The sequence below is a fragment of the Micromonospora taraxaci genome, from assembly GCF_007830095.1.
Lineage (GTDB): Bacteria > Actinomycetota > Actinomycetes > Mycobacteriales > Micromonosporaceae > Micromonospora > Micromonospora taraxaci.
Genome location: NZ_VIWZ01000001.1, coordinates 6,277,297 through 6,390,846, shown reverse-complemented (window position 1 = coordinate 6,390,846; position 113,550 = coordinate 6,277,297). Strand labels below are relative to the sequence as shown.

Here is a 113,550-nt window from a genome sequence, read left to right as displayed (position 1 = left end):
GGACGAGCTGACCGAGCAGCTCGTTCTCGATGTGCTCGGTCCGGCGGGTGGAGCCGACGAAATCCTGACCGACCAACCGATGAACAGTTACCTGACGGGAGTGCTGTTTCCACAGCGCGAGTCCGAGGACGCCGCCGAGGACGCCGCCGAGTCCGACATCGATCTCGTAAGTGCCCGGCTGGACAAGGACGAGCAGCCCGATATCGGGGTGTCGCTGGCCAACGTCCAGAGGCCGTCCACGATGGGGCTGACATTCGCCGTCGACTCGCGCTGCGGCAGCCTCACGATCTGGGTGCAAGCCGCGGTCTACGAACCGATCGACGCGGCAGGCAACAAGGTGGAAGCCGAGGTGGAGTCCGCGCGCTCCACCGACGAGTCATCCATTAGGTGGCGACGCCGCGCGATCAATGCCGCGCCGGTCACGATCGACATCACCCGTCCCGACCGGCCGACACAACCCCTCGTCCCCGGCTTGGAGATCCGTGCGCTGGTCCGAGAGATGGACCGGAGACGCGGGACCATCACGGTCACCGTGACGCTGGTCAACGTGCACACTGTGCAGGGGGCGCTCCTGCGGGACGCCTGGTGCTTCTTCCAGTGCGGCTTCAGGGTCACCTCCGACACCCATAGGGCGGCGATCGTCGAACAGCTCGCCCCGTCCGTCGGGGATGACGATGAGACGTTGCTCTCGGCGATGCTTTATCGCCACGCACCGACGTTCGCCACCGGTCACGGCTGTGCCGCCCAATGGAGCGAACCCACGACCGAAGGAGTGTCCGACGCTCGGCGAGCCGTTGCAGCGGTCTGCTCCTCGTTCGCGCCGAGCTTTGACGTGCGACTCTCGGAGTCCAACACCGAGATCGACGTCGCCGGTCTAAGGATGATCGATCTCGCTGAGGGCGAACCCGACCAGGTGGTGCAGACGCTCCACAGGCTTGTCGACGGCTATCGCAGGTGGGTGAACGACCGCGAGGCGGAGGCCGCGAGCATGTCGGCGTCGCCATACGCGAAGGCGGCCATGGATCAGGTACGCGAGTGCACCACCGCCTGCGATCGGATGACTGCCGGCATTGACCTGCTGGCCCGCGATCGTGACGTCATGCGCGCGTTCAAGCTGGCCAACAGGGCGATGGCGACCCAACGAGCCCGCACCGTCATGATGCGCGACAAGACGTCCGCCGACCTGAAGATCGGCCGCTGGTATCCGTTCCAGCTCGGGTTCATCCTGCTCTGCTTGAACGGTATCGCCGACCCGGATCACGACGACCGGAAGATCGCCGACCTGCTGTGGTTCCCGACCGGTGGCGGCAAGACGGAGGCGTACCTCGGGCTCATCGCCTTCACGGTGTTCCTGCGCAGGATCCGTCGAGGGGAGCTCGGCGGCGGGGCGACCGTCCTGATGCGCTACACGCTTCGCCTGTTGACGCTGCAGCAGTTCGAACGCGCCGCCACCCTAATCTGCGCCATGGAACGGGTCCGTCGGGGCCAGACGGATCTAACGGGCGAGGAGATCTCGATCGGTATGTGGGTCGGCTCCAGCGCGACCCCGAACACGCTGCCCGAAGCCGAGACGGCGCTCAAGAAGCTCCGCGCCGGAGAGACGTTGCGCGAGAACAATCCCGTGCAGTTGCGCCGCTGCCCGTGGTGCGGCACAGACATCGACGTGTTCAACTATCGAGTGGATCTCGGCGCGCAGCGGCTCGTGGCGGCATGCGGCGATTCTGACTGCGAGTTCCGGGACGGCCTCCCGGTCCACCTCGTGGATCAGTCCGTGTACCACCACCGACCCACGCTGATCATCGGCACGGTCGACAAGTTCGCCCAGATGACTTGGAAGGCCGAAGTGGCCGCGCTGTTCAACCGGCGCAACGCGCCAGAGGGCATGCCCCCACCCGAACTCGTCATACAAGACGAGTTGCACCTCATCTCCGGCCCGCTCGGCACGCTTGTCGGCCTCTACGAGGCGGCTCTCGACATAGCCGCGGACAGGCCCAAGGTGGTCGCCTCCACAGCTACGATCCGCCGCGCCCGGGAGCAGGGCAAGGCGCTGTTCGACCGGGATGTCCATCAGTTCCCCCCGTCTGGGCTCGACGCCCGTGATTCTTGGTTCGCGGTGGAAGCCAGCCCCGAACACAAGCCCTCGCGACGGTATGTCGGCCTCTTCGCACCGGGTACGAGCCAGGCCACCCTGCTGGTGCGGGCGTACGGGGCCCTGCTGCATCACGCCGCGGTCATCAACGGCAAGGACGAAGCCCGAGACGCCTACTGGACGCTCATCGGCTACTTCAACAGCCTACGGCTCCTGGCCGCGGCTGAACTACAGGTCAACGACGACGTCGCCGGGCGGCTGAAGCTACTCTCCGGGGACGGCACCGCTCGTGAGGTGGAGGCCACGGAGCTGACCAGCCGCGTTTCCGCTAGCGACATCCCCTACCGACTCCGGCAACTCGACGTGCACCACCCCGATCCGAACGCGCTCGACGTCGTGTTGGCGACCAACATGATCTCCGTCGGCGTGGACGTCGATCGCCTAGGGCTCATGGCAGTGACCGGCCAGCCGCAGACCACGGCGGAGTACATCCAGGCAACCAGTCGGGTCGGCCGTCGCTACCCCGGCCTGGTCGTCATGCTGTACAACGCCGCCCGATCGCGTGACCGCTCGCACTACGAGAACTTCCGCGCCTACCACTCGGCGTTGTACCGGCAGGTGGAGTCCACGAGCGTCACACCGTTCTCCGCCCGCGCCCGCGACCGCGCGCTCCACGCCGCCTTCATCGGGGCCGCCCGGCTGACGATTCCGGACGCCCGCGAGAACGAAGGAGCCGGTCGCCTCGATGACTTCATGCCGGGCCTTCGGGACCTTGCGCTGCGCATCCTGAAGCGGGTGAAGCGGATCGCACCCGATGAGTTGCAGTCGACCGAGGAGCATCTCGAAGAGATCATCGACAGTTGGACGGAGCTCGTCGACTGGAACAACGGTCTCGTGTACCACAAGCCCAAATCGCCAGCCGACCCGAAGCGTCGACCGGACTCTGCCGCGCTCCTACGGACCTTCGAGGACGACGATCTGCCGTACTCGTTCCCGACCATGAACAGCCTCCGAGACGTCGATGTCGAGACCAACCTGCTGAACCGGGAGGGACGATGACCAGGTCAGGAGGATTCCGGGGCCAGCGGCCGACGCGACGGCCCACCACTCCCGCCCCCGTGGCGACGGGCAAGGTACGACGGGCACAAATGATCACTACCTACGGCGTGGGCTCGATGATCGCCATCGACGAGGCTTCCTACATCGTGGCGGGGCTCGAAGGATGGAAGGTGAACCGCGCCCAGCAGACCCATGAGCCTCGCCTCCAACGCGCCCTGGGTGTCTCCGAGCTGTACCTGCCGCCAGCGGAGAGCCCTTACTACGGAGCGGCGTTGCGGCGGTTCCCCAACTTCTACTCGTGTCAGCGCTGCACGCTGTTGCAGCCCTATGGTCGGTTCGGCGGCAAGGATTCCACCTGCGCCTGTGGTGGCTCCCTGATCCCCTCTCGATTCGTGCTGGCCTGCGAGGACGGCCATCTCGACGACTTCCCATACTGGGCCTGGGTACATCGCGGAGCGCAGGACGACAGTCCTTGTAAGCAGGACCTGCAGCTGATCACTACAGGTCGAACGGCATCACTTCGGTCGATCGAGATAGTCTGCGGCTGCGGCCGGAAGGTTTCGATGCAGGGCGCGTTCCGGCGCAGTGAGCTCCGCAAGCTGGGCATCAAGTGTTCCGGCGCACGCCCTTGGCTAGGCAGCGACCAACGGGTTGCTGGCTGCAGCAAGGCGCCTCGAACCATGCAGCGAGGTTCGTCGGCTGCCTGGTTCGGTCTGGTGCGATCCTCGCTGGCGATTCCGCCGTGGTCCACGAAACTGCAGCAGCTGATCGATCCTCACTTCGCCCTGTGGCGGGGCGAGGATGACGCGGTCATCGCGCGCCAAGCCGAACGGGCTGGCCTGATCAGCGGGAGCATCAGCGTCCAGCACATCATCGGGGCAGTTCGACGACGCGAGCAGCTCGAGGCTAGTGGGCCGTCCGACGAGGCCAATCTCGACATGGACCTCAAGTCGGAGGAGTACGAGCAGCTGTGTGCTCCCACCACAGATGAGGTCGACGAAAGCAACGACTTCGAGTGTCGGGCCATCGCCGGTGACCCACCCCTCCCCGAGCTCGGTCAGGTCATGTTGGTGACGCGGCTGCGCGAGGTACGAGTGCTGCAATCCTTCACCCGGGTCGAGCCGCCGACCCCCGCCGACCCGGCCACCCGCAGGGCCCCACTGTCGGCCGGCGGGCTGGACTGGCTGCCCGCCGTGGAGGTGGCGGGTGAGGGTGTGTTCCTCCGGCTGTCGGACGAGAGGCTGTGCGCCTGGGAGGCTCAGCCGGAGGTGGGCTCACGCGCGAAGGAGGTCATCGACAACTACGAGAAGCTGCTGGCCCGACGTGCTGCGGCATCAGGCCGCCCGGTGCCACCGTCCCGGGTGACCGCTCGCTCGATCATGATTCACACACTCGCCCACGCACTCATCAATGAGTGGGGCCTAGACTCCGGTTATTCCGCCTCCGCGATGCGTGAGCGCCTGTACACGGAGGAAGGCATGGCCGGTCTGCTCATCTACACGGCCACCAGCGACTCGGCGGGAAGCCTAGGTGGCATCGTGCGCCAAGGTGAGCCCAGGCGACTCCGCCGGACGTTGACATCGGCACTAAAGAGGGCGACATGGTGCTCGGCGGACCCGTTGTGCATGGAGTCAGGGGCCAGCGGATCAGACGGCCTCAACCTCGCGGCATGCCATGTCTGCAGCCTCCTGCCTGAGACGAGCTGCGAACTCAACAACACGCTTCTCGACCGTGGACTTCTCGTCGGCCGCCCGGAGCAGCCCGGAATAGGGTTCTTCAAATCATGAATGTCGGCTGCGCAATGTCACCGCACGTTCTCTATCTGGCGAGCGCCGGCGTGCGGCTGACAGTATCGGGCGGCGGCGGAGCGACGCACGCCCACATGCCCTTGACCACGTCGATAAGGTGGCCCGCGGCGCTTTCCGCTGGCTCGTGCTCCCAGATCCGTATCACGGTCCAGCCCGCGTCCTCGAGTTGCCGGATGGTCTCGCGGTCCCGCTCACGATTCTTCAAAATTTTCGCCTCCCACCACGCCGCGTTTGCCTTGGGCCATGTTGCGTGCTGCGGGCAGCCGTGCCAGAAGCATCCGTCGACGAACACGGCCAGCTTGATACGGGTGAAGGCGATGTCGATCGTCCGCCGAGGCAAGCCGGTGACCGGGAGGCCGACCCGGTATCGCAGCCCTGCTCGATGCAGGGCGTGACGGAGTGTCAGTTCGGGCTCGGTGTCCTTCCGGCGCTGGCGTTGCATGCGACCGCTGACGCCGGCTGAACTCGGCACGGGACCTTCGGGCACAGCCCCACCCTAGAGGTGCGATCGACGCCGTCATCGCAAGGGTGTCCTGTGAGCTTTACCTCCGCTAAGTTCCTGCGTAGAACGCTGAAAAGGGTGGTGGATCTTGGGCTTGTATACCGTCTTCGCGGACTGGGCCAGGCGAAACGGCGTCGAGGCGGCCGTGCTCAGCTTTTCGGAGTCGCTGCCGGGAGCTCTTGTCGAGAAGTTTCGAGGTCAGTTCGAGGCCGACAAGGCCAAGGTGCAGGCCGGAGGGCCGCCGATCATTACGGCAGGGTCGGACGACTGGTACAGCGGTCCGGGAGACTCCGATCGCTATTGGCTCGCCTTGAGGGACCGCTTCGAGGCCGAGGGGTGGCCGGCTGGACGCGTTCTTTCCGTGGATCATTCGTCCAGCACGGTCGTGGCCCACACGCCCCGCCCGGACCGGTCTAAATGGGATTCGAAGGGTCTCGTGGTCGGTTACGTGCAGAGCGGCAAGACCACGAACTTTACCGCCGTCGTCGCGAAATTGGCAGACGTGCAATATCGCCTGGTCATCGTGCTCTCCGGTATCCACAACGGGCTTCGTCGCCAGACGCAGGTGCGCCTGGATCAGTATCTGAAGGACCTCAACCCGGACCGTTGGGTGACGCTGACGGAGGAGTCGCGAGACTTCGTGAAGCCTTCACACGACGCGTCGGCGGCTCTCAGCCCGGAGAAGACCGTCCTAGCTGTCGTCAAGAAGAATGCCGCCGTGCTCGGCAAGCTCATCAGATGGCTCGACACGCCCAATGGAAGGAAGGCCCTCGAGTCCGCGCCGGTATTGATTATCGATGACGAGGCCGATCAGGCCTCCGTGGCCACCGGCCGCATCAACCCGCTCATCCGGAGACTGTTGAGCCTCATGCCGCGGTGCACGTACGTCGGGTACACCGCAACGCCCTTCGCCAATGTCTTCGTGGACCCCGCCCAGGACGACCTGTATCCGAAGTCGTTCATTCTCAATCTGCCACGTCCTGACGGCTACTTCGGGCCCGAAAAGATTTTCGGTCGGGATGCAGTCGAATGGGAAGCGGCCGACGAGCAGGGTCCGCCCGATGGCTACGACATGGTGCGTCTCGTTGCCGAAGAGGACGTCCCGCTGTTGCGTCCGGGCAGCAAGGAGCCTGCGGACGGGTTCACGCCGACAATGATCGACGAGCTGGTGACGGCCGTTCACTGGTTCTGGCTCGGCACGGCCGCTCGCCGGGCCCGGGGTGACGACGGCCACAGCACCATGCTCATCCACACGTCCGTCAAGATCGCCGTCCACGAGAGCTACCGAGCGCCCCTCGAGGCGCTTCAGAGGAAAGCCAGGGCCGGACTGGCCTCCGGCCGGCCTGAGGTGCTTGACCATTGGCGGAACTTGTGGGAGAAGGAGTCGTCACGAGTACCCGCGGAGGACTTCGACCGTAAGCAAAACTCGTTCGACGAGGTGCTGCCGCACCTGGACGACGTCATCGCGTCGACGCGGGTTGTCCTCGACAACTACCGGAGCCAGGACCGGCTCGACTACTCCGAGCCCTCCGTGGTGGCAATTGCCGTCGGCGGGAACACCCTCTCCCGAGGGCTCACCCTCGAGGGACTCGTCGTTAGCTTTTTCGTAAGGGGAGCGACGGCGTACGACACCCTGCTTCAAATGGGTCGCTGGTTCGGGTACCGCACGGGGTTCGAGGACCTGCCTCGAATCTGGATGACGCCGAGCCTCGCAGCGGCGTTCCGGCACCTGGCCACTGTCGAGCACGAGATGCGTGACGACATCGACCGCTACCAGCGGGAGAACTTGACACCGACCCAGGTGGCGGTCAGGATCCGCACGCACCCAGCTCTCCGGATAACCGCCAAGATGGGTGCCGCCCAGCCGGCATTCATCTCGTACGCAGGACGTCGTCTACAGACTCGGTACTTCCGGCACCGGGACGCCGACTGGTTGGACAGCAACCTCCAGGCCGCAGAGAGCTTTGTCCAGGAGGCAGTCCTGCACGGTCGGCTCGACGAGGACGTGCGTGGTGCCCAACTGATCCGAGACGTACCCGTATCGCTCGTGAAGAACTTTCTCTCGCGTTATCAGGTGCACGAGGACTCGCCGGACCTGGACCCGGCCCTCATGGTCAAGTACATCGACCAACAGCTTACGAGTGATCGGCCGAGTCTGGCCACGTGGTCGGTCGCCGTCGTCATCGGTGAAGGGTCAGAGGCGACGCTGGGGGGCCTAGACGTTAAGTACTCGGTCCGGTCTCGGCTGAACGACGGTCAGCGTGAGCGTGCTGACATCAAGACGCTGATGAGCAAGCAGGACAGAGCGCTCGATCTTGGTTTGACGCTCGCCGAGGCGCGGGCACAGAGCGAGAGCGACTTGGTCAAGCTGCGCAATAACGATCCAGTCTGTCGCGACCGAGGACTGATCGTCCTCTACCTGATCGAGCCGAAGAGCGAGCCGGTGAACACGAAGCAGGGCACCGAGGGGGCATCGCCGTTACGTACCGCGCTCAGCGCGCTGGAACCGGTGGTTGGTATGGGCATCACCTTTCCCGGCGACGTCCGGACGAAGAGCATCCAGGCCAGCCACGTCGCCGTGGACCTTACCGACGTCGAGAGTGAAAACGTCGATGAGGCGCTCGACGTCGACACCGAGGAGATGGCGTGACGGAGATCGAACCGACCATGCTCGAACGGGCGTGGGCGGTTCTGGTGCCGCCGCGCGCGAAGGAACTTGCCTCCTTCCCACTCGAGGTTTTGTGTGGCGCGGAGCTGTGCCGGGTTGCGATGGACGGCGCGGGCAACCGTCACCTTCTCGTTCCGGCGGGCGACGAGGCCGTCTCAGTTGAACCGAGGCCGGCGGTGCTCGGAATGGCGATTCGCAGGCTCGCCTTCGGAGGCCCTGCCGTGACGTACCTCGACATCTCGTGCGCCGAGCCCGACCTTTTTTCGGAGTTCGACGAGGTCGTGACGGACGTGCTGGAAGCCGTGTCGGGCGCCCAGCGGCCCGCATCGGCGGCGATCGGGGCCGTGACACGATGGCGAAGGCTTTTCCGGAGCCGTCTTCTCCGTGGTCTGTCCCGCCAGGTCAAGCTGGGGCTGTTCGCGGAGCTAACCGTGCTCTCCTCCCTCGTCGAGGCGGATCCTGGGTTTCCTGTAGAAGCGTGGCGGGGACCGCTCAATGAGCCGCACGACTTCGAGGCGGGTGCGCGATGCCTTGAGGTGAAGGGTTTGAGTGGCGCGAGCGACGGTATTGTCGTTCACGGGCTGGAGCAGCTGAACATCCATGACGACCGGCCGTTGGACCTTGTCCTGCTGCGAGTGGTGGAAGACCCTGACGGGCAAAGCGTGAGCGACCTCGTCCAGCAGCTCCGCGGCGCCGTGGCGTCCTGGGCGAACCTTCGCAATCGCCTGTCGGCGGCAGGCTGGTCCGAGCAGCCTGACCGGCACGACCTCGACACATTCGCGGTCGAGGAGGTGCTCAGGCTCGTGGTGGACGTCGGCACACCCCGCGTCGTCCCGTCGTCCCTTGTCGCCGGCGCCCTTCCGTACGGCGTCGGAGGGCTGACCTACCAGGTCGATCTCGCCGCGTTGCTTCCGCTCAGCGCCGGGGCATCGCTGGCCGAAATCGCCGAAGAGGCGGTCCGTTGAGCGGCCGCTGGTGGTCACAGCCATTCGCACCGGAAGGATCGGCCGCCGCGGAAGGCATCGTCAAGCAGCTGGGCAGGCCGGCACTCGACCCGCTCACCGTTTTGGTGAGAGAGGCCGCACAGAACAGCTGGGACGCGCGCCTCCCGGATGGGGTGGTGGAATTCGGTGTTGACGTCCGCGTGCTGGGCCAGGACGTAGAAGCCTGGCGGAGGTTATTGCTGCCGGGACCGCTCGCCGATTCGGCCCTCGACCTCGACGCGGCTCTGAATCCCGATGCCGTGGTGCTGGTGATCTCGGATCGAAACACCGTGGGTCTGGGCGGCCCTCTCCGTGCCGGGGAGCGGGCGAGCGACGACGAGACACCGGACTTCGTGCAGTTCCTCCGAAACGTCGGGGAACCGAGCGACCATCAGTTCGGCGGGGGCACGTACGGTTTCGGCAAGGGCATCTTCTACCGACTCAGTCGAGTCGGAGCCATTATCGTGGACACCAATACGGCAGCAGTCGGTCCGGCCGGGCGCCGAGTGATGGGCGCTGCGCTCGGCCACAGCTGGTACCTCGAAGATCGACGCTTTACAGGCCGTCACTGGTGGGGGCAGGTCGGGGCTGACGACGTGCCAGATCCCCTGTTGGCCGAGGACGCAAATACGGTGGCGGAGGCACTGGGACTGCCGGGCTTCGCCGACGGCCGGACCGGAACCGACATCGTGGTTCTCGCCGCCGGTCTGGGGCCAGCGGGATTGGAGCCGGACTCCCGTGAGAGGACGCCCGCCGAGGCCGCCACCTTCATGGCCTCGTCGATTCTCTGGAACTTGTGGCCGAAGATGGTTCCGGACGAGCACGGTCGCCATATGCGCTTCACTGTGGGCGTCGACGGTTCATCAGTCCCGGTCCCGGCCCCTGACACCGTCGACGACCTGGCACCCTTCGTCGAGGCGTTGCAGGACGTCCGGGCGGGCAGGGGAGCGGCCTACTCGCGCACCGTCCCGCCGAAGCGCGCGGGCTCATTTGCGATGGCACTGGGGGTGGCCGACGGCGGAGGCCGGCGGCTGTTGGTAACAGCGGCGAGGCCGTTCGAGGGGCCGTCCCACCACGTCGCCCGGATGCGTGTCGCTGAACTCGTGGTGGACTACATGCCAGGGCCGGTGCACCCTGACTCGCGCCTTTCGTATGGCGCGGTGTTCAAGGCTTCCGAGGACGCCGATGCGCTGTTCGCGCACGCCGAGCCGCCCACGCACGACGACTGGATATCCAAGGGGCTAAGCGGTTCGGCTCGAGGTGTCGTGCTCGGGGCGCGCACATTCGTGCAGAAGCAGCTGGACGAGAAGCTCGGTCTCGGACCTCAGGCCGGCGGCTCGGGTGGTCAGGGCCTGGGGGAACTCTCGACCCTGCTCGCCGGCATCGTGCCAGCCCGCCTTGCCGCCGGCCACAAGACCGAAGGGCCCGGAAGTGGAGGTCGCTCCGGCGGAGGTGAGGGACTACGTCCGTCGCCGCGCGGAGGCTTGTTCGGTGCTACACCGTCTCGACGCGGGGGGAAGGCACGCCTAACCGGCGCGCCGTCCCTGCGGGTTCATCAGGGACACCCGTACCTCGTCGCACCGGTCAGGGTCCCTGCCGACCTGCAGGTGAGGATTGTGTCCGCGGACGTCGAGGTGGTCGTCGAAGGCGGCGCTCGGGAGAGCGAGCCACCTTTGGGTGCCGTCCTGCCGCAGGTCATGCAATGGCAGTCCGCCAACGGAGACGTCGTCGTCGAGGGAAGGAGTATCCAAGTGCCACCGGGTGAGGAGTCGGACTGGTACGTGTATGCCACCTACCTGCCGGACGCCGTCGTGCGCTTTCGGGTGAGTCAGGTGGCCTCCAGTGCCGGCTGAAGTCCGCCCCTACCTCGTACCCGAGGCCAGCACGCTGGTCTGGCAGCCATGGCTGTTGCTCGATGGCCATGAGTGGCGTCCCCTGCCGGACGAGCTCGACGGTTGGGATCCCGGCACGGACCTTCGTATTGCGCGGCGGGTCCAGGTCGATGCGACAAGGTTCTTTCAGGAGACGGGAGTCGAGCTCCGGAACGTAGCCTTGACCGTTTCGTGGACTAGTTCGACGACGGACATGACGGAGGCCGCTCCTCCGGCAAGGTTCGACGTCGGCGGCGGGGCCGTCGTGGACACGATCCTCGTCGGGGAACGTCTGTCAGGGGTCCTGACGCTCCGGACCACAGTCAGCCTTGTTCATTCACCGGTAGGCCAAGCGGTCGGAGTTGCCGCCGTCCCCGGATCCGTACTGGCCGAACACGTCCAACGGGTGGTATTGGAGAACGTCTCCTCCATGTTCCCGGTCAGCGAAATCGACTTCTCACAGACTCGCCTCTCGCCGACTGCGAGCTGGCATCTCGAGACCAGCACGGATCTGGTCGCGCCGTTCTACGGAACGTTTCGTGTGCTCATCAACAAACGTGACCGGGAACTGAGTGCCGCTGTCGCCCGCGGCGCCAGAGACAAGAGGCAACAGGCTTTGCTCGACGAGTTGCAGGCAGGGGTCGCCAGCTTGCTTCTCGAGCTTGCACTGCACGTGCGCGACGATCTCGCTGATCGTGATGAATGGCCACCCGACAGTGTCGGAGATGTTCTCTACAGAACCTTGGCAGCTTTGCCGTTGTCGGTTCCGGCTCCACCGTCGTCCGTAGACCTGGCAGAATTCCGGACGCAAATTTCGGGGGCGGTCAGGCACCTTGGAAGGGGGCGCGTGTTTCAGTGAGCGAACTCTGGCCACATCTGCCGGCGGTCGTAAGCGCAGCGATGTACGTTGAGCTCAAGAATGGGAGATCTCCTGGTCCCCGCCCGAGTCATCCGGACCAAATTTGGGCTCCTGTCGGCGGCCGCGTATCCACTCACCGGGTCCGCGAGCTCGTCGATGCCATCTCGTCGCTTGGCGAGAAGTACGGCTTCCCGGAGTCGGCCGCCCCTGAGGCGCGAGTCGCCTTCGATCGGAGCGCAGCCGCAATCTTGCGCAGCCATATGGATTTGTCATGGGCCGAAGCCGGCAACCGAGATCTTTGGTCCTTCATCTCGCTGGTCGCTCTTCCGCACCTGACCAAATGGCGCTTCGGCACGGACAACCGGGAAAGATGGGTGGCCACCGACCTGACCAGGCACACCTGGGCGCGACTATGGTGGCAGGCAGTCGTCTTCGCCGGCCATGAGCAGATTCTCGCTGCTCTTACCGAGAGCGACCTCAACCAGCTGCTCGAGCGCCGCAGTATCGGCGGTGACCCGCGTCTGGTACGTGAAACTGCTCGCGCCGTGACAGAGCTTTCTGGAAACGCTCCTCGGAGGAAAGTTATTCGGGATGTCACATTGAGGCTGATGCGATATTTGGCATTCGTCGACGTCAGGGCACTCACCGACCAGCAGATTCGAGACCTCTGTTCAACGTTGACGGCCGAGACCCTCAGACGTCTACCCGGCGAGGACCTCCCTCATCAGCGGCGGCACAACGTGCCGGCGATGTGACTGGCCAGTGCCGTCGCCAGTTCGACGGGCACGGCGTTGCCGATCTGCCGGGCGATCTGAATCTTGGTGCCACACCACTTGAAGTCGTCCTTGAAGCCTTGCAGGAGGGCCGCCTCGTGGTGGCTTAGCGCCCGGTGCTCCTCGGGGTGCAGGTAGCGCCCTTTCTCTGGCTTGAAGAACTCGGTCCTGATGGTCACCGACGGACGGTCCCAGCGCAGGCGAGCGAAAACATCCATGCCGTCGGTCCGGTCCACCCAACAAGGAGGAAGGAGATGCCGAGGGATGCTTCGCCGATCACCCTCGGGCGGGATGTACTTCATCCGTTCGAGTGAAATTTCCGCATATTTTCGTGCGAAGTCCAGGTCTGATGCCTTAAAAACACCTGGCACCTTCGCGTCGAAGAACTGGTCCGTGCTATCCGGGAGTTCGGTGTTCTCAGGAATAACGGAATTGCGCAGGCTCCAGATCGCGTCGCGTACGGTCCGCCATTCCTCCCGAGGAACGCTGCCCATCGGCACATCGATGACCGGGTAATCTTTGAGGGTGCCAATTGCAATGAATCGTCTGCGTAGTTGCGCAGCTCCGAAATTGGTGGCAACAATTGACTTGTGCTTCAACGAGTAGCTGCTGAGGATCCCGCCGGGTTCGGTCATTTCCTGAAGACTGTGGAACTGGCCGGAGCGCTCGAACTGCGGCACGTTCTCGAGCAGGAAAGCCTTGGGTCGAATCTTCACCAGGGCCTCGACGTACTGACGCCACATCGAGTTCCGTGGGTCACCGATGTCGCGCTTGCCCAGGCTCGAGAAGCCCTGGCACGGCGGTCCGCCGATCACGACATCGGCATCTGGCAAATCTCCTTTGACCCAGTCGGCGATGTCGCCCCGGTATACGTTCTCCTCGCCGAAATTTGCGGCGTAAGTCGCTGCCGCAGCGAGGTCGAATTCGACCGCGCCCACTGTTCGGTATCGGTCGGTACTATGAAAGCCGGATGTCAGGCCGCCGCAGCCGGCGAAGAGGTCAACGACTCGAAGCTTGTCCGACCCGCCCTGCAGCGTGTTTGTCATCCGTTCCTCCTGCTGGAAGAATCTGCCCCGCAGAAACGACCAAGGGCCGTGGAGCAATGATATTGAGCTGATTTGCCGCTGTCGCGAAGGCGCGCCGGCTGCCTGGTGGTGGGAGGGAGGATCTCGTCCAACCAACTCTTCCTTCGTCGAACAAGGGTCTACGCTTGGCGCCCACCGTACAGACCGACTCCGACACGATGGCCCACAGGTCCCTGCGGTCTCGCCTTACAGGCCTGGGGATACGTGTGGCCCAGCAGAGTAATCGAAGGCTTGGCTCCACGGCCGGGGAAGTCTCCCAGGCGCGGCTAGTGCTCTGACCACGAAGGTTCAGGGTGTTGGATGACACGCCGTCCGGCCTGTGGGCTGGGCGGCGTCGTGGCGGTCAGGCTGTGGCGGTGGCAGAACCCGTTCGCGTTCGGCGGCTCAGTGACCAGGAGGGTCAGCAGCTGCTGAGGATCACTCGTAGGGGTACCGGCTCGCCGATCCGGTTACGGCGGGCGATGGTGGTGCTCGCCTCGGCCGGTGGGAACACGGTGCCGGCGATCGCCCGTCTCGTGCAAGCTGACGAGGACACGGTCCGGCAGTTCATCCACCGGTTCAACGAGATGGGGATCGCCAGCCTGGACCCTCAGTGGGCGGGTGGCCGTCCCCGCAAGATCAGTAGCGACGAAGAGCAGTTCATCGTCGCGACGGCCAACGCCCGCCCGGAAAGCTGGGCTGGCCATTCACTCGATGGAGCATCCGCAAGCTCGCCGACCACCTGCGCCTGCATGCCACCCGACGGGTCCGGATCGGTCGGGAACGGCTGCGGCAGATCCTGCACCGGCACCGGATCACCTTTCAGCGGACCAAGACGCGGAAGGAGTCCACCGACCCTGGCCGGGACGTCAAGCTCGCCCGGATCGAGTACCTCAGCAGCAACTTCCCGCACCGGGTATTCGCGTTCGACGAGTTCGGTCCTCTGGTGATCCGTCCGCAGGCCGGCACCGGTTGGGCGCCCGCGGGCCGTCCGCGCAGGCTGCCGGCGAACTATCACAAGCTGCACGGCGTCCGACAGTTCCATGGCTGCTACTCCGTCGGCGACGACCAACTCTGGGGCGTCGTCCGGCGCAAGAGCGCCGCGAACACCCTCGCCGCGCTCAAGTCGATCCGCGCCGCGCGTCCGGATGGTGCGCCGATCTAGGTAATCCTGGACAACCTGTCCGCGCATAAAGGCCGCATGATCCGCACGTGGGCTGCCCGGAACAAGGTCGAGCTCTGCTTCACCCCAACCTACGCCTCCTGGGCCAACCCGATCGAGGCCCAGTTCGGGCCGCTACGCACCTTCGTCATCACCGGCTCGAATCACCCCAACTACACCGCCCTGACCCGGCGACTGCAGGCATACCTGCGCTGGCGCAACGCCAACGCCCGCCACCCCGACGTCCTGGCCGCCCAACGCCGCGAACGCGCCCGCATCCGCAGCGAACGACAGCAACGCTGGAGCCAACCCGCCACCCGCGCAGCCTGACCCGTCTACGTCGCTCCGTTAGGGCAGTGGCCCGAGACGTCCCGGCCGGTGAAGCCAGGGTGCAACCCTGGGCACCGCGGCGCTAAGGGCGACCGCGAGCACCGTGATGATCGCTTGCCCGATCCGGCCGGGCGTGATCCCAACAGCCGTGTCCAGCACGTAGTTGGCATACCCGTTCGCCACCGCGTCGCTGGCGAGCACGACGCAGCCGAGCAACAGCCCTTCAAGCCGGCGCAGCGCCAGCAACAGCGCCGCAAGCGGGTCGAACACGGTCAGCGAGCTGAAGTACCACATCAGCCACATCGGCATAGATGGACTTGGACCACCGGGGCGGACACCGAGCACGTCGCCCAAGTGAACAATCCCGCCATACGCAAAGACACAAACGGCGGCGATCACCACAACCCGAACCCACCTGGGCACACCGGCCCATCGCCGCAGCGATGTCCGTGTCGCTGCCAATGAACTCCCTCGCTCGGGCAGTGGCCGACCCATCGATGCTAACGCGACGCCCCGAGAACGTTCGCTTTGCCGACTTCAGCCCACGACCAGCGGCATTCAGCCATGTCCGGGATGGCCGCCGCCGTCCTCTCGCCGCGATACTGGCAACGTTTGTGGTCACGGCACTAGTTGGTGCTACGGCCTCTAACGCAGCGACGGGCAATGAACCTGCCGACCACGGTGGGTTACGTCGGCTGGCCGGTATGGGCGGAATGAGACGCCTGCGTTGGTCTGTGCGGTGGGCCGATGAGACGCGGTGTAGCCCTGAATAATGCCCCGATGCAGGCTCGCCCGATCAAAATGCTCGACGTCTTCAGGTACGCCCAGGGTGCTAGCTCCGTCGAGGTCGTCCTCGACGGGTACCCCAACTACCACCACTTGATGGCGTCTCCGGGGCTGCAGGCGCCGAAGCTGATGCTCGAGCGGGGCATCAATCCGTCAGCACTGGTGACTGCACCGGGCGGCCGGCGTCGTCCTGTCATCGGCATTCGATCCAGCCCTTGGAAGGCGGGGCAGAGGTCGAACCCTTGGCACGATGAGTTCGATCTGGACCATGGGCACGTTCGCTACTACGGGGACCACAAGCCCGGGACAACGGGTCTGCCCGGCGCGACACCTGGTAACAGGGCTCTGCTGGACGCTTGGCACCAGCATGCTGCCACTGCTGCCGACGACCGCTCGCTCGCTCCGCCGCTGCTGATGTTCCGGTCGAGGACGGTCAGACGAGGCGTGGTCAAGGGGCACGTCGAGTTCTGTGGCGTAGCGGTGATTGAGCGGCTGGAGTACGTGGTCCAGCGGGACACCGACAGCGGCCGTAGCTTTCCGAACATCGTCCTCGATCTGGCGGTTCTCGATTTGGCCGAGTCAGGAGACGCTTTGGACATGAGGTGGATCGACGATCGGCGAAACCCTGCACTCAACGTCGCCGACACCATGCGCTACGCCCCATCTTCATGGAAGCGATGGGTAAGCCAGGGGCGCAGCGTCATCCCTCGTGTGCGTAGACGGGTGCTTGCCTCCCGGCTGAAGGCGGTCGAGGAACAGCTGCCGGTTGTGGGTTCCAACGAGGAACGCGTGCTTATGAGCCTGTACCGGTTTTTCGACGGACGTAAGCACGCCTTCGAGTTGCTCGCGTCGAAGGTGGCCGCGCAGGTGCTCGGCGAATCCGGGGCGATGTATCGCGAGGGCTGGCTGACGCGGGCCGGTGGTGACGGGGGAGTTGACTTCGTAGGTCGGCTCGACGTCGGGTCCACGGGAAGCAGTACGCCGTTGGTAGTTCTGGGGCAGGCGAAGTGTGTGACCCCGCGTACATCAATAGGCCCTGACCAGGTCGCCAGGGTCGTTGCTCGTTTGCGTAGGGGCTGGGTGGGTGTGTTCGTCACGACTGGTGTCTTCTCGCGACAGGCACAAGTCGAGATCGTCGATGACCAGTATCCCCTTGTTCTTATCAACGGCCGAGTGTTGGTCGAACAGGTGCTCCGTATGACCGCGCAGGATCACGACGGGGATCTGGATGCGCATCTGAAGACGGTGGTGGAAGCGTACGAGAACGGCGTCACTCAGCGGCGACCGGAGGAGATTCTTCTTGGATGAGTGCGTCCGTCGGGTAGTCACCCGGCGCCGGTTGATGGGCGTTGATCTCGCCTTCTGGTCAGGACCGTGAAGGTAGGCGCATCTTCCCAGGCCGCGATCCACACCACGTTCACCGGGTCGGTTCCGCCCGCGTAGGTGAGCAGTTGGCCCAGGTGGCTGTGGTCCGTTTTTGAAGCTGGTTCTCAATGATCACTGTCTCGTTGGTCGCCTCGTCAATGCCAATGAGATCCAGCGAGAAGCCGCCCACCGGATGCTCGGCGGCCGAGAGTGCCAGCGCCATTCCCAGCACATCGCCGAGAACCTCGGCGTTAGCGAGTAGCCACGGCGTGAAGGTGTGCGTCTCGTGCTTCCAGACGTCGCGGGCCTCGGCGTTTTCGGGCGTGCCCAACAGGGGAAGACCGTTTGTGGTGTCCACTGTCGTCATGTCGCAGACCGTATCGAACCTGGGTCAGCGGACGCTGCCCCGGCCGAGGCTGGTCCTGGATCGGCCGGTCGATCACCATCGCCTGACACAACCACATCGGTCGGGTTTTCGACTCGCTCATGACCGTCGGGTCGAGCGGAGCGCCTCGACGACCACGCTCCAGCGCTCCGGACCGTTCAGCGGCTTCCCGCCAGCCACGACCACGCCGGCAGCACGCAGCACTTCCAGGTGACCGGCATAAGCCGGGTGCGCCCCCAGCTCCGCCTTGACGTGCGGAAACGCAATGATCGGCAGCCCCGCGCCCAGTGACTCGTTGAGGACGCCGAGCGCCAGCGTGTCGTTGATGCCCAACGCCCACTTCGTCACCGTGTTGAACGTGACCGGGGCGGCCACCACCACATCCGCCGGTGGATGCGGCTCCGGGTCGCCGGGCATTCGCCACTCCACGCGTACCAGATAACCGGTTTTGTCTTGCAACGCCTGACGGTCGAGCCACGGCGCGGCGGTGGGGCTGACGATCATGCACACCTGCCACCCGTCAGCGATCAGCAGGTCGACCAGCTCGTCGATGTGTTCCGCCGGACCCGCGGCGCAGACGACCAGATACAGCACCGGGCGTTCCGTCATGCCCGCAGTCTGCCCGAGTTCGACGACGTGCAGTCGAGCAGATGTAGAACTGAGCCGTCGTACCTCTCAGACTTTGACGCCCACGTCGTCGATGTTGATGAGCTGCCCGGCACCGATGAACCGACGCGCAACAAGCAGGCCGGCGTCGTGTGCGGCTTGTCCGCCGTGGCTGGCGGACGCGTCGGTCACGAGCCACGGCGTTAGGTCGCGTTCGAAGGCGTCAACCGTTGACTTCAGCACGCAACTCTCCGTGGCTACGCCGCAGAACACCAGGTCTGTCCACCCCTCCTGATCCGTCAACGCAGCACCCTCAGAGGAGAAGTACGAGTAGATCTTCTTGTCGATCACCGCTCGGGCCCGGCCCGCGTGCTGCGCCAGTTCCGGCACGATCTCCGTCTCGGGTGGGTGCTGAACCGAGGACCAGTGGATCAGTCGCTCGAACGGGCTACCGGGGTAGTTGTGATAGCGGGTGAACACCACCGGCCGCCCGGTCCCCTCCCAGCGATCGACCAGCTCAATAACCTTCGGGATGACACCTCGGCTGCGGTCGTTGATGAAGCCGTTCTGCATGTCGATGACGATCAGGGCAGCACGCTTCTCGCTCATGCGTCGACTCTGCCACTCAATGCGGCGGTCTCGTGAAGGGCGGCCTGGGCCTGCATCAGACGTTCCGGAAGGCCGCTTGTTGAGAGCGCCGCCTCGCGCATCATGCAGTGCTGCGATGTCTCGCGTGCCCTGGCAGTCGTCAGCCGGGAGTGGGCAGCACGGAGGAAGCGCCAGCCGAACTCGGGTGGCATTGACGGGTCTCGTCCGTCCTCGACCTGACGCTGAATGTGACGGCAGTAGGCCCAGAGCATCTGCACGTCGACCTCACAGGACACCAGATCGTCAATCACGAGGGCCTGCTGAGGGGAGAGCCCGTAGTAGGCCAAGCCCGCCCAACTGGCGTAGCCCACGGAGAGTCCGCGCACGCCGAAGGACTGAATTGACGGCTGATCGAAGCCTTGGGCTAGAAAGCGGCGTTCGACGTGGTCGCTGACTGGTTTGGGCGAGGGGTGCGCTCGCCGGTTGACCAGTACGGACGGCAGGCTCATCAGCCGTAGGGCGGTCTCCAGTTCGGCACCGGTCCAGGCGGGCTCTTGCAGGACATACATCGACAGGACGTATTCGGGCGCGGCGTGATCGGAGGACGGGGCGGGCGAGAGTAGCCGCGCAACTTGATCGGCAGCCCAAGGCAAGTCCTGCTCGTAACTGGCGTACCGCCACGCGGCGAGCGAGGCCAATGTGCGGAAGTGCAGCTCCTGCCTGAGATGCAGCACCACGACACCGCAGGTGAAGACGTGAGCTGTGCACGTCCCTTCCGCGTGAGGCACTTCAGCGATCGATACCTCTAGCCACTCGTGTGGTCGCGGGTGGAAGCCGTCCTGCGCAGCGAGCTTCGCAGCCGCCGACACACCTACGTGTGCTGGTATGAACTTGTGCGACTGGACCTGGTAGCGCGCGCCGACGCGGCTGTCATCCAGATCAGTCCTGCTAGTGGCAGCGACGAAGCGATCTGCCACCTCACCTGCGGCTCTGCTCAGCGCGGTGTCGAGTGCGGCCTGCATTTCCGGCCGAGGCCGCACTGTGTCTCGGCCGGCTTCCCATTTGGAGACGGTCCGCTCACTAACGCCGAGGTCCTCCGCGAAGTCGCGAATGCTCATGCGGAGCGCTTGGCGTAGCGCACGGGTCTCGCGACCTGTCCACGCCTGGACAGTAGGCAAGGTCTCGCCCCCGATCGCATCGTGGCCGCTCCAGGCAGCTTAACGACTTCGATGCAGCAGAGATACCACGTAAGTACAGCGAGTAGTCATGTCGCAGTATCAGCTGCCTGAACAGGATGGACGCATGGCCCGGGGCGGGTGCTCGGTCCCGGAACTGCGCCGGCCCTCAACGGCACAGCTCCTCCCGCCCGCCCCGGCGCCAGCCCACGAGTCAACGTCTTGGAGCCGGCATGCCCAACCTGATCGATGACCATCCGGCCCGCGTGAGCATGGCCGTCGCCTGGGAGTCGGTCGACGACCGGGCCGCCGGTGACTTCTGGTGCACGCTTGAGGACCGCCGACCTGGGCTGGTCCCACACCGTGACGCGACGCTGTTCTTCACCGCGCTGGGCCGTCTCCTGGTCGGCGGCGACGACCCGGCGAACCGGGCGGCGCTGCTCATGGTGCTCGGCCGCGCGTACCGTCACCTCGGCCTGCTCCCGCACGCCACCGCCATCGGCGCCGCGCTGCTCGCGACAGTCGCCCGCCACGTCCACCCACTGTGGACGCCGCAGCTCGCCACCATCGCCGAGCGCGCCCTGCGCCGCGCCACGTATGCCGTGCGCCGCGCCGCCGGGCAGGCCGGCGACGGCCGGGCCTGGTGGCACGTCCAGGTGATCGCCCACGACCGGCCGTCGCCCGACATCGCCATCCTGACGGTACGTCCCTGGCGGCGACTGCCCTTCCAGCCAGGTCAGGCCGTGCCGGTCTGCACACCCCGCCTGCCCGGGCACTGGCGCTGGCTCTCACCGGCCAACGCCCCACGCGCGGACGGCACCGTCGAGCTGCACGTCCGCGCCGTACCTGGCGGCACCGTCTCCCACAAGCTGGTCCATCGGGTACGCCCCGGCGAGCTGCTCTGGCTCGGCCCACCCGGCGATGCTGGCCTGCGCCTCGACCCGGCGCGTGCCGACGATCTGCTGCTCGTCGCCGGTGGCACCGGCCTGGCACCACTGCGCGCCCTGGTCGAGCAGGTCGCCGCCGAGCCGGACCGTCGACGGGTGACGCTGGTCGTCGGCGCGCGCACCTTCACCGACCTGTACGACGCGATCGCCCTCGACAAGCTGGAGTGCGCCCACGACTGGCTGACCATCGTGCCGGCCTTCTCCGACGACCCCTGCGCCGAGCCGGCCGAGCGGGGCGACGCCCTGACCATCGCTCTCCGGTATTACAGCGGCACCCAGGAGGTCTACGTCTGCGGGCCGCCGCCGATGCTGGCCGACGCGCGGCCGCGGCTGCTCGCCGCCGGAGTGGCCGCCGACCGCATTCAGCTGCCGAGGCGATGGGCTGGCGGGGCAGGGGGATCCCCGGTCCTGTGAATGCCCGCACACAAGTTGGCGGCACCCTCAACTTAAGCGTAGCGTGGGGTTTAGTTGAGGTAGGCCTCAACTTAAGCCGTCGATAGGAGTTCCTGATGTCCAAGACCATCGCCGTGTTCGGAGCAGGCTCCGGCCTGGGTTCCTCGATCGCTCACCGGTTCGGTCGTGAGGGTTACCGAGTCGCGCTCGTCGCGCGCCGACGCGCCCCCCTCGACGGCTTGGCCGCCCGACTGCGGGCCGAGGGCGTCGAGGCCGACGTCTTCACCGCGGACCTGACCCGCACCGCGGAGATCCCGGCGCTGATCGGGCAGATCATGGACCGGTTCGGTGCCATCGACGTCGTCGAGTACGCCCCGATCACCACCGAGCCCTTCACCCCGGCGACGCAGCTGGACGCCGCCAAGGTGCAGCACTACGTGAACCTCTACCTGCTGACCCCGGTCGAGATCGTCCGCGCGGTGCTGCCCGGCATGCTCGATCGCGGTGACGGCGGCATTCTCATCGGCCAGGGCGTCTCCGCCGTGCACCCGACGCCGTTCATGAGCGGTGTCGGCCCTGCCATGGCTGCCGCCCGCAACTACGTGCAGACCCTCAACGGCGAAATCGCCGACCAGGGCGTGTACGCGGGCGTCCTGCACGTCGCTGCGATGATCAAGGGGAGCGCCGGCTACGACGCCATGGTCTCCGGCGAGCTGCCCACCGGCATGGACGTCGCGCAGATCCCGACCGTCCACCCCGACGACCTCGCCGACACCATGTGGGCCATGCTCACCAAGCGGGATCGGGCGGAGGCGATCGTGCCCGCGCTCGGCGACGCCTGACACCTCACGGTGGGCAGCGGGTAGTTTGACCAGCTGGCACGGTGTCCACGTCCGAGGAGGGTGTCAGGTGTACGGACCAACTCGTGAGGCCCACCGGCCATGAGTGAGGCGGCGGCCCGGAAGCCACCACTGCGCAGCGACGCGCGACGCAACATCGAGCGGCTCACCGCAGCCGCCGCCGAGCTCTTCCACGAGCGTGGCCTCGACACCCCACTCGAAGACATCGCGGCGCGGGCCGGTGTCAGCACGGGCACCCTGTACAACCGGTTCGGCAGCCGCGAGGCGCTCATCGACGCCGTCATGCCCGACCTCGTCGCCGCGAAGGTCGACACCGCGATCCGGCGGGCGTACGCCTGCGCCGACCCGTGGGAAGGGTTCGTGCTGTACGTGGAGCAGCTCTGCGAGCTGCAGGCCACCGACCCGGCGCTCAACGACGCGGTGTCGCGGCGGTTCCCCGACGCCGAGCAGCTGACCGCGCTGTGCGACGCGCAGCTCGACAGCGCACGACAGTTGATCGTCAACGCCCAGCAGAGCGGCTCGTTGCGGTCGGACTTCACGGCCGAGGACCTGCCGTACCTGTTCTGGTCCACCTCGATGATCGTCCGCGCGACCGGCGGCGTCGCCCCGGACGCCTGGCGACGCGCGCTCCACTTCTTCCTCGACGGGCTGCGCTCCGAAACCGCGCACCCCGCCCCGGTCGGCCCGTTGGAACCCGCACAGATCCACCAGGCAATGCTCGGCCTCGGCGAGCGCAGATCCCGCCCCTGACCCGCGGTCGGCATCGGACCCGGCAGACCGCGAACGTGCCGGCTCATCAGGACGAGGTCGGACGGACGCGGCTCCCACCGGTCGCCCGGCGCGCGGTCAGGTGTTCGTGTCGCCGAACTCGCGTACCCCGTCGACGTCCAGCGTGATCCGCCCGTTCTCGGTCCACTGCCCGGTGGCGGCGAGCCAGCTCGGGTCGTCCCGCTCGTCGATGGTGCTCCAACTGTGCCGGTGGTGCCGTAGCTGGATCGGCCCGGTCGACTGGCCCGGCGCGAGCGTCCCACCGGTGAAGGTCAGCTCCACCCAGCCGGGGACGGCAGTGCCCGGCGGGGGATACGGCGGGGCCGGCGTCGACATCGCGGACGGCGGCCCGCCCGGTGGGACGAAAAACTGCACGGTCTGGCGGATCCGGTCGCAGCCCAGCGCGGCCCAGTCGCAGTTCGGCACCAGGGAGGTGTTGCCACCCTCGAGGCGCAGGTGGTAGCGCACCTGCACCGTGCTCAGGTCGAGCGGCCCGGTGCCCGTGTTGGTGACCCGCAGGAGGTGCTGGATCTGGTTGTTCGTCGGGGACCAGTCGAGATTGAGGTAGCTGACCGTCGCGCGACCGCTGGCCGTGCGCACTGTGGTGGTGGCCGAGGAGTCGGAGTAGCCGCCGAGCGCGCGGGCGGCAACCGCGATCCGGTACGTCGTGCCGGGCGCCAGGTCGGTCAGCGTGATCGTGGTGTCCTCTGTGGTGCCAAGCCAGCGGTACGTGTTGGGACCCAGCGGCACCTGCACCTCGTAGTTGATGGGCTGCCCGGTGCCCTGCCCGTCGATCCAGGTGGACGGCGTCCAGGTGAGCGTGAGCTGGTGTGGTTCGTTGACCACCACCGTCGGGCTGCCGGGGGTGCTGATCGCCGGGCCGTCGTCGGCATGGGCGACGTTGACGGTGAGCAGGCTCGCCAGCGCGGCGACGGCGACGACGGCGATGGCGCGGCGAGGGGACATGAGGCGAATGCTAGGGCCGTACCCGCAAAACTGATAGTTAACAGTCAATATGTGGGCTCAGGTTCGCGGTCCTGGTCCGCTACGCGACGTAGTCGGTTTGGGGATAATGCCTGGCCAGGCGGCTACCTAACGTCAACCCGTCATCACGAACGGCCTTGATGTCGGCGGTACGACACCCGCTGATCGGGCCTCAGACGGGAGAAACATATGCGTACCCAGAAACAAGCCCGCGCTGTCGTACTCGTGCTGGGTCTCGTCGTGGTCGCGGCGGTGGTCGCCCCGGCGAGCCCGGCGTCCGCCGCGGTCCCCGGCCTGGTGCGGGTCGCCGCGACAAGCGTCAGCGACTCGGCGGACTTCCACAGCGCCACGGCGACCTGCCCGGCGGGGAAGGTGCTCACCGGCACCGGCTACGAACTGAACGGCGTCACCGGCGAAGGTGTCGTCGACGACCTGCGCCCCAATGGTGGCCCGGCCACCGCCCCGACAGCAGTCACCGTCGGCGCGTACGAGACGGAGGCGTTCGCCGGGAACTGGTCCGTCACGGCGTACGCGATCTGCGCCAACCCGCTGCCCGGCCTGGTGCGGGTGTCCACCGTCGGCGTCAGCAACTCGACCGACTACCACTCGGCCACGGCGACCTGCCCGGCCGGCAAGGTGCTGACCGGCACGGGCTACGAACTGAACGGCGTCACCGGTGAAGGCGTTGTCGACGACTTCCGCCCCAATGGTGGCGTCGCCGCGGCGCCGACCGCCGTCACCGTCGGCGCGTACGAGTCGGACGCGACGACCCTGAACTGGTCGGTGACCGCGTACGCCATCTGCGCGAACCCGCTCCTCGGCCTGGTGCGGGCGTCCACGGTGGGAGCCAGCAACTCCCTCGACTTCCGCAGCGTCACGGCCACCTGTCCGGTCGGGAAGGTGCTGACCGGAGCCGGCTACGAGCTGAACGGGGTGACCGGCGAGGGCATCGTGGACGACTTCCGCCCCAACGGCGGCCCCGCCACCGCGCCGACATCGGCCGCCTCCGGCGCGTACGAGGAGGACGCGTTCGCCGGGAACTGGTCCGACACGGCGTACGCCATCTGCGCCACGGCATAGCAACGCGCGGTACGTGTGGCCGTCCCGCGACCGCGCGGGGCGGCCACACCGTTGAAGGTATTAATCCTGGGCACGAACGGACGCACCGGTCGGCGGTCGCGTCGGGCCTGGTATGTGTGCGGACGGGAGTGGGAGGATGCCAGCCTTCCGGGCGTACGAGGGGAATTCGGCCCCGGTGCAGGGGAGCCGATGCTGCGTTTCTCGTAGGGCGTCGATGATTGCGCCGGCGTTGACCTCGGTGAGCCTGCCGGACCGGCATCTCTCTGCCAACAACCAGATCGTGCCGTGCACCTCAAGGCCGTATCGGCGACCGACCTTGGTTGCCGTGCGATCGTCGGTGATGGCCGTCCCCTGGTGAATTTCCGCCGCCGCGAACACGGAGGCCTCGCCCAGGTCCCGTCTGCCAGCGCCAATCCGACGAACCCAGGCTGCGAAGCAAGTGAGTTCGGTGATCGTGTCGAGCGCGATGACGTCGACCCAGTCAAGTTCCAGTGCCGCGGTCAGAGCGCGCTCCCGCTCGGAGTTCGTGCGAAGCTCGTCCAGCACCACAGCCGTTGTCGCCACGCGCTGTCCCGCAACCAGGTCGGCCAGCACATCGAGCCGGTCAGCCAGGGCGAAGTGGTGAAGCACTGTCGTGTCGAAGACGAGAAGCGAGTCGTGGGGTGTGGCAGTCACGGTGCGAGATCTGTCTCGTCGCGTGGTGGTAGGTCCTCCAGGCTGATCTGGCCATGGAGCAGTTCGACCGCGCGGGGATCCGATACGAGGTAGCGGCGCCATGACTCCATGACTGCGTGCGAATAACCCGGCGGTACGCGAATCGCGTCCAGGTCGGGTTGCGGCGCCCAGCCAACCGCATCCATGATCTCCGCCCGGGTTGGCGTGGTTCGGCACCAGCGGGCCGACGACACGTCGAGCCAGCCAGCACGCTCCGCCTGGCGTACCGCAAGTGACCACGACGTGCGGTAGCGCGCCGTGAGCCTGATCAGATCTTCCCGAGAAGCCGGGCGGCCGATGACGTCGCCGAATGCGGCGACCGGGAGGAGCAACTCAGCGGCAAAGGCGTTGATCAGGCTTTCCCGATCCGCGCGGGATACGTGTACCGCCAGATCGCTGGAATATTCGTCGCCCAGCACCATGTGGCCCAATTCGTGGGCGGCGGTGGCTCGCCGCCGGCCGGGGTCTCCCTCGACACTGACGACCGACACCGCCAGGTCGCCGTCCACCATCGATGCGCCTTCGCCCGGAAGGTCGCTGATCAGGACGTACTGGCCGCTGCGCTCACAGAACTCCATCAGGGTGTCGATCGGCTCGGTGCCGATGCCCCGCCCGTCGCGCAACCAGCGCGCGGCAGCGCGGGCGTCATCGTCGGAGGTGACAGCGCCTTGGTAGCGGACAGGAGAAATGAGAGTGAGCGTGCCGATGTCCAGGAGTTGGCGAACGTCCCTGAGCCATGAGGCAAGCGCGATCTCCAGGCGTTGAGAACGTCTTGCCGCGTCTGTGTCGGTGTCCTCGGCGATGACCTCCGCGCGGTGCGAGATCACCGCTGGTCGGCGGTGCAGCAGATGATCGATGGGTACGTCGAGCGCGGTCGCGAGCCGGACCAGTTCCAGCGCATCCACGCGTCGAACACCCGACTCGATCTTTGCGATCATTGTGCGATCGAGGCCGAGTTGCGCCCCCAGCTCGGCCTGAGAAAGTCCAGCCCCCAGCCGCGTCTGGCGTACCTGCTCGCCGACTGTCATCCAGTCGCCGGTTTCGGTCATGGTGCGATAATCGCACGCCCTCCTGCCGTACGTCTTGACCAGAGCGGATCCGCTCTACGAAATCGATGAATGATTTCTGCTCCTCGATACCCCGACATGGCGGTACCGGGCAGTCGACGGAAGCACTCAGCCATAGCGTCCGGGCTATGGAGATTCCGACCTCTGGCGGGCCCGCCATCGACGTGAGGGAGGCAGGCATGCGCAGGCCAACAGTAGCTGAGCAGCATCCGGTGAACGTGAAGGTCGACCGGTGGCGGGCGGGGCTGCCACCGGACGCCTGGCCGGACATGCTCCCGGCGAGCGGCGAGATGTGGCGGCGGGACGTCTTCGCTGTCGCCGACGCCTACCGAGCCGGCGACGCGAGTCCACGGCAACTGCTGACCGCCGTGCTGGTCTGGGCTTACGGACCCATCGGGTACGGCCCGTGGCGTGCCACCAGGTCCCTCGACGCTGATCCGGACGGCACACGCCTGGCGTACGCGCTGGAGGAGATGTCGGCACCCGACGAGGCCCGGCTGCGGTCGGCGTACCGCCGTTTTCTTGACCCCGACCAGGCGCGGCTGCCGTGGTTGGGGCCGGGCCTGTTCACGAAGGTGCTGTACTTCGCCGGCTATCGGCGCGGTGTGGGTGGCGTGCAGCCGTTGATCCTGGACCGGGTGGTGGCCGGCGGGCTGCCAGCCGAGGCTGGGGTCGCCCGCCAGAGCGGGTGGTCGTCCGAGGAGTGGCTGGCCTACCTGCGGTGGGCGGCGGAGCAGTCCCGGGTCAGAGGGGTTGAGCCGGATGCGGTGGAAATGGCGCTACCGCGCGGTGCGCAGCCGGGCGTCGAGCGCGTTGAGGTCGGGGACGAACCAGATCTGCCCACCCTGATTGGCCTCGTGCACCAGGGCACGTAGTGCCGAGCTCTCTGCGAGGTGCGCCGAGATGTCACCGACGACGGCCAGCCGCAGCCGGTAGTTGACGAACTTCTGCATGACGTCGCCGGCGAAGCGGGTGCCGAGCGAGAAGAAGCGTGGGTCGAGTCGGTTGGCGGGCACCGCCACCACCTGGGCACCGAGGAACGCCGCGCCGACCAGGTCCAGCGCGTCCTGCTCGGTGGCCACCGGAGGGCCGGCCGGGTCGCAGACCAGCACGGGCACTCCGGCGCGTTCCTGGATCTCGTCAGGCATCGGGGACCTCCCGGTCGAGCAGGCCGTTGTCGGCGTTGAGGACGGCGTCGAGCAGGTACAGCAGTTCGGCGGTGGCGGCCGGATCACCCAGGATGATGATCTTCAGGCGGTGGCGTTCCTCGTCGTGCACGGTCTGCACCCGCAGCGGGTGGGCCTGGTCGCGGTCGGTGTTGGCGGTGGCGAGCACGAGTGTGCCGAGCCGGTCGGCGGCGGTGCGGTCGACGCCGTCGACCTGCACGATGCTCGACACCTCCGCGTGCCCGCTGACGCGGGTGGCGGTCGGGGCCTGACCGGTGAGCGCGTCCAGATCACCGGCGGTGATCCGGTACTGCTTGCCGATCCGCACCGCCCGCAGCCGGCCGGAGCGGATGTAACCCCGCACGGTGCGCACGTGCAGCCCGAGCCGGTCGGCGACCTGCTCGACCGAATACATGTCTTCCTTCATCACTCCCTAACCTACCCTCAGCAGGCCAGTGAGGTAACAATGCGGTCTGATTCGTCTGTGGCATCAGCTCCACAGAACCGTCGACCCACGTGCCCCACCTGCGGCTGCGCGAATAACCCGCCCGCCTTGTCGGCGGGTTCCAGTACCGTCTGGAAACCATGGACGCGCGGCGCGGCGACGCGATCATCGGGCGGGACCACCCCGTGGGTCTGCTGCGCGCCGAGATGGACCGGGCGACGACCAGCCACGGCGGCCTCGTCCTGGTCACCGGTGAGCCGGGCATCGGCAAGACGACACTCGTCACGGCGGCGGCGCGGGAGGCTCGGCAGCGCGGCGCGCTGGTGCTCGGCGCGGCCTGCTGGGATTCCGACAGCGCCCCCGGCTACTGGCCGTGGGTGCAGGTGCTTCGCGGCCTGCGGCGCTCCGCCGACGACTGGGCGGTGGCCCGCCCCACCGCCGAGCCAGCCCTTGCGGCCCTGCTCGGCGAGGCCGACACCACCGGCGAGCAGGCCGGCCGCGCCGCCAGCTGGGCCGGCGTCGACACCGGCGGAGACGTCGCCGACCGCGAGGCGTTCGCGTTGTTCGACGCGGTGACCGCCGCGCTGGTCGCCGTCTCCGGGCACCGACCGGTCATGGTGGTCCTCGACGACCTGCACTGGGCCGACCCGGCCTCACTACGGCTGCTGAGCTTCGCCGCCCAGCACACCTGGTTCGAACGGTTACTGCTGGTCGGCACCTACCGTGACGCCGAGGTCGAGTCGGGCGAGCACCCGCTGCGCCCCCTGCTGATGCCACTCGTCGCGAAGGCCACCAGCATCACCCTCACCGGCCTCTCCCGCGACGAGGTTGCCGCGTTGATGGCACGGACCGCCGGGCGGCAACCCGACGCCGGTCTCGTCGACGAGGTGCACCGCCGCACCGGAGGCAACCCGTTCTTCATCGAGCAGACCGCGCGGTTGTGGCACGCCGACGACGCGGCCGACACCATCGCCCCCGGCGTACGGGAGGCGGTGCGGCGCCGCCTGGCCCAACTGCCTCCGGCCGTGGTCGAGGCGCTCACTGTCGCCGCCGTGCTCGGGCGCGAACTGCACCGGCAGGTCCTGGCGGCCTGCGTGGCGGCCCCGGTGGCACAGGTCGACCGCTTGCTCGACCGCGCGGTGACGGCGCGGCTGATGGTCGCCCGGGGCGGCGGCCGGTTCGCCTTCGCCCACGACCTGGTCCGCGAAACCCTCTACGACGGGTTGTCCGACGACGACCGGCAGGCCCGGCACGGCGCGGTCGTCCGCGCGGTCGACCATCTGCGGGAGCTCAGCGACCAGTTGGTCCCCGCCGACCTGGCCCGCCACGCCTACCTGGCCGGCCCCGCGCTCGACCGGGCCCGGGCGGCAACGTTGCTGGTCGCCGCCGGCCGGGACGCGTTCATCCGGCTGGCTGCCGACGAGGCGGCGGTGCACTTCCGTCGGGCGCTGGAGGTGGTCGAAGACCCCGTGCAGCGAGTGCGGATCCTCGTCGAGTTCGGCGAGGCGCAATACCATCACGCCGGCCGGGACGAAGCCACCAAACTGCTCACCGAGGCGGGTGTGCTGGCCCGCACACTCGACGATCCGGTCCTGCTGGCGCGGGTCGCCCTCATCGTGAACCGCGCCCGGCAGGTGGAGATCGCCCACTCGGTCGAGGCGGCCGAGCTGGTGCACGAGGCGTACCGGCGGCTGATCGGCGAACCGGCCGCCGACGCGTCGGTCGGCACGCTGGTCGCCGACCTGATCACCGCCACCGAGACGATCGCCCGTCGAGGGCAGGACGACGAGGCGCTCACGTTCAGCCTCTGGGCCCGCCACGACACCACCTGGGGCCTGGGCACCGCGACGGCCCGCGCCGCCCTCACCGCCGAGATCCGGGATGTGGCCCGCCGTACGGGCGACCGGGAAACCGAGTTGTGGGCCACCGCGCTGCGCTGGGTGGCGCTGCTGGAGTTGGGCGACCCGCACTTCAACGAGGAGTTCACGACCTTCGTCGGCGCGGACCAGCAGGGTGACGACCCCTCCCGGCACCGGGTAGCGGCAGCCGTCGACAGCGGGATCATCGCTGCCTTCCGGGGTGACTTCGCCGAGGCCGACAAACGATTCGGAGACGTCCTCGCCGTCGCGGACCCGAGCCACGCCGAGTTCGGGTTCATGGGCCATCACCTGCACTGGTCGCGGCTGCTGCTTCAGGGCCGGTTCGCCGAGGCCGAGACCCTGCTGGACGGGCTGGCCCCGGTCGACTACCCCTACCATGAGCTGCTGCGGGCGATCACCGCCGCCGAGCGGGGCGACGACGAGACGGCGATTCGGCTGACCGCCGGCATCGAAGCCGCCGCCATCCGTTACCCGCGTCCGGTGTCGCCGCTCTGGCTGCGCTTACGCGCGCAGGTCGCGGCCGCGTCCGCCGACCCGCAGCGTTGCGACGCGGCCCGAGCCGCGCTCGCCCCGCACCGTGGCGAATGGATGGTCGGGCTCTTCGGCTGTGACATCAGCGGCCCCGTCGACCACTGGCTGGCGCTCGTCGACTGCGCGCAGGAACGCTGGGACGATGCCATCGCCGGCTTCACGGCCGCCAGTGCCTCCGCGGAGCGGCTGGGCTCCCGCCCCTGGTTGCTCATCGCCCGCGCCGGGCTGGTGAACGCTCTGGCCGGCCGAGGTCACCCGGGCGACGCGGCGGCGGTCGCCGCGCTGCACGCGACCACCACATCGGAAGCAACCGCCCTCGGTATGACGCAGGTGCTCCACCAGCTCGCCGGCAGCGCTGGATCCGTCGTGGACGTGGCCGGGTCCGGGCACACCGTCACGGCAGGTCAAGCCGTCGGGCGGGCCGAAGCCGTCGGGGCAGGCCAGGCCGTTGCTTCAGTCAAGGTCGCGCCGGCCATCGAGGGGTACGAGTTTCGGCGCGACGGGCCGGTCTGGCAACTCGCGTACGCGGGTGTCGTGGTGCACCTACCCGACGCCAAGGGTCTGCACGACCTGCATCTGCTGCTGAGTCGACCGGGCAGTGACGTACCCGCCGTGGAGTTGTTGGATCCGGCCGCCGGGCCGGAGTTGGTAGCGGCCCGGAAGTTGGGTGCCGACCCGGTCCTCGACGACGAGGCGAAGGCCCGCTATCGGCGGCACCTGGCCCGCCTCGACGAGGAGATCGACCTGGCCGCCGCGCGCGACGACGACCGGAAGGTGGCCGCGCTGGACGCGGAGCGGGGTGCGTTGCTCGACGAGCTGCGGGCCGCAGCGGGGCTGGCCGGTCGCAGCCGCCGGCTGGGCGACGAGGCCGAGCGGGCTCGTAAGACGGTGACCGCCCGGATCCGGGACACACTGCGCAAGCTCGACGGGCGGCACCCGGCCCTCGCCGGCCACCTGCGCGACTCCGTCTCGACCGGCAGCACGTGCCGCTACCTGCCGCCCGAGCCGCTGCGCTGGCGGCTCTGAACCCATGGCCGGCGCGCCGGCTGGTCAGCGCCGGCCATGGGTTCGGCTCATTCCTTGAGATCAGGGCTGGGGTCCAGGACCCGGGCAAGCCAGTCGCTCTGGGCGCGTCGTGCCGCCGCCGACACGCGGACCTCGGGGAACAGCGCCGAGAATCCGTGGAAGCCGCCGGCCCACAGGTGCAACTCGGCCTGGCCGCCGGCGGCCCAGATCCGGGTCGCGTAGCTGACGTCCTCGTCGCGAAAGACCTCGGCGGTCCCGGCGTCGATGTAGGTGGTCGGCAGACCGGACAGGTCGTCCGCCAGCGCGGGTGAGACGTAGGGGGAGACGTTCTGGTCGGTGTGCTCGCCGAGGACGCTGCGCCATCCGAACTCGTTCATCTCCCGGGTCCACACGCCGTCCAGCCCACTGAACTGACGGCTGGACGTGCTGTCGTTGCGGTGGTCGAGCATGGGGCACGACAGCAACTGCGCGGCGATGGTCGGGGTGTTGCGGTCGCGAGCCATCAGCGTGACGCCTGCCGCCAGGCCACCTCCGGCGCTGGCACCGGCGACGACGATACGGGCCGGGTCGATGCAGAGGTCCACGGCGTTCTCGGCGACCCAGAGCAGGCCCTGGTAACAGTCGTCGACCAGGGTCGTACCGGTTGCCTCCGGGGCCAGCCGGTAATCCACAGTGATCACGACGGCGCCGAACCGGTCGAGCCATTCCAGCGGGACGTCGATGTTCGAGAAGCGGTCGCCCCACATCATTCCGCCGCCGTGGATCCAGTAGACGCAGGGTGCGCCAGCGGCACGGTTGATGGGGCTGAGGACGGTCAGCGGGATCGGCGTTCCGTCGTTGGCGGGAACGGTGACCTCGCGCCGCTCGACCGCACGGCCTTCCAGATGGCTGTCGATCGACGGTTGGGGGAAGTGGCGCAGCTGCTCGATCACCTCGGGGCCGAGGGGCGGCATCGGCGGCAGTTCAGCCAGGGGGACGAGCAACTCGGGGTCGATGCACGGTCGGGGGAGGTTCATCAGGATCCTTTCGATGACACGGGTAGGGGTGATCGGTCGCCGATTCAGAAGGTCGCCTTGCCGCCGACCGGCACCGCGTCGGTGTACGCCGAGTCGCCGGCCAGCAGTGGCTGAAGCTTCGCGACGAGGGCCTGCGCCTGCTCGCTGGCGAAGAACGCGCTGTGCGCCTCGGCGCTGGTCCAGCCTTCGATGACGTGGACGACGTCGCGATCGGACGCCGAGCGGGCCACGAGGAAGACGACGCAGTCGTCGTGCGGCAGGGACGGTGCGTCCAGCAACAACTGGATCAGCTCGTCCGCCTTGCCCGGCTGAGCGGTCATCGTGGCCTGGAACCCGTGGTGAACCGACATCGTTGAGACTCCTCATCGTTGAGCCGTGCTGCGCTTTCTTGAGAAACTGACACTCATATGGAAGCGCTTTCAGCAGCAGAAACGTTAGAAAGATGCTCGCTGCTCCTTGCCCGATCCTCTCGTTGTAGCGAGGATCGGTCCTGTGCTTCAATCGGGTCGTGGACCTCGACGAGCTGCGGGCACTGCTGGCCCGGCATGCCCGACCGGACGTCAGCACTCCGATCGAGGGGGTGCTGATCTCGAAGGTCGAGCAGCAGACGGCACCCACCACGTCGATGTCGGGCACCGTGCTGGCACTCATCGCTCAAGGCGCCAAGCAGATGGCGCTGGGCGACCGCGTGTACGAGTACCGGGCCGGCCAGTACCTTGTCGCGTCGGTCGACCTGCCGGTCACCGGCCGATTCACCCAGGCCAGCGCCGGCGCGCCGGCGCTGGGGTTCGGGCTGGTGCTACACCCGGCCATGGTCGCGGAGTTGCTGCTGCAGGCGGCACCGGGCGACCTTCCGCCCCTGGCCGGGCCGACGCCGTCGGGGATGGTGGTCAGCGACGCTCCCGACGACCTCGGCGACGCGGTGATCCGCCTGCTGCGGCTGCTGGACAAGCCCCGGGACGTCACGGTTCTCGCGCCCCTGATCAAGCGGGAGATCCTGTGGCGGCTGCTCACCGGGGAGCAGGCCGCGGCCGTACGGCAGCTCGGTCTGGCCGACAGCAGCCTCAGTCACGTAGCCCGGGCGGTCCGGTGGATCCGCGACCACTACGCGCAGCCGTTCCGGGTGGAGGATCTGGCGCGGCTGACCGGGATGAGCGTGTCGGCGTTCTATCGCAACTTCCAGGCAGTGACCGCGATGAGCCCGATCCAGTTCCAGAAGCAGATCCGGTTGCAGGAGGCGAGGCTCCTGCTCGCCACGCACCCCAACGACGTCACCGGGGTGGGCATTCGAGTTGGCTACGAGAGCCCGTCGCAGTTCAGCCGCGAATATCGTCGTCAGTTCGGCGCGCCACCCAGCCAGGACGCCACCCGATTGCGGGGCACGATCCGAGCCGAGGTGCCGGCGGTCGTCTGACCGCCAGCGTTCACCCGATCGTCCAGACAACAGCCGACGGGCGCCGCCACAGCCGTGGTGGCGCCCGTCGTACTGATCACTGTCAGCGGCGGTTGTACCGGTACATGGTCAGGGTGCCGAAGACGAGCAGGAAGCCGGCGCTCCACACCAGCAACCACATGGTGGCCGACGGGTCCGAATCGCCGCTCATCGCTCCGCGGATCGCCGCGACCAACTGCGTCACCGGGTTGACCTTCACGAACGCCTGGAGCCAGCCGGGCATGGTGCTCGGGTCGACGAAGACGTTGCTGAGGAACGTCAGCGGGAACAGCACCATCATGCTGACCCCCATCACCGACTTCTCGCTGCGCAGGATCAGCCCGAAGAACGTCCACACCCAGGAGAACGCGAACGAGAAGACCACCAGCAGCCCGATCCCGACGGCCACGCCGACGACTCCGCCGTGCGGGCGGAAGCCGAGCACCAGACCCAGGCCCAGGATCACCAGCGCGGCCAGGACGTAGCGCAGCACGTCGCCGAAGATCATGCCGACCAGGGCGGACGGACGCCAGACGGGCAGCGTCCGGAACCGGTCGAAGATGCCCTTCTCGATGTCGGTGTTGAGGCCGATACCGGTGTACATGGTGATCATGACGACGCTGGTCACCATGATGCCGGGCAGGAAGAACTGCAGGTATTCGCGCGGGCTGCCGGCGAGTGCGCCACCGAACAGGTACGTGAACATCAGCACCATGATGATCGGGAACGCGGTCACGTCGAAAAGCTGCTCCGGCACGTGCTTGATCTTCAGCATGGCGCGCCAACCGAAGGTGAGCGACGCGCCCAACGCGCTGGGCCGGGGCGGTCGGGCACCGGGCGCGAGCACCGTCGCCAGCGCCTCGGCGGACGGGACGTAGACGGACGGCGCCCGTTCGGTGGTGGTGGTAGTGGTGTCGCTCATCGGGCTGCCTCCAGCTCGTCGTCGCGTTCGCCGGCCGGTACGGCGGGATGGTCGGTCAGGGCCAGGAAGACCTCGTCCAGGCTCGGCTGGCCGAGCGAGAAGTTGTCCACGACGATGCCGGCGCGGGCCAGGTCGCTCAGCACCCGGGCGGCCTGGGCGCTGGCGTCGAGGTCGGTGCCGGCCTCACCGACGCGGGCCGTCAACGCCACCGGGTCGGCGGCGAGCTGCACCGGCACGTCGAGCGCCTCCCGGAGCACCCTCTCCGCCTCCGGGCGCTGCCCGGGATCGCGCAGTCGCAGGTGGACAGTGCCCGAGCCGATTGACGACTTCAACTCGCCCGGGGTGCCCTCCGCGATCACCCGGCCGTGGTCGACGACCGCGATCCGCCCGGCGAGCTGGTCGGCCTCGTCCAGGTACTGGGTGGTCAGCAGGACCGTCGTGCCATGCGACACCACCGCCCGGACGATCTCCCACACCTGGTTGCGGCTGCGCGGGTCGAGGCCGGTCGTCGGCTCGTCGAGGAACAGCAGGTCGGGGGTGTTGAGGATGCTCGCGGCGATGTCGATGCGCCGCCGCATCCCACCCGAGTACTTCTTCACCTGGCGGTCGCTCGCCTCGGTCAGACCGAACGCGGCGAGCAGGGCTGCCGCGCGCTCCCGGGCGGCCGGCTTGCGCAGGCCGAGCAGGCGGGCGAGGAGCACCAGGTTCTCCGTGCCGGTCAGGTCCTCGTCGACCGAGGCGTACTGGCCGGTGAGGCTGACCCGGGAGCGGACCTTGTCGGCCTCGGTGACCACGTCGTGGCCGAAGACCCGGGCCGAGCCGCCGTCGGGGCGCAGCAACGTCGCGAGCACCCGGACCGCTGTGGTCTTGCCCGCCCCGTTCGGCCCGAGCAGGCCGTAGACGGTGCCGGCCGGCACCTGTAGGTCGATCCCGGCCAGCGCCCGGGTGTCCCCGAACGAGCGGGTCAACCCCTCGGCCTCGATGGCCAGCCCGGTGGTGCGTCTACTCATGATTCTTACCTTCCGTCGGACGTGTTCAGGAGACGTAGGGCCGAGCCGCCCGGCCGTCGCGCAGGGCCAGACCCCACCAGCGGAGCTGGTCGAGCAGGACGCTGGCGTCGCGGCGCAGCTCGTCGGTGCACTGCGGGGTCGGCTCTCCGGCGAGCAGGTCGATCCCGACGACGTCGCGCACCGTCATCGCGTGCAGCGCGGTGAAGACCGTGCGCAACTGGTCGACGGCGTGCAGGCCGGTGGACCGACAGCCGTACGACACGAAGCCGACCGGTTTCGCCTGCCACTCGTCGTACGCGTAGTCGATTGCTTGCTTCAAGGGTGCCGGAAAACTGTGGTTGTACTCGGGGGTGACCACGACGAACGCGTCCGCCCGGCCCACCTCGCTGACGAACGCCCGGATGGACGCTGTCGGCTCGGCGGGATAGCTGGCCGGGAAGTCGTAGTCGGTCAGGTCAACGACCGTGACCGCCAGGTCGTCGTGCCGGGCGGCCTGGTCGACGAACCAACCGGCGACCCGGTCTCCGGCCCGACCCTCCCGGGTGCTGCCGACGATCACGGCAACCCGCAACTGTGCCATCGCCACCCCCTTCCACTCTGAAAGCGCGAGGTGACGGCCAGCCGCCCGCTAGATCCGATCTAGCGGGCGGCGTTTCGGAGCGGAATGTCGCACGGGTCGGCTTGACTGGGGCCGACGAACAGGGGATCGGAATGGCGCAGGCGCACATCGAACCGTGGCACGAGAGCGACCTTGACCTGCTGCGACAGCTCAACTCACCGGAGACGCGCAAGCACACCGGTGGTCCGGAGACCGACGAGCAGGTGCTCGCCCGGCACGACCGGTACGTGCACTTCGCCGACACCGGGCAGGGTTGCATGTTCACGGTGGTGCTGCCGGACGGCGCGCGGGCCGGCAGCGTCGGCTACTGGGCCCGCGAGTGGCGCGAGCAACAGGTGTACGAGCTGGGCTGGGCGGTGCTGCCCGCGTACCGGGGAAAGGGCCTGGCCACCGTCGCGGTGCTCGCGGCGCTCGACGTGGCCCGCGCCCGACGGGACCGGCGCTACGCGCACGCCTATCCGTCGGTCGACAATCCCGCCTCCAACGCGGTCTGCCGCAAGGCAGGGTTCACGCTGCTCGGCGAGACGGGGTTCGAATACCCGCCGGGGCAGATGATGCGGGCCAACGACTGGCAGCTCGACCTGACCGCCCCGCCGACCGGGAGCTGAGGTCGGCGGGGCGGCTGGTGACAGGTCACCAGGTGGTGTCGAGGCGGTGCCGCTGCTCGGCGGTCAGTTCCAGGTCCACCGCTGCCAGGCTCTCCTCCAGTTGTGCCACGGACGAGGCGCCCACCAGCGGAATGGACGGCAACTCGCCGCCGAGCAACCACGCGAGCACCACCTGGTTGACAGTCCCGCCGCACTGCCCGGCCACGTCCCGCAGGGCCGCCAGTCGCCGGGGCGCGCTCGGCAGGTCGTACGCCGAGCTGAGCGGCTTGTCCGCCCTGGTGAACGCCCCCTTGAGCAGCGGCGAGTACGCCACGAGGGTCAGCTCGGGCTCGGCACGCAGGTAACTGAGCAGGTCACCGCTGACCCCGCCCGGCTCGCCGTCCGGGTCCAGGTCGCTGGGGAGGTCCGTGCGGTTCGGCAGGTAACTGCGGTGGTACTGGAGCACCTCGTACCCGGGTAGGCCGGCGGCGGCGGCCAACGCCCGGGCACGCTCCACCCGCCAGGCCCGGTGGTTGCTCGCGCCCAGCAGACCCACAGTGCCCTCGGCGACCAGCTCGGCGAAGCCCTCCACGGTCTCCTGAAGCGGCACGGCCCGGTCCTCGATGTGCGCGTAGAGCAGGTCCAGCCGCTCCACGCCGAGCCGGTCCCGGCTGCGCTCCGCCGACTCCCGGATCACCTTGGCGGACAGGCCCTCCGCGTTGTCCAGGTAGCTCGTCCCCGGGGCCAACGGCCGGGCGCCCAGCTTCGTGGCGATGACGATCTCGGCGCCGATGCCCCGGCTGCGCCGCCACCGGCCCAGCAGTTCCTCACTCTGCCCGCCCTGCCCGCCGTCCTCCCAGAACGCGTAGTTGTCGGACGTGTCGATGAACGTGCCGCCGGCCTCGACGAACCGGTCGAGGATCGCGTACGAGGTGGCCTCGTCGGTGGCGCTACCGAAGAGCATCGCGCCGAGGCTGAGGACGCTGACCTCGCGCCGGGTCGCCGGGTCGGTGCCGATCGTGCGGTACCGCATGGGATCTCCTCTCGCGCGCCCTACCGGTGGGCGCACAGATCACCCTGCAAGCTGGAGCGCGCTCCAGGTCAAGCGTTCGTCCGTCACCAGGGCAGCACGCCGTAGCCGCCGCCGGCGTCCATCTGAAAGCCCCAGAGCAGACCGCTCGGCCCGTCGGTGGGCAGCGTCGCCAGGTGCACGCTCACCTCAGCGCCCTGCTCGGCGGTGCGGAAGCCGCTGTTGCCGTTCAGGTCGGTGGCGCAGTAGCCCGGGTTCGCCGCGTTCACCTTGATCGCGGTGTCCCGGAGCTCCTTGGCGTACATCGCGGTGAGCATGTTCAACGCCGCCTTCGACGACGGGTACGGCACCGAGGTCAGTTCGAACAGCGCGCCGTTCGGGTCGGTCATCACGGCGATCGAGCCGACCTCGCTCGATACGTTGACGATCCGGGCGGCCGGTGCCCGGCGCAGCAGCGGCAGCAGCGCGTTTGTCACCGTCACCACTCCGAAGACGTTGGTCTCGTACAGCCGGCGCAGCGTCGCCACTGTCGTCTCGCTGGGCAGCCCTCGCGCGCCGTCGGCGAGGATGATGCCGGCGTTGTTGACCAGTACGTCAAGCCGGCCGTACTCCGCCTCGACCAGCTTCGCGACGGCGGCCACCGATTCGGCGTCGGTCACGTCCAGCGGCACGAACCGGGCGTCCGCGCCGCCGTCGCGCAGCTCCCGCTCCGCTGTCCGGCCCCGCTCGGCGTCCCGCGCGCCGATCAGCACTGTCATCCCGAGACCGCCGAGCTGGCGGGCGGTGGCCAGGCCGATTCCCTTGTTGGCCCCGGTGATCAGGGCGATCGTGTTCGTCATGCCGTCGAGCCTGTCCCGGCCGGTGCCGTGCCAGGAGAGACGGGCTGAGGCTGGGACCGGCGGTACCACCCTCGCCGGCCCCGCCCGGGGCATGCTGGAGAGCATGACGAGCAGCGGACTGCGCCGTGACGAACTGGCGGCGTTCCTGCGCACCCGCCGGGCCCGGCTGCGTCCCGCCGAGGTCGGGCTCCCCGAGGGCGAGCGCCGACGCACCCCCGGGCTGCGCCGGCAGGAGGTGGCCCAGCTCGCCGGGATGTCGATCGACTACTACATCCGGCTGGAGCAGGGCCGGGGGCCACACCCGTCCCGGCAGGTGCTCGCCTCGATGGCCCGGGCGCTGTTGTTGAGCCGGGACGAGCGCGAGTATCTGTTCCGACTCGCCGGCGAGAACCCGCCGCCGACCCGTGGGCCGAGCCGGGAGGTGCCGTCCGGCCTGCGGCACCTGCTCGACGCGATGACCGAGACCCCGGCGTACCTCGTCGACGCCGCGTACCACGTGCTGGCCTGGAACCGTCTGGCCACGTACTTCGTCGGGGATCTGTCGACGGTGCCAGCCGCGGACCGCAACATGATCCGCTGGACGTTCCGGCAGCCGGTGACCAGTGGCCACTGGAACGACGCCGAGATGCTCCGGTTCGTCCGCGGCACGGTCGCGGACCTGCGGGCCGCGTACGGCCGCTACCCGGCCGACCCGGCGATCCGTGAGCTGGTCACCGAACTGCTCGGCACCTCACCCCGGTTCGCCCAGCTCTGGGCCGAGCACGACGTGGCCGAACGTCGCCCCATCGTGAAGCGGGTGCCGCACCCCGAGCTGGGGCCGTTGGAGTTCGAGTGCCGGGTGCTGCACGTGCAGGAGACCGACCAGCGGATGATCGTCTATGTCCCCGAGCCCGGCTCTCCGACCCAGGCGGCGTTCCACCGGATCGCGCAGCGCGTCCGTTCCTGACCTGCCGGCAACAGCGTGATGCCTCAGGGTCATCACGACGACTCTGAGGCATCACGCTCGTTGGAGACCTGCCCGCCGCACGGCGGGCTCGGGTCAGTTGGGCAGGTAGGCGAAGGTGTCCGGGTTCGGGCCTTGCCGCCCGGCCTCGCCCTGGTTCAACCCGGTGATCCGCTCCATCGCGGTGTCGTCCAGCTCGAAGTCGAAGATCCGGGTGTTCTCCTCGATCCGCTTCGGGGTGGTCGACTTCGGGAAGATGATGTCGCCGCGCTGCACGTGCCAGCGGAGCACCACCTGCGCCGGGGTCCGGCCGACCTGCTCGGCGAGGTCGACCACCGTCGGGTCGTCCAGCACCTTGCCCTGCGCGATCGGCGACCAGGCCTCGGTGAGGATGTTGTGCGCGCGACCGTAGGCGCGAACCTCGTCGTTGGTGAAGTACGGGTGCGCCTCGATCTGGTTCACCGCCGGCACGACGTTCGCCTCGTCGGCGAGCCGCTCCAGGTGCGCGACCTGGAAGTTCGACACGCCGATCGAGCGGGCCCGGCCGTCGCGCTGGAACTCCTCCAGCGTCTTCCACGTCGACACGTAGTCGCCGTCGTACAGGGTCGGCAGCGGCCAGTGGATGAGGAACAGGTCGATGTAGTCCATCTTCAGCGCCGCGAGCGTCGAGTCGAACGCCCGGCGGGCGTCGTCGGGGCGGTGGAAGGCGTTGTTCAGCTTGCTGGTCACGTAGACCGCGCTCCGGTCGAGGCCGGACATGCGTACCGCCTCGCCGACCTCGGCCTCGTTGCCGTACATCTCGGCGGTGTCGATGTGCCGGTAGCCCGTCTCCAGGGCGGTGGTCACCGCGGCGACGGTGTCCTTCGGCTCGATCTGGAACACCCCGAAGCCGAGCTGCGGGATGGTGGTGCCGTCGTTCAGGCTGATGTCGGGAATGGTGTTGGCCACTACGGCTCCTTCGCGTCATCGTCGTTGCCTGTCATCCATACCCGGGTGGCCTGTCGAATCACCGCACAACGCGAGGTGACGAGCGCAACGTCGAAATGGTTCACCCGGTCGTGTCGAAGAGCACCGGCCAGGGCCGTGCGGCCGGCGGCGACGTCCCGCCCGACGCGGGCGGCGCGGGCTCGGCGTCGGCCACCACGTCGGCGGCGAGCTGCCCGAACATCGAGGCCGCCGGGTGTGCCGACCGGTCCGGCCAGGCCGCCGAGGTCCGCTTCGCCAGCGGTGCGTCGACGATCGGCCGCCAGGCGATCCGGGGCTCGCGACGCGCCACCGTCGCCGGTTCCACTGCCACCCCGCCCCCGGCCAGCACCAACCCGAACAGGAACTCCGGGTTGCGGGCCGGGCGTACCCGGGTCGGCCGCCAACCGTGCTGTCGGCACACCGCCAACAGGTGGTCGTGCCAGCCGGGCGCGGTGGCCCGGGGCCCGGCCACCAGATCCAGACCGGCCAGCGACGCGAGCGTCACCTCCCGGCCGCGGGCCAGCGGCGAGGTGCGCGGCAGCAACACCCCCAGGGGTACGTCCACCGGGGCGCCGAAGCGCAGTCCGTCCGCCGCGACCGGGTGGTGCACGAGCCCCACGTCCAGGGTCCGCTCGGCGAGCATGCGTACCTGCTCGGCGGTGGTCAGCTCGTGCAGCTCCACGTCCAGGCCGGGTGCCCGGGTGGTGAGCCCGTCCAGCAGCGCCCGCAGCGTCACAGCGGGTGTCTCCGGCGGCACCCCGGCCCGGAGCACGCCCAGCTCACCGGCGCGGATCTGTCCCATCAGGTTGCGCAGCCGACCCTCACCGGCGAGCAACTCCTCCGCCTCGCCGAGCAGCAGCTCACCGGCGGTGGTGAGGCGTACCTGGCGGCGGGACCTGTCGAACAACTCGACTGTCAGCTCCCGTTCCAGCCGCTGAATCGACTGGCTCAGGGGCGGCTGGGCCATCCCGAGCAGGTCGGCGGCCCGCCCGAAGTGCAACTCGTGTGCGACGACCACGAAGTGCCGCAGGTGCCGGAGCAGATCCACGGCCGGCACCCTACGCCAGCCCCGACCCCGGCCCGCTGGATAGCGTGCTCGCGTGGACGTGGACGAACGCATCGAGGTGATCTTCGCCGCTGCCGGGGTGACCGCCAGCCTGCACGCCGTCGACCTGGACGCCGTCGACCTGGACGCGGCTGACGCTTTCCGGGAGGTCGGGGTGCGGGCCGACGAGCAGGTGGTGATCGCCTCCGTCTTCAAGATCCTGCTGGTGCTGGAGTTCGCCCGGCAGGTCGAGGCCGGCCAACTCGACCCGACCGAACGGGTACTGGTCACCGCCGCCGACCGGCTCGGCGGCTGGGGTCTGGCCGGCTGCGTCGACGACGCCGAGGTGTCTCTGCGCGACCTCGCGTACTTCGCCATGTCCGTCAGTGACAACACGGCCGCCGACCTGCTGCTGCGTCGGGTCGGCCCGGACCTGCTCCCGATGCTCGCCGCCGAGCTGGGGCTGACCCGTACCCGCATCCGGGGTGGTCCCCGGGAGTTGGTCGAGCTGATGCTCGCCGACGTGGGCGCGCGTACCGAGGCGGACTTCGCCCGGATCTTCCCCACGTTGCCGGCGGACCGGATCCGGGCGATGCGGGTGTTCGACCCGGCGCACACCACCTCCAGCACCGCCCGGGAGATCACCCGGCTGCTCAGCATGATCTGGCGGGACGAGGCCGGACCGGCGGGTGCCTGCGCGATGGTCCGTACCTGGATGGCCCGGCAACTTTTCTGGACCCGGCTGGCCGCCGGCTTCCCGCCCGGCGTGCGGGTCGCCGGGAAGACCGGAACCCTGCCCGGGCTGCACCTGGAGGCCGGGGTCGCGGAATACCCCGACGGCGGCCGGTACGCGATCGCCGTGTTCGCCCGCGCCGACCAGTTGGCGTCGCGGCGGATCGACGTGGACCTGGCGATGGGGGAGGCCGCCCGCACGGCCGTGGAGGCGCTGCGCGGCGACTGATTTCGTGCCCGTCGGCACGCTGGCGCACGACCACTGAGCAGGCCCGATATGCGGCGGTGTATCGGAGGTGGTCGCCTTTGATCTTGGACCGGGGCCGGGTCGCGCTGGTTGGCTCGTGCCGACCAATCGCCCGACCACGGGGAGTAGACCCGCATGCCCAGCCTCGACCGCCGACGCTTCCTGCGCGACACCGCCGCCACCACCGCCCTGGTCACCACCGCCGGGCTCGCCTCCAGCCCGATCACTCCGGCCCAGGCCGCGCCGGCGGCCGCCACACCCACCCCGTCCGCCCGCCGCAAGGGAGCGGTCAGCTTCCGCTGGTGGGGTACGGCCGGCTGGCGCGTCGACATCGGTGACCGCACGGTCCTCGTCGACCCGTTCCTCAGCCGGATCGACACCGGGCTTTTCAAAGGTGCGTTCAACCCGGCCAAGGCGTTGACAGTGCGTACCGACGTGATCGACCCGCGCGTCGACCGGGCCATGACGGTGCTCGTCACGCACACCCACTGGGACCACTTCATGGACGTGCCGTACATCGCGAAGCGCACCGGCGCGCGGGTGTTCGGCACGCTGACCGCGTACCACCTGGGGTTGGCCTACGAGCTGCCGTCGACGCAGCTCAGCGCCGTGAAGGGCGGGGAGGTGCTGGACTTCGGCGACCACTCCGTGGAGGTGGTCGGTTCGCTGCACAGCCGCAACCCGTCGTACTCGGTGGCCTTCCCCGGGGTGCGGGTCAGCCAGCCCGCGCAGCCGGCGACCATCGCGGACCTGCCGGAGGGCGACACGCTCGGCTACCTGCTGCGGGTCGACGGCGGCCCGTCGGTCTACTTCACCGGGGCCAGCGACGTCGCCGAGCGGAACCTCACCGGGCTCGCGCCCGACGTGGCGATGGTGGCCATGCAGAACGCCACCACGACCGGGGACTACCTGCCCCGCCTGCTGGAGGGGCTGGACTACCCGAAGGTCGTGGTGCCGGTGCACTACGACAACTTCGAGACCGAGCTGCGGAACCCGCCGCCGGTCGCCGAGACCGACCGTGCCCGGCTGAACGACATGATCGCGGCGATCCGCCGGATCTCGCCGCGCAGCCGCGTGCTGGTGCCCGAGTACGAGACCGCGTACCACTTCTGACCGGCACCGGTGGGGGTCGCCGGGCAGCGGCCCCCACCGGATCAGCCGGCGGCCATCTCGGCCAGAGCCCGCACCGACTTCCAGTTGCGGGTGGTCGCCACCACGCCGAGCTTCTTCTCCAGGTACGCGTTGGTGAACCTCGACCGCCCGTAACCGCCGTCGACGTAGTGCAGGAAGACCTCCCGGCCGGTCACCGTGAACGACACGTTCTCCCCGCCGGGCACGGTCAGCGCATCCGCTGTGGACCTCTTCGGCGCGGTCGCCAGGAAGGCGACCAACAGCCTCGTCGGGTCGTCCTCCCGGTCGGCGTACGGGTTACCACCGGCGATCGCCGCCAACTCCCGGCCACTGCGCACCAACACCGGCACCGTCATCGCCAGCTCGTCGGTGAGCGCGCGTTCGATTCCCGCCGCCAGCTTCTCCGCATCGCGCACGGTGCTGCCGAAGGCCACGTTGCCGCTCTGCAGGTACGTCTTCACGTCCTCGTGCCCGAGCTCGGTGACGATCCTGCGCAGGTCGGCCATCGCCAGCCTGGTGGCGCCGCCGACGTTGACCCCGCGCAACAGTGCGACGTACCGGGTCATCTCGTCCTCCTCGGGTGCTGGCCAACCGGCTCAGCGTAGGCCGCCCGGCCCCACGAGGCCCGTTTCGTAGGCGACGATGACCAGTTGCGCGCGGTCCCGGACTCCCAGCTTCGTCAGCAGCCGACCGACGTGGGTCTTGACAGTGGCCTGGCTGAGACTGAGGTGCGTGGCCAACTCCGCGTTGGACAGACCCCGGGCGATCAACGCGAGCACCTCCCGTTCCCGTTCGGTCACCCCGTCCAGGTGACGGGGCAGCGGCCGGGCCGGCTCCGCTCGCCTGGCGAACTCGTCGATCAGTCGGCGGGTCACCGTCGGCGCGAGCAGCCCTTCACCGGCGGCGACCACCCGGATGCCGGTCAGCAGGTCCGCCGGTGGGGTGTCCTTGAGCAGGAAACCGCTGGCACCGGCACGTAACGCGCCGTAGACGTACTCGTCCAGGTCGAACGTGGTCAGGATGATGACCCGGGTGCCGGCGGTCGCCGGGTCGCCACAGATCCGTCGGGTCGCCTCGATGCCGTCCATCTCCGGCATCCGTACGTCCATCAGCACCACGTCCGGCCGGTGCTGCCCGGTCAACGCGACGGCCTCGGCACCGGTGCCCGCCTCGCCGACAGTGGTGCAGTCCGGGGCGAGGTCGACCAGCAGCCGGAAGCTGCCGCGCAGCAGCGCCTGGTCGTCGGCGATCAGCACGCGGATCACGCGGCCACCCGGTAGGGCAGGCTGGCCGTCACCGCGAAGCCACCGTCCGAGCGTGGCCCGGCGCTGAACTCCCCGCCGTGCAACGTCACCCGTTCCCGCATGCCGATCAACCCGTGCCCCTCCCCGCCGGTCAGGACCGGACGTCGACCGTCATCGGTCACCTCCACCCGTACCTCGCCGGGTGTGACGGTCACCGTAGCCTGGCAGGCGGCCGGGGCCGCGTGCTTCACCACGTTGGTCACCGCCTCCTGCACGATGCGGTACACCGCCAGGCCCACCGACTCGGGGACCACGCCGCCCGGTGCCTCCCGCCGAACGTCGAGCCGTACGTCGACACCGCCGATCGCCGCCTGCCGCGCCAGCGCGGGCAACTCGTCCAGCCCGGGTGCAGGGGCGTACGAGGTGTCCTCGCGCAGTACGCCCAGCACCCGACGGACGTCGGCCAGGGCGTTGCGGCCGGTCTCCTCGATCACCCGAAGGGCGGCGCCCGCCTCGCGGGGATCCGCCTCGGCGACGTGGTTGGCGACGGCCGCCTTCACCACGATGAGACTCAGTGTGTGGGCGACCACGTCGTGCAGCTCACGCGCCACCCGCAGTCGTTCCTCCGCCGTGGCCTGACGGACCAGGTGGTCACTCTGCCGGGCGGCGAGGGCACGTCGCTCCCGGACCAGCCACCCGATCACCCAGGCGGGCGCGATCATGACGACGGCGTAGACGACCCCACCCGCACGCGACCAGAGGTCGCCCGCCGTCAGCACCAGCGCGACGCTCACCAGCGCGAGACAACCCGCCGCGCAGAGGATCGAGCGGCGGGTGGCCGTCGACACCGCGACCGTGTAGAAGGACAGGCCGATGGCGAGCGCCGGCGCGGCGGCGGCGAAGTTCGGGATCACCCCGGTGACCAGGGCGACGGTGGTGACGGAGCTGATCACGGCGGCCACCGTCATCGGCCACCGGCGTCGTACGGCCAGCGGCAGCCCGAGGGCCAGGCCGACGAGCACGGACACCCAGAGCGGTTCGCGTACGCCGCCGTGCAGCGGTGACTCCAACGCCGCGTACGGGCAGAGCAGCCCGCCGACCGCCACGGCCAGCACGGCGTCCACGATGTACAGATCCACCGGCCGTAGCCGTCGGGTCAGCAGGGGAGGGGTCACCTGTCCGACCGTATCGGCCGGCTGGCCGGTCCGCGTCCACCCACGGGCGGTCATCCCCGAGGACGACGTACCGGCCGTTCCGGGCCTCCGGCTCCACCCCTAGGAGGGGCGGAAACTGTCCGCGCCGGCACGACGCGCGGCACCCACCACAGCCGGCACTGTGTCGGCCATGACCACACACACGGTGACCCTGACGGGGCTGCGCGCGGTGTACGGCACCGGAACCCGGCGGGTGACGGCGCTCGACGGCGTGACGACGAGCTTCGCGAGTGGGACGTTCACGGCGGTGATGGGCCCCTCCGGCTCGGGAAAGTCCACCCTGCTGCACTGCGCGGCGGGGTTGGACAGCCCGACCGAGGGGACCGTCACGATCGACGGCATCCGCCTCGACCAGCTCGGCGAGGACGAGGTGACCCGGCTGCGGCGCGACCGGATCGGGTTCGTGTTCCAGGCGTTCAACCTGGTGTCCACGCTGACCGCCGGGCAGAACGTCGAGTTGCCGTTGCGGCTGGCTGGCCGCCGCCCACCGGCCCGGGACGTCACCGCCGCCCTCGACGCGGTGGGACTGGCCGACCGGGCCGGTCACCGGCCGAGTGAGTTGTCCGGCGGTGAGCAGCAACGCGCCGCCGTGGCCCGAGCGTTGATCACCCGACCGGCGGTGGTCTTCGCCGACGAGCCGACCGGGGCGTTGGACAGCGCGGCGTCCCGGCAGGTGCTCCGGCTGCTGCGGGCGCTCGTCGACGACCACGGGCAGACAGTGGTGATGGTGACCCACGATCCCAACGCCGCCGCGTACGCCGATCGGGTCCTCCTGCTCGCCGACGGCCGCGTGGTGGACGAGTTGGACGGCGACATCTCGGCGGCGACAGTCGCCGCGCGGATCGCCGAGCGGGAGACGCTCCGGGAGCGGTCATGCTGAGTATCCGCCGTTCGACCAGCGCGTTCGTGGCCGTCGCCATCGGGGTCGCGCTGGTCGCTGCGGCCACCCTGCTGCTCGCGTCCGGGCGCCCGCAGGTGCCGGACCGGTTGGCCCGGGCGGCAGTCGTGGTGCAGAGCCCCGAGGCGGGCGCGTCGGCCGACCAGTTCGTGCCGTCCCGACCGTGGTCGGCCAGCACGGCGGCGGGACTCGTCGGCCGGTTGGCCGGTCTGCCGGGTGTCGTCGCGGCGGTACCGGACCGGACCTTCTACGCCCAACCGCTCGTCGACGGCCGACCCTCCGCCGCCGACACCGGGCGGGAGGACGCGTACCAGGGGCACGGGTGGTCCAGCGCCCAGCTGGGTGGTCTGCGCCTCACCGCGGGTGAGCCGCCCGGCAGGCCCGGCGAAGTGGTGGTCGACAGTGCGCTGGGACTGCGTACCGGTGCGCCGGTCACCCTGCTGACGGCGGCGGGTCCGGAGGCGTACACCGTCACCGGTCTGGTGGACGGGCCCGGCGTGCACGTCGCGGACGAGGTCGCCGCCGCGCTCGCGCCCGGCGTCCGGGCCATCGGGTTGGTCCTCGCGCCGGGGGTCGACCCGGACCGGGTCGCCACCACGGCTCGCGGTGTCGTCGGCGGCGACGGCCGGGTGCTGACCGGCGACGCGCGCGGCGCGTTGGAGCCGCGCAACGACGCCCGGACCCGGTGGATCGGCATGCAGGTGCTCACCGCCACGGCAGCCCTCGCCGGCTTCGTCACGGTGTTCGTGGTCTCCTCCACCTTCGCGTTCACCGTCGCGCAGCGCCGCCGCGAGCTGGGCCTGCTGCGCGCCGTCGGCGCCACCGGACGCCAGGTCCGCCGCATGGTGTACGCCGAGGCTCTCGTCGTCGGCGTTAGCGCCGGGCTGGTCGGTCTGCTGGTCGGTGCGGCGCTCACCCCGGTGCTGGGTCGACTGCTCGTGGACTTCGGCTACGAGCCGGCGACCTTCCGGGTCCACTACGCCCCCTGGCCGGTCGCGGTCTCACTCGCGGCCGGGCCGGTGATCGCGTTGCTGGCGGTCTGGTCGGCGTCCCGTCGGGCCGCGCGGGTGCGCCCGTTGGAGGCGTTGCGCGAGGCATCGATCGAGCAGCGACCGATCGGACGTGCCCGGATCGCCGCCGGGGCGCTGCTCGTCGCGGCGGGGATCGCTCTGAGCGTCGGGACGGCGACCGCGGACGAGGCCCGGGTGGCGGCCTCGTACGCCCTGTACGCGGTGATGGCCCTGGTGGCCGGTGCCACAGTGCTCGCCCCGGTAGTGGTCGGGCCGGTGGTGCGGCTGCTGCGGTTCCCGGTGCGGCGGCCCGGTGGCGCGATCGGGATGCTGGTCCGGGGCGGTGCGTTGACCGCCACCCGGCGGACCGCCTCCATCGCCGCACCGGTGCTGCTCACTGTCGCCTTCGCGGTGCTGGTGTCCGGGATGGTGCGGACCACCACCGCCGCGTACGCGGCGGGTCGGGCGGACAACGTGAACGCCGGCTGGATCGTCGTACCGGACCGGGCGCCCGGTCTGTCGGAAGCGGCCGTCGCCGCGACCGGCGGCACCGCCCTCCTGCCGACCACCGTTTTCCGCACCGACCCCGGAACGCTGCCGGAGAACCGGCCACTGACGGCGCTCGGTGTGGACCCGGCGGGCTTCGCCGCCGCGAACCGGGTGCTCACCGTCGTCGCCGGCTCCCTGGACGACCTGCGCGGCGACGACACGGTGGTGGTCACCGCCTCGACGAACCTGCGGCCGTCCGAGCCGTATCCGGTGGTCTTCGCCGACGGGACTGTGGTGTCGTTGCGCGTCGTCGCCGTCGTCACCGACAACTCGCTCCCCGGCAACCTGCTCGTGCCCCGGGCCGTGGTGCGGGCGCACGACCCGTCGGCGTTGACCTCCACGGTGTACGTCCGGGACCGGATCGCCCCACCGGTGGGCGCGCGGATCGTCGACGTGGCCACCTGGGCGGCCGAGGCGGACGCCGCCGAGGACCGTCTCGTCTGGCTGTTCACGCTGCTGCTGATCGGTGTGTCGGCCGGTTACGGAGCCATCGCCGTGGCCAACACGTTGCTGCTGGCCGCCGCCGGTCGGGTCGCGGACCTGCGGCTGATCCGGTTGGCCGGGGCGACCCGGCGGCAGGTCCTCTGGCTGGTCACCGCCGAGTCCGCCCTGGTGGTGCTGATCGGCGCGCTGCTCGGTGGCGCGGTCGCGTTCGTCGGCCTGCTCAGCATCCGTGCCGGCCTGGCCGAGCAGGTCGGCGCGTCCGTCGACCTGGTGGTGCCCTGGTCGGTGATCGCCGGTGTGGTGGGGCTGTGCCTGCTGCTCGCCGTGCTGGCCAGTGTGCTGCCGACGTGGCGGTCACTGCGTCACCGCCCCGCGCGGACCCCGGTCGGCGTCGTCGGATGATCGTGCCCCCTGACCGGGCGCGCGGACCGCTACCGTCCACGGATGCGATCCGCGCGCCCGGTCGGGCTGCTCATCTCCGCCGCCGTCGTGCTCTGGGCGATCGGCGTGACGGTGTGGCAACCGCTGACCGAGCCGCTCGGCCCGTGGTCGGAGCACCTACCTGGCAACAACGCCTACTGGGCACGGGACCTCCGATTCATGGCGATCATCGCGGTGACACTCGGGCTGGTGGTGGCGGGCCGGGGGCAGGTGCGCTGGAGCGGCCCGGCGGTGGTGCTCGGTGGTCTCTGGATCGCCGCCGACGTGGCTGTCGACCGGGCCGATCCGGTCGGCACGGAGGCGACAGTGCTGCTCGCCGTCGGCGGCTGCGCCGTGGTCGGAGTGTTCGCGGCCATCCTGCTGTGGCGGGAGCGCGGCACGCCCTCGGCCGCCGACCGGAGGGCGCTGACCGGCGCGGCGTGCGTGGCCGGGGTGCTGGTGGCAGTGGCGGCCGGTATCGAGTCACCGACCGACCGGGAGCCGGAGCTGAATCAAGGTGGCCTGGCCACCGGGGCGCTGCTCGTCGTCCTGGCGGTGGGTGCCGCGCTGGCGGCGGCCCCGGAGCGTTCCCGGGCCCGCGTCGGGCTGGCGGCGGGTCTCGCCGTGGTGTGCCTGCTCGGCGTCGGGCTGGTCCGCGCCGTCCCGCCGGGCTCGCGGCTCCTGCCGGAGCTCGCCCTGTGGACGGTGCTGCTCACCGGGGTGACAGTGCTGGCCTGGGACTGGCCAGGTGGCCGTCCGGTCTGGCGGCACCACGCACTGGCCGCGCTCGCGGCGTTGGTGGGTCCGCTCGCCCTGTTGCTGGTCACCGCCGTCACCATGATGGTGCTGGTGCCGATCGGCGCGACGTTCACCGCGTTGGCCGGCAACAGCCCGATCAACTCCGCCGACTCCGACGTGCTGGTCTCGCTGGCCGGTCTGCTGGCCGGGCTCGGGATGGCGTTGCTGCTGGCGTGGCCAGCAGCGCTCGGCCACCGCCCCGGCGCACCGAGGTAGCGCCGCCTACTCGGCGACCGGCAGCACGACCTCGTTGCGGCGCAGGAACCACGGCTTCCACGGCAGGTCGAAGCGCGCGTACCGGACGGCGCCGGTGGGTTGCAGCCCGGCCGCCGTCACCGACCGGCCGAGCATGGTGGCCCGCTGGCCGAACGTCTGCTCCGTCCACCGCCCGGAGAAACGCATCGCCGCCGCCAGTTGTGCCGCGACCTCGCGGACCCGCACCCGGGCGTCCACCGGCTCGGGCGCGGTCGCTGCGGTGAGGGCCGACGGCAGGACGAACTGGATCAGATACGCGCCCGGCCGCTCGCCCTCGATTTGGACCACCGGCACGGTCATGGCGATCTTCTCCGATCCGCTGGCCGCCGACGTCGTCGGCTCGGCCGCGCCAATCGGGTGTCGAGCCCGATTGGCGCCGCCGAGGTAGCCGGCCAGCGGTCGGAACGCCTCGATCGGCGCCCGGGTGAACGAGGCCTGGACCTGCATCTCGGCCACCAGGTGAGCCGGGTACCGACGCAGCTCGAACCCGGGGTGTCGGGACACCACCCGGTACGGCTGCTGTTCGGTCATCGCGCGGCTCCCAGGATCTGCTGGAACAGACGCTACCGCCCGTCCGGCTCCCGCTCGGCCGAAGTCGACTGCTCCGGCCGTACGGTCACCGCCCGCGCGGTCAGCCGCCAGTACTGCCGCTTGCCCTCGTCGCGCAGCACCACCCCGAGCAGGCCCAACTCCCTGCGCAACTCGCGGGCGTCGTCACGGCGGTCCCGCTCGACCGCCCGTTCACGGGCACGCAGCAGCGCGTCCGCGCCGGCCGGCAACCCGGGTAGGTCGGGCACCCACAGCCGGTACGCCGACCGGTGCGGGTCGTCGTCCGCCCAACCCCAACCGTGTGCCCGGAACGCCGCCGCCAGTCGCCTGGCCGAGAGGTCCGTCGGCTCCCGGACCAGTTCCGCGCCGTCGCCGTCGAGCAGCACCAGGTGCTTGTCGGCGAGGAAGACCACCCGGGTGTCGACCCGGGCGACGGTCCGGTCCTGGTCGGAGCGGCGTAGCCGGACCTGCGCCGGGTCGACGGTGACGATCAGCCGTTCGGCGGTGCCGATCCCGGCGACGACCAGGCCGGCGACGACACCCACCGCGATGGTGCCGGCGGTGGCCTGCGGCTCGGGCAGCCGGTCCAGCCACTCGATCAGATCGCCGAACGGCACCCAGGGCAGCCGGGTGAGCCAGCCCGTCGCCGCCGCGAGGAGCCACCCGGCGCCCGCGCCGAGGAGCGGGAAGCCACCCCACAGGACCGCCAGCTCCAGCGGGCCGCCGCTGACCACGGTGCGGGGTCGGTAGCCGGCCGTGTCCATGGTCAGGACACCTCGCGGCGCAGCGTCCGGAACAGGCCGGCGGCCAGCGGGAGAACCATCCAGACGAGCAGCGACACCGCCAGCCGACCCCACTGCTCGCCGGTGACGTGGTTGGTGAACAGCGGCTCCATGGTCCGGCTGGTGTCCAGCCACTCGGCCGGGCCGCGCAGGGGCCGGACCAGTTCGCCGAGCACCGACCAGAGGGTCGGCAGCAGCAGGTAGCCGACGATGGCCAACGGCGGGTTGAGCAGCAGCAGGCCGAAGGCGGCACCCATCAGCACGCCGGCGACCTGGACGATCGCCCCGTTCACGATCAGCGTCGCGTCTACCTGCCAGGTGCCCGCGCCGCCCGTGGCGGACGCCACGAGCGTCCCGACGCTGGCGACGGCCACTGTGACCAGCAGGGAGGCGAGCGCGGCCAGCACCACCGCGATCAGCTTCGCGGCCACCACCCGCTCCCGCCGGGGCACCAGCGCGTACGTGGTGAGGGCGGTGCGCTGGGACCACTCGCTGGTGATCGACAGGATGCCGAGCACCGGCAGGAGGACGTTGACGGGCAACAGCGAGGTGACGAAGAAGGTGAAGAAGGTCTGTTCGGAGTCCTCGGCGTAGATCAGCAGGAGGGTGACGATCGCGACGACGACCAGGCCGATGGTGATCAGCAGCCAACGGCCGGCCCGGGTGTCGACGAGCTTGCGCAGTTCCACACCGGTGAGCCGGAGCAGCGACGGGCGGCGTACCGGGGCATGGTGTTGGGGCGCGACAGCGGTGGCGGGCGCGGTGGTGGTGGTCATCGGACGGCCTCCTTGGTGGATTCGCCGGCGGTCAGGGTGAGGAAGAGCTGTTCGAGGCCACCGCTGCCGGCGGGGCGAAGCTCGGCCAGCGCGACGCCGGCATCGGCGGCGGCCTGGCCGACCGCTTCGGCGTCGGCCTGCACGAGCAGGCCGTCGGGGCCGTCGGCCGCGGTCAGACTGGCGGCGTCCAGCGCCCGGCGCAGGGCCGCGCCATCGCGGGCCCGGACCACAGTCCCGCCACCGGCCAGCAGCTCGTTCTTGTCGCCCTGGGCCACGATCCGGCCACCCCCGATCACCACCAGCCGGTCCGCGACCGCCTCCACCTCACGCAGCAGGTGGGAGGAGAGCAGCACCGTGCCGCCCCGGTCGGCGAAGTCGCGCAGCAGGCCGCGCATCCAGAAGATGCCCTCCGGGTCCAGGCCGTTGGCCGGCTCGTCGAGGATCAACACCCGGGGGTCACCGAGCATCGCCTGCGCCAGGCCGAGCCGCTGCCGCATGCCCAACGAGTACGCCCGTACCCGCCGCTTCGCCGCCACCGCGTTCAACCCGACCAGGTCGAGCTTCGCGGCGACCTCGCGCCTGTCCAGACCCATGGTGTACGCGGACAGCGTCAACGCCTCGCGGCCGGTGCGCCCGGCGTGCTGGGCGGAGGCGTCCAGCAGCACGCCGACCTCCCGCCCCGGGTTGGGCAGCTCCCGGTACGGGTGCCCGGAGACGGTGGCGCGGCCGGCCGTCGGTGCGGTGAGCCCGCAGATCATGCGCATGGTGGTCGACTTGCCGGCGCCGTTCGGGCCGAGGAAGCCGGTGACGGTGCCCGGCTCGCACTGGAACGACACGTCGTCCACGGCCGGGTGTGGCCCGTATCGTTTGGTCAGGTTCTCTACGACGATCATGTCGCCGAGCGTGCCGGGGCCGCCCGGCCATCCGCTGCGGCCACCGGTCGGTGCCGCGTCGACCTTGGTCGACCGGCGGGTCTCGACTTTGGTAGCTGGTTGTCGGCCCCCGATGCTGCCTAGCATGGGCGGGTGAGCACCCTCGCCGTTCCGGAGCACCCCTGGCTGCTGCCGGGGGAGCTGGTGGTGCCGGCCGAGCGCGTTCGGGCGCGGCCGCGCCGCACCACCCGGGACTGGGTGGTGGACAGCCTCGCGTTCCTGCTCGGGGTGCTCTGGGTGCTGTTCGTCGTCGCCGACGCCTTGTCGCCCACCCCGGAGATGGCGATCCCGCTGCCGCACGACTGGATGGTCGGCGTCGACACGGTGCTCGGGCTGGTCTGCTGCGGGCTGCTCTGGGTGCGTCGGCGGTGGCCGCTCGGGCTGGCAGTCGCCACCCTGCCGTTGAACCTGTTCTCGATGGCCGCCGCCATCCCGCTGTTGATCATCTACTTCACCGTCGTGGTGCACCGGCGGACCGCCGTCGCGATCGCGGTCACCGGTGTCGGGCTCCTCACCAACCTGGTCTTCAGTTGGACCCGTCCAGATCCGGCGATGCCGTACTGGGCCACCGTCACCTGGGGTGTGGTGATCACCCTGGCCGTGCTGGCCTGGGGGATGTTCGTCCGGGCCCGGCGGCAGTTGATCGTGTCGCTGCGCGAGCGGGCCGAACGGGCCGAGGCGGAGCAGCAACTCCGGGTCGCCCAGGCCCGCCACCTCGAACGCACCCGGATCGCCCGGGAGATGCACGACGTGCTGGCCCACCGGATCTCGCTGCTCAGCCTGCACGCCGGTGCGCTGGAGTTCCGCCCGGACGCGCCGGCCGACGAGGTGGCCCGCGCCGCCGGGGTGATCCGGGGCAGCGCCCACGCCGCCCTTCAGGACCTCCGCGAGGTCATCGGGGTGCTCCGGGCCGAGGACGGCGGCGACGACGCCCCGGAGCCGCCCCAGCCGACCCTCGCCGACCTGCCGGCCCTGATCGCCGAGTCGCGGTCGGCCGGGGTGCGGGTCAACGTCAGCGACACCGTCGCCGAGGCGGAGAAGGTGCCGGCGGCGCTGGGCCGGGCCGCGTACCGGATCGTGCAGGAGGGGTTGACCAACGCCCGCAAGCACGCAGCCGGCGCGGCGGTGACCGTGGACGTGGCCGGCGGGCCGGGCGACGGCCTGACCGTGGCGGTCGGCAACCGGTGGCCGGTCGGCGCGCCGGCCGGCGACACCCTGCCGGGTGCGGGCACCGGCCTGGTCGGCATCAGCGAACGGGTCACCCTGGCCGGTGGCCGGCTCGCCTACGGTCGGGACGACAGCGGCGACTTCCGGTTGGCGGCGTGGCTGCCGTGGCCGGCGTGACCGGCGTGCCCGTCCCGGCCGGCCTGCGGTGACCGTGCCCTCCCCTTCCGGTGCGGCGGGGCCGGAGTCGGTCGTGCCGTCGGTGCGCGTGCTGATCGTGGACGACGACGCGCTGGTCCGGGCCGGGCTCTCGATGATCCTCGGCGGCCTGCCGGACCTGACAGTGGTCGGTGAGGCGGCCGATGGTGGTGAGGTGCCCGCAGCCGTCGCCGCGTACGCCCCGAACGTGGTGCTGATGGACATCCGGATGCCGCGGGTGGACGGGCTGACCGCCACCGAGGCGCTGCGCGCCCAGCCACACCCGCCGGAGGTGCTGGTGCTCACCACGTTCGACGCCGACGAGCAGGTGCTGCGGGCGCTGCGCGCGGGTGCGGCCGGCTTCCTGCTCAAGGACACCCCGCCGGCGGAGATCGTGCACGCCGTACGCCGGGTCGCGGCCGGTGAGGCGACGCTCTCCCCGACGGTCACCCGGACGCTGATCGCGCACGTGACCGCCGCTGTCCCCGGTGCGGTCGGGCCCGACCCGCGCAGGGAGCGGGCGGTGCGGTTGCTCGCCGGGCTCAGCGAGCGGGAGCGGCAGGTGGCTGTCGCGTTGGGGCGGGGTCACACCAACGCGGAGATCGCCGGGGAGCTCTTCATGAGTGTGGCGACGGTCAAGGCGTACGTCTCTCGGCTGTTGACCCGGCTGGACCTCAACAACCGGGTCCAGGTGGCCCTGCTCGTCCACGACGCCGGCATCGTCTGACGCAGCCGGTTGGTCGACTCGGCTTCGTTGAAGTCGCGGTGTCCCGCCGTGGAGATGCCCCGACATCAAGGAATCCGATTCGGTACCGGAATGAACTTTCGTCCGACGTCTCCCGTACCAATGGCCGAGGATGTCGGTGCGGTGAGTCCGCCGTACCGCTGCCGAGCTGCGGGAGGCCTGCCGTGCGAGTTGGTGAGCAGTCGACGGATCCCATCGACCAGGTACTGGGTGAGGTGCCAATGCCGGCACCACTGACCCCGGAGGATGTTCGGCTCGCGGTCCGGGCGGTGGTCGTGCACACCGCCGAGGAGTGGCCCACCGGGCCGCTGTGCCGCAACGACGGTGCCTCCTACCCGTGCCGCCTGCACCGCTGGGGGCGGCGCGTGTTGGAGGCACACGGGCTCAACGAACGGCAGATCGAGGCGTTGATCCGGCACGGCAACCCGTTCGTGCACGTACCCTTCCCGTTCACGGCGACCGGGCCGTCCCCGGCGCGTACCGCCGGTGCCCGGCCGGCGACCACCGGATACCCGGCCCCGGCCGGGCGTACCGGCGGGTTGCCGGCGCGGCAGCAGGCCGCGCGGGCCGTGCCACCGGGTGTACGACCCACCGCTGCTGGCCGGCCGGTGACTGCCCCCGTCACCGCGCCGCGCTGGCCCCGGGCGAGCTGAGCGCGCTACCCCTCCGCCCGCAGACCCGGGGCCGACACGACGTCGGCCCGACGCGGAGATTTCCCTCTCCGCGTCGGGCCGACGTCGCTCCGACAGGGGGCTCAGTCGTTGCCGGCTCCGATGCCGCAGTCCGGCGCCGACCAGCTCGTCGTGTTCGAGCTGCTGTCGCTGTTGTTCTCCCGACGCGAGTCGACGTGCACGTGGTCGTCGTGGTCCGGGTAGCCCGGGCCGTAGATTCCGCTGAACCCGTTGTTACGGGCGGCACGGGCGACCTGGCACAGGGACGACGTGCGTGAGGTGACGTCGGCCGCGTTGCCGTAGAGGTGTTGGCTGTCCGACGCGCCGCCGACCTGGTTGTTGCAGGCGCGACTGCGGAAACCGCTGGACACGTTCAGCGGCTTGTCGCCGAGGCTCTTGCGCAGCGCCTCCAGCTTCCACATGGTGCGCAACGCGTTCTGCTTGGTCTGGGCCGCCGACAGCGGGCCGCCGCTCCACCCGCTGCCACCGCAGCCGTTGTCCAGCTCGCCGTAGCTGAAGTGCGCGGGTGTGCAGTCGTTGTCCTGGAGTTGGTACAGCTTGGCGTAGGTCTGCGGGCCGGCGATGCCGTCGGCGCGCAACCCGTACGCCTGCTGGAACCGCTTGACCGCGGCGGCGGTCTTCGGTCCGTAGCGGCCGTCGTTCTCCACGATGTCCCGGTTGCCGGCCCACCCGGCGACCCGGATCTGCAATTGGCGGACGTCGTCGCCGGAGCGTCCCTGGGTCAGGGTGCGGTTCCACGTGTAGCAGCCGTCCGCATGCGCCGCCGGCGCGGCGACCACCGCGGCGATCGCTGCCCCGGGCAGTGCCAGGGCAAATGCGATGGCAGCACGCTTCAAGGTGTTTACGCGCACAGAAGTCCTCCCGATAGGAGAGCGATTGGGGTGGCCACGGGACATCGACCAAGAAGTCCCGCGATTTCCACCCTGACACTGATCGAGGCGGTTGGAGGCGATTAACGAGAATCGTCCTCACAAACCGTCGCTCCTGGGTATTGGCTGGGAATTCGACTGATTTGCGAAACAGCCAATTGCTGCCGATCAGCCCTGTTCCGGTCAACCACACCGAACGTCGCAATCAGCGACACCGAGGGTGATGTTCCCTGGCCGGCGGCGGCCGGTAACGTCAGCCCCGGGCGGCGGACTGGCGGAGGTGCACGTGGCACGCGGTGGCGTCTTCTGTGTCGAGGGTCAATGGCACCGCGACCTCAACGAGCGGGGCTCCGTGCTGCCCACCCTGGAGCTGCTGGAGCGGCTGGGCAAGATCCGCTTCATCCACAAGGACGCGGCCACCCGCGACGAGCTGTTCTACTTCCTGGACCGCTGGCTGCTCAAGCAGTACGCCGACCACCGGGTGGGCTTCTTCGCCATGCACGGCGAGCCGAGCCGACTCTGCCTCACCGACTGGCAGTCGGTGGAGCTGAACGAGGTGGCCGACCTGATGGCCGGCCGCGCCGAGGGGCGACGTCTCTATTTCGGCAGCTGCTCGGTCCTGAGGGCCTCCGACGCCGTGCTGCGCGAGTTCCTGGAGGTCACCGGAGCTGCTCTGATCTGCGGTTTCACCCGCGAAGTCGACTGGGTCGAATCGGCGGCCTTCGAAACCGTCCTCCTCGACGTGCTCGCCAACGGCCAGCGACACAATGCCGCCGAGCTGCGGATGGGCTCGGCCCACTGGGCGCCCCTCGCGTCGTACCTCGGCTTCCGGGTGATCTACGCCAACGGCCGAGCGTGGCGCCCGTCCGGCCGCCCCCGGGTGCCCGCCCAGGCGGTGCACCGCTCCACGGCCCGACCGCGCTGACCCGCCGCCGCCCCCGCACGCGTGCCCTGGTAGGAACGACGAATGGCGCGCAGCATCGCACGGAACACCCGGGTCGACCGGGACGACCTGCTCGACTTCCTCCGGCCACGACACCGCGTCGTGCTGATGACCACCCGGGCCGACGGGCGACCGCAGTCCTCCCCGGTCTCCGCCGGCATCGACGGGCAGGGCCGGCTGGTCGTCTCGACCTATCCGGAGCGGGCCAAGGTGACCAACATTCGCCGGGACCCCCGGGTGTCGGCGTGCGTGCTCAGCGACGACTGGAACGGCCCCTGGGTGCAGATCGACGGCACCGCCGAGGTGCTCGACCTGCCCGAGGCGCTGGAGCCACTGGTCGACTACTTCCGCAGCATCTCCGGTGAGCACCCGGACTGGGACGACTACCGGGCGGCGATGGTGCGCCAGGGCAAGTCGCTGATCCGGGTCACCATCGACGCGTGGGGCCCGATCGCCACCGGCGGCTTCCCCGCCCGCCTCGCCGACTGACCCTTCGTTCGGTGGACCCCACACCCCTCAGTCGAGCAGAGCGGCGTAGACGAGCTGGCGCAGCTGGGAGCGGAGCGGGTAGGTGCTCGACGGCATCAGTTGGGTGAACAGCAACGCGGTGATCTCCTCGGCCGGGTCGACCCAGAACGCGGTGCTGGCCACCCCACCCCAGTAGTACTCGCCGACGCTGCTCGGCACCCGGCTGGGGACCGGGTCGTCGACGACCGCGAAGCCGAGGCCGAAGCCGATCCCGTCCAGCGTCGTCTCGGCGAAGCCGCCGGTGGACAGGGTGCCCAGGTCCTGACCCCCGGGCAGGTGGTTGCGGGTCATGAACCGCACCGTGCGGGGCCCGAGCAGCCGGACGCCGTCCAGTTCGCCGCCGCGCAGCAACAGTTGGGTGAAGCGGTGGTAGTCGGCCGCGCTGGAGATCAGACCGCCGCCACCGGACAGCAGGGCGGGCTTGCGGAACGCGAGTGCGCCGAGGCTGTCGTAACGGACGGCCTTTCCGCTACGCGGCTCCGGTACGTAGAGGGCGGCCAACCTGTCGGCCTCGTCGCCGTCCACCCACCAACGGGTGTCGGTCATGCCCAGCGGGCCGAAGATCCGGTCGGCGAAGAACGCGTCCAGGCTCTGGCCGGAGATCACCTCGACGAGCCGACCGAGCACGTCGGTGGCGACCGAGTAACCCCAGGCGGAGCCGGGTTGGAACAGCAGTGGCAGTTCGCCGAAGACCGCGCAGGCGGTGGCCAGGTCGACGTCCGCCGGCGGGTACAGGTCGTAACCGGCGGCCCGGTACAGGCCGTCGACCACCGAGGTCTGCATGAAGCCGTACGTCAGGCCGGCCGTGTGGGTGAGCAGGTGCCAGACCCGGATCGGTTCGACCGCCGGCACTGTGTACGGCTTGAGCGCCGACCCCTTGGAGTAGACCCGCAGATCGGCGAACTCCGGCAGCCAGCGGCTGATCTCGTCGGTCAGCTCGAACCGGCCCTCCTCCCAGAGCATCATCGCCGCGACCGAGGTGACCGGCTTGGTCATCGAGTAGATCCGCCAGAGCGTGTCCGCCTCGACCGGCGCGCCCGACTCCCGGTCCCGCAGTCCGTACGTCGAGGAGTGCGCCACCTCGCCGCGGCGGGTGACCACCACCTGCCAACCGGCCAGGCGGCCGTCGTCCACGTACCGGCCGAAGTGCTCGTCGATCCGCGCCAACCGCGCCGGGTCGAAACCGATCTGATCCGGGTCCTTGCTCCGCGCCACACTCACGCCGCCGAACCTACTCGGCGGTATGCCGGCGCTGGAAGGGGGTCGCCTCGGCTCGGCTGTCGCCGCTGACCACTAACCTGGCCGAATGCCGGAGCTGACCGAGGACGTGACCTTCCGCAACGAGGACTGGTACGGCGAGGAGCTGACCGACCGGCACTTCGTCAGTTGTGAGTTCTTCGACGTGGACCTGACCGAGGCGGTGAGTCGGGGAGCGGTCTTCACCGGGTGCACGTTCGGCAACGTCCGGTTCAACGCGTCCCGGCATGTCGACTCGGCCTTCACCCGGTGCGTCTTCCGCCGGTGCAATTTCTTCGAGGCCGAGTTCACCGGCTGCAAACTGGTCGGCAGCACCTTCGTCGACTGCGACCTGCGCCCGTTGACTGTCGACGGCGGTGACTGGTCCTTCGTCGCGCTGCCCGGCGCCGACCTGCGGGGCGTTCGGCTGACCGGGGTGCGGATGCGTGAGGTGGACCTGACCCGGGCCAACCTGACCGGCGCCACCGTCACCGGCGTCGACCTGTCCGGCGCCCAACTGCTCAACGTACGGCTCGGTGGCGCCGACCTGCGGGGCAGCGACCTCACCGCGCTCGACCCGACGGTCGTCGAGCGGGCCGGCGCGATCGTCGACGTCGGGCAGGCCGTGGTCATCGCGCAGTTGCTCGGTTTTCGGATCGGCTGACCCGAGCGGCGTTCGTGGCCTGCCGAAGTACCCGTCCACGCGGGCGGGACGCCGGGCATCGTCCGGCTGCGGGCTGGACACGTCCGGCAGTCCGGATCTAGCGTGTCGTCCACACCGGTACGAACGCGAAACGGCCCACAGTGGACGGTGCGATCCGCTGCGGTCGGCGGCGGCCGGGTGGTGGAGTTGGAGGGGTCGGTGGCGGACGAAGACCGCACGCGGACTGATTCGGGTGCCGAGGACGCATCGGCGAAGCATCGCTCGGGTGCCGTCACCTCCGGTCAGACCCGCGCCGCGCTGCGCCGGGTCGCCCGTGCCCGGCAGCGCCGGCGTTGGGCAGTGGAGGGGGTCGTCGTCCTCGCCTGCCTGGCGGCGTTGATCTCGTACCTGAGCTTCCGGTCGGAACCGGCGCCCGACGACGACCAGGCGGGCCGCTCCGGCGGCGTCACCGGGGTCGTCGCCCGTTCTCCCGGCTTCCCGGCCACCGACGGGCGCACCGGTGACGCGGGCCCGGCGGAGCCCGGCCTGCGTCCGCGCCAGCGCCCGCCCTCGCCCGACCCGACACCGTCCACGACCGCGCCGGCCCCGCCGCCACCGTCACAGCAGTCGCCAGAGTTGTCGGTGACCCGGGGGGAGATGCCCGCCGAGGTCAACCTGACCGCCGTGGGTGCCCGGGACTGGATGCACTGGGGGCAGCGCGGGGGCAACTCGACGGTCCGCAAGCGGGCGGGTTCCGGGGAGATCGCCGACGAGGGTGGCGCCGGCACCCGCGTCGCCTGGGACGGCAACCAGGAGCACGTCCGGTGGTCCGACGGCTCGTCGCAGCGGTCCGTGCGGGACAGTTCAGAGGGTGTCTACACCTGCGGCGCCGGAAACGGGTTCTCCCTCGCCGTCGCCGGCAGCGGCGAGTCGCGCACGGTCCACCTCTACGGCGGCATCTGGATGGCCCGGGGGCGCCTGGAGGCTCGACTGTCCACCGGCGGGCCCGCCAGCAGCGCGGTGCTGGAGGACCCGTACACGAGTCAGAGCGCTCAGTTCACCATCAAGTTCACGGTGCCGAAGGGCGCCCGACTGCTGCTGACCTGGAAAGTCGAGAAGGTCTTCACGCCGCACTGCGGCAACGTCGGCCTCCAGGCCGTGGCGGTGCGCTGACCGACCAACCACACAGCGGGACAGTTTGTCCGTCGCCGACGGTCGAGGAGGTCGTAGCTTTCTGCTGTCCCCATTCGACCATCCAGTGTGGAGGCAGCGGAGATGAGTAGTACCGCCCACCGCGTCCATCGCGCCGCTTCGTCCGGTGCCGCTGAAGCGTCCGGGGAGGTGCTCCGCGACATCCCCCTGCCGCCGTACGTGACGGGCGAGGACACCCAGTTCGCGGTACGGGCGGTGGTGGTGCACGCCCCCCGGCGGTGGTCCGGGGGAGTGGTCTGCCGCAACGATGCCAGCCCGCACCCGTGTCGCCTGCACCGTTGGGGCACCCGGGTGCTGGCACTGCGCGGGCTGCGGGCCGCCGAGATCGCCGCCCTCATCGAGCGCGGCGACCCGACGGCGGTGGTCCCCCCACCGAAGCGTCCGGCCTGAGCGCGCGTCCGGCCGGGAGGCGCCAGCCCGCGCCTCCCGGCCGCCCACTCAACAGGTGATCGGTTTGACCCAGGAGCACTCGACGCCCTCCGGGGTCCGCGGAGTCTCCGGCACCGCCGGCGGTGCCATCCGGGCGGTGCTCGTACCGTCCGCGCGGAAACCGGCCAGTGCCACAGCGATCTGGTCCTCCAACGGCTTGACCGACGCCGTCAGGTAGTTGTTCAGCAGGATGGCGAACGCCAGCAGCCGGCCGTCGGCGCTGGTGACGTAGCCGGAGAGTCCGGAGACACCGGTCAGGCTGCCGGTCTTCGCGTGTACGTTGCCGGCCGCGGGGGTGCCGGCCATCCGGCTCCGGAGAGTGCCGCCGACGAACCGCTCGGGTTGCCCGGCGATCGGCAGGGCCGCGTACCAGGTCTCGAACCACGGTTCGGCGCGTACGGCGTTCAGCAGGTCCACGAACTCCGCCGCCGGGACCAGGTTGCGCCGGGACAGCCCGGAGCCGTCGCGTTGGCGTAGTCGCCCGGTGTCCATCCCGGTGTCGGCGACGTACTCGCTGATCGCGGTCATGCCGGCGGTCCAGGTGCCCGAACCGCTCAGCACCCGGCCGATTTCCTTGGTCAACACCTCGGCGTGCCCGTTGTTGGAGAGCTTGAGGAACGGTGTCATCAGCTCGCCGAGGCTCATCGAGTCGTGCCGGGCCACCGGGTGGGCGGTCTCCGGGGTGGCCTGGCCCAGCACGGTCCGGCCGATCACCCGGACGCCGTGCCTGTGCAACGCCGCCCGGAACACGTCGGCCGCGTAGCCGGTGGGTTCCCAGACGGTCACCCAGTCACTGGCGGGCTCGTCTCCGACGGCGATCTGGCCGGTCACCACCACTGTGTTACCGCCGTGTTCGCGCTCGATGGAGATCGAGGTCTCGCCCTCGGCGACCGTCACGGCCCGGTTGTCGACGCGAACGTATCCGGTCGGCGGGGTGGTGCTGACCACCGGCGGGGCACCGGCCCGGCCGGCGGGTGCGGCCTGCACGATCACCGTCCCGGCGTCGTAGTCGGTGTCCGGGGCGACGGTCAGCGCGGAGACCTGCGCGGCGTAGTAGTAGGGCTCGTCGTCCCAGGTCCAGTCAGGGCCGAGGCGGGTGTGGTCGTAGCGGGTGTCGTCGGCGACCAGGTTGCCGGTGACCACCCGTACCCCGTCGGCGGCGACCTGGGCGGCGAGCGCGTCGTAGTCGGCGGCGAGCATGGTCGGATCACCGCCACCGCGCAGGTAGAGGTTGCCGGTGAGCAGGCCGGCGCGGCGTTTGCCGCTGGTGTGCACGTCGGTGGTGAAGCGGTGCCCCGACCCGAGCAGCCCGAGGGCCGCCGTCGAGGTCATCAGCTTGGTGTTGGAGGCCGGGATCAGCCGGCGGTCGCCGTTGCGGTCGTAGAGCGTCTGCCCCGTGCTGGTGTCGACCACGACCACCGACGCCTGCGCCCCGCCGAGGCGGGCGTCGGCGAGGACCGTGTCGATGGTGTCGTGCAGTCGGGTCGTCGCGGGGGTGGGCGACTCGGCCGTGGCACCCGACGCGCCGGTGGTGGCCGCGGTGGCGGCCAACGTGAGCAGCGCGAGGGCCCGGACAAAATGACGGCGATGCATGCGCTGATGCTGCCACGAAGATAATCGCCGGAGAAGAGCGCCACGCGAAAGTTACTGCCAATTGGGCTACGTCGGTCGTCCGACCGACTTCTCGTGTCCGCCCCAGTAGTGCCGCTGCGCCCCCATCACCATCGGTGCGACCAGGGCGGCCAGAGCCCCGCCGAGCAGCGGGAAGACGATGAACACCCAAAGCTGCCGCAGGGCCACGCCGCCCTCGAAGACCGCTGGGCCGAACGCGCGAGCCGGGTTGACCGCCGCGCCGGTCAGCGTCACGCCCACCAGCTGGGTCGCTGCGAGGGCCAACCCGATGGCCAGCCCGGCGGTCCCCGGGTTCTCGCTCCGACTGGTCACCACCAGGACGACGAGGACGAACAGGAAGGTCAGCACGACCTCCAGCACCGCCGCGCCGCCCCGGTTGATGTGGGCGCCGTAACCGTTCGTGCCCAGTGCCCCGGTCTGGTCCGCGACATCGCCCCAGCGGGTCAGCGCCCAGAGCACGAAGGCCGCCACGGTCGCGCCGACGAACTGGGCGATCCAGTACGCCACCGCGCCGAGCACCGAGATCTTTCCGGAGAGCAGCACACCGAGTGTCACCGCCGGGTTGACGTGACTTCCGGAGAGCGGGCCGATCGTGTAGACGAGAGCGACCATCACGAAACCGAAGGCCAGCGCGACCACCACCACGCCGCCCTGAACCCGTGCGGCGACGGCGCTGCCCACTCCGAAGAAGACGAGCAGCAGAGTGCCGAGGAACTCGGCCGCATACCGACGGAAGTCGCTCATCCACTCAGCGTAGGCGCAGGTCAGGAGGTCATTGCCGAAAACCTGTGATCGGCGCGACGGCCCAACGCGGGCACAGCGGTGCCGACCACGGTGTTGCACACCATGTGGACACCCACTCAGCGGACGTCGTGGTGATCGGCGCCGGTCAGGCAGGCTTGAGCGCCGGCTACCACCTGCGCCGGACCGGCTTCCGGCCCGGCAGCGGCTTCGTCATCCTCGACGGCGACGACGGACCGGGCGGGGCCTGGCAGCACCGCTGGCCGACGCTCGTCTTCGACCGGGTGCACGGCTTCCACGACCTGCCCGGGCTGCCCCTTCCGCCAGTGCAGCCCCACCGTCCGGCGGCCGAGCAGGTGCGCGCCTACTTCGCCGCGTACGAGAGGACATTCGAGCTGCCGGTACGACGTCCGGTGCGGGTCCGTGCGGTGGGTTCCCGCCCGGACGGGCGGCTGGACGTGCACACCGACCAGGGCCGGTGGGTCGCCCGGGCTCTGATCAACGCGACCGGCACCTGGACCAGGCCGTTCTGGCCGCACTACCCGGGCCGGGCATCGTTCCGGGGCCGGCAACTGCACACCGCCGACTACCGGGGGCCGGCCGAGTTCACCGGCCTGCGGGTGGTGGTCGTCGGTGGGGGCACCTCCGCCGTGCAGTTGCTCGGGGAGGTTTCCACAGTCGCGGCGGCCACCACCTGGGTGACCCGCCGACCGCCGGAGTTCCGCGACGAGGAGTTCGGCCCGGAACTGGGCCGCGCCGCGGTGGCCCGGGTGGACGAGGCGGTACGCGAAGGTCGCCCACCGGGCAGCGTGGTGGGCGTGACGGGGCTGCCGGTCACGCCGGAGGTACGCCGGCTGCGTGAGCGGGGCGTCCTCGACCGGCTACCCGTGTTCGACCGGATCACACCCGACGGGGTGGCCTGGGCGGACGGGCGGTTCGTACCGGCGGACGTGATCCTCTGGTGCACCGGTTTCCGCGCCGCCATCGACCACCTCGCCCCGCTGGGGCTGCGCGCGCCGGGCGGCGGTATCACGATGGACGGCACCCGGGTGGTCGCCGACGAGCGGATTCACCTGGTCGGTTACGGCCCCTCGGCCAGCACGATCGGCGCCAACCGGGCCGGCCGCGCGGCGGTCAACGAGATTCGCGCCTGGCTGGCCCCGGCCCCCGCTCTCGACTGACCTGGCTCTATTTGACGGATCGCCGGTCGGCGGGCACGGTGGAGGTGGCGGGGCCCTCAGCTGCCCCGATTCGATGCGACGGCGATGACCGTTCGCCCCTTCTGTCGCCTCCCAGATGCGCTCGTACGCGGACCGATCAGCCGGTCTGCGAGGGTTTCGAGCGGGAGCCGAGATTCCACGAGGAGTTCCACTCATGCTCACCATGACCGACAATGCCGTGCTCGTCATCCGTGACCTCGCCAACCAGCAGGACGTCGCCGAGGGCGGCGGAGTGCGTATCGCCGCCGACACCGAGGCCGGCTCGCTCTCGGTGGAGTTGGTGCCCGAGCCGGCGCAGGGCGATCGGGTGGTCGACAACCAGGGCGCCCGCATCTTCCTCGACGAGGACGCCGCCGAACTGCTCGGCGACGCCTCGGTGGACGCCACCGTCGACGACGAGGGCATCATCCAGTTCGGCTTCACCGAGAAGCAGTAGTCACCCGTCTCACCGCAGCGAGCGTCCGCGCTGTGGCGGATCGGGCCGGGGATTCCACCTCGGCGCGGTGTCGCCGTCCGGGCGCAACAGCGTGGCGAGCACGTACGCCAGGTGGTGTGAGGTGCTCCAGGCCGCCCAGTTGGCGGCCGAACCGGCACCGGCGCCCCGGCGGGCCCGGCGGAGCAGCTCGTGGTCACCCCAGGAGAACGCCGCGCCGGTGCTCGGCCAGTGCGGCGACGACACCAGCGTGCGGCACAGGTCGGCGAACCGCTCGTCGCCCCGGCCACCTCGCCGCGCCCAGCGGTAGATCCACCAGCTGCCGTCGTCGGTGTACCGCACCGTCGGCAGCCGGTCACCAGGATCACCGCTGCCGGACACGGCCGGGTGGACTCCGTAGTCGCCGTAGTCGACCCCGGTGTCGGCCAGCCGTTGCCAGAGCTGCCAGTCCCAGCGGTCCAACCGGATCGGCTCGTCGGTGGGCAGCCGGGACAACGTCGACGGCATTCCACCCGCTGCCACGGTCACCGAGCGCCAGGCGTGCCGGCGCGCCCATTCGAGCAGGCGGCGCACCCGCGGTTCGGCCGCCCGCACATCCGCCGGGCAGCACACGTCCCCCGTGTCCACCAGCAGGTCGCACTCCTCCGGGACGAGGTCGGTGGACCGCCAGACCCGTTCGGCGGCGGCGGTGCTCTCGTTTGGCCCGGCCCGGTCCTGTCCGGCCCGCAGGCGGATCAGCGCCCGCCGGCCGCACGCCCGTGCCGCCGCGCCGTGCGCGACCAGCCGATGGTCGCTCTCCGCGAGACCGATGACCGGCACCAGTGGTACGCCCCAGCGGCTCAGCTCCGCTGCGCGGCTGTCGGGGAGGGCGCTGACGTCGACGGCCGGCAGGAGCCCGGGTGGTAGTCGGCGCAGAACGTCCACTGTGGTTCTGTCGACGGTGCCGATCTCCAGGATCGGGGCGACACGTGCGGTGGCCGTTTCGTCGAGGTGGCTGAGGGCATCCAGCTCACCGCGCCGGCAGGCGAGGATGGGTCGGTAAACCGGTTCCGCCGCCCGGCTCCCGGGGGCGGGCACCATACTTCAATCTAGCCAGGCATGCGCATATGTCACAGCTCATGGAGTCGGAATTCGGCTGCTCGACTGTCGCTTCGGCGACTACGCTCCTCCGATGCCTGAGCCAGCGCACCGATACCGCTCCGACGACGAGGACAGCGGCCGGTGGGCCGGATTCCCGTTCCGCGACGGCGACATCGTGATCAGCACCCGGTCCAAGAGCGGCACCACCTGGATGCAGATGATCTGCGCGCTGCTGGTGCTGGGCACTCCTGAGCTGCCGGCGCCGCTGAATGTGCTATCGCCCTGGCTGGACTGGCTTGCCGAACCCCGTGACGTGGTGTTCGACAGGCTGGCCGCGCAGCCGCACCGGCGGTTCATCAAGACACACACCCCGCTGGACGGGGTGCCTCTCGACCCCCGGGCGCACTACGTGGTGGTGGCCCGGCACCCGCTGGACATGGCGGTTTCCCTCTACCACCAGGCGGGCAACCTGGACCGGGCGCGCCTCGCGGAGCTGACCGGCCAGCCGGCCCCTTCCGGGCCGACCCGGGAGCGCGTGCCGGTGGAGCAGTGGCTGCGCAGCTGGGTCGACCAGGAGGTGGACCCGCGCGCCGAGCTGGATTCGCTGCCCGGGGTGATGTTGCACCTGACCGACGCCTGGGCGCGCCGACACGAGCCCAACGTCGAGCTGGTGCACTACGACGACCTGTTGGCCGACCTGGGCGGTGAGATGCGCCGGCTCGCCGACCGGTGGGAGCTTCCGAGTCCGGGGCCGGAGCTGGTGGAGGCGGCGACCTTCGGTCGGATGCGGGAGCGCGCCGACCGGCTCGCTCCGGACACGCTCGGTGTGCTGCGCGACCGCCGGGCCTTCTTCCGTCAGGGCGGCTCAGGCCAGGGCCGCGATCTGTTGGACGCCAACGCGCAGGCCGGCTACGAGAAGCGTGTGGCGGCACTGGCCCCGCCCGACCTGCTCACCTGGCTGCACCGCTGACCCGACCCCCGGTACCCCATGATCGACGTGGGGTGGGGGGAACGAGCGCGCGGCGCCGTTGGACCGTGGTCGCAACGTCGCCGCGCTCTGGCCGTCTCCCACCACCGCAGCCGTTCGGCGGTACGCCGGCGGGGACCTGGCTCGACCGGCCGTTCGTGCCGGTCGGGTTGTCGATCCCCGGTCAGTGCGGATCCAAACCCGCCGAACGTGGGGAATTCCACCATCTGCGAGTCCCGGCGTGGCGCGCTGCCGAACGGGGTATGAGCGGGGCATGGAGCATTTCACGATCGCGACCGTCGCCGAGAAGAGCCCGGATTTCCGGCGGGTGCTGTGGACCGGTGAGCACACCCAGTTGGTCATCATGACCATTCCCGCCGGTGGTGAGATCGGCGAGGAGGTCCACGAGGGCATCGACCAGATCCTGACGTTCGTCAGCGGCGTCGGCGAGGCCCAGGTCGCCGGTGAGAAGAAGAAGGTCGCCGCGGGCGACCTGGTCGTGGTGCCGTCCGGCACCAAGCACAACTTCGTCAACACCGGGCCCAACCCGCTGGTGCTGTACACCGTCTACGGCCCGCCGGAGCACGCCGACCAGGCCGTGCACCGCACCAAGGAGGAGGCCGACGCGGCGGAGGCGGCAGGCGAGGACGAGCCACCCACCGAGTGATCCAGCCGCCGGCTGCCTGATCCGGTCCGATGCGGGTACCCGCGGCGGGTGGAGCAGCAGCCGGCGATCTCCGACTACGCATTCCTCTCGGACTCTCGATCGGGTGCCCTGGTCGGCAAGGACGGGTCGGTCGACTGGTGGTGCCCGCACCGGTTCGACGGAGCCTCCGTGTTCGGGCGGCTGCTCGACCCGGGCGCCGGGCATTTCACACTGACGCCGGTGGGCGTCGGCGGACCGGGGTATCGGATGGAGCGGGCGTACCTGCCGGACTCCCTGGTGCTCCGGACGGTGCATCACACGCCGCAGGGCAGTGTGGCGGTCACCGACGCCCTCGCCGCCGAGGTCGGGGCCCGTGCCCACGAGCTGGGCAAGAACTCGCCCGCCGTACTGATCCGAGTGGTGCAGGGGCTGTCCGGGCGGGTGCGGATGGCGCTCGACTTCGTGCCCCGACCCGAGTACGGCCTGCTCACGCCGTACCTGCACGAGCAGCCCGACGGCAGTGTGCTGGCCGGCGCGGGCCCGGTGGTGCTGGTGTTGCGCGCCGACGACCTGGACCTGCGGGCGGACGTCGACCGGGTCAGCCACGAGTTCGAGATCTCCGCCGGTCAGGTGATCGGGATGGACGTGGCGTTCGGTGAGGCGTACGGCTCTCCGCCGGCGCGGATGGAGCCGTTGACCGCCCTCGCCGAGACGACGCAGGCGTGGCAGGCGTTCCGCGACACGCACATCTACAAGGGGCGGTACCCCCAACTCGTCCGGCACAGCGCGACGGTCCTGACCGGCCTCACGTACTCCCGCAGTGGCGCGGTCGCCGCGGCGCTGACCAGTTCGCTGCCTGAGCAGGTCGGCGGCGACCGCAACTACGACTACCGCTACTCGTGGCTGCGGGACTTCTCGTTGACGATGCGCGCGCTCTGGGTGGCGGCCTGTCCCGACGAGACGACGCGGCTGTTCGCCTGGGCGACCCGCTCGATCGGCCGGTTCGGCGACGAACCCGTGCCGGTGCTCTTCGGGTTGGAGGGTGAGCGGGACATCTCCGAGCACCACTGCGACCACCTGCGCGGATACCGCGACAGTCGGCCGGTCCGGGTCGGCAACGACGCCTGGCGGCAGCGGCAGCTCGACGTGCCCGGGGAGGTGATGTCGGCGGTGTGGCGGCTGCGCGACTACCTCGGCGCGAGGTTCGAGGGCGAGTTGCAGGAGATGGTGCTCGGGTTGGCCGAGCAGGTGGCCGCGACCTGGCGTCTGCCGGACCGGGGCATCTGGGAGACCCGGGACGAGGAGCGGCACTACGTCTCGTCCAAGGTGTCCTGCTGGCTGGCGCTGGACCGGGCGGTGGGGCTCGCCGACCGGCTCGGCGACCGGGCCGACCCGCGCCGCTGGGCAGCGGTACGCGACGAGATCCGGGACACCGTGCTGCGCGAGGGGTGGAACGAGCGGATCGGGGCCTTCACCGGGGCGTTCGGGTCGCCGGAGCTGGACGCCTCGGTGCTCGCCATGCCGGTGGCGCGCTTTCTGCCGGCCACCGACCCGCGGATGCGCTCGACCATCGAGATGGTCGAGCGGGACCTGGGTACCGAGAGCGGGTTGCTGCGTCGGTGGACGACCGACCCGGCCGGCTTCCTGCTGTGCTCGTTCTGGCTGGTGGAGTGCCTGGTGATGGCGGGGGAGCCGAAGCGGGCCGAGGCGCTGTTCGAGCGGGTGATCGGGTTCTCCAACGACGTGGGACTGTTCAGCGAGCAGATCGACCTGACCACCGGGGCGCAGCTCGGCAACACCCCGCAGGCGCTCTCGCACATCGGGCTGATCAACGCGGCTTGGCGGTTGACCGAGCCGGACAGTTTCTGACCGGTCGGGGGACTTCTCCCGGTCGAAATCCTGCAACAGACCTGCAAGCGCCAGGCATTGACGGTGATGCTTGCGCAGTCCTAGCCTCGAAACAGCGGGAAAGCCCTTTCCCAAGGTCTTTTCTCCCGCTTCACCCCGCTTCGGATCCGGGCATCCGACCCGGGGTACGCACCGATCCCAGACGAGGGCACCGCCGTGTCGACACGTCCCCAGGCGGGCCGTCGAGGGATCGCCACCACATGCGTCAAGGAGGACAACTGTGCAGAAGAGACGATCCCCCGGCCGACGACCACTCCTGCTGGCGGTGGGCGCCGCCGTGACCGTGGCAGCCCTCGCCGCAGGCATGACCTCGGCCTTCGCGGCCACCGTCTTCAACGACGACTTCAACGACGGCAACACGTCCGGCTGGTCCAAGTCCGGCGGCACCTGGACTGTCGACGGCTCGGGCGTGCTCAACCAGTCCAACGCCGGCAGCGAACTGGCCCGGCAGTTCGCCGGCCAGACCAGTTGGACCGACTACTCCGTACAGGCCCGGGTCCGGCCGGCGAGTTTCGGCTCGTCCAGCGCCCTGGTCGGGTTGGCCGCGCGGTCCACCAGCAGCACCAAGATGTACCGGCTGGCCCTGCTCGGCTCCGGTCGCGCCGAGCTGCAGGCGGTCAACGGCAGCTCCGTCACAGCGATCGGGTCCGCGTCGCTGGGCGTCGGCACCGGCACCTGGTACACAGTGCGCATCGAGGCCAGCGGCAGCACCATCCGTGGCTTCGTCAACGGCACGCAGATCGCCTCCGGCAGCAACAGCCTGACCGGCGCGGGCCGGATCGGCCTGGTCACCGCGTACGCCAGTGGCGGCTTCGACGACGTGCTGGTCGACTCCTCCGGTGGTGGCACCCCGACCACGCCGCCGCCCACCACCACGCCACCACCCACCACCACGCCACCGCCGACCACTCCGCCTCCCGCAGGCTGGCCGACGCCCACGGGCAGCCAGAAGGTGGACGCCACGATCCCCGTGTCCGGCAGCTTCGACGGCGGGCTCAAGCGCTACTACGGCATCGGTGACGGCGGGCAGAGCGAGAGCCAGGACCCGATGTTCGAACTGGCCGCCGGCGCCACCCTCCGCAACGTGGTCATCGGTGCGCCGGCCGGCGACGGCGTGCACTGCGAGGGCAACTGCACCCTGATCAACGTCTGGTGGGAGGACGTCGGCGAGGACGCCGCCACCTTCCGGGGCGGCACCACGTACACCGTCGACGGCGGCGGCGCCCGCTCGGCCAGCGACAAGGTCTTCCAGCACAACGGCTCGGGCACCGTCTACATCAAGAACTTCCGGGTGGAGAACGCCGGCAAGCTCTACCGCGCCTGCGGCAACTGTTCGACGTCGTACCAGCGGCACGTGGTGATCGACAACGTGACCGTCCGGAACACCGACGCGATCGCCGGCATCAACACCAACTGGGGCGACACCGCCCGGTTCAGCCGGATCACCATCGTCGGCGACCCGGACCGGGAGACGTCGATCTGCGTCAAGTACAAGGGCGTACCGAAGGGCAGCGAGCCGACCGAGATCGGCGAGGGCGCGGACGGCGTCAACTGCCTCTACTCACCCTCCGACATCACCTACCAGTAGGCACCGCACGCCGGCACCCCGCGGCCCGCGGGGTGCCGGCTCTCACGCCAGCACGGGTACGCCGGACACGTCGACAGTGTCCGGATATTTCAGTCCCGCTCCGGTGTTGAGGACCACCACCCGTTCGCCGGCGCGGATCCACCCGCCGGCGCGCAGTTGCCGCGCCGCCGTCAGACAGGCCGCGCCCTCGGGGCAGAGCAGCAAACCCTCCCGGCCCGCGAACTCCCGAAGGTCGGCCAGCAGGTCCGCGTCGTCGACAGCCACGGCGGTGCCGGACGACTCCCGCAACGCCGCCAGGATCAGCTCGTCGCCCAGCGGGGCCGGCACGGTGATGCCGAACGCCACAGTGTGCGCGTCCTCCCACGGCTCCGCCCGGTCCGCCCCGGCGGCGAACGCGCGAACGATCGGCGCGCAGCCGGTCGACTGCACGGCCACCAGTCGGGGCAGCTTGTCACCGACCCAGCCCAGCTCGCGCAGCTCGTGCATCGCCTTGTGGATGCCGATCAGGCCGACACCGCCCCCCGTCGGGTAGATGATCACGTCGGGGACCTGCCAGCCGAGCTGCTCGACGATCTCGTACCCCATCGTCTTCTTGCCCTCGAGCCGGTAGGGCTCGCGCAGCGTGCCGGCGTCGAAGATCGTTCCGTTCGACTCCGCGATCAGCTCGGCCACCCGCCGGCCGGCGTCGCTGATCAGCCCGTCGACCAGGCGCAGATCCGCGCCGGCGGCGACGCACTCGCGTCGGCAGATGCCCGGCGCCTCCAGCGGCATGACGATTGTCGCGCCCATCCCGGCCCGCGCGGCGTACGTGGCCCAGGCCGATCCGGCGTTGCCGTTGGTGGGCATGGCGATCCGCTCGACGCCCAGCTCACGGGCCCGGCTCACCCCGACCGCCGCGCCCCGTGCCTTGAACGAGCCGGTCGGGATCAACCCCTCGTCCTTGATCATCAGGTCCGTGATGCCGATCTCGGCGCCGTACGCGGGGGCGCGCAGCAGCGGCGTCCAGCCCTCACCGAGCGTCGTGACGTGCCGTGGATCGCCGACCGGCAGCAGCTCCCGGTAGCGCCACAGGTCGGCCGGGCGCAGCGGGAAGCGTTCCGGGGTGACAGCCTTCGCCACCGCCGGAAGGTCGTAGCGGGCCAGCAGTGGCGAGCCGCACTCGCAGAGGTTCTGCAACTGGTCGGAGGCGTGCTCGCGCCCGCAGCGCGGGCAGTCCAGGTGGGTCAGGTACACGTCGCTCCTCGCCGTCAGACCGCGTCGACGCTCAGCCAGTGCCGACTGCGCAGCCCCGGCTCGTAGACCGAGTCCAGCCGCTTGGCGACCACGCCCGGCAGGCCTTGCTCCTGCCCGGCGCGCAGGGCCTCGTCGCCCGCGCCGGGGAACCACGGCGGAGTCTGCCAGTGCGTACCCGCCAAGGCCAGCCCATCGAGCAGCTCCCGGCGTTGCGCGTACGGCACGTCGACGCTGCTCACGCCCTCCAGCCAGAGCAGGTCGACGACCAGGTACTGGGCGCCGGCGGGAACCCGGCTGCCGGTGGCCGGGCGGACCGGGCGCACCCGGCCGGCGCTGTCGATGCGCACCAGCACACCGTCGAGCACCGCCTCGGTGGGCGCGAGCGCCTCGGCCATGGCCCGCAGCCACTGATACCCGCCGGTGATCTCCTCGTCGGTCTCGGAGAGCAGCCGCAGCCGCCCACCGGAGACGTACGCCATCGCCCGGACCCCGTCCCACCGCAGCTCGTACCCCCAGGCGGCCCGGTCGCGGGGGAGCCTGGCGGCCGGCGTGGCGTGCATCGGGCGGACCAGATCGGGCATCGGCGTCCATCCGGGCGGCGGCGGGTCGGTGCGCCGGACCATCCAGTCCCGGCCGCCGGTGGCGAAGAGGACGTAACGGCCGGCGGTGCGGTCACCGGAGAGCGTCACGATCACCTCGTCGTCACGCCACTTCTCGCACCGGTAGGTGCCCCGGTCGTGGATCAGCATCCGGCCGCCGCCGTACTCGCCCGCGGGGATCTCGCCGGCGAAGTCAAGGTACTCCATCGGGTGGTCCTCGGTATGAACGGCAAGGTGGTTGCGGCCCGGGTCGCGGGGAAGGCCACGCGGCACCGCCCAGGACGCGAGCACCTCGTCGTGTTCCAGGCGCAGGTCCCAGTGCAGGCTGCGGGCGTGGTGCTGCTGGATGACGAAGCGGGCCGTGTCGCCGTCCGGGCCGGCGGCCGTGGGGCTCCGCTCCGGCACGGGCTCCGGTGTCCGGGTCGCGTCCCGTCGTCGCCGGTACTCCTCCAACCGGTCCGTCACACCCGCATTCTCCGGCAAACCGGACCGTCGCGCTGGACGCCGGAGTGTCCGGTTCGCTCGGCGGCAGAGGGCTCGGCGGGGTAGAACGGACCTCATGGACCTCACCGACCAGCCCGCTGCCCTGCTCCCCGGTGACGTGCGGATGCCCCTGCTCGGCTTCGGCACCTGGCAGGCCACCGGCCAGGCCGGCTACGACGCCGTGCTGGCCGCGCTCGACACCGGCTACCGGCACATCGACACCGCCACCGTGTACGGCAACGAGCGGGAGGTCGGCCGGGCGGTGCAGGAGAGCGGGCTGCGCCGCGAGGACATCTTCATCACCACCAAGCTCCCGCCGAACCGGGTGGGCCAGGAGCGCGCGACGTTGGAGGCCAGCCTGGAGGCGCTCGGTGTCGACCACCTGGACCTCTGGTTGATCCACTGGCCGCCGTCGTCGCCGACGGACAGCATCCCGCTGTGGCGCGAGCTGCTGGCCGCCCGCGACGAGAACCTGACCCGGGCGATCGGCGTCAGCAACTACAGCACCGGGCAGATCGACGAGTTGATCCAGTCGACCGAGGAGAACCCGGCGGTCAACCAGATCGAGTGGAGTCCGGCGCTGTACGACCGGCAGCGGCACGCCGAGCACCGGGACCGGGGAGTGGTGCTGGAGGGGTACAGCCCGTTCAAGACCAGTGACCTCAGCGACCCGGTACTGACCAGGATCGCGGCGGCGCACGACGTCTCCCCGGCGCAGGTGGTGCTGCGCTGGCACATCGACCACGAGATCGTGGCGATCCCGAAGTCGGTGACGCCGGAGCGGATCACCGCCAACTTCGACGTCTTCCACTTCTCGCTGACGGCGGAGGAGATGCGCGACATCGACGCGCTCGGCGACGCCTGACACGGCGGTTTCCTTCAGTCATCGCCTTGGCGATGAAGGGTATCGACATCGACGTTCGTGACGGTATAGCGTGCCCGTCATCACGATCGTCGATCCGTTCGTGCCCGCCGTCGCTGGAGGATCGCCATGACCCGATCACCATCCATCCGTCTACGCCGCCGCGGGGTGCTCGGCATCCCCGCCCTGGTGGTCGCCGCGTTGACAGTCGCCGCCCGCCCCCGGCCGGCGAACGCCGCACCGCAGGCCGAGTGCCTCGCCGACCTGCTCCAGGACGCCTGATGGCGACCATTCCCTGGCTCGTCGACGTGCTGCGCGGCGCCGGGGTCCAGGTCGTCGTCGAGGGCGACTGGCTCAACCGGATGCGACCCGGCTCCTTCGACCCGATCGGTGTGCTCTGGCACCACACCGCCTCCACCAGTAGCGCCAGCAACCCGCACCCGGCGCTCGGCATCTGCATCAACGGCCGGTCCGACCTGCCCGGGCCGCTGTGTCAGGCGCTCGTCGACTACAACGGTGTCTTCCACGTCATCTCCGCCGGCCGCTGCAACCACGCCGGGGTCAGTGGTGGCAGCGGGCCGATTCCGTCCGGGGACGGCAACACCCTGATGATCGGGTGGGAGATCGACTACAACGGCGTCAACCAGGAGATGACCGCCGCGCAGTACAACGCGTCGATCGCCGCCACCGCCGCCGTGCTCACCCGCCTCGGCCGCGACAGCAGCTATGCCCGCGGGCACCGGGAGACCAGCACCACCGGCAAGATCGACCCCTCCTTCATCGACCTCAACGTGATGAGGGCCGACGTCGCGGCGAAGATGGCCGGCAGCGGCACGGCCTGGTCCTCCACGGTGGACAACACCACCGCCGGCCGGTTCACCGCCAGCGCCAGCTGGGGTGTCTCGACCTACTCCAGCCAGCGGTACGGCGCTGACTACCGGTACGCCGACCCGGTCGCCGCCAGCGACCCCGCCTGGTACCGGTTCAACGTGCCGGCGGCCGGCAACTACCGGGTCGAGGCATGGTGGCCGACGAACAGCGGCTACAACAGCGCCACCCCGTACATCGTCGCCACCAGTTCCGGCAACCGGACCGTCTACGTCGACCAGCGGGCGACCGGCGGGCAGTGGCGGGTCCTCGGCACGTTCGCGCTGCCGGCCGGTGACGCCAACCGGGTGGCGGTGAGCCGGTGGAGCAACGCCACCGGTCTGGTCATCGCCGACGCCGTACGCCTCACCCGGGTCTGACCGCATCCGCCGCCCGACAGAATCGGGCAGCGGATGTCGGATCGTTGATCTAAGGTCATCGCTCCGCCTCAGTAAGGAGCAACGTGATCCGCTTCCGCACCATCCTGGCGACCGGCATGACCGTCGCCGCGACGGTCACTCTGTTTGCCGGCCCGGCGCAGGCCGCCGACAGCGTCAGCCGCCACGCACACGCCCACTTCGACGGCGACGGCAGCATGTTCGTCGACGTGAGCCGGCCTGCGGTCGGCGACACCGTCGTCGACGTCGAGTGGCAGAAGAGCACGTGTGGCGTCACCGACGGCGTGTACGGCTGTGACAGCGTCTCCCGCCGCGCGTACGACGTGCCGGTCACCCGTTTCTCGTTCTCGTTGACGGGCGCGAAGCTCACCGCGACGGTGCCCTACCAGGAGTCTCGGCAGCACTGCGACGTCGTCGACGGCGACGAGATCTGCGGCGAGCGGCAGGAGAGCACGGGCAGCACCACTCTCAAGGTCACCTGGGTGGCAAACGACGAGCCGCTCCAGCGCGAGCGGTGGACGGGGGAGGACGGCACCGTCCACATCACCACGTCCGCCTGGACGACCGTCTCGGGCAGCGGCTTCGGCAGCACGTACGACGATCCGGCGACCAGCTTCGGCAAGCTGTCCCGGACGCGGAGCATCCCGCCGGCCGTCTGAGCAGACCGGGACCGACACCGGGGCCGTGCGGTGGTGACCACCTGATCGCCACCGCACGGCCCCGGCCGTGTCGCTCAGTTGCGTGAGCAGGTCGCCCCGTTGAGCGAGAAGCTGCTCGGCGACGAGTACGACCCGTTCAGGGTCCCCTGGTAGCCGAAGCTGGCCGTGCCACCGGGCGCGATGGACCCGTTGTGACCGACGTTGCGGGCGGTTACCGCGGAGCCGCTCTGGCTGACCGTGGCGTTCCACGCGTTGGTGACGGTCTGCCCGCTGGGCAGCGAGTAGTTCAGCGTCCAGCCGTTGATCGCGCTGGACCCGGTGTTGGTCACCTGCACGTCGGCCGTGAAGCCGTTGTTCCACGAGTTCGCCGTGTACTTCACCGCGCAGCTCGCGCCACCGCTCGGCGGCGGCGTGGTCGGCGGCGGGTTGGTGGGGTTGCCACCGCCGTTGACGTTGGCCGAGAACGAGGTCACCGCGAGGCCGACGCCACCCTGCCACGGCTCGAAGCCGGCCTGGATGCTGGTCAGGTACCAGGAGTTGGTGATCGCGCCACGGTTGCGGGTGTCGTTGATGAAGTCCAGCACGCTGAAGTTCAGGCTGGAGATCGCGGACGACGCGACGTAGGAGATGACGTTGTTGGAGCCGTTGCTGCCCCGCCAGACCTCCCAGGTGCGGCCGGCCAGGTTGACGCTGCCGACCACCGAGCCGATGGGCTGGATCGGGCCCTGCCGGTTGAGCCAGATCATGATCTCCATCTGGTTCACGCCGTCCCGCTTGGGCGACGGGTCCAACCAGATGTCGTACGACGCGTTGTAGGTGGCGCCGCTGACGTACCGGTAGGAGATGCTGCTGGTGGCGCTGCTGATCTGACTCACCTGGATCGGCAGGTTCGTGCCGGGGGAGCAGTTGGTGTAGTGACAACCGAAGAACACCGAGGGGTACGCCGTGGGCGCCCCGTTGGTGGGGCTGCTGCCGTTCAGCGTGGTGATCTCGAAGCCGTTGTTGGTGACGTTGATGCACTGCTGGGCGGTGGTGCCCCAGCGGTTGTTCTGCACCACGTAGCGACCCTGGATGGTGGTCGAGCCGTACTGCTCACAGATCAGGGTGTCGGCGGAGGCGTTGCCGCCGAGGGCCACGGCCACCAGTGAGCTGGTGAGGAGGAGCCCGGCGGCGGCCAGGGCCCGAAGTTGACGTTTCATGACGCTCCTTGACTCGGCGCGTGCCGGGCGCCGGATGTGGTGGGGTGGTGCGGGAGCGCTCCCACGCTCAACGACACATTTACATGCTTGAAACTAAGGCGCAACTGCATGCGTCAAACTGGCGAATTGTGAGGATTGCCACGCCCCCGCCGGACGGCTGTCAACCGACAGCCAGCTAAGCGACGCGAACCGCCGACGAGCCCTGCCGAGACGGCCGATTGGGGCCTGGTGTGGGGCAATAGCTCCGAGTAGCGTGTTGCCTCCAACGCGTTCCGCTCCCCCTCCGGAGGCGTACACCACCATGGGTGGCTCCCCCCTGCGCATCCTCGTCGTCGGCGCGGGCATCGCTGGCCTCGCCGTGGCCCGGGCGCTGCGCCTGGCGGGCTTCCGGCCGGACGTCACCGACAAGCTGCCGCCGGGAGAGTCCACCGAAACCGGCCTCTACCTGCCCGGCAACGCCGCCCGCGCGCTGCACCGGCTCGACCTGCACGACCCGGTCCGTCCGCTCGGGCAGGTGATCCACCGGCAGCACTTCTTCGACGCCGCCGGCGCGCACCTCTGCGAGGTGGACCTCGACACCCTCTGGGCGGGTGTCGGCGAGTGTCGTGCGTTGCCCCGGGCCGACCTACACCGGGTGCTGCTCAGCGGCGCCGGCGGGGCCGTCCGGCACGGCGCCGAGGTCCGCACCCTGGAGCTGCTGCCCGGCGCGGTCGGCGTCACCTTCACCGACGGCACCACCACCGAGTACGACCTGGTCATCGGCGCCGACGGACCGCGCTCCTCGGTGCGGGCGCTGGCCGCGCTCGGAGGGCCGCCCCGGCCGGTCGGGCAGGTGGTCTACCGGGCCGTGCTGCGGGACGGCCCACCGGTCACCGAGTGGACCGCCCTGCTCGGCCAGCGCTCCGGCTTCCTGATGGTGCCGATCGGTGCCGGGCGACTGCACCTGTACGCCGACGAGGCCGGCACCGAGGAGCCCGCCGAGCCCCTCGCACGGTTGCGTGAACTCTTCGCCGACTACCGGGGCCCGGTGCCCGAGGTGCTCGCTGCCCTCGACGAGGTGCACGTCGGGATCACCGACGAGGTGGAGCTGGGCCGCTGGCACCGGGGACGGGTGCTGCTGGTCGGCGACGCCGCGCACGCCACCGCGCCGACGCTCTCCCAGGGTGCGGCAATGGCACTGGAGGATGCGGTGGTGCTGGCCGAGTCGCTGCGCGCCGCCAACAGTGTCGACGCGGCCCTGGTCGCGTACGAGAGTCGTCGCCGTCCGCGTACCCGATGGGTGCGGGACCGGACCCGAGACCGCAACCGGACCAGGGACGTGCCGCCGGCGCTGCGCGACCCCCTGCTGCGCGGACGCGGCGGCCGGATCTTCGGGGAGCACTACCGGTTGCTGCTCGGCCCGCTGTAGACCCGTTGTAGATCGTGTCACGCCACCCCACGCGGCGCTGCGACCTGCCGGGGACTATCCTCCTTGCGGATGACGGCCCGCCGATAACCAGCGTGTGCCGAGCGGGACAACCGAGAACCGGAGGCCACTCGTGACCACCGTCGCACCCAAGCCGGTCGTGACCCGGCCCTGGCCGGTCCGGGAGCCGGTCAAGGGGTCGGCCTTCGCGCGGCTGCTGCGAACCACGGACGCGAAGCAAATCGGGATCATGTACATGATCACCGCGTTCGTGTTCTTCATGATCGGTGGCCTGATGGCCCTGATCATGCGGGCTGAGCTGGCCCGACCCGGGCTGCAGTTCCTCTCGCCCGAGCAGTACAACCAGCTCTTCACGATGCACGGCACGATCATGTTGCTGTTCTTCGCGACGCCGATCGTGTTCGCCTTCGCGAACTACATCGTGCCGATCCAGATCGGCGCGCCCGACGTCTCCTTCCCCCGGCTGAACAGCTTCGCCTACTGGCTGTACCTGTTCGGCGGCACGATGGCGACCGCCGGGTTCATCACCCCGGGCGGGGCCGCCGACTTCGGCTGGTTCGCGTACGCGCCGCTGAGCAGCGTCGAGCACTCGCCGGGCGTCGGCGCCAACATGTGGATCATGGGTCTGGCCATCTCCGGTCTGGGCACCATCCTCGGCGCGGTGAACATGATCACCACGGTGCTGACCCTGCGCGCGCCCGGCATGACCATGTTCCGGATGCCGATCTTCACGTGGAACATCCTGGTCACCAGCCTCCTGGTGATCCTGGTCTTCCCGCTGCTGGCCGCCGCGCTGTTCGCGCTGGCCGCGGACCGTATCCTCGGCGCCCACGTGTACGACCCGGCAACCGGCGGGCCGATGCTCTGGCAGCACCTGTTCTGGTTCTTCGGGCACCCCGAGGTGTACATCGTCGCGCTGCCGTTCTTCGGCATCATCAGCGAGGTCATCCCGGTCTTCTCCCGTAAGCCGATCTTCGGTTACAAGGGTCTGGTCGCCGCGACCGTGGCGATCGCCGCGCTCTCGATGAGCGTCTGGGCGCACCACATGTTCGCCACCGGCCAGGTGCTGCTGCCGTTCTTCAGCTTCCTGAGCTACCTGATCGCCGTGCCGACCGGTATGAAGTTCTTCAACTGGATCGGCACCATGTGGCGGGGCCAGATCAGCTTCGAGACGCCCATGCTCTGGGCGGTCGGCTTCCTGGTCACCTTCCTCTTCGGTGGTCTGACCGGTGTGCTGCTGGCCAGCCCGCCGATCGACTTCCACGTGTCGGACTCGTACTTCGTGGTGGCGCACTTCCACTACGTGCTCTTCGGCACGATCGTGTTCGCGGTGTTCGCCGGCATCTACTTCTGGTTCCCGAAGATGTTCGGCCGGATGCTCGACGAGCGGCTGGGCAAGGTGCACTTCTGGCTCACCATGATCGGCTTCCACACCACGTTCCTGGTGCAGCACTGGCTCGGCAACGAGGGCATGCCCCGTCGGTACGCCGACTACCTGCCCGGTGACGGCTTCACCACGCTGAACATGATCTCCACGATCGGCGCGTTCATCACCGGTATCTCCACGCTGCCGTTCATCTACAACTGCTGGAAGTCGTACAAGACCGGCCCGGTGGTCGAGGTGAACGACCCCTGGGGTCACGGCAACTCGCTGGAGTGGGCGACCAGTAGCCCGCCGCCGCTGCGCAACTTCGACAAGATGCCCCGCATCCGCTCGGAGCGGCCGGCGTTCGACGCGAAGTTCCCGGAGTTGGCCGCCGGCGGCCAGAGCCTGGCCGGCCCGCCGGAGGGTGGCTCCAAGCCGCTCACCAGCGAGTCGGACGGCGGCGCAAGCTACCGCGAGGACACCGCCAGCGACATCGACAGGCACTGACGCTCACACTCGGCAGTACGACGGGCGCCGCCCCCGGGACTACTCCGGGAGCGGCGCCCGTCGCCGTGTGCGGGGTCGGCCTGCTCTCGTTCTACCTCGGGTGCCGTCCAGCCTGGCGGCTGCCGGGGACCATGTCCTGACGAGCGTGATTCCGCTGTGGCATCTTGATTCCGCTGTGGCATCGCGGTCCCCGGGGTGCACGCCCGTCGAACGACGGTAGGGCCACCGAACGGCAACGGTGCGACGATGGGCGATCAGCCCTGCCCCACACGACGGTCGGCGATGTCGTACCGCCGGGGGTTGGTGTGCGGGTGACCTGTCAGTGGGCAGCGGGGGTGAGGTCGGCCTCGACGGGCGAGCCGGCGGTCGCGGCCTTGCGGCGGCGGCGCAGCTCGATCGGGAGCACCACCAGGGTGACCAACGCGCCGAGTGCTCCGGTGACCACGAAGCCCCAGAGCGGCGAGCTGGCGTCGATCACCGCGCCGGCGAGCGGCGCGCCGATCGCGATGCCCACGGTGACCGCCGACCCGTGCAGTCCCATCGCCTCACCGCGTACCTGGGCGGGGACCAGGCGGCTCACCGCGTCGGAGCCGGCCGCGATGGTCGGCGCGCAGAGCGCACCGGCCGGGATCAGCGCCAGGCTGAGCAGCCACCAGTGCGCACCACCCAGCCCGACCGGGATGGTGCACAGGGCCAGCGCGGCGGTCAACGCCAGCGGGGAGAACGAGCGGTGCACAGCTCCGTAGGCGAACCCGCCGGCGAGAGAGGCGACCGCCCAGATGGCCAACACCGCGCCGGTCCAGCCCACCTCGCCACTGGCTCGCAGCACCGCGACCACCGCCACGTCGGTGCCGCCGAGCACCAGGGTCGCCGCGGCGCTGAGCGCCAGCACGGCGAGCAGTCGGGGAGTCAGCCACTCCCGGCGACGTACCGGCTGTGGTGGGCCGCTCGGCTCAGCGGTGGCCTCCCGGATCGGCGGGTTGACCACCCACAGGGCGATCCCGGCGGCGACGATGCCTCCGCCGACCAGGTACATGGTGGTCTGCGCGGAGATCGCGGTGACCAGGGCGACGGCCAACGCCGGGCCGATCATGAACGACAGCTCCACCGACATCGAGTCCAGCGCGTACGCCGGACGGCGTTGGTCCTCCGGTACCAGCGCGGCGATCGACTGACGGACCACGGAGAAGATCGGCAGGGCCAGCGAGCCGGCCACGAAGGCAAGCGGCAACAGCAGGGGGTACGACAGCGACGGCGCGATCGACCAGAAGATGGCCTCGGCGACGCCGGTGAGCACCAGCACCGGGCGTAGGCCCCGCCGGTCCACCAGTCGGCCGAGGATCGGCCCGCCGATCGCCGCGCCCACTGTGACGGCCGTGCCCACCAGGCCGGCGGCTCCGTAACCTCGACCGAGGTCGAACACCACGTGGAAGGTCAGCGTCACCCCGGTCGCGGTGAGCGGGATGCGGGCGAGGACAGCCACCACCAACAGCGACCGCAGGCCGGGCAGTGCGAGCGCCTGCCGGTAAGGCTTCATGTTCACGTGGGTCCGTACCTCCGGCGACATCCTCGACGGGAGACGGCCCGATGGCCAACCATTTACGCCCTCATGCGGCAGTGATCACAGGATCCCCGTGCAGAGTCACCCCGGCGCCCTCCATCGCGCGCAGTGCCACGTCGGTAGTCGCCGGGGCGACGGCGGCGGTCAGCTCCAGCAGCACGGTGGTGGCGAACCCCTCGCGTGCGGCGTCCAGCGCGGTCGCCCGTACGCAGTGGTCGGTGGCAATGCCGACCACGTCGACCCGGTCGACGTCGTGCCGGCGCAGCCAGTCGGCCAGGCACTCGCCGTCGGCGGCGTGCCCCTCGAACCCGGAGTACGCCGCCGCGTGCTCGCCCTTGTGGAAGATCGCCTCGACCCGGGCGGTGTCGAGTTCCGGGTGGAACTCCGAGCCGCTCGTGCCGACCACGCAGTGCCGGGGCCAGGACTCCACGAAGTCCGGCGGATCGCCGAAGTGAGCGCCCGGGTCGACGTGGTAGTCCTTGGTGGCGACGATGTGTGTCCACCGGTCCGGATCGTTGGCGAGCAGCCGGGAGATGCCCGAGGCGACCCCCGCGCCGCCCGGGACGGCCAACGAGCCGCCCTCGCAGAAGTCGTTCTGCACGTCCACGATGATCAGCGCGTTGGCCATCGGGGTTCCCTTTCCAGATCGAATCGGTGGGAGGTTTCAGTCAGCGGGCACGACGGTGACCGGCACGGCGGGGTCGCCGGCCGACAGCTTCAACCCCTCCCACGGGATGGAGATCAGGCATTCGCGCAGGTGCTCCCGCGACTGGTCGAGGGTGGGCAGCGACACCGGCTCGCCGCCGACCACGTACGAGTGCTGGAGCATTCGGTCGTTCGGCTTCCGGTCCGGCACGCCCTGCGGGACGATGATCTCCTCGGTGGCGGTGCCGGTCGGCTTGTGCCGGCGGACCGCTACCTTCCGGCCGCCGATGGTGGCCTTGTGCTCGGAGCGCTTCACCACCGGCCGCCCCTCGACCTCGACGAGCTTGTAGACCAGCCCGGCGGTCGGCGCTCCGGAGCCGGTGACCACCGCCGTCCCGGCGCCGTACATGTCCACCGGTTCGGCGGCCAGCGCGGCGATCGCGTACTCGTCGAGGTCACCACTAACGATGATCTTCGTTTCGGTGGCGCCCAGCGAGTCGAGCAGCTCGCGGGACTGCTGGGCGATCACCGCCAGGTCGCCCGAGTCGATCCGTACCGCCCGCAGGTCCGGCCCGGCCACCGCTATCGCGTTGCGGATGCCCTGACTGATGTCGTACGTGTCGACCAGCAGCGTGGTGTCCCTGCCCAGCGTGGCGACCTGCGAGGCGAACGCCGCCCGCTCGTCGTCGTGCAGCAGGGTGAACGCGTGCGCCGCCGTGCCCGCCGTCGGGATGCCGTAGCGCGCACCGGCGGCGAGGTTGGACGTGAACCGGAACCCGGCCAGGTACGCGGCACGCGCCGCGGCCACCGCGGCCTCCTCGTGCGCCCGACGCGATCCCATCTCGATGAGTGTCCGGCCCCGCGCAGCGGTCACCATGCGGGCCGCCGCAGCGGCGACAGCGCTGTCGTGGTTGAGGACGGAGAGCACGAGTGTCTCCAGCACCACGCACTCGGCGAATCCGCCGGAGACGGTGAGGATCGGTGAGCCGGGGAAGAACAGTTCACCCTCGGCGTACCCGTCGATGTCGCCGGTGAAGCGGTAGTCGGTGAGCCACGCGGCGGCCGACTCGTCGACCACCCCGGTCCGGCGGAGGAAGTCGACCTCGGTGGGGTCGAACCGGAAGTCGCGGATCAGATCGACCAGCCGACCGGTGCCGGCGACCACGCCGTACCGGCGACCACTGGGCAGTCGGCGGCTGAACACTTCGAAGACACACCGGCGGTCGGCGGTGCCGTCCCTCAGTGCCGCGCTGACCATGGTCAGCTCGTAGTGGTCGGTCAGCAGCGCGGGTCGGTGGTTGCTCACCGCCCCAGCCTAAGGTTCAGCCCGCGTCGCCGCCTTCGTGGCCCGGGATCGAGCGCAGCGCGGCCCACAGTTCGGCGCGGCCGGTCACGCCGAGCTTGGCGTAGATCCGCTGGAGGTGGTTCTCCACGGTGCGTGCCGATAGGTACAGCCGTTCGGCGATGGCCCGGCTGGGCGCGCCGTGCGCGGCGAGACGGGCCACCTGCCACTCCCGCTCGGTGAGCACCGGCGCGCCCGCGTGCAGCGCCGGCGTCCGGATCGAGTCACAACGCCCGAGCAGCCCGGCCAGGCGCTCCCGGGCGTCGTTGGCCGCCGCCGAGTGCTGCCGGCGCAACCGCTGCACGGCCTGGGAGGTGGCCTCGGCCGCGTACACGGTCAACTCCAGGGCGGCATAGTCGTCGGCGACCGCGAGCAGGTCGGTGGCGGAGTCGGTCACCGCGGCGCGGGCGTGTCGGGCCAGCAGCGGCGGAAGCACCCCGTCGACCCGTTCGGACAGCTCGGCGAGGCGCTGGGCGACCGTCCGGCGGCCACCGTCGGAGCAGGTGGGACCCACCGGCATGCTCGCCTGGTCCAGTCGCACCAGGTCGTGCAGGACGTGCACCTCGTGCCCGGCGAAACCGTCCGCGCGCAGCCGGTCCACCAGGTCCCCGAGGTGCTTGACCGCGCCCGGCAGGTCGCCCGACGCGGCGATGGCGGCCCCCCGAGCCTGCTCCAGCCACGGGTAGAGCACCGCCATGCCCGGCGCGTGGGTGCGGTCCGCCTCGGCCATCGCCGCCGTCGCCTGCGCGGCGTCACCGCGCAGCGCCGCTGCCTGGGCGCGCTCCGCCTGGGCCAGGCCGGCGTAGACCCGGCTGGTGGCCAGCACCGCGCACGCGCCCAGGGCCGTCCGCATCGCCGCGTCGCTCTGCCCACGCATCCGGGCCGCGTACGCCTGGAGGATGGCGAGGTAGCCCGTGCCGAGTCGGAAGTCACCGGCACCGGCGAGGTCGGCGAACTCGTCGGCCACGATCGCGTCGATGCCGGCCAGGTCGCCGGTGAGCATGAGCCTGGTGCCCCGGGCCAGTTCCAGTGCCAACTGGAGGTACGGCATGTCGGTGCGCCAGTTGGCGGCAGCGGAGTGCACCTGGGCGATAGCCGTACCGCTGCGGTTGAGTTGGCCCTGCGCGGCCTGCACGTACGCGATGGTGGAACGCGCCAGCTCGCGGGCGGCGACGCCGGCGGCCGGCCGGTCCAGTACGCGTTGGCTGAGCCGCACGGCGGTTGCCGTGTCCATCCCGTGCAGGCGCATGATCGCCTCGAACGCGTGCACCCGGGACCGGTCCGCGGAGTCGCTGAGTTGCTCGACGCGGCTCGCGATCTCCTCCACCGTGGACTGTCGACTCAACCCCCAGTAACTGACCATCCCGCGCACGGTCAGCCAGCGGCAGAGTCGCCGCTCGTCGCCGGGCTCGGGGGTCACCGTGTCGAGAACCCCGATCGCCTCCTCGGGCCGGTCGGCGAACATCAGGATGGTGGCCAGCAGCTCTGCCGCGTCGGAGCCGCCGTCGGCGTTGAGCGCGGCGCGTGCCAGGCGGGTGGCCAACGGCACGTCGTAGCGGGTGAACGCCTGGACCGCGGCATCGACCAGCAGCGCCGGGTCCTGTGCGGTGCCCGAGTCGAGTCGCCAGACCGCCACCCGCAGCAGGTCGTCGCGGCGGCGCTTGCCGACCTGTTCGAGCAGTTCCGCGAGGTTCGCCTGGAGGCGGCGGGTGCGGCTGACCGGGCAGCGGCGGCGCATCACCTCGCCGTAGAGCGGGTGGGCCAACCGGACGTCGGTCCGCCGGTCGTGCTGGATCACACTGATCAGGCCGCGTTCCTCGGCGGTCTCCACGTCCGCCTGGTCGGCGGCCTGTTTGAGCAGGTGCAGGCCGAGCGGTTCGCCGAAGGCCACCAGCTCGACGACCGCACGGACGCCGTCGGTGAGCTTGCCGACCCGGGTGTCGATCAGATCCGTGAGGTTGGGCGCCAACTCCAGTCGCCCGGTCCACTTCCAGATCCCGTAGGTGCGCTTCAACTCCGCGCTGCCGCTGGCGGCGTGCACCAACTCGCGGAGCAGCAGCGGGTTGCCGGCCGACAGTTCCCCGAGCCGGTCGGCGGAGCCGGAGTCCACCGGGCCACCCAGGATGGCCGCCAGCAGGCCCGCCGTCTCCTCCTGCGGCATCGGGCTCAGTTCGACGTGCTCGACCAGGTCGTCGGTCCAGAGTGCGCGGATCGGCAGCGGGATCTGCTCGCCGTCGCGCAGGGTGCCGAGCACTGTGGCGTTCTCCGCGCGGGCGACCAGGTGCACCAGCGCCGCCGAGGGCGGGTCGAGCAGGTGGGCGTCGTCGATGGCGAGCACGATGCGTCGGCCCGCCGCCTGCTGTTGCAGCACGTTGAGCGCCCAGCGCAGAATGCCGGCGGGGGAGAGGCCCTGAGGCTGCTCGGCGGGGAGGACCTGCACCAGACCGCCGAACGGCAACGCGGCGGTGGTGGCGCTGGCCGCGATGGACCAGATCGCGAACCGGTCGGTGGGCAACGCGTTGACGCCCTCGCGCAGCAGTCGGCTCTTGCCGATGCCCGCGCTGCCGCTGAAGAAGAGCCCTCGGCCGGCCTCGCCGGTCACCGCCGCCAGCAGGCGGTTCAGCTCATCTGTCCGGCCGACGAACTCCCACCGACTCATCCGCGCAGCATATCGACCGGAATCCGTCTGCGCCCGTACCGTCACCGAACGAAGTTGAGTAGTCGCACAATTACCGATGAGTATCCGATGTGTTCCGCCCGGTCGCTGGCCCGCACGTACTGTTCGGACATCCGGGGTGCGCACCGGATCTTCCACGCGACCGGGCAACCGGTCACCTGCCACGGGAGGTCACCTGATGAAGCAGGGCCCTCTCCCCTCGGTCGACTCGCCGGACGACATGGCCGGCCCAGCCGACCTGCCCACCTGCGGCCCGCTGCCCGCTCGGGTCGGCGTGACCGGCCCTGCCCCTGAAGAGCCGCTCGGCGTGGTCGCCGTCGGCCCGGCCGGCGCCGACCGGCGTGCCGTGCTCGCCACCCTGCTCGGGCTCGACCCGGTCATGCTCACCGTGCCGACCGGCAGTTGGCTGGTGGTGCGCAACGCCAAGGTGCCGACCCGGGCCGCGTTCGTGCCCGGTTACCGCCAGCCGCACTCCTACGGCGCCGACCGCAACGCGGCCGGGCCCGCGTTGGCCCGCCCGCCCCGGCGTGTCGAGCTGAGTGTGCCCGAGCCGCTGCTGCGCCACTTCACCCTGATCGACAGTCCGGACACCGCCACGCTCGGCGTGGCCGGCACCCGGGTGCTGCTCGACGCGGTGGGCCGGGCCGGCGCGCTGCTCTTCGTGATCGCCGCGGACCAGGCGTTCACCGCCGCGGAGCTGAACCTGCTCACCGAGGTTGCCCCCACCTCGGTGGAGGTCGTCTTCGCGGTGACCCCCGGTGCGGCGGGTTGGGCACCGTTGGCCGACGGCGCGGCGACTACGGAGGGCGCGGGGGCGTCCGTCCCGCCGGCCGAGGGTGCGGCGACGGAGGTCGACTCGGCCTCGGTGACCGTGGCGGCACACCGCGCGGCGCTGCTGGCCGCGGTGCCCGCGCTGGCCGGCGCGCGATGGTTCCCGGTCGGTGACGCCGACTCCGCCGCCGATCTGCGGCGCGCGCTGGTGGGTTGGTCGTCGCGGGAAGGGCTGCAACGGGCCAGTGTCGACCCGCCGGTGTTGCCGGGCGGGCAGGGCCGCATCCCGGTGGCCGCCGACCCCGGCGACTGGTCCGAACGACTCGACCGCCACACCCGCTCGTGCGCTCAGCGGATCCGCCAGCACCTCGCTCTGGAGTTGGCGAACATCCACCTGCGGGCGGTCCAGGAGATCGTGTTCGGGGTCGGCTGCGCGGGCCTACCGGATCTACTGGACCGGGAGATGGCGGCGTTGTCGTTGTTGGCCACGGCGCAGTGCGACCAGGCGGTGCGCGGCATCATGACCGACGTCGTGGGCCGGGTGCTCGCCGCGCCTCCCACCGAAGGCGTGCGACGGCGGATCGCCACCGCCGTGCAGTACGGCCTGGTCGACGACCAGCCTGGCCACGAACTGGACAAGGTGCTGCTGATCACCAGCACAGCCGGTGTCGCGACGTTGACCGGCCCGGAGGCGATCGACGCCCTCGCCAGCTACCCGGCGGCGGCCCGCGCCGAAGTGCTCCCGCCGGTGGCGGTGGCGCTCTCCGGCGGGTGCTGGCAGCAGTGGCGTACGCCCGGCAACGACGACCACAGTGCGGCGCGGGCCTGGTCCCAGCGGGCGGTGCGGGAGGTCGAGCTGGGGCTGTCCCGGGAGATCTCCCGGCGGTTCGAGGTGATCCGCCTCTCGCTGGGCGCGGTGCTCTCCGATGCAGTCGACCACGGCATCCTGCTCGCCTGACCGCGCGGTGGCACCTCGGTCCGGGTTCGTCTCGCATCGCGCGTCAGATGGCGGGCGGGGCGACTCAGGGGTGCCCGGGGTGGGCGATCCACGACGAGCCGGCGTTCCGGTTCCTCGGTTCCGGGAAACCGGTGGCACGATGGGGGGCATGGCGGCTCCGCAGGTTGCACCGGTCGAGACGCCGGCCACTGACGAGGTGCCGGCGTCCGACCGGCAGTGGGTGACGATCGTGTGGGACGACCCGGTCAATCTGATGACGTACGTGACCTGGGTCTTCCAGAAGCTTTTCGGCTACAGCCGGGAGAGGGCCGAGCAGCTGATGCTTGACGTGCACCACAAGGGCCGTGCCGTGGTCTCCACCGGTGCCCGGGAACGGATGGAGCACGACGCGTCGCAGTTGCACGCGTACGGGCTGTGGGCGACGGTGGACAAGTCGTGAGCATGTTCCGTCGCCAGGCCGGCTGTTACGTCGCCACCTTCGCCGTGGACGAGGCGCGGGTGTTGCGCAAGGTCGCCTCCGAGGTGGTCGGCCTGCTCACCGATGGCTTCGACCACACCGACCCGGTCGTCGGTCGGCTCTTCCCGGCGGTCTACCCGCAGGACGCTTCGGGCACCGCCGAGTTCCGCCGCTACACCGAGGGCGACCTGAAGACCGCGAAGATCGACCAGGCGGGGGCGATCCTGGCCGCGCTTCCCGACGAAGCGGGCGGCGAGGTCCGGCTGGACGCCGAGGCGGCCGAGGCGTGGCTGCGGGCGCTCAACGACGCCCGGCTCGCGATGGGTGTCCGGCTGGAGATCAAGGACGGCACGGATCTGGGCGAGGAGTTGGACGACGCGGTCGCCGAGGACCCGGCGTCCAGCCGGGTGTTCCAGCTTTCGGTCTACGCGTACCTCGGATATTTGCAGGAGTCGCTGCTCAACGCCTTGATCGACTAGGCGTGACCGGCACCACTTCGGCCCGTGCTCATCAGGCGTTAGGCTGGTGCTCGTGCTGAGCATCGACCGGTCGATCATCGACGCGATCGTCGCCCACGCGCGCCGGGATCACCCCGACGAGGCGTGCGGCGTGGTCGCCGGGCCCGTCGGCAGCGACACCCCTACCCGGCACATCCCGATGGACAACGCCGCGCGCTCGATGACCTTCTACGAGTTCGACTCGATGGAGCACCTGCGGGTGTGGCGGGAGATGGACGACCGGGACGAGGAGCCCGTCGTCATCTACCACTCGCACACCGCCACCGAGGCGTACCCGTCGCGGACGGATGTCTCCTTCGCGGGCGAGCCGGGCGCGCACTACCTGCTCGTCTCGACCCGGGAGCCCGACTCGGAGGAGATCCGGTCGTTCCGGATCGTCGACGGCGTGATCACCGAGGAGCCGGTTCAGGTCGTGGAGGCCGGCGTCGACCCGCATGCCGTCCAGTCCTACATGTTCGGGCAGAGCCCGGCGACGGTCGACTACGAGTGTTCCGGCCGCTGATCCGTCAGCGTCCGACCCGTCTCGTCCCGTCACCGTAGGCACACCCGATCGAGGAGCTCGACATCATGGCCATTGAGGTTCGCATCCCCACCATCCTGCGCAGCTACACCGGCGGCGCCAAGGTCGTCGAAGGCGCCGGCGACACCCTCGCCGATCTGCTCAACGACCTGGACTCTCGGCACGGCGGCCTGCGCGGCCGGCTGATCACCGAGGCGGGCACGTTGCACCGCTTCGTCAACGTCTACGTCAACGACGAGGACGTCCGCTTCCTCGGCGCGCTGGACGCCAAGCTCTCCGACGGCGACAGCGTCACCATCCTGCCGGCCGTGGCCGGCGGCGCGTTCGGCTTCGCGGCGGCAGCGGCGATCAGCTCGCACAGCGTCAGCTCGCAGAGTGCCGTCGCCGCGGTGGCCCGCGACGCCGTCGCGGTTCGCTGAGGTCGGCCGCCATGGCGCGGTACGACAGTCTGCTCGACGCCTGCGGGGGCACGCCGCTGGTCGGCCTGCCCCGGCTCTCCCCGACGGTGCCCGACGGGGCGCCGCCGGTGCGGCTCTGGGCCAAGTTGGAGGACCGGAACCCGACCGGCAGCATCAAGGACCGCGCGGCGCTGTTCATGGTGCGGGCGGCGGAGGAGGCCGGCCGGCTGCGGCCGGGTGACACGATCCTCGAACCGACGAGTGGCAACACCGGCATCTCGTTGGCGATGGTGGCCAAGTTGCGCGGCTACCGGTTGGTCTGCGTGATGCCGGAGAACGTCTCCACCGAGCGGGTCCAGCTGCTCCGGATGTACGGGGCCGAGATCATCTTCTCGCCGGCGGCGGGCGGTTCCAACCAGGCCGTCGCCACGGCCAAGCAGATTGCGGCGGAGCACCCCGACTGGGTGATGCTCTACCAGTACGGCAACGAGGCGAACGCTCGGGCGCACTACGAGACGACCGGGCCGGAGCTGCTGCACGACCTGCCGACGATCACGCACTTCGTGGCGGGGCTGGGCACCACCGGCACGTTGATGGGCACAGGTCGCTACCTGCGGGAGAAGGTCGACGGCATCCAGGTCGTGGCCGCCGAGCCTCGGTACGGCGAGCTGGTCTACGGCCTGCGCAACATCGACGAGGGGTACGTGCCGGAGCTGTACGACGCCTCGGTGCTCTCCCGGCGGTTCTCGGTCGGCACCCGGGACGCGGTGCTGCGTACCCGGCAGCTCGTGGAGGTGGAGGGCATCTTCGCCGGCTTCTCCACCGGTGCCATCCTGCACGCCGCGCTCGCGGTGGCGCACGAGGCGGTCCGCGACGGCCGGCGGGCCGACGTGGCCTTCGTGGTCTGCGACGGCGGTTGGAAATACCTGTCCACCGGCGCGTACGGCGGCACGCTCGCCGACGCCGAGGACGCCCTGGAGGGGCAGCTCTGGGCCTGACCGGGTGGGGCTATTGGTTACGGGCCGTCGACGTGCGTCGGCGGCCCGTGCGCTGCCCGCCGCACCGTGAGCAGGTGTCACGTTCGTGACAAGTTCCGTTGGATCATTCTTGCCGCCGGGCACCCGGGCGTAGGCTGCGCAGCGTGACGCACGCGTCGGTAGAGATCATGGCTGGAGCGACGGCCGACATGAATGCTACTGACAGTGACAGCGAGACCACTCGATGCGACTGACGGTCCTTGGCTGCGCCGGCAGCTTCCCCGGCCCCGAGGCGCCCTGTTCGGCATACCTCGTCGAGGCCGATGGTTTCCGGCTCCTGGTCGACTTCGGTTCAGGGTCGCTGTCCAGCCTCCAGCGGTACGCGGGCCTGCACGCTCCGGACGCGATCCTGCTGACCCATCTGCACTGCGACCACATCCTCGACGCCGTGACCTACGTGGTGGTCCGCCGGTACGCCCCGGAGGGCCCCTACCCGGCGCTGCCCGTGTACGCGCCGTCCGGCGCACCGGACCGGCTCAGCGCCGCGTACGGCGACGACGGCACCGTCGAGGACGTGTACCAGTTCTACGCACTCCAGCCCGGCACCTTCCCGATCGGCCCGTTCACTGTCACCGTCGACCGGGTCAACCACCCGGTCGAGACGTACGGGGTGCGGCTGGAGCACGACGGCCGGTCGTTGTGTTACTCGTCGGACACCGCGCCCTGCGACGCGCTGCTGCGGCTGGCCCAGAATGCCGACGTCTTCCTCTGCGAGGCCAGCTACCTCGACGGGGTGGACAACCCACCGGACCTGCACCTGACCGGCCGGGAGGCCGGCGAGACGGCGACCAAGGCCGTGGTGGGTCGGTTGCTGCTCACCCACCTGGTCGCGGCCTGGGGCAGCGAGGCCCACACGTTGGAGTCGGCGGCCTCCGCGTACACCGGACCCATCGACGTGGTCCGTCCCGGCGCCAGTTACGACGTCTGACCCACGCCGTCCCGGTTGGGGTGGACCGGGCAGCGGTGTTGTGCCGTACTGTTCGCCGGCCGGTCAGCGGACGGTCGTCTGCCGCACCCGTCGCACCCGCACGGTGTGGGCATGCGGATCGCCATCGTGACCGAGTCGTTCCCACCGGACGTGAACGGCGTCGCGCACTCAGTGGTGCGCACGGCGGAGCACCTGCTCGACCGGGGCCACGAGCCGGTCGTCATCGCACCCGCGCCGCCCGGCGCCAGCCGACAGAACATCGACCGACTGCCGTACCCAGTGGTGCGCATCCCCAGCGTGCCGCTGCCCCGCTACCAGGGTTTCCGGTTGGGTGTGCCGACCACCACCCGGCTGACCGGGGCGTTGCTGTCGGCCGAGCCGGACGTGGTCCACCTGGCCAGTCCGTTCGTCCTCGGCGCACGGGCGGCCACCCTGGCCAGCCGACACGGGCTGCCCATGGTGGCGGTCTACCAGACCGATGTGGCCGCGTACGCGCGGGCGTACCGGGTGAGTTGGGGTGAGGCGGCGGCCTGGCGGCGGATCCGGGAGATTCACAACTCGGCGCAGCGCACCCTCGCCCCGTCCACCCGCGCCGCGGCCGACCTGATCGCCAACGGCGTGCAGCGGATCTGGCTGTGGCGTCGTGGCGTGGACGCCGTGCGTTTCGACCCGGCCAAGCGGTGTGCGGCGCTCCGGGAGCGGCTGGCACCCAACGGCGAGCTGCTGATCGGCTACGTCGGCCGGCTCGCCCCGGAGAAGCGGGTGGAGCTGCTGGCGGCGACGTCGCGGCTGCCCGGTGTGCGGGTGGTGGTGGCCGGTGACGGCCCGGCCCGCCGGCAGTTGGCCCGGGAGCTGCCCGGGGTGACCTTCCTGGGCGTGCAGCACGGCGAGGACCTGGCCCGGCTCTACGCCAGCCTGGACCTGTTCGTGCACACCGGACCGCACGAGACCTTCGGCCAGACCATCCAGGAGGCGCTGGCCTCCGGGGTGCCGGTGGTGGCCCCGGCCAGCGGCGGCCCGGTCGACCTGGTCGACCAGGGCGTGACCGGGTCGCTGGTGCCGCCGAACGACGGCGACGCGCTCGCCGCTGCAGTGGCCGACCTGGCCGGCGACGCCGACCGGCGGCGGGCCCACGGGCTGGCCGCCCGCGTCGCGGTCAGTCGCCGTAGCTGGTCGGCCGTCGGCGACGAGCTGATCGGGCACTACTACGCGGTACGCGCCGTGGCCGCCACCGTCGGCCTGCCGGCCGCCTCGTGACCGGGGCTGCGGGCGGTCTGCGGATCGTGCGCCTCGCCAACTTCGTGACCGCACGCTCCGGCGGTCTGCGTACCGCGCTGCGACACCTGGGCGAGGGCTACCGGGCGGCGGGACACGATCCGGTGCTGGTGATCCCCGGCAAACGTGCCGCCGACGAGTCGTACCCGTGGGGGCGGGTGATCACACTGCCCGGCCCGGAGATGCCGGGCAGCGGCGGTTACCGGCTGCTCGCCGGTCGGCGTCGGCTGGCCCGGCTCCTCGCCGACCTCGCCCCGGACCGGTTGGAGGTCTCCGACCGGGCGTCGCTGCGCTGGACGGGCAGGTGGGCGCGGGCGCACGGGGTGCCGTCGGTGATGGTCTCGCACGAGTCGCTGACCGGGTTGCTCGGGCAGTGGGGGGTGCCCCACACGCTGCGCCGGTCGATCGCCGACCGGCTCAACCGGGCGACCAGCCAGGCGTACGACCGGATCGTCTGCACGACCCGGTGGGCCGCCGAGGAGTTCGACCGGATCGGTGCCGGCAACGTCGAGCTGGTGCCGCTCGGGGTGGACCTGGACACCTTCTCCCCGGACCGGGCCGACCCACGGCTGCGCGAGCGGTACGCAGACCCGAGCGAGGTGCTGCTGGTGCACTGCGCGCGGCTGTCCCCGGAGAAGCGGCCGGAGTTGGCCGTGCAGGCCCTCGCCGAGCTGCGTCGGGCCGGCGTACCGGCGGTGCTGGTGATGGCCGGCGACGGCCCGCTGCGCGGCGCGCTCGCCCGTCGGGCGGAAGGGCTGCCGGTCACGTTCACCGGCTTCCTGCCGGACCGTGCCGCGGTGGCCGCGTTGCTGGCGAGCGCCGACGTCGTGCTGGCCCCCGGCCCGGTGGAGACGTTCGGTCTCGCCGGGCTGGAGGCGTTGGCCTGCGGCACCCCGGTCGTCGTCAACGCGGCCAGCGCCCTGCCCGAGGTGGTCGGAGCCGCCGGCCTGGCCGCGTACGGCTCGGGGGAGTCGATGGCAGCGGCGGTGACCCGCCTGGCGGACCGGCCGGAGAAGCAGCGGCGAACTGCCGCCCGCGCACGGGCCGAGGAGTTCGGGTGGCCGGCCGCCGTCGCCGGGTTCCTCCGGGTGCACGACGCGGACGCGCTCGTGGGCACCCCGAGCGAGGTGGATCCCCGCACCGCATAGGGTGCAGACATGGCGCGACCTGACGGGCGAGGGCCCTCTCAACTCCGACCGGTGACTCTGACCCGAGGCTGGAGCACCCATCCGGAGGGCTCGGTGCTCGTCGAGTTCGGCGGCACCCGGGTGCTCTGCACGGCGAGCGTCACCGAGGGGGTGCCCCGCTGGCGCAAGGGCTCCGGGCTCGGCTGGGTGACCGCCGAGTACGCGATGCTGCCCCGGGCCACCAACACCCGTTCCGACCGGGAGAGCGTCAAGGGTCGCGTCGGTGGTCGCACCCACGAGATCTCCCGGCTGATCGGCCGTAGCCTGCGGGCCAGCATCGACCTCAAGGCGCTCGGCGAGAACTCGATCGTGCTCGACTGCGACGTGCTCCAGGCCGACGGTGGCACCCGCACCGCGGCGATCACCGGCGCGTACGTCGCCCTGCACGACGCCGTGGGCTGGCTCGCCGCCCGCAAGGCGTTGGCCGGCAAGCCGGAGAAGGTGATGCACCGGTCGGTGGCCGCGGTCAGCGTCGGGATCGTCGCCGGCGAGGCCCGTCTCGACCTCTGCTACGAGGAGGACGTCGCGGCCGAGGTCGACATGAACGTGGTGTGCACCGGTGCGGGCGACTTCGTCGAGGTGCAGGGCACCGGTGAGGCAGGCGTGTTCGCCCGGGACCAGCTCGACAGTCTGCTCGACCTGGCCGTCGCGGGTTGCACCGAATTGGCCGAAGCCCAGCGGAAGGCACTTTCCTCCCCGTGAGCGCGAGGAGTGAGCTTGCGAGCCCCGCAGTCGCGAACAAAGGTGATTCAGCATGAACAAGGTCCTGCTCGCCACCCGCAACCGTAAGAAGCTGGTGGAGCTTCAGCGGATCCTGGACGGCGCGCTCGGCGCGCACCGGATCGCCCTGCTCGGCCTGGACGACGTCGAGCAGTACGCGGAGCTGCCGGAGACCGGCCTGACCTTCGGGGAGAACGCGCTGATCAAGGCGCGGGAGGGGTGCCGGCAGACGGGTCTGCCGACCATCGCCGACGACTCCGGGCTCGCTGTGGACGCGCTCAACGGGATGCCGGGGGTGTTCAGCGCCCGCTGGTCCGGTCAGCACGGCGACGACCAGGCCAACCTCCAGCTGGTGCTGAACCAGATCGCCGACGTGCCGGACGAGCAGCGGGCGGCCTCGTTCGTCTGCACCGTGGCGCTGGTGCTGCCCGGCGGCAAGGAGCACCTGGTCGACGGTCGGCAGTCCGGGCAGGTGCTGCGCGCTCCGCGCGGCGACGGCGGGTTCGGCTACGACCCGATCTTCCTGGGCGACGGGCAGGACCGGACCAACGCCGAGCTGACCCCGGCCGAGAAGGACGCGATCAGCCACCGCGGCAAGGCGCTGCGCGAGCTGGCGAAGCTGGTGGCAAAGGTGCTGCCGCCCGCCACCTGACGGGCGCGAGGTGCTGCCGCCCGCCACCTGACCCGCGGCGGACGACAGCGACCCGGCGGAGGTCAGCCCAGCGGGCCGACCTCCCGCTCGATGGCGGCGCGCAACTCACCCCCGGCGACGACCGCGCGGGCCGCCTCCATCACGGGGGCGAGGAACACGTCCGGGCCGGGCTCGCCGGCCGCCGGACCGAGCGCAGTGACGGCGGCACGTCCGGCCGGTGACGGCTCCAGCGGCGCGCGCAGTTGCAGACCGCGTACGCCGGCCAGCAGCTCCACCGCGAGCAGGCTGGTGAGGTTGTCCAGCACGGTGCGCAGCTTCTTCGCCGCCGCCCAGCCCATCGACACGTGGTCCTCCTGCATGCCGCTGGTGGGCAGGGAGTCCACCGAGGCGGGGGCGGCCAGGCGACGGTTCTCGGCGACGATGCCCGCCGCCGTGTACTGGGCGATCATCAGCCCGGAGTTGACCCCGGCGTCGGGGGAGAGGAACGCCGGCAGTTCCCGGGAACGGGTGACGTCGAGCAGCCGGTCCACCCGCCGCTCGGCGATCGCGCCCACCTCGGCGGCGGCGATGGCGAGGAAGTCCGCGGCGAAGCCGAGCGGTGCGCCGTGGAAGTTACCCGTCGACTCGACCCGCCCGTCCGGCAGCACCACCGGGTTGTCCACCACCGACACCAGCTCCCGCGCCGCGACGGTACGGACGAAGTCCAGGGTGTCGCGGGCCGCGCCGGCCACCTGCGGGGCGCAGCGCATCGAGTACGCGTCCTGCACGGCGTGCGCCAGATCGTCGCGGTGCGAGTCCATCACCCGGGAGTCCTGCAACAGCCGGTGGATGTTCGCCGCCGACGCGGCCTGACCGGGGTGCGGCCGGATCGCGTGCAGCTCGGGCAGGAACGGCCGCTCGGAGCCGAGCATCGCCTCGATGGCCAGCGCGGCCGTCACGTCGGCCATGGCGAACAGGTGCGCCGCGTCGTCGATCGCCAGCAGCAGCATGCCGAGCATGCCGTCGGTGCCGTTGATCAGCGCCAGCCCTTCCTTGGCGGCCAACTCGATCGGCTTGAGCCCGGCGGCGGTCAGCGCGTCGGCCGCGTCCTGCCGCTCGCCGGCCGGCCCGAGGACCCAGCCCTCACCGAGCAGCGCCAGCGCGCAGTGCGCCAGCGGCGCCAGGTCACCGGAGGCGCCCAGCGAGCCGTGCTCCGGCACCCACGGGGTGATGTCGTTGTTGAGCAGGTCGACCAGGGCCTCGGCGACCAGCGGCCGGACTCCGGAGCGGCCCAGGGCGAGGGACCGGACCCGCAGCAGCATCATGGCCCGGACCACCTCGCGCGGCATCGGGGCGCCCACCCCGGCGGCGTGCGAACGGATCAGCGCGTGTTGCAGCTCGGCCCGCCGCTCCGGGGCGATGAAGGTGTTCGCCAGCGCCCCGAACCCGGTGGACACCCCGTAGACGGGACGGCCGGACGACTCGATGCCGTCCACGATGGCCCGACTGGTCGCCATCGCGTCGATGGTGGCCGGGTCGAGGACGACCGTGGCGGTGCCGCGGGCCACCGCGAGAACGTCGTCGGCGGAGATTCCGGTGGGCTGGATGGTCACGGTCGTCATGGCGTTACTCCGTTGCGCATTACCTGGCGGATCAAGGGGACACCGGGCCGGTAGGCCAGGTGGAGGTACGACGGCGCGTCCAGGACGACGAGGTCGGCCCGCGCGCCTGGGGTCAGGACGCCGATGTCGTCGCGGCGCAGCGCCCGCGCGCCCCCGGCGGTAGCGGCCCAGACCGCCTCCGCCGGGGTCATCCGCATCTCGCGGACCGCCAGCGCCACACAGAACGACATCGAGGAGGTGTACGACGAGCCGGGGTTGCAGTCGGTGGCGAGCGCCACTGTCACGCCGGCGTCGAGCAGCCGGCGGGCATCCGGGTACGGCGATCGGGTGGAGAACTCCGCTCCCGGCAGCAGCGTCGCCACCGTCCGGGTGCCCGACCCGTCGCCGTGGGCCGTGCCGGCCAGCGCGTCCACGTCGGCGTCGCTGAGGTGGGTGCAGTGGTCGACGCTGGCCGCGTCCAGCTCCACGCCGAGCCGCACCCCCGCTCCGGGGCCGAGCTGGTTGGCGTGGATACGGACGCCCAGCCCGGCGGCCTGACCGCAGGCCAGGATGGCCCGGGCGTGGTCGACGTCGAAGGCGCCCCGCTCGCAGAACACGTCGACCCACTTCGCGTACGGCGTGGCGGCGGCGAGCATCGGGCCGCAGACCAGGCTCACGTAGTCGTCGGGGCGGTCGGCGTACTCGGCGGGCACCACGTGCGCGCCGAGGAAGGTGGTCTCGGTGCTGCTCTCGGCGGCGATCCGCAGCGAGCGGGCCTCGTCGGCGACGGTCAGCCCGTACCCACTCTTGATCTCCATGGTCGTGGTGCCCTGGCGCAGCGCCTCCCCGCGCAGCCGGCGCACCGTGGCCCGGAGCTCGTTGTCGGTGGCGGCCCGGGTGGCGCCGACAGTGGTCCGGATGCCGCCGCCCGTGTAGGGCTGACCGGCCATCCGGGCGGCGAATTCAGCGGCGCGGTCCCCGGCGAAGACCAGGTGGGCGTGGCTGTCCACGAAGCCGGGCAGCACCGCCGCCCCACCGGCGTCGAGGCGCCGGTCGGCGGCCGGCGCGTACGCGGACGGCCCGACCCAGACCACCAGGCCCTCTTCGACCAGCACGGCAGCGTTGCGGCGGATGCCCAGCGGGCCCTCGCCGGCACCGTTGGTGACCAGCTCACCGATGTTGTCGACCAGCAGGCTGCTCACGAGGGCGTCACCGCCTCGATGGCGCCCGCCAACTCGGCCGGCACGTCGACGCTCAGGTGCCGGCCCTCGGTCACCACCAGCCGACCGTCCACCACGACCTGCTCGACGTCGGCGGCGGTGGCGGCGAAGAACGCGCCCACCGGCGGCACCCCGGCGGTACGGGCGCTGTCCAGCCGTACCGTGACCAGGTCGGCGCGCGCGCCGACGGCGATCCTCCCGGCGTCGGCCCAGCCCAGCGCGGCGTGCCCGGCGGAGCTGGCCGCCGTCAACAGGTCCGCCGGTGTGAAGTGGCCGCGTCGACGGGTACGCAGCCGCTCGTCCAACTCCACCGCCCGGGCCTCCTCGAACAGGTCGATCACGGCGTGACTGTCGCTGCCGAGGCTCAGCCGGATGCCCGCTTCGGCCATCAGCCGGGCCGGGCCGATGCCGTCGGCGAGGTCCCGCTCGGTGGTCGGGCAGAGGCACACCCCGGTCCGACTGTCGGCGAGCAGGGTCAGGTCGGCGCTGGTCGGGTGGGTGGTGTGCACGGCTGTGGTGTTCGGCCCGAGCGCGCCGTACTCGGCGAGCAGCGCCGTGGGTGAGCGCCCGTGCACGGCACGGCACTCGTCGTTCTCGGCGGGCTGTTCGGAGAGGTGCACGTGCAGCGGTGCCTGCCGCTCCCCGGCCCACTCGGCGACCGTGGAGAGCTGGTCGGCCGGGACCGCCCGCACCGAGTGCACGGCAGCGCCGACCCGGACGTGGGCGTCCGTCGGCTGGAACGCCCCCGCCCGCTGCGCCCAGCGGGAGGCGTCCCCGTCGCCGAAGCGACGCTGCGGGCCGGCGAGAGCCTGACCATCCACAGTGGAAGTCAAATAGCAGGTGTCCAGCAGTGTGAGCCGGATCCCGGCGTGCGCGGCCGCCTCGACCAGCGCAGCGCCCATCTCGTTCGGGTCGTCGTACGCGCCGCCGTCGGGTCGGTGGTGCAGGTAGTGGAACTCGCCCACGCAGGTGACCCCGGCGAGCGCCATCTCCGCGTACACCGCGCGGGCCAGGGCCAGGTACGTGTCCGGGTCCAGGCGGTCCGCGACGCCGTACATCTGGTCCCGCCAGGTCCAGAAGTCACCCCGACCGCCGTGGGTACGCCCGCGCAGCGCCCTGTGGAAGGCGTGCGAGTGCACGTTGGACAGGCCCGGCAGGGTCAGGCCGGGCAACCGGACGGCGCCCCGCAGCACCTCGACGCCGGCCTCCGGGCCTCCGGCCCCGACGAGTGGCGTGACCGTGGTGATCCGACCGTCGTCGAACTCGATCAGCACATCGGGGGTGGGCTCGGCGTGCTCGGGCAGCCACGCGTACTCGGCGAGCCAGCGGGTGGTGGTCATGCCACTCGCCTCCTTTGGAGCTGAATCGTCTGTGACATCAGCGTCGAGGCCGGTGCTGGTGTTGGTGTCGGTGCCGGCGTCGGCCTTCGGTGTGATTCGTTTGCGACATCAGCTCCAAAGGACGTCAACACCAGGTGGCGACCCCCGCTGCAGCGGAGCCGCCGCACCCAGGAACGCGGCTGCATCGGGCCACCCAGCGACGGGTCCGTCACCCTGTTCACCGGCATGTCAGCTCCTCCAGTACCCGAGCCAGCGCCCGTACCCCGGCGGCGCAGTCGTCGTCGGTAGCGGTCTCGGCGGGGGAGTGCGACACCCCGGTCGGGTTGCGCACGAAGAGCATCGCGGTGGGCAGGTGCCCGGCGAGCACCCCGGCGTCGTGCCCCGCACCGGTGGGCAGCACCGGCGCGTCCAGCAGCGTGGCGAGGCGCTTGGCCAGCCCACCGTCGAAGGCGACCAGCGCGGTGGCCGACTCCTCGGTGACAGTCACCGCCGTACCGTCGCGGCGGGCCCGTTCGGCGAGCTTGCCGCGTACCGCGTCGACCAGGCCGGCGAGCGTCTCCTGGTCGGCGGCCCGGGCGTCCAGCCAACCGGTCACCTTTGACGGGATGGCGTTGGTGGCGTTGGGTTCGACGGCGACGCGACCCACTGTGGCGTGCGCACCGCGCAGCCGGGCCTCCTTGTTGGCCGCCAGCACAGTGAAGGCGTAGGTCAGCATCGGGTCGCGGCGGTCGGCCATCAGTGTGGTGCCCGCGTGGTTGCCCTCCCCGACCACGTCGAAGCGCCACCGGCCGTGCGGCCAGATCGCGCTGGCCACCGCGACCGGGGCGTCGGTGTCGACGAGCGCGCGGCCCTGCTCGACGTGCAACTCGACGAAGGCGCCGAACCGGCCCAGCACCTCCGGGCGGGCGCCCGCCGGCCGGTCGCCGAGCGCCTCGGCGAAGCTCACCCCGGCCGCGTCGCGCAGGCCGGCAGCGCGGTCGGGCGGCAGCGCGCCGGTGAGCAGCCGCGACCCCAGGCAGGGTACGCCGAAGCGCGCCCCCTCCTCCTCGACGAACGCGCCCAGCACCAGTGGCCGGTAGGGGGTGACCCCGGCGGCGCGTAGCTCGTCCACGGCGAGGAAGGCGCTGACGATGCCGAGTGGCCCGTCGTACGCCCCGCCGTGCGGCACCGAGTCGAAGTGGCTGCCGGTCAGCACGGCGTCCTCGCCCTTCGGGTCGCCCCAGTGGGCGAAGAGGTTGCCGTTGCCGTCCTCGGTGACCGGCATGGCGCGACGCTCGGCCTGAGCCCGGAACCAGGTCCGCAGCTCCAGCTCCGGCGCTGTCAGCGCGTACCGCAGATAGCCGCCACTGTCGGCGTCCCGCCCGATCGGCGCGATCTCGTCCCACAGGGCCCGGAACCGGGCGGAGAGGTCGCCGGTCACGAGTCGGCGCCCTCGGTCATCGGGATGCGGACTCCGGTGCGGTCGGCGACCTCGCGAGCGCTGTCATAGCCGGCGTCGACGTGCCGGATCACGCCCATGGCCGGGTCGTTGGTGAGCACCCGTTCGATCTTCTGACCGGCCAGGGCGGTGCCGTCGGCCACGCAGACCTGCCCGGCGTGGATCGACCGGCCGATGCCGACGCCACCGCCGTGGTGGATGGACACCCAGGACGCGCCGCTGGCGGTGTTGACCAGGGCGTTGAGCAGCGGCCAGTCGGCGATGGCGTCGGAGCCGTCGGCCATCCCCTCGGTCTCCCGGTACGGGCTGGCGACGCTGCCGGTGTCCAGGTGGTCCCGGCCGATCACCACCGGCGCGGAGAGTTCACCGGAGGCGACCATGTCGTTGAACCGCACCCCCGCCTTGTCCCGCTCGCCCTGACCCAGCCAGCAGATCCGGGCCGGCAGGCCCTGGAAGGCGACCCGTTCACCGGCCAGCTTGATCCAACGGGCCAGCGACTCGTTCTCCGGGAACAGCTCCAGGATCGCCCGGTCGGTGGCCGCGATGTCGGCCGGGTCGCCGGAGAGCGCCGCCCACCGGAACGGGCCCCTGCCCTCACAGAACAACGGCCGGATGTACGCGGGAACGAAGCCGGGGAAGTCGAAGGCCCGCTGGTAGCCGCCGAGCTGCGCCTCGCCCCGGATGGAGTTGCCGTAGTCGAACACCTCGGCGCCGGCGTCGAGGAAGCCGACCATCGCCTCGACGTGCTTCGCCATCGACGCCCGGGCCCGGTCGGTGAACTCGGCCGGCTTCGCCGCGGCGTAGTCCCGGGCGTCGGCCAGCTCGACCCCCACCGGCAGGTACGCCAACGGGTCGTGCGCGCTGGTCTGGTCGGTCACGATGTCGATCTCGACGCCCCGACCGAGCAGCTCCGGGAAGACCTCGGCGGCGTTCCCGACCACCCCGACGCTGAGTGCCCGACGGTCCCGCTTCGCCGCGAGGACCCGGTCGACCGCGTCGTCCACCGAGTCGGCGACCTCGTCCAGGTAGCGGTCGTGCACCCGACGGTCGAGCCGGGTGCGGTCCACGTCGACGATCAGGCAGACGCCGTCGTTCATGGTGACCGCGAGGGGCTGCGCGCCGCCCATGCCGCCGCAGCCGGCGGTCAACGTCAGCGTGCCGGCGAGGGTGCCGCCGAACCTCTTGGCGGCCACCGCGGCGAACGTCTCGTAGGTGCCCTGGAGGATGCCCTGCGTGCCGATGTAGATCCACGAACCGGCGGTCATCTGCCCGTACATGGTCAGGCCGAGCTGTTCGAGGCGGCGGAACTCCGGCCAGGTCGCCCAGTCGCCGACCAGGTTGGAGTTGGCCAGCAACACCCGGGGCGCCCACTCGTGGGTGCGCATCACCCCGACCGGTCGGCCCGACTGCACCAGCATCGTCTCGTCCTCGCGCAGGTCGGTGAGCGTGCGGACCAATGCGTGGTACGACGGCCAGTCCCGTGCCGCCTTCCCGGTGCCGCCGTAGACCACCAGGTCGTCGGGGCGTTCCGCCACCTCGGGATCGAGGTTGTTCATCAACATCCGCAGGGCGGCCTCCTGCTGCCACCCGCGGGTGGTGAGCTGGCTGCCCCGTGCGGCACGGATGGGCTTGGTCATCTCTGGCTCTCCTCCGGTCATCCGAGGAACAACTGTCGGCGGGCCGCGGAGGCTTCGAACGCCTCCAGCCGGCGCTGGGTGTCGGCCGGCGCGGCGTCGCAGATCGCCTGCAACAGCACCATGGCCAGGGTCATCGGTGCGGTGTGCAGGTCGAACACGAGCTGCGCGCCGACCGCGGCGGGCAGTACCACGTGGGCGTGCTCGGTGGCCGGGCTGACCGGTGAGTCGGTGATCGCCACCACTGTCAGCCCGGCGGCGCGCGCGTCGCGTAGCGCGTCCAGGGTCTCCCGGGGATAGCGGGGCAGGACGAAGGCGAGCAGGGCGGATGCTCCGGCCTCGGCCGCCTGCTCCAGCCGATCGGTGAGCAGACTGCCGCCGTCGTCGAGCACCCGTACGTCCGGGTGCACCTTGGCGGCGAAATAGGCGAAGTACGCGGCCAGCGGCGCGGCGGCGCGCAGACCGAGCACCGGCAGCGGGCGGCTCTCGGCGAGCAGCCGCCCGGTCTCGGCGATCCGGTCCCGGTCGGCGAGCTGACCGGCCAGCCGGTCCAGGTTGCCCATCTCCGCGCGTACCGCCTGCTGGAGTTCGTTGCCGGCGTCCGCCGACCCACCCGGCGTGCCGGCGGTGAGGTCGCGCAGCCGGCGGCGGAGGGCCGGATAACCGTCGTGCCCGAGCGCGACGGCGAACCGGGTGACCGACGGCTGACTCACCCCGGCGAGGTCGGCGACCTCGGCGGCGGACAGGTACGCCACGGCGGGTGCGTGCTGCACGAGGCAGTGCGCGATGCGGCGCTGGGTGGGCGTCAGCCGTACCCCGTCGAACAGGTCCAGCACCTGATCCACTGATGCGGCCGTCGCTCCTTCATTCACTCCGCGACTCTATGCATCAAAACTTTCAGTCGGCAAGGGTTGGCGCAACCCCCTGTTCTCCTGAGCTGTCGCACGGCCGACCGGCGGGCCGCTGGGATGGCGTCGGCTCTGTAGGATCCGCTCGGCGGTTGAGCGGAGGAGTGGGATGCAGGCGGAGAGCCCATACAGGTATACGCATATGTTGGGTGCGTGCCAGGTTGGCAAGGCCTGGGCCGCGGTCGACAAGGAAGGCCAGTTCGCCACGGTGGCCGTGTTGGACGGTGCCGCCGCGGCCGACGAACGGTGGCGCGCGGCGTTCGGTGCGGCGGCCAACGCGTTGGCCCAGGCCGCCGGCGGTCACCCCTACGCGGACGCCGACCTGTCAGCGGCCCACCCCTGGGTGGCCTACCGGGCCAACGAGGGGCACGCCCCGCAGCGGCTCTTCCAGAGCCTCGGCCTGGACTACCAGCCGGTGCCCGACCTGCCGGTCTCCGCGCCGCCCGCCTCGGCGCCACCTGCCTCCGCGCCGCCGGTGTCCGGCGTGCCGCAGCAGGTCAGTGGGCCACCGACGCCGGTCTCCGGTACGCCCGAACTGGTAGAGCACCCGCCGCAACTTCCCTGGGCGATGCACGCGGCACCGACCTCGGGGCAGCCGGTGTCGGCGTCCCCACAGCCGGTCTCGGCCGCGCCGTCCTCACCCGCGTCGACGCAGCCGGTCTCCGCTGCCCCACAGTCGCCGGTCTACACCACCAGCGCCGAACAGGTCTCTCCGTTCGATCCGTTCCCCACCTCCGGGGGCCGGCGGATCGCACCGGTGGCTCCGAAGCCGAGGCGGCCCAACTGGATTTTCATCACAGGTGCGGTGGTGCTCACCTTGGTCGCTGGCACCACTGGATTCGTCGTGGGCCGTAGCGGCAGTGACGGAGGGTCGCCGAAGTCGACTGCGGCGACCCTGCCGCCGTATGAGACGACGCAGCTGTCCATCAACAAGACCAAGTTCCTCGAGAGCGAATTGGCGCCGCTGGCCGAGCCCTGGCTGGCGCAAGCCAGCTCCTGTGCGGCCTACGACGAGCCGGCCGCCCCGAAACTGCCGGCTGACGAAGCGCAGCATTTCTTCTGCCACTATGGCAACGCGTTCACGCACTTTGTGCTCTATCCGACCAAGAAGGAGAAGGACGCGGCCCGCGCGTACCGCCTACAACTCAACCTTGCCGGCGGGGCGCTGGCACCGGGGTTGCGCCAAGCGACCCGTACGAAGGGCAACAAGTCCGGTGTCGAGGGCAGCTACGTCGAGTACGCAGTCACCATGCCCGACGGCAGGACCCTGTGCGGTCTCTGGTGGGATCGTGACGACACGAATGGCGTCACCTACATCGAGGCGCTCTGCAAGGAGAGCCTCGCGGGCAACTGGGATGCGTTGCGCGATCTCTGGCGTCGCGGTAGCTGAGCGAGGGTCGGACGCAGCCGACCGTGACGGCGTTCGGACCACAAAGGCCTCCGGCTGGTGAACCCGCTTCACCAGCCGGAGGCCTTTGTCGTCGGGTCACTGCACCTTGATGACCTGGAACTCGACCGTGCCGGCACGGTTGAACGTGAGCTGGCGGTACTGGAAGGCGTCGAAGGGGGCTTGCCACGCCAGTTCGGCGGGCAGCGAGACCAGGAGCGGGCCGTCGGTCAGCGCCTCCGGCAGTCGGAAAGTTCGGTCGTCGGCACCGACCTCGATGGGTGACCAGTCCTTCAGACCGAGGTGCACCAGAGAGGCCAGCATGCTGCTCGGCTCTGGCCGGTAGCGCGCGACGAGCATCTCGCCTGTCCCGACCTGCGGCACAAGGACGGGCGTGCCCGCCGTTACCGGCTGCGAAACCGTCGTCTCTGGCGCTGAGCAGCGATTCAGGCTGTGGTGCAGTACCGTCCAACGTTCGGCGCGGGCACCGACGCGATAGTTGCAGGCCAATGCGAGTAGGTAGCGGGGAGTGTCCCAGCGGATGTTGCGGTTGTCGATGCCGAGCGTGGCTTCCTGAAGCACGACCTGGTCGGCTGGCGCCTCAATGAGCGCTTCGGCGTTGAGCTGGTCGAGGTACGGCGTATACGCCGAGAACGTCTGGAAGACCGGAACCGGGTGCCAGTCCAACGAGTAGGCCCACGGCAACGTCAGTTCCATCGGGTCGACGTGAACTGGGCGACCGCGAAGCTCGCTCACGATGCTCTCGGGCAGCTGGTAGGTGTCGCGGGCCCGTGCCCTGCCAGCCTCTACCGAGGTCAGGCGATAGTCGTTGTTGATGAGCAGTTCGATGCCCGTCCGCCACTGGTTGCGTGCCAGGAAGGGATCGTAGTTCGCGAGACTCGAGGGTGCCATGAGGAACGCCGCGGCCGCAGCCGCCAATGCGACTGCCGGACGCCCCACCCAGGTGGTGAAGCCGACGATCAGGAAGCCCGCTGCCAGGAAGAACGAGACCTCGTGGGCCGGGTCGTGCCGGGTGAACCCGTGCTTGAATCCGAACGCCAGCATGACGGCCGAGACCACGACGATTCCCGCCGTTGCGACGGTCTTGTGGCGTACCGCTAGGCGTAAGGCCAGGAACCCGACGACGAGCGCAAGGAACCCTGCCGTGAGGTAGCCGAAGGCAAACTCGCCCTGCTCGATGGCGAGGGCTTCCTGGTAACCACTGGAGATCTCCTGCGAACCGCGTACCCACGGCACGATGTCCGTGATGCGCTGCCCAGCGCCCACCCAGAGAACCAGGAATGTCACCACAAACGTCGCCAGGGCCCGGCCGACGCCCCTGATGAGCTGCCGCACCGAGGCGACGCTTACCGCAACGAGGCCGGCCAGGGCAAGAAGCACCACGCCTTCGGAGAATTTGACCTGTAGCAGGAGGGTCCCTACCGCAGTGAGGAGGACAACGGGCACGGCGTCCCGCCAGGTGTCGATCCGCCGGGTGAACCTGTCGTGAAGCGTCAGGAGGGTCAGCAGTAGGCCCGCGTAGACGAGCCTGCCGCCCGGCCCGGCTGGGGCGCTGGCGACGGTCACCGCGAAAGCGATCACGCCCGCGACGCCGCCGGACCACCGTGGTCGAACGCAGAGGTAGACGACCCAGTAGAGGGCGAGAACCGCTGCCATTCCAAACAGGAAACCCAGCGCGGCCTGTGTTCGGCTCACATGTTGCGGCCAGTCGAGGAACCCCCACGGGCCATAGTTGAAGACGATGTCCTGCCCGAAACGCAGGTTGTCCGATACGGCGAAGCCGATGCCCGCCTGCCAACTCGGGTCAAAACCCGGCGAAGGTATCAGGGTAGACGGAACGCCTGCGATCAGGGCGGTCAGGCCGAACCACAGGAGCGCGGCAGTCCCTGGCAGTCGTGCGACCAGCTCCCTGGATCGCGATTCGAGCCGAAGCCTGATCGGGGCGGCTTTCTCTGACCTGACACCCTCATCCGAGGCGTCTTTCGTGGCCGAGGCTGATTCCGTGGCCACTGCGGATTCGTGGCTTTCCCGCTCGGTTGCTTGCATCCGGTCCGTCCATTTATTGGCGTCTGATTGATTATTTTGTTTGAGGCTTCAGCGTGGTTGTTCAGTCGCGTATCTGGATCAAGCACGCGCAATTGGTGCTTCGCCCAACTGTTCCGCGGGTCTGCTATTTCTCGCTGATCAATACGACGGGCTCGACTCCGCCGGTCACCTGCTCGACCCGATAGTTGGCGAGTACCGACCGCCAGGCTTCGGCTTCCTCGCTGCTGACAAAGGACCTGATCAACCAGATGCGGGCACCGCCCCGCTCCGCAGCCAACTCGATTCCGCGCTCGACGCCCAGCTGGACACCTTCGGTATCCGTTTCGGGGATCACGACGACGTCCGACCGAGAAGGCATGTCGACCCACCAGCCAACGGTGTTGGTGTACGGCGCAATGAGCTCGATCGAGTCGCGTTCGGAATAGAACGCGAAGCCATACCACGCCAAAGGGTTCAGGATGACCACGTCGTTGCGTGAGCGGTTCTCGTTCACGTACTGGGTCGCTGAACGCACATCCGTCATGGCGATCGGGGTGCGTTCAAGCCCGGGCTCGTCTCCATCGAACCGGTACCAAGCACCGTTGTGAACGGTGAACGCCCCGAGCAGGACCACGCAGATCGCCGTGATCGCGACGGTGGGCGGGGTGCGGTGCAGCACGTGGCTGACGAGCCCTACCAGCAGGGTCGCCACGCCAACGAGGCCCACGCCGGCCATCGCCGCCGTCGTCACGAGGAGGAAGTGTGAGGTGCGCGGGTCCAGGAGGGGGTACACCTCCGCCACTCCAAGGATGATCACCGTTACGGGCAGCGAACTCACCGCGATGGCGGTGGCAGGGCGACGTAACCATGCGATGGTCACGATGCCAGCGACGGCAAGACCGCTGATGAGCGGCACGGGCGCACCGATGACGGACGTCAGGTTGTGAAGTCGCTCTGACAGGTAGGCGGACAACTCGTGCGGCTGTGGAAAGGCAGCAGCCCAGAACGCCCGCATCTCGTCGGTTCGGGCCCGTGCGGAGAAGGCGACGTAGACGGCCGCCGCGAGCCAGCCCGCGATGAAGCCAGCCACGGCCACTTCGAGGAGTCGCGCCCACCGACGTCGCAGCAAGTTGACCAGGAACATCCCGCTGAACACACCTGCCGCGATGATGGCGGTGACGTGGCTGATCAGCATCCCGACGCAGACTGCGGCAACCAGCACCCCTAGCCGCCTGCGTGACCATGTCCGCTCTGTCCATGCGGTGATGGCGAGCATGCCCACCGTGACGGCGGCATCGGCGGAGTACTGCTTGAGGTCGTGGCGGACCTGCTGGGCCGGGAGTAGCAGGACTGCCGCTCCAGCGACGGCGCCCGCCACGATCCCCAGTCGGCGGGTCGGCCACTGCGGGAGACGACCGAGCGCGTACGCCACCCCAACAGACAGAACGTGAAACGCAAGCGGCACAACGCGCAGGTCGTCGGAGTCCGGGACCAACCGCAGGAGAAGGCTCCACCCGATCGGAGTCGACGACGTCGTCACGGGCAGGTCAGTGAGCGGCATGCGTACGGAAAGCGCCACCCATGCCTCGTCGAGCCAGTACGGCGCGGAGAGCATCGTGCGGACGTCGTGCACAACCGGGACGGCGGCGAGCAGGACGGCGACGACGGCCCAGTCCGTGCGGGTCGGTCGACGACGCTTTACCGGAGCCGGCAACGGGGCACGATCGCTCACGTTCCTGGTCATGAGTTGCGCGACCACGATGCCTCCCATCCTGGAAGTACGGACCATAAAGCGCTACGCGTAGTTCTGAGAGCTAGACGCGGTGACACTGTCCGCCGAGCCGATCAGTAGACGGTCGCTGTACAGCTCAGCTGTCCCGCCGACGAGGAACATGAAGCCGTACCAGAGTAGAGAGTCCTTCCGGAGCACGCCGAGCATCGGCAGTGGTCCGATCTCCCTCGTCAGCCAGACGCCCTGCTCTGCGTTGCCATGACGGAACTGGCTCCAGCAGAGGGCACCGAACATGGCGAGCAACGCGAGCAGGGGAATCCAGCGGAGTTGCCGGCGGAGGATGGTGAGGACGGACAGGACGGCGACCAGCAGGTAACAGAAGATCTCGTAGGCGAGAGTCCACAATGACCCGTTGAGCGTATTTCCGCCCTGCCACCGCCAGTACGGCGTGTCACCCTGCAACAGGTCGGCGATCCCGAACTGACGAAGGCCTCCCCACCAGTTCTGTCGTAGATAGTCGAAGGCCCCGTTGGGACTCCGCCACAGGCCTGTGACCGTGCCGTGCCGTTCGAGAAAGAGCACGGGTGCGAACGCGAGCCGAAGAGCGCCAAAGCTGTTCGCGCGCCTGTCGTAGACCTCGGCGAACGGCCGCGACACCGTCGAACGCCGCACCAGGCCTGGTAGGAAGGAGAGCAACGAAGGTCGCCTGCGCTACCTGGCTCCTGTGGAGCTGGATGGCGAGGGCCTCGGTTCGCCCGGAACCTCTTGAGTTGGCACCGACGAGCCGATCAGGCGTGCCGCCTGCCGATTGCGCCGCGAGGCCAGCGGCAGCCCGACGAGAAACTCGGGGAACATGCCGAAGAACGTCTTGGCGCTCTGCAGCTCCAGCGTGTGCGCGCGGGACCACTGGAACGAGTTCGTCGCGCGTGCCCAGTGATGGGTCCACCGGACGTCGCCGGTCAGGGCGACAGGCATGCCCTGTCGCCACGCCCGCAGCCCGAGCTCATGGTCCTCGTAGTAGAGGAAGAACTGCTCGTTCCACCCGCCCATCGCGAGGAAGTCGGCGGTGCGGGCGGCGACTGCGGCACCCATGGCCCAAGCGACGTAGACCGTCTCGCCGGGCTTGGCCATCACCCGGTAGGTCGCGTGCATCCGGGACAGGGGCCAGATCTTCCGGTTGCCCAGCTTGGCGGTGGCGTAGGGGAATCCTCTGCCGTTGGGCTGGGGAGTCCCGTCGGTACCGATCAGCTGAGGAGCCACCAGGCCGCCGTGGGTGTCGAGGTGCTGCTTGAGCACGTCCATACCGTCCGGGTCGATCTCAAGGTCGGGGTTGGCGAACACCACGTATTCACCGGCGGCCTGGCGTACCCCGACGTTGTTGGCCTTGGAGAAACCGACGTTCTCCGGTAGCCGGATGACCCGGGCACCCAACTCCTCGGCCACGACGACCGAGTCGTCGGACGAGGCGTTGTCGACGACGATCCACTCGTAGGGCTTGGCCGCTCGCCAGCACCGGCGGAGCGTGTCCGCCGAGTTGTAGGTGACCGTTACGACAGTCCACTGGTGTGCTGACATCATGCTCTCCGAGTTGTCAGATAGCTGTAGAGGGACGCGAAGCCGAACCGCTTGCCGTTCCATTGCCGCCTGGCGGTCGCGCTCTCCATCAGTCCTCGCGCGATGCCGCGAAGGAACGGCCGGAGCAGGCCTTGACGGATGCGCCGGGCGGCGAGCGCGAGGTGCGCCAGGGCCAGTACCGGCATCGCGATGAGCATCAGCGGCCAGGTGAATACCCGGGCCGCGACCAGGAGCCGGTTTCGGGCCA

At 70.2% G+C, this 113,550-nt stretch carries 104 protein-coding genes and 2 pseudogenes (2 of these 106 cut by a window edge); 55 read left to right on the top strand and 51 right to left on the bottom strand.

Translation table 11 applies throughout. The annotated features are described in order from the left end of the window. Together FHU34_RS28945 and drmB are read left to right on the top strand one after the other, a co-directional pair. Window positions 1-3,148, top strand: the 3' portion of a protein-coding gene (locus FHU34_RS28945) for a helicase-related protein (protein ID WP_145785345.1). The gene continues 32 nt to the left of window position 1, outside the view; only the last 3,148 of its 3,180 coding nucleotides appear in the window; its start codon lies off the left edge, out of view; the stop codon is at window positions 3,146-3,148. Then, the gene (gene drmB, locus FHU34_RS28940) at window positions 3,145-4,935 is read left to right on the top strand and encodes a DUF1998 domain-containing protein (RefSeq protein ID WP_280116500.1); all 1,791 of its coding nucleotides are present in this window, start codon (window positions 3,145-3,147) and stop codon (window positions 4,933-4,935) included. The genes FHU34_RS28945 and drmB overlap by 4 nt, the downstream gene beginning before the upstream one ends. Window positions 4,936-4,966: 31 nt before the next feature. Here drmB and FHU34_RS28935 read toward each other — a convergent pair whose 3' ends face one another. Next, complete coding sequence (locus FHU34_RS28935; RefSeq protein ID WP_244311872.1) at window positions 4,967-5,443, bottom strand: very short patch repair endonuclease; 477 nt, start codon at window positions 5,441-5,443, stop codon at window positions 4,967-4,969. Window positions 5,444-5,552: 109 nt separating this feature from the next. On the opposite strand from FHU34_RS28935, the gene FHU34_RS28930 reads away from it, so the two are divergent. Genes FHU34_RS28930 through FHU34_RS28910 form a run of 5 tightly spaced genes read left to right on the top strand, consistent with a single transcriptional unit; the run spans window position 5,553 to window position 12,594 of the window. Further along, window positions 5,553-8,108, top strand: a complete 2,556-nt coding sequence (locus tag FHU34_RS28930) for a Z1 domain-containing protein (RefSeq protein ID WP_145785344.1) — start codon at window positions 5,553-5,555, stop codon at window positions 8,106-8,108. Continuing rightward, window positions 8,105-9,091, top strand: a complete 987-nt coding sequence (locus tag FHU34_RS28925) for a PD-(D/E)XK motif protein (RefSeq protein ID WP_145785343.1) — start codon at window positions 8,105-8,107, stop codon at window positions 9,089-9,091. Before FHU34_RS28930 ends, FHU34_RS28925 begins: the two co-directional genes overlap by 4 nt. After that, entirely contained in the window at window positions 9,088-10,962 is a 1,875-nt protein-coding gene (locus tag FHU34_RS28920; protein ID WP_145785342.1) for a hypothetical protein, read from the top strand. The genes FHU34_RS28925 and FHU34_RS28920 overlap by 4 nt, the downstream gene beginning before the upstream one ends. Then, a complete protein-coding gene (locus FHU34_RS28915; RefSeq protein WP_145785341.1) occupies window positions 10,952-11,839 on the top strand; it encodes a hypothetical protein in 888 nt (295 codons plus the stop codon). The genes FHU34_RS28920 and FHU34_RS28915 overlap by 11 nt, the downstream gene beginning before the upstream one ends. Next, window positions 11,836-12,594 carry a DUF6339 family protein gene (locus FHU34_RS28910; RefSeq protein ID WP_145785340.1) on the top strand — a complete coding sequence of 253 codons (759 nt, stop codon included), beginning with the start codon at window positions 11,836-11,838 and terminating at the stop codon, window positions 12,592-12,594. Before FHU34_RS28915 ends, FHU34_RS28910 begins: the two co-directional genes overlap by 4 nt. Here the strand turns inward: FHU34_RS28910 and FHU34_RS28905 are convergent. Continuing rightward, the gene (locus tag FHU34_RS28905; protein WP_145785339.1) at window positions 12,564-13,658 is read right to left on the bottom strand and encodes a DNA cytosine methyltransferase; all 1,095 of its coding nucleotides are present in this window, start codon (window positions 13,656-13,658) and stop codon (window positions 12,564-12,566) included. The genes FHU34_RS28910 and FHU34_RS28905 overlap by 31 nt on opposite strands. Window positions 13,659-14,053: 395 nt before the next feature. Between FHU34_RS28905 and FHU34_RS28900 the strand changes: the two are divergent. Beyond that, window positions 14,054-15,168: pseudogene (locus FHU34_RS28900) on the top strand (IS630 family transposase). 18 nt (window positions 15,169-15,186) lie between these two features. Here FHU34_RS28900 and FHU34_RS33920 read toward each other — a convergent pair. After that, window positions 15,187-15,477: a hypothetical protein gene (locus FHU34_RS33920; RefSeq protein WP_244311871.1), complete on the bottom strand. Its 291-nt coding sequence runs from the start codon at window positions 15,475-15,477 to the stop codon at window positions 15,187-15,189. Window positions 15,478-15,948: 471 nt separating this feature from the next. Between FHU34_RS33920 and FHU34_RS28890 the strand changes: the two genes are divergently transcribed. Next, a complete protein-coding gene (locus FHU34_RS28890) occupies window positions 15,949-17,262 on the top strand; it encodes a restriction endonuclease (protein WP_145785337.1) in 1,314 nt (437 codons plus the stop codon). 109 nt (window positions 17,263-17,371) lie between these two features. Here FHU34_RS28890 and FHU34_RS33450 read toward each other — a convergent pair whose 3' ends face one another. The 4 genes from FHU34_RS33450 to FHU34_RS28870 form a co-directional block, all read right to left on the bottom strand. Then, the gene (locus FHU34_RS33450; protein WP_208745102.1) at window positions 17,372-17,686 is read right to left on the bottom strand and encodes a hypothetical protein; all 315 of its coding nucleotides are present in this window, start codon (window positions 17,684-17,686) and stop codon (window positions 17,372-17,374) included. Window positions 17,687-17,803: 117 nt separating this feature from the next. After that, window positions 17,804-18,313, bottom strand: coding sequence for a flavoprotein (locus FHU34_RS28880; RefSeq protein WP_145785336.1), 510 nt, complete (start codon window positions 18,311-18,313; stop codon window positions 17,804-17,806). Between the two features lie 66 nt (window positions 18,314-18,379). Next, window positions 18,380-18,919 carry a cysteine hydrolase family protein gene (locus tag FHU34_RS28875; RefSeq protein ID WP_145785335.1) on the bottom strand — a complete coding sequence of 180 codons (540 nt, stop codon included), beginning with the start codon at window positions 18,917-18,919 and terminating at the stop codon, window positions 18,380-18,382. Next, the gene (locus FHU34_RS28870) at window positions 18,916-20,076 is read right to left on the bottom strand and encodes a helix-turn-helix domain-containing protein (RefSeq protein ID WP_145785334.1); all 1,161 of its coding nucleotides are present in this window, start codon (window positions 20,074-20,076) and stop codon (window positions 18,916-18,918) included. Before FHU34_RS28870 ends, FHU34_RS28875 begins: the two co-directional genes overlap by 4 nt. A 230-nt stretch (window positions 20,077-20,306) precedes the next feature. On the opposite strand from FHU34_RS28870, the gene FHU34_RS28865 reads away from it, so the two are divergent. The 3 genes from FHU34_RS28865 (at window position 20,307) to FHU34_RS28855 (ending at window position 23,023) form a co-directional block, all read left to right on the top strand. Further along, window positions 20,307-21,434 (top strand): FAD-binding oxidoreductase, encoded by a 1,128-nt coding sequence (locus tag FHU34_RS28865; protein WP_167524918.1) that lies wholly within the window; start codon window positions 20,307-20,309, stop codon window positions 21,432-21,434. Between the two features lie 95 nt (window positions 21,435-21,529). Next, window positions 21,530-22,255 (top strand): SDR family NAD(P)-dependent oxidoreductase, encoded by a 726-nt coding sequence (locus FHU34_RS28860; protein WP_145785333.1) that lies wholly within the window; start codon window positions 21,530-21,532, stop codon window positions 22,253-22,255. A gap of 99 nt (window positions 22,256-22,354) precedes the next feature. Next, on the top strand, window positions 22,355-23,023 hold the full coding sequence (locus tag FHU34_RS28855; protein WP_145785332.1) for a TetR/AcrR family transcriptional regulator: 669 nt from the start codon (window positions 22,355-22,357) through the stop codon (window positions 23,021-23,023). Between the two features lie 96 nt (window positions 23,024-23,119). Here the strand turns inward: FHU34_RS28855 and FHU34_RS28850 are convergent, their stop codons facing one another. Beyond that, complete coding sequence (locus tag FHU34_RS28850) at window positions 23,120-24,007, bottom strand: cellulose binding domain-containing protein (protein WP_145785331.1); 888 nt, start codon at window positions 24,005-24,007, stop codon at window positions 23,120-23,122. A 207-nt stretch (window positions 24,008-24,214) separates the two neighbouring features. On the opposite strand from FHU34_RS28850, the gene FHU34_RS28845 reads away from it, so the two are divergent. Next, window positions 24,215-25,105 carry a hypothetical protein gene (locus tag FHU34_RS28845; RefSeq protein ID WP_145785330.1) on the top strand — a complete coding sequence of 297 codons (891 nt, stop codon included), beginning with the start codon at window positions 24,215-24,217 and terminating at the stop codon, window positions 25,103-25,105. A gap of 60 nt (window positions 25,106-25,165) precedes the next feature. Here the strand turns inward: FHU34_RS28845 and FHU34_RS28840 are convergent, their stop codons facing one another. Both FHU34_RS28840 and FHU34_RS28835 read right to left on the bottom strand, forming a co-directional pair. Further along, on the bottom strand, window positions 25,166-25,780 hold the full coding sequence (locus tag FHU34_RS28840; protein ID WP_145785329.1) for a PIN domain-containing protein: 615 nt from the start codon (window positions 25,778-25,780) through the stop codon (window positions 25,166-25,168). Beyond that, the gene (locus FHU34_RS28835; protein ID WP_145785328.1) at window positions 25,777-26,868 is read right to left on the bottom strand and encodes a helix-turn-helix domain-containing protein; all 1,092 of its coding nucleotides are present in this window, start codon (window positions 26,866-26,868) and stop codon (window positions 25,777-25,779) included. The genes FHU34_RS28840 and FHU34_RS28835 overlap by 4 nt, the downstream gene beginning before the upstream one ends. 197 nt (window positions 26,869-27,065) lie before the next feature. On the opposite strand from FHU34_RS28835, the gene FHU34_RS28830 reads away from it, so the two are divergent. Beyond that, window positions 27,066-27,761, top strand: a complete 696-nt coding sequence (locus FHU34_RS28830; protein ID WP_145785327.1) for an 8-oxoguanine DNA glycosylase OGG fold protein — start codon at window positions 27,066-27,068, stop codon at window positions 27,759-27,761. On the opposite strand, the gene FHU34_RS28825 is transcribed toward FHU34_RS28830, so the two are convergent. Together FHU34_RS28825 and FHU34_RS28820 are read right to left on the bottom strand one after the other, a co-directional pair. Then, window positions 27,666-28,034 (bottom strand): DUF4180 domain-containing protein, encoded by a 369-nt coding sequence (locus FHU34_RS28825; RefSeq protein WP_145785326.1) that lies wholly within the window; start codon window positions 28,032-28,034, stop codon window positions 27,666-27,668. The genes FHU34_RS28830 and FHU34_RS28825 overlap by 96 nt on opposite strands. Then, window positions 28,027-28,479: a helix-turn-helix domain-containing protein gene (locus FHU34_RS28820; RefSeq protein WP_208745100.1), complete on the bottom strand. Its 453-nt coding sequence runs from the start codon at window positions 28,477-28,479 to the stop codon at window positions 28,027-28,029. Before FHU34_RS28820 ends, FHU34_RS28825 begins: the two co-directional genes overlap by 8 nt. A 158-nt stretch (window positions 28,480-28,637) precedes the next feature. On the opposite strand from FHU34_RS28820, the gene FHU34_RS28815 reads away from it, so the two are divergent. After that, on the top strand, window positions 28,638-31,934 hold the full coding sequence (locus FHU34_RS28815) for an ATP-binding protein (protein WP_145785325.1): 3,297 nt from the start codon (window positions 28,638-28,640) through the stop codon (window positions 31,932-31,934). 47 nt (window positions 31,935-31,981) lie between these two features. On the opposite strand, the gene FHU34_RS28810 is transcribed toward FHU34_RS28815, so the two are convergent. Both FHU34_RS28810 and FHU34_RS28805 read right to left on the bottom strand, forming a co-directional pair. Then, window positions 31,982-32,950 carry an alpha/beta hydrolase gene (locus FHU34_RS28810; protein ID WP_145785324.1) on the bottom strand — a complete coding sequence of 323 codons (969 nt, stop codon included), beginning with the start codon at window positions 32,948-32,950 and terminating at the stop codon, window positions 31,982-31,984. A 44-nt stretch (window positions 32,951-32,994) separates the two neighbouring features. After that, a complete protein-coding gene (locus tag FHU34_RS28805; protein ID WP_145785323.1) occupies window positions 32,995-33,300 on the bottom strand; it encodes a putative quinol monooxygenase in 306 nt (101 codons plus the stop codon). 158 nt (window positions 33,301-33,458) lie between these two features. Here FHU34_RS28805 and FHU34_RS28800 point away from each other — a divergent pair, with 158 nt between their 5' ends. Beyond that, window positions 33,459-34,364, top strand: coding sequence for an AraC family transcriptional regulator (locus FHU34_RS28800; RefSeq protein ID WP_145785322.1), 906 nt, complete (start codon window positions 33,459-33,461; stop codon window positions 34,362-34,364). 82 nt (window positions 34,365-34,446) lie between these two features. Here FHU34_RS28800 and FHU34_RS28795 read toward each other — a convergent pair whose 3' ends face one another. From FHU34_RS28795 to FHU34_RS28785, 3 genes are read right to left on the bottom strand one after another with little or no spacing between them, the layout of a single operon-like run. Continuing rightward, window positions 34,447-35,304: an ABC transporter permease gene (locus FHU34_RS28795; protein ID WP_145785321.1), complete on the bottom strand. Its 858-nt coding sequence runs from the start codon at window positions 35,302-35,304 to the stop codon at window positions 34,447-34,449. Next, window positions 35,301-36,314: an ATP-binding cassette domain-containing protein gene (locus FHU34_RS28790; RefSeq protein ID WP_145785320.1), complete on the bottom strand. Its 1,014-nt coding sequence runs from the start codon at window positions 36,312-36,314 to the stop codon at window positions 35,301-35,303. The genes FHU34_RS28795 and FHU34_RS28790 overlap by 4 nt, the downstream gene beginning before the upstream one ends. A 25-nt stretch (window positions 36,315-36,339) precedes the next feature. Further along, entirely contained in the window at window positions 36,340-36,894 is a 555-nt protein-coding gene (locus FHU34_RS28785) for an NADPH-dependent FMN reductase (protein ID WP_145785319.1), read from the bottom strand. A gap of 131 nt (window positions 36,895-37,025) precedes the next feature. Here FHU34_RS28785 and FHU34_RS28780 point away from each other — a divergent pair, with 131 nt between their 5' ends. Then, window positions 37,026-37,541 (top strand): GNAT family N-acetyltransferase, encoded by a 516-nt coding sequence (locus FHU34_RS28780; protein ID WP_145785318.1) that lies wholly within the window; start codon window positions 37,026-37,028, stop codon window positions 37,539-37,541. A 25-nt stretch (window positions 37,542-37,566) separates the two neighbouring features. On the opposite strand, the gene FHU34_RS28775 is transcribed toward FHU34_RS28780, so the two are convergent. Together FHU34_RS28775 and FHU34_RS28770 are read right to left on the bottom strand one after the other, a co-directional pair. Then, on the bottom strand, window positions 37,567-38,553 hold the full coding sequence (locus FHU34_RS28775) for an aldo/keto reductase (RefSeq protein ID WP_145785317.1): 987 nt from the start codon (window positions 38,551-38,553) through the stop codon (window positions 37,567-37,569). A gap of 83 nt (window positions 38,554-38,636) precedes the next feature. Beyond that, window positions 38,637-39,389, bottom strand: coding sequence for an SDR family oxidoreductase (locus tag FHU34_RS28770; protein ID WP_145785316.1), 753 nt, complete (start codon window positions 39,387-39,389; stop codon window positions 38,637-38,639). 103 nt (window positions 39,390-39,492) lie between these two features. Between FHU34_RS28770 and FHU34_RS28765 the strand changes: the two genes are divergently transcribed. Continuing rightward, window positions 39,493-40,335: a helix-turn-helix transcriptional regulator gene (locus FHU34_RS28765; RefSeq protein WP_145785315.1), complete on the top strand. Its 843-nt coding sequence runs from the start codon at window positions 39,493-39,495 to the stop codon at window positions 40,333-40,335. Between the two features lie 93 nt (window positions 40,336-40,428). On the opposite strand, the gene FHU34_RS28760 is transcribed toward FHU34_RS28765, so the two are convergent. Together FHU34_RS28760 and FHU34_RS28755 are read right to left on the bottom strand one after the other, a co-directional pair. Then, a complete protein-coding gene (locus tag FHU34_RS28760) occupies window positions 40,429-41,280 on the bottom strand; it encodes an aldo/keto reductase (protein ID WP_145785314.1) in 852 nt (283 codons plus the stop codon). 100 nt (window positions 41,281-41,380) lie between these two features. Beyond that, window positions 41,381-42,346: a LysR family transcriptional regulator gene (locus tag FHU34_RS28755; protein WP_145785313.1), complete on the bottom strand. Its 966-nt coding sequence runs from the start codon at window positions 42,344-42,346 to the stop codon at window positions 41,381-41,383. Window positions 42,347-42,398: 52 nt separating this feature from the next. On the opposite strand from FHU34_RS28755, the gene FHU34_RS28750 reads away from it, so the two are divergent. Beyond that, window positions 42,399-43,304: a serine hydrolase gene (locus FHU34_RS28750; RefSeq protein ID WP_145785312.1), complete on the top strand. Its 906-nt coding sequence runs from the start codon at window positions 42,399-42,401 to the stop codon at window positions 43,302-43,304. Between the two features lie 153 nt (window positions 43,305-43,457). Beyond that, window positions 43,458-44,435, top strand: a complete 978-nt coding sequence (locus tag FHU34_RS28745; RefSeq protein WP_145785311.1) for an MBL fold metallo-hydrolase — start codon at window positions 43,458-43,460, stop codon at window positions 44,433-44,435. Between the two features lie 41 nt (window positions 44,436-44,476). On the opposite strand, the gene FHU34_RS28740 is transcribed toward FHU34_RS28745, so the two are convergent. From FHU34_RS28740 to FHU34_RS28730, 3 genes are read right to left on the bottom strand one after another with little or no spacing between them, the layout of a single operon-like run. Next, complete coding sequence (locus FHU34_RS28740; RefSeq protein ID WP_145785310.1) at window positions 44,477-45,019, bottom strand: DUF1697 domain-containing protein; 543 nt, start codon at window positions 45,017-45,019, stop codon at window positions 44,477-44,479. A 30-nt stretch (window positions 45,020-45,049) separates the two neighbouring features. Further along, window positions 45,050-45,718, bottom strand: coding sequence for a response regulator (locus tag FHU34_RS28735; protein WP_145785309.1), 669 nt, complete (start codon window positions 45,716-45,718; stop codon window positions 45,050-45,052). Further along, a complete protein-coding gene (locus FHU34_RS28730) occupies window positions 45,715-46,872 on the bottom strand; it encodes a sensor histidine kinase (RefSeq protein ID WP_244311870.1) in 1,158 nt (385 codons plus the stop codon). The genes FHU34_RS28735 and FHU34_RS28730 overlap by 4 nt, the downstream gene beginning before the upstream one ends. A 169-nt stretch (window positions 46,873-47,041) precedes the next feature. On the opposite strand from FHU34_RS28730, the gene FHU34_RS28725 reads away from it, so the two are divergent. The 3 genes from FHU34_RS28725 to FHU34_RS28715 are packed head-to-tail and all read left to right on the top strand — an operon-like array spanning window position 47,042 to window position 51,246. Then, window positions 47,042-47,791 (top strand): ABC transporter ATP-binding protein, encoded by a 750-nt coding sequence (locus FHU34_RS28725; RefSeq protein ID WP_145785307.1) that lies wholly within the window; start codon window positions 47,042-47,044, stop codon window positions 47,789-47,791. Further along, the gene (locus FHU34_RS34100) at window positions 47,785-50,214 is read left to right on the top strand and encodes an ABC transporter permease (RefSeq protein WP_145785306.1); all 2,430 of its coding nucleotides are present in this window, start codon (window positions 47,785-47,787) and stop codon (window positions 50,212-50,214) included. Before FHU34_RS28725 ends, FHU34_RS34100 begins: the two co-directional genes overlap by 7 nt. A 42-nt stretch (window positions 50,215-50,256) precedes the next feature. Continuing rightward, the gene (locus FHU34_RS28715; RefSeq protein ID WP_145785305.1) at window positions 50,257-51,246 is read left to right on the top strand and encodes a hypothetical protein; all 990 of its coding nucleotides are present in this window, start codon (window positions 50,257-50,259) and stop codon (window positions 51,244-51,246) included. A gap of 6 nt (window positions 51,247-51,252) precedes the next feature. Here the strand turns inward: FHU34_RS28715 and FHU34_RS28710 are convergent, their stop codons facing one another. The 4 genes from FHU34_RS28710 to FHU34_RS28695 are packed head-to-tail and all read right to left on the bottom strand — an operon-like array spanning window position 51,253 to window position 54,285. After that, window positions 51,253-51,816 (bottom strand): SOUL family heme-binding protein, encoded by a 564-nt coding sequence (locus tag FHU34_RS28710; RefSeq protein ID WP_145785304.1) that lies wholly within the window; start codon window positions 51,814-51,816, stop codon window positions 51,253-51,255. A gap of 32 nt (window positions 51,817-51,848) precedes the next feature. Beyond that, window positions 51,849-52,598 (bottom strand): YqeB family protein, encoded by a 750-nt coding sequence (locus FHU34_RS28705; protein ID WP_145785303.1) that lies wholly within the window; start codon window positions 52,596-52,598, stop codon window positions 51,849-51,851. A gap of 2 nt (window positions 52,599-52,600) precedes the next feature. Next, entirely contained in the window at window positions 52,601-53,392 is a 792-nt protein-coding gene (locus FHU34_RS28700; protein ID WP_145785302.1) for an ABC transporter permease, read from the bottom strand. Continuing rightward, on the bottom strand, window positions 53,389-54,285 hold the full coding sequence (locus tag FHU34_RS28695) for an ABC transporter ATP-binding protein (RefSeq protein ID WP_145785301.1): 897 nt from the start codon (window positions 54,283-54,285) through the stop codon (window positions 53,389-53,391). The genes FHU34_RS28700 and FHU34_RS28695 overlap by 4 nt, the downstream gene beginning before the upstream one ends. Before the next feature lie 132 nt (window positions 54,286-54,417). Here FHU34_RS28695 and FHU34_RS28690 point away from each other — a divergent pair, with 132 nt between their 5' ends. From FHU34_RS28690 to FHU34_RS28680, 3 genes and pseudogenes are all read left to right on the top strand, one after another. Continuing rightward, entirely contained in the window at window positions 54,418-55,668 is a 1,251-nt protein-coding gene (locus FHU34_RS28690; RefSeq protein WP_145785300.1) for a sensor histidine kinase, read from the top strand. Beyond that, window positions 55,647-56,413, top strand: a pseudogene (locus tag FHU34_RS28685) (response regulator). The gene FHU34_RS28690 and the pseudogene FHU34_RS28685 overlap by 22 nt, the downstream one beginning before the upstream one ends. Window positions 56,414-56,652: 239 nt before the next feature. After that, window positions 56,653-57,084: a hypothetical protein gene (locus FHU34_RS28680; RefSeq protein WP_244311869.1), complete on the top strand. Its 432-nt coding sequence runs from the start codon at window positions 56,653-56,655 to the stop codon at window positions 57,082-57,084. Between the two features lie 101 nt (window positions 57,085-57,185). Here the strand turns inward: FHU34_RS28680 and FHU34_RS28675 are convergent, their stop codons facing one another. Then, window positions 57,186-57,974, bottom strand: a complete 789-nt coding sequence (locus tag FHU34_RS28675; protein WP_145785297.1) for a D-Ala-D-Ala carboxypeptidase family metallohydrolase — start codon at window positions 57,972-57,974, stop codon at window positions 57,186-57,188. 304 nt (window positions 57,975-58,278) lie between these two features. On the opposite strand from FHU34_RS28675, the gene FHU34_RS28670 reads away from it, so the two are divergent. Further along, entirely contained in the window at window positions 58,279-58,917 is a 639-nt protein-coding gene (locus FHU34_RS28670) for a DUF6642 family protein (protein WP_145785296.1), read from the top strand. A 42-nt stretch (window positions 58,918-58,959) separates the two neighbouring features. After that, window positions 58,960-59,424 (top strand): PPOX class F420-dependent oxidoreductase, encoded by a 465-nt coding sequence (locus FHU34_RS28665; RefSeq protein ID WP_145785295.1) that lies wholly within the window; start codon window positions 58,960-58,962, stop codon window positions 59,422-59,424. A 27-nt stretch (window positions 59,425-59,451) separates the two neighbouring features. On the opposite strand, the gene FHU34_RS28660 is transcribed toward FHU34_RS28665, so the two are convergent. After that, window positions 59,452-60,684, bottom strand: coding sequence for a serine hydrolase domain-containing protein (locus FHU34_RS28660; RefSeq protein ID WP_145785294.1), 1,233 nt, complete (start codon window positions 60,682-60,684; stop codon window positions 59,452-59,454). Window positions 60,685-60,769: 85 nt separating this feature from the next. Between FHU34_RS28660 and FHU34_RS28655 the strand changes: the two genes are divergently transcribed. From FHU34_RS28655 to FHU34_RS28645, 3 genes are all read left to right on the top strand, one after another. Next, complete coding sequence (locus FHU34_RS28655) at window positions 60,770-61,363, top strand: pentapeptide repeat-containing protein (protein ID WP_145785293.1); 594 nt, start codon at window positions 60,770-60,772, stop codon at window positions 61,361-61,363. Between the two features lie 147 nt (window positions 61,364-61,510). Then, a complete protein-coding gene (locus FHU34_RS28650) occupies window positions 61,511-62,515 on the top strand; it encodes a hypothetical protein (RefSeq protein WP_244311868.1) in 1,005 nt (334 codons plus the stop codon). 102 nt (window positions 62,516-62,617) lie between these two features. Next, on the top strand, window positions 62,618-62,944 hold the full coding sequence (locus FHU34_RS28645; RefSeq protein ID WP_208745099.1) for a hypothetical protein: 327 nt from the start codon (window positions 62,618-62,620) through the stop codon (window positions 62,942-62,944). A 48-nt stretch (window positions 62,945-62,992) separates the two neighbouring features. Here the strand turns inward: FHU34_RS28645 and dacB are convergent, their stop codons facing one another. Next, entirely contained in the window at window positions 62,993-64,576 is a 1,584-nt protein-coding gene (gene dacB, locus FHU34_RS28640) for a D-alanyl-D-alanine carboxypeptidase/D-alanyl-D-alanine endopeptidase (protein ID WP_145785292.1), read from the bottom strand. A 66-nt stretch (window positions 64,577-64,642) separates the two neighbouring features. After that, window positions 64,643-65,359 (bottom strand): MIP/aquaporin family protein, encoded by a 717-nt coding sequence (locus FHU34_RS28635; protein WP_145785291.1) that lies wholly within the window; start codon window positions 65,357-65,359, stop codon window positions 64,643-64,645. A gap of 104 nt (window positions 65,360-65,463) precedes the next feature. Between FHU34_RS28635 and FHU34_RS28630 the strand changes: the two genes are divergently transcribed. Together FHU34_RS28630 and FHU34_RS28625 are read left to right on the top strand one after the other, a co-directional pair. Then, complete coding sequence (locus FHU34_RS28630) at window positions 65,464-66,537, top strand: NAD(P)-binding domain-containing protein (RefSeq protein ID WP_145785290.1); 1,074 nt, start codon at window positions 65,464-65,466, stop codon at window positions 66,535-66,537. Window positions 66,538-66,730: 193 nt separating this feature from the next. Continuing rightward, complete coding sequence (locus FHU34_RS28625; RefSeq protein WP_145785289.1) at window positions 66,731-67,012, top strand: adhesin; 282 nt, start codon at window positions 66,731-66,733, stop codon at window positions 67,010-67,012. Between the two features lie 9 nt (window positions 67,013-67,021). Here FHU34_RS28625 and FHU34_RS28620 read toward each other — a convergent pair whose 3' ends face one another. Beyond that, window positions 67,022-68,089 (bottom strand): beta family protein, encoded by a 1,068-nt coding sequence (locus tag FHU34_RS28620; RefSeq protein WP_208745098.1) that lies wholly within the window; start codon window positions 68,087-68,089, stop codon window positions 67,022-67,024. A 91-nt stretch (window positions 68,090-68,180) separates the two neighbouring features. On the opposite strand from FHU34_RS28620, the gene FHU34_RS28615 reads away from it, so the two are divergent. The 4 genes from FHU34_RS28615 to FHU34_RS28600 all read left to right on the top strand — a co-directional run bounded on the left by FHU34_RS28615 (window position 68,181) and on the right by FHU34_RS28600 (window position 73,198). Continuing rightward, entirely contained in the window at window positions 68,181-69,059 is an 879-nt protein-coding gene (locus FHU34_RS28615) for a sulfotransferase domain-containing protein (protein ID WP_145785288.1), read from the top strand. Window positions 69,060-69,330: 271 nt separating this feature from the next. Continuing rightward, a complete protein-coding gene (locus FHU34_RS28610; RefSeq protein WP_145785287.1) occupies window positions 69,331-69,723 on the top strand; it encodes a cupin domain-containing protein in 393 nt (130 codons plus the stop codon). Between the two features lie 48 nt (window positions 69,724-69,771). Next, complete coding sequence (locus tag FHU34_RS28605) at window positions 69,772-71,571, top strand: glycoside hydrolase family 15 protein (RefSeq protein ID WP_145785286.1); 1,800 nt, start codon at window positions 69,772-69,774, stop codon at window positions 71,569-71,571. Window positions 71,572-71,830: 259 nt separating this feature from the next. Further along, window positions 71,831-73,198: a pectate lyase gene (locus FHU34_RS28600; protein WP_145785285.1), complete on the top strand. Its 1,368-nt coding sequence runs from the start codon at window positions 71,831-71,833 to the stop codon at window positions 73,196-73,198. Between the two features lie 42 nt (window positions 73,199-73,240). Here the strand turns inward: FHU34_RS28600 and FHU34_RS28595 are convergent, their stop codons facing one another. After that, the gene (locus FHU34_RS28595) at window positions 73,241-74,431 is read right to left on the bottom strand and encodes a threonine synthase (RefSeq protein WP_145785284.1); all 1,191 of its coding nucleotides are present in this window, start codon (window positions 74,429-74,431) and stop codon (window positions 73,241-73,243) included. A 14-nt stretch (window positions 74,432-74,445) separates the two neighbouring features. After that, window positions 74,446-75,495, bottom strand: coding sequence for a DNA polymerase ligase N-terminal domain-containing protein (locus FHU34_RS28590; RefSeq protein ID WP_145785283.1), 1,050 nt, complete (start codon window positions 75,493-75,495; stop codon window positions 74,446-74,448). Window positions 75,496-75,589: 94 nt separating this feature from the next. On the opposite strand from FHU34_RS28590, the gene FHU34_RS28585 reads away from it, so the two are divergent. The 4 genes from FHU34_RS28585 (at window position 75,590) to FHU34_RS28575 (ending at window position 78,299) form a co-directional block, all read left to right on the top strand. Beyond that, window positions 75,590-76,378 carry an aldo/keto reductase gene (locus FHU34_RS28585; RefSeq protein ID WP_145785282.1) on the top strand — a complete coding sequence of 263 codons (789 nt, stop codon included), beginning with the start codon at window positions 75,590-75,592 and terminating at the stop codon, window positions 76,376-76,378. 126 nt (window positions 76,379-76,504) lie between these two features. Further along, on the top strand, window positions 76,505-76,657 hold the full coding sequence (locus tag FHU34_RS33150) for a hypothetical protein (RefSeq protein ID WP_167524917.1): 153 nt from the start codon (window positions 76,505-76,507) through the stop codon (window positions 76,655-76,657). Further along, the gene (locus FHU34_RS28580) at window positions 76,657-77,622 is read left to right on the top strand and encodes a golvesin C-terminal-like domain-containing protein (protein WP_145785281.1); all 966 of its coding nucleotides are present in this window, start codon (window positions 76,657-76,659) and stop codon (window positions 77,620-77,622) included. Before FHU34_RS33150 ends, FHU34_RS28580 begins: the two co-directional genes overlap by 1 nt. A gap of 83 nt (window positions 77,623-77,705) precedes the next feature. Next, window positions 77,706-78,299: a hypothetical protein gene (locus tag FHU34_RS28575; protein WP_145785280.1), complete on the top strand. Its 594-nt coding sequence runs from the start codon at window positions 77,706-77,708 to the stop codon at window positions 78,297-78,299. 74 nt (window positions 78,300-78,373) lie between these two features. Here the strand turns inward: FHU34_RS28575 and FHU34_RS28570 are convergent, their stop codons facing one another. After that, a complete protein-coding gene (locus tag FHU34_RS28570) occupies window positions 78,374-79,498 on the bottom strand; it encodes a glycoside hydrolase family 12 protein (protein WP_145785279.1) in 1,125 nt (374 codons plus the stop codon). Window positions 79,499-79,799: 301 nt separating this feature from the next. On the opposite strand from FHU34_RS28570, the gene FHU34_RS28565 reads away from it, so the two are divergent. Then, window positions 79,800-80,906, top strand: a complete 1,107-nt coding sequence (locus FHU34_RS28565; protein WP_145785278.1) for an FAD-dependent monooxygenase — start codon at window positions 79,800-79,802, stop codon at window positions 80,904-80,906. Between the two features lie 130 nt (window positions 80,907-81,036). Beyond that, window positions 81,037-82,797, top strand: coding sequence for an aa3-type cytochrome oxidase subunit I (gene ctaD, locus FHU34_RS28560; RefSeq protein WP_145785277.1), 1,761 nt, complete (start codon window positions 81,037-81,039; stop codon window positions 82,795-82,797). Between the two features lie 319 nt (window positions 82,798-83,116). Here ctaD and FHU34_RS28555 read toward each other — a convergent pair whose 3' ends face one another. From FHU34_RS28555 to FHU34_RS28540, 4 genes are read right to left on the bottom strand one after another with little or no spacing between them, the layout of a single operon-like run. After that, on the bottom strand, window positions 83,117-84,364 hold the full coding sequence (locus FHU34_RS28555) for an MFS transporter (protein ID WP_145785276.1): 1,248 nt from the start codon (window positions 84,362-84,364) through the stop codon (window positions 83,117-83,119). A gap of 40 nt (window positions 84,365-84,404) precedes the next feature. Then, window positions 84,405-84,986, bottom strand: coding sequence for an isochorismatase family protein (locus FHU34_RS28550; protein ID WP_145785275.1), 582 nt, complete (start codon window positions 84,984-84,986; stop codon window positions 84,405-84,407). A 36-nt stretch (window positions 84,987-85,022) separates the two neighbouring features. After that, the gene (locus FHU34_RS28545; RefSeq protein ID WP_145785274.1) at window positions 85,023-86,309 is read right to left on the bottom strand and encodes a nicotinate phosphoribosyltransferase; all 1,287 of its coding nucleotides are present in this window, start codon (window positions 86,307-86,309) and stop codon (window positions 85,023-85,025) included. Window positions 86,310-86,325: 16 nt separating this feature from the next. Further along, window positions 86,326-89,004: a LuxR C-terminal-related transcriptional regulator gene (locus FHU34_RS28540; protein WP_145785273.1), complete on the bottom strand. Its 2,679-nt coding sequence runs from the start codon at window positions 89,002-89,004 to the stop codon at window positions 86,326-86,328. Between the two features lie 196 nt (window positions 89,005-89,200). Between FHU34_RS28540 and FHU34_RS28535 the strand changes: the two genes are divergently transcribed. The 11 genes from FHU34_RS28535 to rdgB all read left to right on the top strand — a co-directional run bounded on the left by FHU34_RS28535 (window position 89,201) and on the right by rdgB (window position 98,443). Beyond that, the gene (locus tag FHU34_RS28535) at window positions 89,201-90,751 is read left to right on the top strand and encodes a P-loop NTPase family protein (RefSeq protein ID WP_145785272.1); all 1,551 of its coding nucleotides are present in this window, start codon (window positions 89,201-89,203) and stop codon (window positions 90,749-90,751) included. Window positions 90,752-90,899: 148 nt separating this feature from the next. Continuing rightward, entirely contained in the window at window positions 90,900-91,190 is a 291-nt protein-coding gene (gene clpS / locus FHU34_RS28530) for an ATP-dependent Clp protease adapter ClpS (protein ID WP_030487198.1), read from the top strand. A gap of 2 nt (window positions 91,191-91,192) precedes the next feature. Beyond that, window positions 91,193-91,687, top strand: a complete 495-nt coding sequence (locus FHU34_RS28525) for a DUF2017 domain-containing protein (protein ID WP_197699390.1) — start codon at window positions 91,193-91,195, stop codon at window positions 91,685-91,687. A 52-nt stretch (window positions 91,688-91,739) separates the two neighbouring features. Then, window positions 91,740-92,228 carry a M67 family metallopeptidase gene (locus FHU34_RS28520; protein WP_145785271.1) on the top strand — a complete coding sequence of 163 codons (489 nt, stop codon included), beginning with the start codon at window positions 91,740-91,742 and terminating at the stop codon, window positions 92,226-92,228. 65 nt (window positions 92,229-92,293) lie between these two features. Next, complete coding sequence (locus FHU34_RS28515; RefSeq protein ID WP_145785270.1) at window positions 92,294-92,665, top strand: MoaD family protein; 372 nt, start codon at window positions 92,294-92,296, stop codon at window positions 92,663-92,665. A gap of 11 nt (window positions 92,666-92,676) precedes the next feature. After that, window positions 92,677-93,642: a PLP-dependent cysteine synthase family protein gene (locus FHU34_RS28510; RefSeq protein ID WP_145785269.1), complete on the top strand. Its 966-nt coding sequence runs from the start codon at window positions 92,677-92,679 to the stop codon at window positions 93,640-93,642. Window positions 93,643-93,865: 223 nt separating this feature from the next. Next, entirely contained in the window at window positions 93,866-94,609 is a 744-nt protein-coding gene (locus FHU34_RS28505) for an MBL fold metallo-hydrolase (protein WP_088986111.1), read from the top strand. A 111-nt stretch (window positions 94,610-94,720) separates the two neighbouring features. Further along, on the top strand, window positions 94,721-95,866 hold the full coding sequence (locus FHU34_RS28500; protein WP_145785268.1) for a glycosyltransferase family 4 protein: 1,146 nt from the start codon (window positions 94,721-94,723) through the stop codon (window positions 95,864-95,866). Then, window positions 95,863-97,032, top strand: coding sequence for a glycosyltransferase (locus FHU34_RS28495; protein ID WP_145785267.1), 1,170 nt, complete (start codon window positions 95,863-95,865; stop codon window positions 97,030-97,032). Before FHU34_RS28500 ends, FHU34_RS28495 begins: the two co-directional genes overlap by 4 nt. Before the next feature lie 9 nt (window positions 97,033-97,041). Next, on the top strand, window positions 97,042-97,773 hold the full coding sequence (rph, locus tag FHU34_RS28490) for a ribonuclease PH (RefSeq protein WP_145785266.1): 732 nt from the start codon (window positions 97,042-97,044) through the stop codon (window positions 97,771-97,773). Window positions 97,774-97,825: 52 nt separating this feature from the next. After that, complete coding sequence (gene rdgB, locus FHU34_RS28485) at window positions 97,826-98,443, top strand: RdgB/HAM1 family non-canonical purine NTP pyrophosphatase (protein ID WP_145785265.1); 618 nt, start codon at window positions 97,826-97,828, stop codon at window positions 98,441-98,443. A gap of 62 nt (window positions 98,444-98,505) precedes the next feature. Here the strand turns inward: rdgB and hutH are convergent, their stop codons facing one another. From hutH to FHU34_RS28455, 6 genes are all read right to left on the bottom strand, one after another. Continuing rightward, complete coding sequence (gene hutH / locus FHU34_RS28480) at window positions 98,506-100,044, bottom strand: histidine ammonia-lyase (RefSeq protein ID WP_145785264.1); 1,539 nt, start codon at window positions 100,042-100,044, stop codon at window positions 98,506-98,508. Beyond that, on the bottom strand, window positions 100,041-101,225 hold the full coding sequence (gene hutI, locus FHU34_RS28475; RefSeq protein ID WP_145785263.1) for an imidazolonepropionase: 1,185 nt from the start codon (window positions 101,223-101,225) through the stop codon (window positions 100,041-100,043). The genes hutH and hutI overlap by 4 nt, the downstream gene beginning before the upstream one ends. Then, the gene (locus FHU34_RS28470) at window positions 101,222-102,583 is read right to left on the bottom strand and encodes a formimidoylglutamate deiminase (RefSeq protein WP_145785262.1); all 1,362 of its coding nucleotides are present in this window, start codon (window positions 102,581-102,583) and stop codon (window positions 101,222-101,224) included. The genes hutI and FHU34_RS28470 overlap by 4 nt, the downstream gene beginning before the upstream one ends. Before the next feature lie 217 nt (window positions 102,584-102,800). Then, window positions 102,801-104,003: an allantoate amidohydrolase gene (locus tag FHU34_RS28465; protein WP_145785261.1), complete on the bottom strand. Its 1,203-nt coding sequence runs from the start codon at window positions 104,001-104,003 to the stop codon at window positions 102,801-102,803. Next, window positions 104,000-105,658: a urocanate hydratase gene (gene hutU / locus FHU34_RS28460; protein ID WP_145785260.1), complete on the bottom strand. Its 1,659-nt coding sequence runs from the start codon at window positions 105,656-105,658 to the stop codon at window positions 104,000-104,002. The genes FHU34_RS28465 and hutU overlap by 4 nt, the downstream gene beginning before the upstream one ends. 17 nt (window positions 105,659-105,675) lie before the next feature. Further along, window positions 105,676-106,527, bottom strand: a complete 852-nt coding sequence (locus tag FHU34_RS28455; protein ID WP_145785259.1) for a MurR/RpiR family transcriptional regulator — start codon at window positions 106,525-106,527, stop codon at window positions 105,676-105,678. A gap of 178 nt (window positions 106,528-106,705) precedes the next feature. On the opposite strand from FHU34_RS28455, the gene FHU34_RS28450 reads away from it, so the two are divergent. Next, window positions 106,706-107,953 (top strand): hypothetical protein, encoded by a 1,248-nt coding sequence (locus FHU34_RS28450; protein ID WP_244311867.1) that lies wholly within the window; start codon window positions 106,706-106,708, stop codon window positions 107,951-107,953. Between the two features lie 96 nt (window positions 107,954-108,049). On the opposite strand, the gene FHU34_RS28445 is transcribed toward FHU34_RS28450, so the two are convergent. The 5 genes from FHU34_RS28445 to FHU34_RS28425 all read right to left on the bottom strand — a co-directional run. Next, window positions 108,050-110,017, bottom strand: a complete 1,968-nt coding sequence (locus FHU34_RS28445; protein ID WP_145785257.1) for a hypothetical protein — start codon at window positions 110,015-110,017, stop codon at window positions 108,050-108,052. Window positions 110,018-110,141: 124 nt separating this feature from the next. Then, window positions 110,142-111,755 carry a hypothetical protein gene (locus tag FHU34_RS28440; RefSeq protein ID WP_145785256.1) on the bottom strand — a complete coding sequence of 538 codons (1,614 nt, stop codon included), beginning with the start codon at window positions 111,753-111,755 and terminating at the stop codon, window positions 110,142-110,144. A gap of 36 nt (window positions 111,756-111,791) precedes the next feature. After that, window positions 111,792-112,385: a hypothetical protein gene (locus tag FHU34_RS28435; RefSeq protein WP_145785255.1), complete on the bottom strand. Its 594-nt coding sequence runs from the start codon at window positions 112,383-112,385 to the stop codon at window positions 111,792-111,794. Window positions 112,386-112,439: 54 nt separating this feature from the next. After that, window positions 112,440-113,303 (bottom strand): glycosyltransferase family 2 protein, encoded by an 864-nt coding sequence (locus tag FHU34_RS28430; RefSeq protein WP_145785254.1) that lies wholly within the window; start codon window positions 113,301-113,303, stop codon window positions 112,440-112,442. Beyond that, a protein-coding gene (locus FHU34_RS28425; protein WP_244311866.1) for a glycosyltransferase family 2 protein crosses the window boundary here: on the bottom strand, window positions 113,303-113,550 show its final stretch. 667 nt of this gene lie beyond the right edge of the window; the window shows 248 of its 915 coding nt (coding positions 668-915); the start codon falls outside the window, past its right edge; its stop codon occupies window positions 113,303-113,305. The genes FHU34_RS28430 and FHU34_RS28425 overlap by 1 nt, the downstream gene beginning before the upstream one ends.

Excerpts from the sequence above, each read along its gene's own strand:
- drmB (WP_280116500.1), top strand. The coding sequence starts at position 3,145 with ATGACCAGGTCAGGAGGATTCCGGGGCCAGCGGCCGACGCGACGGCCC.
- FHU34_RS28905 (WP_145785339.1), bottom strand. The coding sequence starts at position 13,658 with ATGACAAACACGCTGCAGGGCGGGTCGGACAAGCTTCGAGTCGTTGAC.
- FHU34_RS33920 (WP_244311871.1), bottom strand. The coding sequence starts at position 15,477 with ATGCCGATGTGGCTGATGTGGTACTTCAGCTCGCTGACCGTGTTCGAC.
- FHU34_RS28890 (WP_145785337.1), top strand. The coding sequence starts at position 15,949 with ATGCAGGCTCGCCCGATCAAAATGCTCGACGTCTTCAGGTACGCCCAG.
- FHU34_RS33450 (WP_208745102.1), bottom strand. The coding sequence starts at position 17,686 with ATGACGACAGTGGACACCACAAACGGTCTTCCCCTGTTGGGCACGCCC.
- FHU34_RS28880 (WP_145785336.1), bottom strand. The coding sequence starts at position 18,313 with ATGACGGAACGCCCGGTGCTGTATCTGGTCGTCTGCGCCGCGGGTCCG.
- FHU34_RS28875 (WP_145785335.1), bottom strand. The coding sequence starts at position 18,919 with ATGAGCGAGAAGCGTGCTGCCCTGATCGTCATCGACATGCAGAACGGC.
- FHU34_RS28865 (WP_167524918.1), top strand. The coding sequence starts at position 20,307 with ATGCCCAACCTGATCGATGACCATCCGGCCCGCGTGAGCATGGCCGTC.
- FHU34_RS28860 (WP_145785333.1), top strand. The coding sequence starts at position 21,530 with ATGTCCAAGACCATCGCCGTGTTCGGAGCAGGCTCCGGCCTGGGTTCC.
- FHU34_RS28855 (WP_145785332.1), top strand. The coding sequence starts at position 22,355 with ATGAGTGAGGCGGCGGCCCGGAAGCCACCACTGCGCAGCGACGCGCGA.
- FHU34_RS28850 (WP_145785331.1), bottom strand. The coding sequence starts at position 24,007 with ATGTCCCCTCGCCGCGCCATCGCCGTCGTCGCCGTCGCCGCGCTGGCG.
- FHU34_RS28845 (WP_145785330.1), top strand. The coding sequence starts at position 24,215 with ATGCGTACCCAGAAACAAGCCCGCGCTGTCGTACTCGTGCTGGGTCTC.
- FHU34_RS28835 (WP_145785328.1), bottom strand. The coding sequence starts at position 26,868 with ATGACCGAAACCGGCGACTGGATGACAGTCGGCGAGCAGGTACGCCAG.
- FHU34_RS28830 (WP_145785327.1), top strand. The coding sequence starts at position 27,066 with ATGCGCAGGCCAACAGTAGCTGAGCAGCATCCGGTGAACGTGAAGGTC.
- FHU34_RS28825 (WP_145785326.1), bottom strand. The coding sequence starts at position 28,034 with ATGCCTGACGAGATCCAGGAACGCGCCGGAGTGCCCGTGCTGGTCTGC.
- FHU34_RS28820 (WP_208745100.1), bottom strand. The coding sequence starts at position 28,479 with ATGAAGGAAGACATGTATTCGGTCGAGCAGGTCGCCGACCGGCTCGGG.
- FHU34_RS28815 (WP_145785325.1), top strand. The coding sequence starts at position 28,638 with ATGGACGCGCGGCGCGGCGACGCGATCATCGGGCGGGACCACCCCGTG.
- FHU34_RS28810 (WP_145785324.1), bottom strand. The coding sequence starts at position 32,950 with ATGAACCTCCCCCGACCGTGCATCGACCCCGAGTTGCTCGTCCCCCTG.
- FHU34_RS28805 (WP_145785323.1), bottom strand. The coding sequence starts at position 33,300 with ATGTCGGTTCACCACGGGTTCCAGGCCACGATGACCGCTCAGCCGGGC.
- FHU34_RS28795 (WP_145785321.1), bottom strand. The coding sequence starts at position 35,304 with ATGAGCGACACCACTACCACCACCACCGAACGGGCGCCGTCCGTCTAC.
- FHU34_RS28790 (WP_145785320.1), bottom strand. The coding sequence starts at position 36,314 with ATGAGTAGACGCACCACCGGGCTGGCCATCGAGGCCGAGGGGTTGACC.
- FHU34_RS28785 (WP_145785319.1), bottom strand. The coding sequence starts at position 36,894 with ATGGCACAGTTGCGGGTTGCCGTGATCGTCGGCAGCACCCGGGAGGGT.
- FHU34_RS28780 (WP_145785318.1), top strand. The coding sequence starts at position 37,026 with ATGGCGCAGGCGCACATCGAACCGTGGCACGAGAGCGACCTTGACCTG.
- FHU34_RS28775 (WP_145785317.1), bottom strand. The coding sequence starts at position 38,553 with ATGCGGTACCGCACGATCGGCACCGACCCGGCGACCCGGCGCGAGGTC.
- FHU34_RS28770 (WP_145785316.1), bottom strand. The coding sequence starts at position 39,389 with ATGACGAACACGATCGCCCTGATCACCGGGGCCAACAAGGGAATCGGC.
- FHU34_RS28765 (WP_145785315.1), top strand. The coding sequence starts at position 39,493 with ATGACGAGCAGCGGACTGCGCCGTGACGAACTGGCGGCGTTCCTGCGC.
- FHU34_RS28745 (WP_145785311.1), top strand. The coding sequence starts at position 43,458 with ATGCCCAGCCTCGACCGCCGACGCTTCCTGCGCGACACCGCCGCCACC.
- FHU34_RS28740 (WP_145785310.1), bottom strand. The coding sequence starts at position 45,019 with ATGACCCGGTACGTCGCACTGTTGCGCGGGGTCAACGTCGGCGGCGCC.
- FHU34_RS28725 (WP_145785307.1), top strand. The coding sequence starts at position 47,042 with ATGACCACACACACGGTGACCCTGACGGGGCTGCGCGCGGTGTACGGC.
- FHU34_RS34100 (WP_145785306.1), top strand. The coding sequence starts at position 47,785 with ATGCTGAGTATCCGCCGTTCGACCAGCGCGTTCGTGGCCGTCGCCATC.
- FHU34_RS28715 (WP_145785305.1), top strand. The coding sequence starts at position 50,257 with ATGCGATCCGCGCGCCCGGTCGGGCTGCTCATCTCCGCCGCCGTCGTG.
- FHU34_RS28710 (WP_145785304.1), bottom strand. The coding sequence starts at position 51,816 with ATGACCGAACAGCAGCCGTACCGGGTGGTGTCCCGACACCCCGGGTTC.
- FHU34_RS28705 (WP_145785303.1), bottom strand. The coding sequence starts at position 52,598 with ATGGACACGGCCGGCTACCGACCCCGCACCGTGGTCAGCGGCGGCCCG.
- FHU34_RS28700 (WP_145785302.1), bottom strand. The coding sequence starts at position 53,392 with ATGACCACCACCACCGCGCCCGCCACCGCTGTCGCGCCCCAACACCAT.
- FHU34_RS28695 (WP_145785301.1), bottom strand. The coding sequence starts at position 54,285 with ATGATCGTCGTAGAGAACCTGACCAAACGATACGGGCCACACCCGGCC.
- FHU34_RS28680 (WP_244311869.1), top strand. The coding sequence starts at position 56,653 with ATGCCGGCACCACTGACCCCGGAGGATGTTCGGCTCGCGGTCCGGGCG.
- FHU34_RS28665 (WP_145785295.1), top strand. The coding sequence starts at position 58,960 with ATGGCGCGCAGCATCGCACGGAACACCCGGGTCGACCGGGACGACCTG.
- FHU34_RS28655 (WP_145785293.1), top strand. The coding sequence starts at position 60,770 with ATGCCGGAGCTGACCGAGGACGTGACCTTCCGCAACGAGGACTGGTAC.
- FHU34_RS28645 (WP_208745099.1), top strand. The coding sequence starts at position 62,618 with ATGAGTAGTACCGCCCACCGCGTCCATCGCGCCGCTTCGTCCGGTGCC.
- dacB (WP_145785292.1), bottom strand. The coding sequence starts at position 64,576 with ATGCATCGCCGTCATTTTGTCCGGGCCCTCGCGCTGCTCACGTTGGCC.
- FHU34_RS28635 (WP_145785291.1), bottom strand. The coding sequence starts at position 65,359 with ATGAGCGACTTCCGTCGGTATGCGGCCGAGTTCCTCGGCACTCTGCTG.
- FHU34_RS28625 (WP_145785289.1), top strand. The coding sequence starts at position 66,731 with ATGCTCACCATGACCGACAATGCCGTGCTCGTCATCCGTGACCTCGCC.
- FHU34_RS28620 (WP_208745098.1), bottom strand. The coding sequence starts at position 68,089 with ATGGTGCCCGCCCCCGGGAGCCGGGCGGCGGAACCGGTTTACCGACCC.
- FHU34_RS28615 (WP_145785288.1), top strand. The coding sequence starts at position 68,181 with ATGCCTGAGCCAGCGCACCGATACCGCTCCGACGACGAGGACAGCGGC.
- FHU34_RS28610 (WP_145785287.1), top strand. The coding sequence starts at position 69,331 with ATGGAGCATTTCACGATCGCGACCGTCGCCGAGAAGAGCCCGGATTTC.
- FHU34_RS28585 (WP_145785282.1), top strand. The coding sequence starts at position 75,590 with ATGGACCTCACCGACCAGCCCGCTGCCCTGCTCCCCGGTGACGTGCGG.
- FHU34_RS33150 (WP_167524917.1), top strand. The coding sequence starts at position 76,505 with ATGACCCGATCACCATCCATCCGTCTACGCCGCCGCGGGGTGCTCGGC.
- FHU34_RS28580 (WP_145785281.1), top strand. The coding sequence starts at position 76,657 with ATGGCGACCATTCCCTGGCTCGTCGACGTGCTGCGCGGCGCCGGGGTC.
- FHU34_RS28570 (WP_145785279.1), bottom strand. The coding sequence starts at position 79,498 with ATGAAACGTCAACTTCGGGCCCTGGCCGCCGCCGGGCTCCTCCTCACC.
- FHU34_RS28565 (WP_145785278.1), top strand. The coding sequence starts at position 79,800 with ATGGGTGGCTCCCCCCTGCGCATCCTCGTCGTCGGCGCGGGCATCGCT.
- FHU34_RS28555 (WP_145785276.1), bottom strand. The coding sequence starts at position 84,364 with ATGTCGCCGGAGGTACGGACCCACGTGAACATGAAGCCTTACCGGCAG.
- FHU34_RS28550 (WP_145785275.1), bottom strand. The coding sequence starts at position 84,986 with ATGGCCAACGCGCTGATCATCGTGGACGTGCAGAACGACTTCTGCGAG.
- FHU34_RS28540 (WP_145785273.1), bottom strand. The coding sequence starts at position 89,004 with ATGAGTCGGTGGGAGTTCGTCGGCCGGACAGATGAGCTGAACCGCCTG.
- FHU34_RS28535 (WP_145785272.1), top strand. The coding sequence starts at position 89,201 with ATGAAGCAGGGCCCTCTCCCCTCGGTCGACTCGCCGGACGACATGGCC.
- clpS (WP_030487198.1), top strand. The coding sequence starts at position 90,900 with ATGGCGGCTCCGCAGGTTGCACCGGTCGAGACGCCGGCCACTGACGAG.
- FHU34_RS28525 (WP_197699390.1), top strand. The coding sequence starts at position 91,193 with ATGTTCCGTCGCCAGGCCGGCTGTTACGTCGCCACCTTCGCCGTGGAC.
- FHU34_RS28515 (WP_145785270.1), top strand. The coding sequence starts at position 92,294 with ATGGCCATTGAGGTTCGCATCCCCACCATCCTGCGCAGCTACACCGGC.
- FHU34_RS28510 (WP_145785269.1), top strand. The coding sequence starts at position 92,677 with ATGGCGCGGTACGACAGTCTGCTCGACGCCTGCGGGGGCACGCCGCTG.
- FHU34_RS28505 (WP_088986111.1), top strand. The coding sequence starts at position 93,866 with ATGCGACTGACGGTCCTTGGCTGCGCCGGCAGCTTCCCCGGCCCCGAG.
- FHU34_RS28500 (WP_145785268.1), top strand. The coding sequence starts at position 94,721 with ATGCGGATCGCCATCGTGACCGAGTCGTTCCCACCGGACGTGAACGGC.
- rph (WP_145785266.1), top strand. The coding sequence starts at position 97,042 with ATGGCGCGACCTGACGGGCGAGGGCCCTCTCAACTCCGACCGGTGACT.
- rdgB (WP_145785265.1), top strand. The coding sequence starts at position 97,826 with ATGAACAAGGTCCTGCTCGCCACCCGCAACCGTAAGAAGCTGGTGGAG.
- hutH (WP_145785264.1), bottom strand. The coding sequence starts at position 100,044 with ATGACGACCGTGACCATCCAGCCCACCGGAATCTCCGCCGACGACGTT.
- FHU34_RS28470 (WP_145785262.1), bottom strand. The coding sequence starts at position 102,583 with ATGACCACCACCCGCTGGCTCGCCGAGTACGCGTGGCTGCCCGAGCAC.
- hutU (WP_145785260.1), bottom strand. The coding sequence starts at position 105,658 with ATGACCAAGCCCATCCGTGCCGCACGGGGCAGCCAGCTCACCACCCGC.
- FHU34_RS28450 (WP_244311867.1), top strand. The coding sequence starts at position 106,706 with ATGTTGGGTGCGTGCCAGGTTGGCAAGGCCTGGGCCGCGGTCGACAAG.
- FHU34_RS28445 (WP_145785257.1), bottom strand. The coding sequence starts at position 110,017 with ATGCAAGCAACCGAGCGGGAAAGCCACGAATCCGCAGTGGCCACGGAA.
- FHU34_RS28430 (WP_145785254.1), bottom strand. The coding sequence starts at position 113,303 with ATGTCAGCACACCAGTGGACTGTCGTAACGGTCACCTACAACTCGGCG.